Raw genomic sequence first — 115,343 nt, 5'->3', positions numbered from 1 at the left:
TTCCGGTTCAATGCGGTCAAGCCTGCGGATAAATCTGAGCCACAGCCCTGTTGTGAGGATAAGGGCGAACAGAATTGAAAAACTACCCATGTTATTCGCGCCCTTCCTGTTTTTGTTTGCGTTCTCCGAATCTGGCGCCGCCCAGTGCAGCGAGGAATGGAACTATGGCTATCAGTACCCCCTCAAAAACACCCTCTCTCATGGCAAGGACTGCAAGCACGGTGAGGCCGGCAGCCGCAAGCGCAGGCTCGATGATTGTGATTCCTGGGGAGCGTTTCGCAGCGATGTACGCCCCCCAAAAAATACCGACCGCAGTGCAGCAAAGGAAGAACAGGCCAAGGATGTTCTCATTGGCGATGTCCAAGACAATGGAGATGAAGGCCATTGCGAGTATGGAAAGCGCTGTCGTCAGCAGGATGGTGGTTCCTGAAGCAAAAAACCAGCGCCATGAGAAGTTATGACGTGAAGAGGCTGGGGCCGCCTTGTTCTTCTGCTTTTTAGGGGGGTGAGGAAAGCGGTTCGCCCCTAACAGGACATCCACGATTTTGGCGCCGCAGTGTGGGCAGTCCTCATTTTCCGGGGAGACAGGGTGGCCGCATTGTGAGCAGTAATGTGGCCCATCTTCTTGTAATATTTCTGCAAAGGCAAAAGATTGTTCCGCAAGCGCGTTGCCGCATGACGGACAAAAGGAATCCTGGTCAGCGGCTTTTGCGCCGCAGCGGTTGCAGGTCGTATTCACGGTTTTTCCAAAAGAGGGCGTAGATTATCGTTATAATAGATTGATCCTGTATGCGTCAGGTATGAAAGCCGTCATTGGACGTGCCATAATGATGAACATCACGATCAGGGTCAATGTGCTTGATGGGAGTTGACGCTGAAGAAAAAACGCAGAAGCTAGTGCACGTCTGTATGCGATTTTGGAACTGCCTGTAAATAAATAGGTATGGGGAAAATTGTCTTTTACGCGGGAGAAGAGAAGGATCTTCAGTTGAGGATAAGAGCTTAAGCACAATGCTGCAACGGGGGATGCATATTTCGAAATCACAAAAGCGGGAAACAAGGAGTCGCAGCAGGGTGCATTTGTTCACGAGTAAATACTCTTTGAGATTGCGCCCTGTATCCCAAAACCTGTACTTGTGGTTTGCTGCACAGCGATGCTAACAAGGCGATAGTAATGGCGGTGTTCAAAAGGGTATTTTTAGCATACGGGGGGCATTCTGATTGTGCAGTGGCAAGATGCCAGGTAAATATCCTTTCCTCTTTCGGGATGATTGATGACTGCGGCAATACGATGTCACAATCTCCTAAAGGCACGTTATTGAAAGCGGGGAGGAATGAGCATATTGCCACGGCGGTGGCAGGTGCTATCCAAGACGTGGCGTTCTGTCAGATTCTATTCGAATAAAAAATACAAAAATAAAGGGAGCTTGCCATTTTGTCGGGCAGTCAGCCATTTGCCGACTGCCAGAGCAAGCTTTGCCCCCTAGTGTGAAGGCGGAGACGTAATGAAAGACTATAGCCATCTGGAACATCTCGACCGGGAAGAGCTTTTGGCGTCGCTCAAGGCAGCACATGAGCGGAAGCCCGGGAGAAGTTGCTGGAAACGCGTGAAGGAACTCTTTACGCGCTCATGGACGCCATACCTGACATGATTTGTTTCAAGGACGGTGAAGGGCGCTGGATTTTTGCCAACGCGGCGGCCTTGGAAATGTTCGATATGCAGAACATTGACTACCGTGGCAAGACCGATGCCGAATTGTCGACACTGACACGGCGCAATCTCAGCAGTGTGTTCGGCTTTTGCCAACTGACGGATGAAAAAGCCTGGACCTCCAAGACCGTTTATCGTGAAGAGGAGCGTATTCCTGCTGCGGATGGAGAAGAGAGAATCTTCGATACCCTCAAAATGCCCTTGTTTTGGGATGGAGGGGAGCGCAAGATCATCCTCTTGCTGGGGCGTGACATTACAGAACGTAAAAAGGCGGAAGAAGCGCTGCTGGCAAGCGAATGCCGCCAGCGTTTCATTCTGGAAGGCGCCAATGACGGCATCTGGGATTGGGACAGAAAAACGGATGCGGTCAGTTTTTCACCCCGCTGGAAAGAAATCATAGGCTACGAAGATCACGAGATTCCCAATAATCTGGAAGAATGGAAACGCCGTATTCATCCGGACGACCGTGAACAAGTCGAAAAGGCCAACAACGTTTTTTACAACAGCCAGGACAGTCATTTTCAGGTTGAATACCGGATTCGCCACAAGGACGGCAGCTACCGCTGGATACTTGGGCGCGGCACATGCGAACGGGACGAACATGGAGAACCCACGCGCATGGCTGGTGCGCATACAGACATCACCCGTCTGAAAAGGGCCGAGGAACAACTGCGGGAAAGCATGCAGCGCCTGGATTTCCATGTGAAGAATTCGCCCCTTGGGGCCATTGAGTGGAAAGACGGCACAAACATTGCCAGTTGGTCCTCTCAGGCAGAAGCCATGTTCGGCTGGCGCGAGGACGAGGTCCTTGGCAGAAGCTGGAATGATTTCCCCTTTATCCATCCGGATGATTCGAAAATTGTGCGAGAACAGATAGCGGATTTGTTTGAGGGCAATGCCCTCTACAACACCACGAAAAACAGGAACCGCGCAAGGACGGCAGCGTGGTGCACTGTCATTGGTTCAATTCGGCCCTCCGCGATAAAGACGGGCGGATGATCCGGATTCTTTCTCTGGTGTCCGATGTGACGGAGCTGGCTGAAACAGCAGCGGCGTTGGCCAAAGCCAAAGAAGACGCCGAAGCGGCCAGTTTTGCCAAGAGTCAGTTTCTTGCGGCCATGAGCCATGAAATCCGTACGCCCATGAACGCCATCGTGGGTATGGCCGAGTTGCTTGGCGGAACGCCTCTCAATCAGGAGCAGCGCCAGTATCTGCACATTTTTCAGGCAGCGAGCGAATCCTTGCTGACTCTTTTGGGCGATATTCTTGATATTTCAAAGGTTGAGGCGGGGCAATGCCAATTGGAGCGGATTCCATTTTCACTGCCATCCATCGTGGATACGGTGTGCAAGGTGCTGGGCCCCCGTGCAGGGGAGAAAGGCCTGGAACTGTCCGTCTCGTATGCCCCTGGTGTGCCGACTGTGCTTGTCGGTGATCCAACCCGGCTGCGTCAGGTGCTCATCAACCTGGTGGGCAACGCCATCAAATTTACGCACAAAGGGGAAGTGAACATTGAGCTGCAGGCTGCATCAGGGGCGGCGACCAATGACGCATATTCCCTGCATTGCAGCGTGCGTGATACGGGCATCGGCATAAAGCCAGAGAACCTGTCCAGTATTTTCGAGCGGTTTACCCAGGCGGATTCGTCCATTACGCGGGAGTACGGCGGCTCTGGGCTTGGGCTGACTATCTGTAAGAGCCTTGTCGAATTCATGGGAGGGCGCTTGTGGGTCGAAAGCGTAGAAGGCGAAGGCAGCACGTTTCATTTTACGGCCCTTTTGGGCTACCCCTCCAGCCTGGATGAGGTGCAGGCTGCAATTGCTGCTGCCGAAGACGGCCCTTCTGCCATCCTGTCGGACCAGGGGGGTGCTGCGGATACTACAGAAGAACCGCTGCAAATCCTGCTGGTTGAGGACTCGGACTACAATGCCTATGTGGTTCTCGCCTACCTTAAGGATTTGAATTGCGACATTGATATTGCAAAAAATGGCCTTGAAGGATTCGACTTCTTCAAAAGCAAATCCTACCACCTGGTGCTTATGGACATGCGCATGCCGCTAATGGATGGATACACGGCAAGCAAGGCCATCCGTCAATGGGAGCGCGAGCAAGGCGCCGCGCCCGTGCCCATAGTCGCCATGACGGCGCAGGCTTTTATGGAAGACAGGCAGCGCAGTCTGGATGCAGGGTGCGACATGCATCTGGCAAAGCCCATCCACAAGAAGGCGTTGCTGGAAGCAATAGCCAAAATGGCGCCAACCCCCCCGGACATTTCCGAACCGCGGCAATTCCCTCAATTCGCCATGAACGAGCACGCCTCCAGCAATCTGGCATCGCCCCTGGAAACGGCATACCCTCCGTTTGGGCCTATTCTGGTAGAAGTGGATCCGGATTTCAGAGAAATCGCCCCCCGGTATCTGGAGTCTTTGTCCCATGCTGTGTCTGTGATGCGCGAGGCTGTGGACAAGGGCGATACTTTGCCATTGGAGCGCTACGGCCACCAAATGAAAGGGGAAGGCAAGGCCTTTGGCCTGGAGCCGGTGAGTGAAATGGGACTGACGCTGCAGCTGGCTGGTGAATCCGCTGATCTTGAAATGGGCGCACGGGTGCTGGACAGTCTTGAAGACTACCTGAAGCGCATCACGATCAAGTCTTCCTAGTGGTGTAACTGCCCGGAGTAATGACACATATTATTATTGGTAATAATTTCTTCATAAGGGTGCAAAAAACCGCTTGCATGCGGCACAGAAACAAGCTAGATGCCTTTTTCCGGAACGGGAAATGATCCCAGGTCGGGAAAAAAGAGATTGACAAGGTTTTTTGAAGTATATAAGGTCTCTCTTTCCTGGGGCGGATAGCTCAGCTGGGAGAGCATCGGCCTTACAAGCCGAGGGTCACAGGTTCGAGCCCTGTTCCGCCTACCAGATCAGTATAGATCTGCAGGTATACATCGCGGAGCCGTAGTTAAGTTGGTTATAACGCCGGCCTGTCACGCCGGAGGCCGTGGGTTCGAGTCCCATCGGCTCCGCCAGAAGATTCAGGGGTTACATCACACGGTGTAACCCCTTTTTCTTACGGATACATCGCTAGTAAGCCATGCACAGGGCTATACTATACCTGAAGGGCCGGGAGGCAACTCCTGGCCCTTCGCTTTTGGTGTGGGAAAATGGTGAGAGAAGCGAAGGCTGTTATTTTGTCGGCATCGGCCCCAAAGGGGGCAACTTATTTCAGACCGCGTTCAGGAGCTTATGGAGATACTGTGTGGGGGGGCGCAGCAAGGCAGAGCAGGGGGTGATTGTAAAATTCTAAACTATTACAATTTGATGCATTGTATTTGATTTCTTCCCATGGCTTTGGCCCTGTATAAAGCCTGGTCGGAGGTTTTAAGCAACGCGCTCAGTAGCTCTTTGCCGATTGTCCCTTTCAGGCCTTCGGCTGCTTCAAAGTATGTGATGCCTACACTGATGGTCACCTTGATTTCGCATCCTTCGTATACTGTTGTCAGGTTTTGAACCTCATGCAACAACCGCTCTGCCAATGTAATCGCCCCTTCAAATTCGGTATCCGGCAGGAGGATGGCAAACTCCTCGCCCCCGTATCGACCGATTATATCACTGGCGCGCAGGGTTTTTCTGAAAACCGCGGTTACGTTTTGCAACACGAGATCGCCTGCCATATGCCCGTATGTATCATTAATGTTCTTGAAATAATCGATGTCAATCAGCATGAATGGCAGGTTACCGCCGTAGCGTGAGACTCGATTGATCTCGATCATGCAGGATTCCATGAAAAAATACCTGCTGTACACCTGGGTCAAGGCATCCAGCAAGGCCATTTTATGCAGCCTCTGCAGCAGGCACTTGTTTTCAGTGATGTCATATAGCAGGACGGCATAGCCAAGATTGCTGCCATAGGACGATGCAAGTTTGGTCACGGTCATGCTGAAGTGTGTCGTTACGTCATTGTTATGAATATCGACCTCAACGGGTGCGTCATCCATTGCTTTTATCTTGTCTATCAGTTCGTTGCGATTTTGTAGTACCTCGTAAGCGCTCAGGCCGATGGAATCTTGCGTTAATTCCGGCAGCATCTTGCATGCAAAATGATTGAAATCGCCAATATTCAGATCTTTATCCAGGACCAAAACCGAGGTGCGCATGGTCTCAAACACCTTGGCCCTCGCAATGGGGGCGATGTTGAACATCAAAAGCCTGGTCATGGCGATGGAAAAGATTGGAATAGGAATGGCAAGATAGAAAGGCGCCATATCGATGCCTTGCGGGCTCAAGCCCAACTGCTCCAGCAGATTGCCACACCAAGGGATAATTGATGCGAAAAAAATCGCATTGGCCTGTTTCTTACGGTAGCCCTTTGCCCTTTGTGTCATGACATAAAATAAGACGATGCCGATCAGGCTGAGGAGCTGCATATAGGCGAATTCTACATAGTACCATGGCCCCTTCACAAAAGAAGCAACAGGAAACGGACCGCTTGTATCAATGCCAAACTCACTGTAAAAATAATGATGGTGGTTGTTGGTGTATAATAATATGGTTGTTGTGACTGGAATGATGAAAAGCAGGATGTATAAATGTTTATTTTTGATTTTGAACTTATTGTATTCAAATGCGAACAGAAACCAAAAAACAGATATGAACGGGATGCCAATATATTCTATCTTTAGTGCAAAGAAAATTTCTTCAACAGAATTTCCAGATAGTTCAAGCATGTAGCCGAGTGAATAAATAAAGACACAGGCCATGAAGAGTATAAAAGGCCTTCCACCATCCATTTTGTAAATTTTAAAAGAATAGTAGATAAGACTCAGGATTCCTGAGCAGGATATGCACAAAAAAAGTATCGTGATAAATCGCAACGTCATGGGTGAATTCTCAAGGATATATGCTTAAAGCACTGAAGGCATGTGTGTACTGACGCATTGTATTTCAGTTGTTACTCATATACATGGCTTTGTCCTGATTTTAATAGAGTTTGTATATGGAGTAAGGAAAATAATGCAGATGTTTTTATTTTATTTATAGAGCGCAGTAACTGTAGTGAATGTGTGATCAGATGAAGATATCTACATTTGTGTATGTCATTTTCGTATGTCAGGCAGGGATAGGTGCCAAATGTACAGATGACTTTATGTCTAGCGTCACGATCAAACTGTCCTCTGCGTTTAGCTTAATTGAAATGGTGGCGTTTGAAAAAAATATACAGTGTGATTGGACCTCGATTAGGAAGTATCTCAGATATACTTATTCTGCTGTCGTTTCAACACAATGAAAATAAGATACATAATCAGATAGATACACTGGCATCTACTGCGTCAAAGTAAATTTTAGCAGATCAGTATTTTTTCTGGAAGTCTGATGCGTATAGCTCCTGGAGAATTCCGCCAGGCTTGTGTCCCATGGGTTCCGTCAGGAGGCGCATACGTTGCGGTGCGTTGGCGATTCCCTGGCATGTTCTGAAGGTAGGTGATCATTTCTTTTTAGAGAAGTGTCCCAATAAAGAGTAATCCACGAGAAGTATGAAATATTAGCCGGTTGTATTTGACAGCCACAATTTCCAAGGCGTAGGAGACTTGGAGCTTTTACCCATGAAAAGGAGCCTCCATGCGCATTCTCGTCCTGTTCTTTCTCTTGTCCTTTCTTGTTCTCCCCGCTTCTTTTGCGAATGCTGAAGATTTGAGCAATTTCCCTGCGACGCTGGGATCTGATTGTGTCAGATACTACCATCATGCAAGTGGGGGGAAGATCACTGGCACCTTTATTAGTAAAAGTGAGGGCACGCGCTTTTTGGTCGGAACGAAAGATGGCAAGTCTTACCAGGCGTATAGCAGCCATACGAATGAACGTCGTGTTTTTTCCAATAGAGAAGGGGCGCTTGGGCATATCGAAGCCATGTGCCAGTGAGTGAAGACACAGGCGTAAAACTGCTTGGTAGATGATTCGCTGGGCTGGTCGACTGGTGCTTTCATCACGAATGGCGCATGCATCTTGCCATGCGCGACTGCAGCAAGCCCAAGCCATTGTACAGAAGTACTATGCTGTGTTGCAGCTAAACGTATTTTATTTCTAACCTGCTCAAGATGCTGGCGGCATTCTCCAGCATTTGTCTGCAGCGTCCCTCATTTTCTTTGGTGGCTGCTTTTTCCAGCTCATAGTAGGCGTCCTGAAGCTTCTGCATGCCGTAGTTACCTGCCGCTCCTTTGAAGCCATGGGCCAAACGGCGCAGGTCTGCAAAATCGTTTTGCTCCAGGGCCAACTCCATGTTTTTCATTTCCTGAGAGAGTTCTTCCAGAAATTCCGGCATCAAATCTTCCAGATCGGCATCGATGGCAACAGCTATGGGAGCAGTTTCTCCACCTTGTTTGGGGATTGCGTCCGACGCGGCGGCATTGCCTGTTTCCGATTCATGGGAGCGTTCAGCATTATTTGAGAATTTTAGAAGTTGAGTTTCAATCGTCTGGATCAACTTGCTTTTCGAGACCGGTTTGGACAAGAACGCATCACACCCCGCCTCCAGACATTCAATCTTGTGCTGTGAAAAGGCGTGGGCTGTCAGCGCGATGATCGGCGTGTGGGGCAGGTTGTAGTCATTTTCGTATCTGCGGATGGCAGTTGTCGCTTCCAGACCATCCATCTCCGGCATTTCTCTGTCCATCAATACAATGTCAAAATCACCATTCGCCTGCGTATATGCTTCAACCGCAGTTTTGCCATTAACTGCCTCAATTACATTGATATTTGTTCCTTGTAAAAATTTGATTATGACTTTTCGGTTCGCAGCGATGTCCTCCACCAGCAAAAGCCTTTTTGAGGATCCAAGCTCCAGCGATGTATTGGTTTTATGCCGTGGCAACGTGATGTGTTGCATTTGCCCATGTATGGACGCGAGCACATTGACCAGGTCCGCCCTCCGTATTGGCTTGGCTAAAAATCCGTCCAGGGACAACTCTTTGGCTTTGATTCTGTCTTCATAGGCATCACTTGAAGTGTTGATGATAATTTTGGGGGACGACTCCAAAGGATGCTGTTTTATAATTGCGGCCAGATTCATACCGTCCATTTCCGGCATGAGCACATCCAGGAAAACAATATCAAAAGGGGAGTTGTTAGTATCTGCATTTACGATTGCAGTAAGAGCGGTATGGCCGTTGTCGGCGAGGGAGACGATTGCGCCCCATCGGGAAAGATAGTCGTACAGGAGGAGACGGTTTGTATCATTGTCGTCGACCACCAGAATTTTTTTGCCCAAGAGATCTTTTTGGATATCCGCGAATTTGTCTGTGCGCGGGGGATGTTGGGTGGCGGTAAGATTGACGGTGAAGTTGAAGGTCGTGCCGGCGCCACATTCAGACTCAAGCCATATCCTGCCGCCCATTAGCTCCACGAGTCGCTTTGAAATGGCAAGGCCCAGACCGGTGCCGCCATAGCTCCGGGTTGTGGATGTATCGGCCTGGGAGAAGCTGTCAAAAATCGTCTGGAACTTTTCTTCAGGGATGCCTATTCCCGTGTCTGATACGGAAATTTGAACCTGTCCCTTGCTTTTGGGGGATGGAATAATGTGCAGTGCTACTTGCCCATGGTCAGTAAATTTGATGGCGTTGCTGAGCAGATTGATGAGGATCTGCTTTAAACGCGTGGGGTCTCCAATAACATACGGGTGCACTTGCGGAGAAACCCTGTAGGCGATTTCCAAGCCCTTTTCATGGGCCTTGACGCTCATTATCCGGCAAATGTCTTCCACATGCGTGATAAGATCAAATGGAATGGCTTCAATCTCTATCTGGTTTGCTTCAATTTTAGAAAAATCGAGGATGTCGTTGATAATCGACAAAAGCATTTCGCTGGAGGAGTGCAGCGTTTCCACATAATCTGTCTGGTCGTAATCAAGTTGGGTATCGGCAATGAGTTCTGTCATGCCGAGAATGGCATTCATGGGCGTCCTGATTTCATGGCTCATGCGCGCCAGGAAATCGGATTTGGCATGTGTGGCGGCTTCTGCCGCTGCCTTGGCCCTTTCCAGTTCCTGCTCGGCGGTTTTTCGTTCAGTGATATTGCGCATGCACTCAACCGCCCCGATTATTCTACCGGATTCATTTTTGAGAGGTGCAGCAACCCCCCAAAGGTACGCGCCTTCACCTCCAAAGGCGTTGGGCGTGTAAATTTCACCCAGCAGCTTGTCTCCATCGCGCCTGACAAGGGAGTACAGTTCAATGGGAACTTCATTTTTCCCCAAGGCCCAGTCAATCAGAATGGGGCGCCGTTCATTGTAGAATGGCAGTGCGTACTCAAAGTTGCCCTTGCCGATAATGTCTTACTTTTTGACCCCGGAAACATCCTCAATGGCTTTGTTCCACACGACAATGACGCCATCTTCGTTGATGACCATGGTCGGTTCCGGCAAAAATTCTATGATGTCCGTCAACTGTTTATTGGAGACTTCGGTGGTCAGCTGTTTTTTTCGCAGCAGGGTAACATCGCGAAAACGCCAGATCGCATATGCAGCATGCAGTTCGCAGTCCAGCGGGGAGCAGCATTGCTCAATGATCCGCTTGCCCTTTAGGCGCAAATCGACCACCCGGCCTGCAGCTGGGGCATCAAGGGCGGCTGAAGCCCCAAATGTTTTGGAATCGCCTGCCTCCAGATTGTCCGCCATGACAACAAGCAATTCCTCAATGGTCCCTTCTGCCGGTAAGCTCCCTGGAACATTCCAAATGGAGCGAAAACTCTTGTTGAAAAAGACGACTTTCCCGGAATTATCCACAATCAGGATTCCGTCTTCAAGCGAATTGAGGATTGCTTCTTGGAGGTTGGTCAAGGCGTGTCCCGTATGAGGCATGGATTTGTTTTCCGTGTGGTATTGATTTGACGACAACAGGGGGGTCAGCCAGAAATCTCTACGTTGTTTCGCCCCTTGTTTTTGGCTTGATACAATGCATCATCAGCAGCCCTGACGATGTCGATGGCATTTTGGTTTTTTGTTGGAAGAAGAGTCGCCGCTCCCAGACTTATAGTTACGTGGGGTGCTGCAGATGAATAGGCATGCGGGATGCCAAGGTTGGAGACCGCCGTCTTGATTTGATGGGCTATTGCCAGTGCCCCTTGTGCGTCCGTATGCGGCAGAATGGCTGCGAACTCTTCACCGCCGTATCTGGCGACAAAATCAGAGCCCCTTTTCAGGGTATCGCGCAAGGCAATTCCAATTTTACGCAAACAGGAGTCTCCTTTTTGATGACCGTAATTGTCATTGAAATTCTTGAAGCAATCTATGTCCATGAGAATAAGAGACAAAGGTGATCCTGTGCGTACGGCCCTATGCCATTCCTTGTTCAAAACATCGTCGAAACGACGTCTGTTCGGGATAGTGGTCAACCCATCAATAAACGCTTGTCGCTCCAGAATATCCCGAGCCATTTTCAGCTCGATGTGATTTTTGATCCGTGCTTTGACAATGGGCATCCGAAAGGGTTTTCTGATGTAATCAACAGCCCCACAGGCCAGCCCTTTTGCTTCGTCTTCGTCTTCGTTTAGACTGGTAATAAATATGATGGGAATAATCCGGGTCCGATCATCGTTTTTCAGCAAGCGGCAAACCTCGAAGCCATCCATGTCGGGCATGAGAATATCCAGCAGAATCAAGTCCGGTCGCTGGCTGAAAGCCGTGGTCAGGGCCTCCTCGCCGTTGGAGGCTGTGAAGCATTCGTATTCATCGGATAGCCGTTTTGCCAGCAGGCGGGCGTTGGCCTTCACATCGTCGACAATGAGGATTCGAGACAAACGAAATGGCATAGCAATAGATAACCTTCATGCAACAAGAAGTGACCGGTTGCTTGAAAATGTTAGTGCATAGAATAGTCGTACTCGTATGAACTATACACTTAATGAAATATATGCGCCAATGCTCTATGTTATTTTTTGATACTTGTTAATCGTTTTGTGGTCGCCATGCCCCATGGCATAGTTGTCTAAATAAGAAGGACTTGGACTTTCTGGGAGAGGCCACGGATTGCCTTGCAAGTGAAAGCCCTTTGCGCAGCCGTCTTTCACGCGTCTTGAGTTCTGTAGTTAAACTTGAGGTGCCCCCATTCTTAGGGCCAACCATTCCGAGAGTTATTCCCTTCTTTGGTGTACAAACTCATTTGGGGTCAGATGAGGCCGATCTTGGCGTGCAGTTCCTTGATCTGTACCTCGTGGTTCTGCTGGTCGTTCTGGGCTTTGCCCGAAAATGACGCGACCACGCCTTCCTTGGCCTGCTTCTTCCACTGGGAAATCTGGTTGGGATGCACGCCGTATTTGGCGGCCAACTCGGAAAGGGTATGCTCCCCGGACAACGCCTCAAGCGCTACCCGGGCTTTGCACTCGGCGGTGAATATCCTTCTTTTTCTGGACATGAACAGCCTCCTTGGGCCTGCCTACGTCCACCTTAGCTCGTGGTCCAGTTTTCTCGGGCCACTTCTGTGATCTTGTTGTTAATTCCTTTGACGCACACCCAAATGCGCAGGTTCACGCTGAAGTCGCCAAAATTTTAGCTGATAGAATAGAGCATTGATTTTCAACAGTCATTTATGACTGAAACGCTAACTTTAATCAGCTGACGACCACGGTATCATCAACATGAAGGCCGGGAGAGATCTCCCGGCCTTCAGCTCATTGACAAACCCCGCTTTTTGCAAAGTGGGGTTTGTTTTTATGAACCGATTTCTTTTCAGGCCGCTGCCAGCTGGGATGTTGGCTCGATCGGCCCCAATCGAACGAGACAGAGAGACTGAGGAAGAAAGTACAGGCATTTGGGCTGCAAATATTTGTATGACAGCCCCAAAGGGGCCAGCAGCAAGGCCATTTTCTTCATGTTTTGACATGTGGCGGAAAGCAGGCTTTGAACCTGGACCTTAGCCAGGCCGCAGAACCGAGCATAGCGATGCCCGTGCAGTTGTTTGGCGTCGGCAAAGCTGCGCTCTACGGTCTCTTTCCGGCGAGCATAGATTCTTTTTCCGAATTCCGTGAGCCGGTGCGCATCCACCGTATCCACGTATTCCCGCCACACATGGCGTGTCACTGTTTTCTTGCAATTCCGGTTTGTTGTGCACTCTTTCAGTAACGGACAGCGGCGGCAAACCTTTGGTAACGAGTCATAGAGACGATATCCTTCGCGGTTGGTGGTGGAGTAGTGAAGCTCCTGGCCTTCGGGGCAAAGATAGCAGTCCTTGTCCGGCAGGTATTCAAAGGCGCGTTTGGGGAGCATCCCTTTGCGACGAGTGGGACGACGATAGCCAATGACACCATAAATATGCTTTTCTTCCAGCGTCTTGCAAATGTGTGAGGTGAAATATCCTGCATCGAGGCCGACGTGCTTCACAGCAAAGCCGAAGCGGTTGATTTGTCGGTCCAGCCGATCGAGATAGGGCATGCTGTCATGCACCGAGGCCGGAGTTACGTAACTGTCGGTGATAATGTTGTGTCGGCTGTCCACAGTGCGATGATCCAAGTAAAAGAAGCCCTTAGGCTTGCCCTCGCGTACCATGTACCCGCTGTCCGGATCGGTTGTGCTCTGCTTGATCCGCTTGGACCCCGCTTCGCGGTTGTCCTGCTTCAGCGGTTTCTTTCCATGCCTGCGCCTGTCTTCCTCCACGGCGTCTTCAAGTTCGCCCAAGTATGACTTCGTGCTTTGGGCAACGAGCTTTTCCGTAAATTTATGCTTGTTGGCGTTGGCTTTCAGGTGGGTGGAATCGGTGTAAAGCGTGTGTCCGCCGACAAGCCTCTTTTTCATGGCCTGGAACACTATACCGTCAAAAATGTCCTGGGCAACGCTGGTGTCGTTAAATCTGCGCCGCCGGTTTTGGCTGATGGTGCTGGCATCGGGCACTTTGTCCTGCAATCCCAGGCCAAGGAACCAGCGATAGGCAACATTGACCTGGATTTCCTTGACAAGCTGACGCTCGCTGCGGATGCCAAACAGATAGCCGATGAATAGCATTTTGAAGAGCACCACCGGTTCAATGGCCGGACGGCCATTGCCCTCGCAATACAAATCCTTGGTGAGCTCATGAATAAAGGAGAAATCAATAACCTTGGCAATTTTGCGAAGCAGATGATTCATGGGGACAAGTTCGTTGATCGAAACAAACTCCATTTTCACCTGCTGATTTTTGGGCGGCTTTAGCATGAAGATAGTATAAGAAAACCCTCGCCGATTGGCGAGGATTTGTCAGCATTCTGAAGGCCGGGAGAGATCTCCCGGCCTTTTTTTTCGTATGGCTTATAAGGCTGGCGGGGTGAAGAAGCGGCTTGACTAGCGAAAGGAAAAATACGGAAGTGAAGAGAAAATCATGTCCCATTCCTTACATTCAAGGGGCATTTGATAGCGCAAAAGGTTGCGCTGTCAGCTGCTCAACGCCCACTTTGGCGGCCCGGCGCTCAATTGCAATTTCGGAAGGTGCCATTCCATGCGCCACGCCACATGGTGTCCTGGGTATACTTCCAGTTCTCGGAAAAGCCTTGTGCGTTCATATTCCAAACGAATTGTCCCTGGCTGTTGTTGCCTCTTTGCCACCAGTTTCCACGCACTACGCCGTTGGCGTCGCGTAAGCCGGAGACCGCCCCCTGCTGGTGAGGGTAAGTGCCGCTTATCTCGCCAGTGGCCTGGTTCCAGTCCAGGGTTATGGGGCCGAAATTGGTGTCAAAAATGCACCGCAGGGCAAAAGAGGGGGTAGCCAGCATGAATTGCAAAAGCAGGGCGCCCACAACAAAAACCAAAATTTTATTTGTTTTCATTTTTCCCCTCTCATTTTGTGTAAAAGTTCATGTTTCTGCACCTGTTATCGATAATAACACATAGCCACGCAAATCACGGTACTTTTGAGAAAAGTATGTGCGTGGAAATAATTCCAATTAAAAATAAAGGCGTTATTTGGTTGCTATCGGAGGAGAAGCTAACATATCACGCCGATGCCTAAAATATAAAGCAAAAATTCAAATACTATAAAAAGCAATTCATGTGGACGTGTACATTGAAAATGAACGGGGGCGCGGCCTCTCGCTGGTGAGAGACCGAGAGATTGTGTTCTCGCCATTGTCCTTGAAGAGTTACAAGCGTTGGGGTAGTTGAATACTAAACATCTCAATTTCGTGCCGAAATAGAAGAGGATTTTCTGTCTGTAATCAGGAGGGGGGCATCCTTTGCGCAAGGAGCAAGCAAGAGTGAATCCCGAAAGCCTTGAATCGTGTCCTGCAGTGCTGCAATCGGTTCTGGACGCAGTTACCGGAGCAGTGCTGCTGGTGGACGAAAAGGGCTGCGTCGTCTTTTTCAACGCAGCTGCCGCGGCATTGTTGGATATCGCAGAGGAAGGCCAACCCCTGGCAAAGGTGCTTCCTGACCTGCCCCACCTGGAAGAAAGCTACGCCCGTTGCATGCAAAAGGGCGGGCATCTGACGAACATGCAGTTTTCTCGAGAGGGCAGAAGCCTGGCTCTGGACATCCGCCCTGTATTTTCTGAAGAGCAGCTTTTGTGGTCAGTCTGCACGATCCGGCAGGAAACGCCCAAGGATTTCAGCCAATCAGAGCAGATAAACAAGCAGTTGGATGCTGTATTCGAATCTTCCCACGACGGGCTGTTCATCACAGACGGTGAAGGCAACATCCTCAAGTGCAACCAAAGCTCCGAAGGGCTTATTGGGCATCTCAAGGAAGACATCATTGGGCGCAATGTCAAAGACCTTGTTTCGGAAGGGTATATCGACAAGTCTGTGACCATCGAGGTGCTGAAACAAAAGACTTCGCTCACGATTCTGCAGAAAATCCGCAATGGCAAGAGCATAATAGTCACCGGCACCCCTGTTTTTGACGATCGCGGGGAAATAGCTTTTGTGGTCACCAACGAACGTGACATCACTGACCTGAACCGTATGAAGAGCCAGCTCAGCCATTATCTGGCGCTTGCCGAGATGCAGCACATGGGGTCCTACAGCACCGATACGGCGCAGTGGGACGCCGGGATTACCGCAGTGGACAGGCGCACGGTGCGCGTCTTTCAGCAGGCAGAGATTGCATCCCAATTCGACACCACCATTCTCATCCAGGGTGAGACCGGCGTGGGCAAAGGGTTGCTGGGGCGTTTCATCCACGACAAATCGCCACGGAAAAACCGCCCCTTTGTGCAGATCAACTGTGGCGCCATACCAGAGCAACTCATCGAGTCCGAACTGTTCGGTTACCGCAGGGGGGCGTTCACGGGCGCTCATGAATCCGGTAAGCAAGGGCTTTTCAGCATTGCAGACGGTGGCACCCTGTTTCTGGATGAAATTTCCGAGATTCCGCTGCGTTTTCAGGTCAAATTCCTCAAGGCCATCGAAGACCATGAAATTCTGCCTGTGGGAGACACACGCCCCCGTAAGGTGGATGTGCGGATTATTGCGGCCACGAACACCCCTCTGGAGGACCTGGTCGCTCAGGGGCGCTTTCGCAGAGACCTCTTTTTTCGTCTCAACGTTGTGCCCATCCACATTCCCCCTTTACGGGAGCGTAGCAACGACATCGTGCACCTTATCCTGCGTTTTCTGGAAAAAATGAACACCAAATTCCAGAGCAGCAAGTTCATTTCCCCTGAGGCCATGGCGCAGCTTCTGGCCTACCCCTTTCCTGGAAACATCCGTGAGTTGGAAAACATCATTGAGCGGATGGTGATCCTCTGCCCTGAAGAGGAAATACGCCCCAAGCATTTGGCTGGCTCCCTTTCCAAGCTGAGCAGGGGGCAGGTGGATTTTCCCGAATGGATTGAAGGCATGAGCCTGAAGCAGGCTGTGGAGCGTTATGAGCAGGGGCTGATACGTCGCGCACTGGAAAAGTATGGTTCCAAGGCAGGCGCCGCCCGTGCTTTGGGGGTCGATCCCTCGACGATAGTTCGCAAGACCCAAAGGACTGCAAATACCCAGGGCAATGCAGTTCTGCATGGATAAGACGTGCTCTTTTCTGAATTTTATTCATGTAGGATGAATATATCTCATAATTACAAAATGTTCTGTTTGTAAATTCAAATTATAACAAACAGTGCATTTTGTCATTCCAATCGTGCAATTCTGCAATTTGTGCAATGCGGGCAAATTAGCCCGTCAAAAATATACATAATTGTAAAACTGATCTCTTTTGATTTCGGTGTGTTGTGAAAAATCTCCATGTTCCCTTGGGGCAAGCAGCGGCATGGGAGTTGCACATAGTCTGGCGATTGAGGGCTGATATTTGGCAGGGAGCCCCATGGCGAAAGTGTGACTCCATTATGTAAGTGATTCATAAATCAGGGGTTGGCCGCATAGCGCATGCACCCGGGGCAGGGAAAAAGGGTGTCGCTTGGTTGCGGGTTTTGCTTCGCTGTTCATCCCCAACTCAGAGCCAATAACAAGCTGCTATCCCTCATTTGTTTTTGGAGAAGTGAACCATGCAGCAGGTGCGCATCACAACGGTGGTGCCGTGCTGGGTGGATTTCAAGGCGTCGGCTGCCGTAATGCAGGACCAGGAGGCTTCTTTTGTCCTGTTTATGGTGTTCAGGCCGGAGCGTAATCCCAACGATCCAAAAGGAGGATCAAATGCTCTTAACTTCCAAGCGGCTACCTGACGGTGTGAAATGCGTTGCTTTGGCTGTGGCCCTGTTGTTCACAGTGACTCTGGTTGCTGCTGCACCCGCAGGAGCCGAGAAGTACGAACTGAAGATCGGCTGTCTCGAATCCCCTGACGGCCCCAATACTCTGGGATGGAAGACTTTTGAGCAGTATGTTGAATCTGCCAGCAATGGGCAGATCAGCGTAGATATTTACCCCTCCAGCCAGTTGGGCGATTCCGAAAAACTCCTTGAAGGGCTGAAGCTCGGCATCCACAAGATGGCCCAGGGCGATGAATCCATCACCGGCGCCTACGACCCCATGAAAGTGTGGTTCACCCCCTACCTGTTCTCTGATGAACTGATCATGAAAAAATTCTTTGAAAGCGATACCTTCGAAGAAATCAATGACATGATGGCCAAGGACATGGGTGTGCGGGTGCTCGGCGCTGCGCCTTACGGTTTCTACAACTTCATCAACAAGCAACACCCTGTAAAAGCTCTGGAAGACCTGAAGGGCCTGAAGCTCCGCACCCTGCCCAACAGCCAGTTGACCATCAAGACCTGGGAAGCCCTGGGCGCTGCGGCAACACCTGTTTCCTGGGCTGAAATCTATACTTCCATCAAGACGGGCGTCATCGACGGCCTTGGCCATACCCTGACCATCATGGTTGACCAGAAGTACTACGAGGTTGCCAAGTACGTCACGCTGGACATGAGTATGGGGTGTGCCAACCTCTACCTGATCAACGAGGCATTCTACCAGTCCTTGCCCGAAGACCTCAAAAAGGTAGTCAAGGAAGGCGCCCAGATGGCCGCCGCCGCTGAATTCGGCATCGCCACCTACCGTAACCGCGTCATCTCCATCAACACCCTGAAGGAGAATGGGGTCGAGGTCATCTCCCTGAGCCCTGAACAAAAGGCCCTGTTGAAAAAGACCGCCCATGACGCCGTTATTCCCTGGATGAAGGAAAAGGCCGGTGAAGACATCGTTAATAAGGCTTTTGACACCATCAAGAAGATCGAGGAAGGCAACTAGAATTCCCGATCAGCAGAATACGTTACCTTGCAGCAATGGCGCCGTGCTCTCGGGCAGGCGCCATTGCTGCCTTTCATTCCATCGCCAAAGGCAGGAACACTGTGCAAACACTCATCGCTTTTTTCGACCGCCTCATACGCGGGATCGTCATTGCGGCCATAGGAGGCATGCTGGCAATCATCTGCCTCCAGATTTTCTGCCGCTTTGTGCTTAATGACGCCCTCTCGTGGCCAGAGGAGGCAGCGCGCTTCCTCATGGTCTGGTCGCATTTTCTGGCTGCGGTTTATGCCCTTGCGGACAAGCAGCATATTGGCCTCTTTTTCGTGGTGGACCGCCTGCCTCCTCGCGTCGCCACTGTTATTCGCATGGTCATGAATCTCGCAATACTGGGATTTCTCGCCGTGATGGTGGTAGGTGGATGGCAGGAAGCGCACACCCTTGTTTCCATGAAGACTGGGGCACTTCGTATTTCCCGCGCTATTCCCTACATGATCATACCGGTCAGCGGTGTCCTTTTCATTCTCGTCACCATCCGTCTTTTTCTGGAAGACGCCGCAAAGCTGAGGTCGAAATGACCCTCACGGTTCTTCTGGTTACATTCATATTGTTCATTGTCCTGGGCATGCCCATCGCCTTTGCCATCGGGGTATCTGCCCTGTTGGCCCTGCTGACGCAGGACGTTCCTTTGATCCTGATTTCCCATTACATGTTTTCAGGGGTGGATTCCTTTATCCTGTGCGCCATTCCCATGTTTGTCCTGGCGGGGGAGATCATGCTGTATGGCGGTATGACCCGCTCACTGACGGAACTCTCCGACCTCCTGGTCGGCAGAGTGCGCGGGGGGCTCGGCCACACCAACATCATGGCCAGCATCTTTTTTGCTGGCATCACCGGCTCTGCTACGGCGGATACCACAGCCATCGGCTCCATCCTTATCCCCGCCATGTCCGGCAAGGGGTACAGTCGCGCTTACAGCACCGCAGTGACCATTGCTTCTTCCGTGATAGGCCCCATCATTCCGCCGAGTCTGACCTTCGTCATTTACGCCCTTGCCGTGGGCAACGTGTCCATCGGGGGGCTTTTCCTCGCGGGCATTTTGCCGGGGGTGCTCACCGGTATCGGGCTCATGGCCATCAACTACGTCATCAGCCGCAAACGCAATTACGAAAAACGGACGGAACCATACTCCAAAAAGGAAATGCTGCGCATCCTGCGGCAAAGCGGTGTGGTTCTGATCATGCCCCTGCTCATCATCATTGGTGTGCTCAGTGGGGCGTATACCGCCACGGAATCAGCCGCTGCGGCATCGGCCTATGCCCTGGTTGTTTGCCTGGTTATTTTCCGCATCATGAAGTGGAAGGATCTCGGAAAGATATTCTTCAACAGCGCCAAGGTCAGCTCCATCATGTTTCTGCTGTTGGCCACGAGCAACCTGTTCAGCTACATCCTGGCCACGGAGAACGTACCCACACTGCTGGCCGGGTTTCTGCACGACATCACCACCAATCCGTATGTGTTTCTGCTTTTGCTGAACATAATGCTGTTGCTTATAGGGTGCGTGGTGGATTTGTTCCCGGCCATTTTCATCTTTGGGCCTATCTTCGCCCCTGTCGCTGCTTCCTACGGTATTTCCCCGTTGCATTTCGGGGTCATTTTTTGCGTCAACCTGCTTGTGGGGTTGAATACGCCGCCTGTGGGGTCCGGGCTTTTCATCGGCGCCGCCATAGGAAATGTGCGGCTGGAAAAGCTCATCCACGAGGTCATCCCGTTTATTGTCATGGAATTCATCGTGTTGCTCGGAATTACGTATATTCCGGCAATCACCCTGTATATCCCGGCAATCGCTGGTTTCTGACAACAGCTGATTCCGGAACAACCCTTATCTCCCACGTGCAGGAGGTGACATGTCAGTGAAAAGACTCAAAACAGCCACGCCGGTGTCCGAACAGGACAAGCGCGCGCTTACGGAAACCGTCAATGAAATTCTGGACAGAGTGAAGCGTGAGGGAGACGAAGCCCTGCGCTACTATGAGAAGAAATTCGACAATTTCGAGCCTGAGACCTTTCTTGTCTCCCGCGAGGAATCTGCCAAGGCCAGAGAACGGCTGCCTGCTCCCGTCATAGAGGAGCTGGATTTTGCCATGGCCAAGGTTCGGGATTTTGCTGAAGCCCAAAAAGTTTGCCTGGTGGATTTTGAAAAGGAAATCTACCCCGGCATGGTTATGGGGCACAGGGTCATCCCGGTTGCTTCCTGCGGGTGTTATGTGCCTGCGGGGCGCTATCCTTGTCTCAGTGCGGCCGTCATGTCTGTGATGCCGGCAAAGGTCGCAGGGGTTGAGCGGATTATAGCCTGCTGCCCTCCTGGTCCCACCGGCGGCATCAACGACGGCATCCTGTATACACTGCACGAAATGGAAGTTGACGAAATCTATTGCCTGGGCGGCGCGCAGGCCATCGGCGCAATGGCCTTTGGCACGCAGACCATGGCACCTGTCGACATGATTGTCGGCCCTGGCAACAAATTCGTGCACGAGGCCAAGCGACAGATATTCGGCACGTGCGGCATAGACTTTCTCGCAGGCCCCAGTGAAGTACAGGTCATTGCCGATGCAGATGCCAATCCGGACCTGATAGCCGCGGACCTGTTGGCCCAGTGCGAGCACGATCCCAATGCCCGCGCCTCGCTTGTGACGGTCTCGGAAGCGCTGGGCAATAGCGTGCTGGAAAAGGTGGAGGAGCAGCTCAAGGTTCTGGAGACCGAGGAAGTGGCCCGGGCCTCCTGGAATGTGAATGGCGAAGTTGTTGTTTGCGAAGACTTGAGCGCGTGCGCCGCCTACGTCAATGACTACGCTCCCGAACACCTGGAGGTGCATACGGCTGCGCCGCGTGATTTGCTGCCTGAACTAAACAGCTACGGATCCTTGTTTCTCGGCGAGCTGACTGCAGAAGTCTATGCCGACAAGGTCGCTGGCACCAACCACAGTCTGCCGACAGGCAGAGCCGCCCGCTACACGGGGGGGCTTTGGGTCGGCATGTACCTCAAGGTCATCACCCACCAGGAAACCACCCTGGATACGTCCATGATGCTTGCAAAATACACCGAGACGCAATCCACATTCGAGAAGATGGACGCGCACCGTAATGCAGCGACCATCCGACTCAAGCTTTTTGGGAAATAGTCTCTCACCGACCGGAAAAGAAATGCTGGAGGGAGGCGCCGTGCGGCGTCTCCCTTTTTTTTGCTGCATGTCCTGCAATCGCAGCAGGCTGTAGAGGCAAAAGGGGGAGCGCTGTACTCTTGGTGTGTTAGCCGTTTCTTCCTGCGCCGTTTCTTCCGGGGCCGCGTTTACCGCCGCCGCGTTTTCCGCCACCGCGCCCGGTGTGGCGCCCCCGTCCGTGGCCGCATCTATGATGCATGGCGGGGTCTTCTGCATCGCACTGTTCGACTTGCAACGAGTCAGCCAGTTTGCTTAGTATGTAGCGCAGTTGCTGTTGCTCTGCCGTGCTCAGGCAATGGAACAGGGTGTGGGCGACCGGCACTTCGTCACTGGTTTGTTCCGCCATTTTTTTGCCCCGTTCGGTGGCGCTTAAAACAAAACCTCTCCGATCCAATTCATTCCTTTCGCGTTGTATAAGGTCGTTACGCTCCAGTTTCTGCAGCACTTCGCTCAAGGATGCAGAACGCACATCCAGCATTTCAAGCAGCTCAGCCCGACTGATGGGCCCCTGGCGGTTGATGATGTTGAGAACCGCAAATTGTGCATGGGGCGCGTGGTCTTGTCGGTGGTAAGCCCGCGCCATAAGCCGGCTGGTTCTGCGGAACAGCATGGCCAGCTCTTCGCTTGCCACATTCTGGTCTGTTGTTGTCTCAGTCATGGGACCTCCTTTCGGTTGCCATTTGCATGGAAAAGTGGGCCTCGCCCTTTGGACACCCAGGGGCATCTGCAGGGCAGTGGTTTTTACACAAGGGGCAGACGTCTGCTCCGGGGAATTGCGTGGAGAGCTCTGGAGCTGCATCGTCTCTTCCCAGGAAAGGGGCAGGCAGGCCGTCCATGTGCCATGCGCGGCGCCTGCAGTCTCGGCCGCTTCCGCGTCTGCGGCCGCAGTTGCCGCCGCGTCTGGCATTGCGCCAGTCGTGTGTATGGTGTCTTGTTTGTCGCATTATACAAATCTCCTTTGTGGTTAAATTTAAAAAGGTACCTTCGTTTGTTTGAATATAAGGGCGTGTTTCTCTCAGTCAAGTTGCAAAGGTACCTTTTTAATTAAATTTTATGTAAAGCATTGTTTTGTCAAGATGTTCTTGGGGCGTGAAGAGTATGCGTCCCCACAAACTCAGTTTGATAAGGCGAAAGTGAGGCCTTTGGCGAGAGTTTTGGGGAAAGGGCTATGAAACCGCCCTTTGAGAAAGGGGAGTGAAAAATCAGGATTATTATAACCTCTAAAAAAAGCGCAAAGCTTGAAAGAAAAGCGCTGGGAGCGTAATAGGGGTAATAAGGGTTATTCCAGAATGTCGTTTCTCGATAAATCCCTGAAACAATACCGTATAGGTATACTTCTGTCAGCGTTCTCAAGCGTTTCAGGTTGGCAGAAGAAAACTCCTGATGGGTTCATTGTATCTGATGTTTCAACGCTTTGGCATGGCGACAATGTCGAAGCGTAAGGGACAATCCGGGGGGATGTATGGCGGAGCTGCAGCGGATACAAACTGGATTGAAGGCCATAGCCAAGGTCATTTCCTGCGAATTGGAGCGTGTAAAGGACAGTCTTTATTTTCTCGCATGCCATACACTGGAGCTGCACTCCATCACGCCGCATGACCCGGACGCAATCGACGCATGGTTGCAGCAGGAAGGCTTCGCAGTGGGGGAAGACGGCTTCTACCTGAGTCTGCCTGAACTGGAGGCCTACAGGAGCGGCAGGGCGTCTGAAAATGCTGTGAGTTATTCCTGGCCCCCTGAGAAAATACATGACCCTGACGCACGGTATAGATTGTATTGCCACCGCAATGTGGGGGTGGTGCTGGAAACCCTGAATAAACGCCTGCCAGGGGCAGCGTGGATCTACTACCAGGATGTCACCAACACGGCCCTGCAATACCCCTACATAGATCAGGTTACGGCCATCACGCCGGATTTTGACTGGTCCCAGTACCATACATTTCTTTCCGTTGCCCCGGTTGTGAATCCGGAACGTGGCGTTCGCTGGTCGCCCCCGCATGTTGATTACGCAGGGCAGGGGTTGATCCTTGCCGCTTCGCTGCCTGTATATGTTGCTGATGTATTTGTCGGGTTGTGGAGCATCGACATCAAGGTCGACAGCCTGGTGCGGCGTGAAATCCTTACCCCAACAAGAAAAACGCAATTGAGTTGTGTTGTGGAGCGCGATGGCTTGCTTGTGGCCAGCAGCAGCGGAGATGCGCAGGAAACCCTCTCTAAAGGAGAGCTCTCTGTCGTTCCCTTCAGGGGCGTGCATGAAGCTTTTTTGGATATTGATCTTGAGGCAATGTTCGCATCCCAAAGCGGGTACAGCCTGATAACGACCAATAGCGGCGAATTCCAGGCGCACTGGGAAAAAATCAGCTGCATGGACTGGCTGTGCCTGACCATACTTTCTCGTGATGAATTGCCGGCTGTCGCCAAAAAACATTTCCAGCTTGCGTTCAGTGATATCGGTTCAGGAGATTACGGGCGGTCGATCAACATTGAGCACCTGCCGGATGAGATGCTGGACATTGGAAGAGCCTACAACCAGATGGTGGGCAAACTGAACAAGACCCGTGAACGCTTACTTGCCCAGCAGGAGGAACTTGTACGCGAAAAAGCCAATGCAGAAGCCGCCAGCCATGCGAAATCGATATTTTTGGCGAACATGAGTCATGAGCTGCGGACCCCCTTGAATGGCATCATGGGCATGCACCAGTTGCTTATGGGAACTGAGCTGGACGAGGAGCAGCAAGAATATGTGCATCTGGCGATACGTTCCGCAACGAGATTGACCACGCTGCTGGGGGACATTCTTGATCTGACAAAAATCGAGGAAGGCAAGATGCGTCTGGCTACAGCCAAGCTGGACATCGCTGAATGTATTGGAATGATGGAGCATCTCTTTGAATCCTCCTGCAAGCAAAAAGGCATATCGCTGCAGTGCAGAATAGATGAAAATATTCCCGGAAATTTAATCGGAGACCCTATCCGCTTGCAGCAGGTGCTCAGCAACCTGGTGGGCAATGCCGTCAAGTTTACCGAAAAGGGACGGATTATCTGCGACGCCACATTACTACACACGCAGCATACGGACACCGTACGCGTGTTGTTCTCCGTCATCGACACGGGGGTGGGCATAGAAGCAGATAAGATTGCGGCTCTTTTCGAGCCCTTTACACAGGTGGACGAAGGTTTTCGGCGAACCCATCAAGGGGCGGGCCTGGGGCTTTCCATTGTGCGCCAGCTTGTTGAACTCATGGGTGGAGAAATAAGGGCGGAAAGCGCGCCAGGTTTGGGAACGGCTTTCTATTGCAGCATCCCCTTTGCCATAAAGCAGATGGCAATGGCGGAAGAACTAGAAGCCAAATCTCCGAAACACCACGCGCTTTGCCCATACCCGATTCTCCTCGTGGAAGATGATGAAGTGAACAGACTAGGTTTAAAGCAACTCATTGAAAAGAAAGGGTATGCTGTCAATTCTGTGGAGAACGGTGAACAGGCGCTGCAGGCCCTTGCAGCAACCAGACACGCCCTAGTGTTAATGGACGTGCAAATGCCCCACATGGATGGTATAGAAACGACAGGCGCCATCAGAGCAGGTCAGGCAGGCGAGGAAAACGCTGATATCCCCATAGTGGCGTTAACAGCCTATGCCATGGTGGGAGACAAGGATAAATTCCTGCAAGCTGGTGTTGATGGTTATTTGCCGAAACCGGTGGAGTTCAGCGAGTTAGCTAGCATGATCGGCGCCCTGCTGGAAAAAGAACGTGGTTTGTCAGGATGAAACTGGAATAATAAAAGGACAGACCGTCTGAGGCTTTTGCATGTCGAAAACAATTGCAGCGTTTTTAGCGGAATATGAAAATATTTTACACTCTCTTGCCTCACCTTGGGTAGATGCTGGTTCTTACAAGGGCGAGTTTGTCGATGTCTGCCTGGAGCTTTTTCCTGAAAAGGAAATCCACGCATTCGAGCCCATCCCCAAAAGGGCAGGTAAGCTTCGGAATAAGTACGCGGCAACGTCGGAAGTGAATGTACACGCCCGCGCTCTTGGAGAAAGTGACGCCCCTGCGCAGCTCAACGTCACTGTCGGGAATCCTTTTTCTTCCTTGTTGTCGCCTTTGGATTTTATGGCAAATTCCTACATGGGGCGCGCCACCGTTGCAGATACTGTAGATGTAGAGCAGGTGCGCCTCGATACGGTGCTGCAACAAAGCCCCGGGTTTATGAAACTCGATGTGCAGGGATACGAGTTGCCCGTGTTGCAGGGGTGCGGTGCCATGCTGCACGAGGTGGGCGCGGTGTTTGTGGAAATGTGCGAGACAAAACGCTACAATGGTGAGTCTGACTCCGGCGCATTGCATGATTACCTGGAGGAGTACGGGTTAAAGCCTGTGGATGTACTTGATAATCCGCCGCACTTTGGACCGAGTGTCTATAATGTGCTGTATCTGCGTCATTGTTTATCGAGTGACAACTTTGATCTTCCATGACGGGAAGGTGCTCTCTTTTTGTCGTAATGGTATTGCTGCATTTCAATTGCATTTTGAGCATCTCTACAATGCTGTTTCCTGTCATTTTTTGGAACTGTGCAAATGGGCCGTTGAATGAAAGAATCGTACGCTGTAACGATAATGCTGCCGCAAAAAAATGCGAAGAATTATTACGTGCATGTGGCTGAAAAAGTTGTTGTATATACCCGATATTCCAATGCTCCGAAAAGGAAACATACAGGATTTTGTAGTTGCTAAATTCAATCATTCTGGCCGAGTATTAGCATAGTGCGCAACGGGGTTGTTTAATGTGTATGGGAAGATTGTAAATGCGTTATAAATAACAGTGGAAAATCCATGCCCCCTATGATATTAGGGAATGACAAATATAAGTCTTTTAAAAGTGAGATCATAAATTTGACTACCGTGAACAGCACCACTTCTGAAGCCGAAATTCTTTCGTCAGCCTTGATGGAGGCTTTGGATATGTGCGCCCAGAGCGCATGGATTGCTGGAGAGGACGGTATGGTGCTTTACGCCAACCAGCGCATGTGTGAACAGGTTCGCATGGAGTCTGCTGCAATTCGAGGTAAACGGCTTGCCGATATGGAGTGGGGCGCGCGTTTGCTCGAAAGTAACAGCAATCTTTTTGATGGAGCATCCAGTGGCGCCACAATAGAAGGCGTCATTGGAGAGCGAGGCGGACACAGTGCAGGCTGGGAACGCTATACATGCAGGTCGCTGCATGATGCTGCTGGAAGGATTGTTGCTATCGTTTGTGTGCATGGAGATTTTGGCGAGGAAGTAGAAACTGCTGGTGAAGTAATCACTATGGGTGATCCCAGTTTTGGTACGCCCTGGATAATCCTTATGGACCGCCTCGAACAGGCAATTGACCGTGCACAAAAGAAAAACAAGAAGATTGCTCTTCTAAATATTGATCTGCAAGGGCTGCAGGCAGCGTGTGACGCAGGAATAGGGCATGCTGAAACAGTTATGAATACTGTAGTGCAGCGCATTAAACAGCGTTTACGGCGTGTAGATACCATTGCGCATGTGGATCAGGAAGAATTTATCGTTGTTTTGGAAGACCTTGCAGCAGCGGAAGATTTGCAGCCGGTTGCAAAGCGTCTTCTGGAAGAATTTGGTGCCCCTGTAGAAGTGATGGGGGCGCCCCATGCGGTTGCAATGCACGTAGGTGCATCCTGTTACCCCATGCATGGAAGTACTGCAGATGACCTGCTTGAGAGCAGCAAGCGGGCATTGAAAGAGGCCAAAGCCGGGGCACAAAAGTGGCATGTTTACGGTGCAACGCCAGACGAAAGGGAAAAATAATAGAAGAAGTCTAGATTTTTTCTAAAAATGTGATGTGCAGTTATTGACAATGTGAATTGCAAAAGCTAGCAATCGCAATAACAAGTGTAGAAAAATTGCCTGTACAATGCGCATTCAGCGTATGGTGTTTGGGGTGTATTCCTCTGGAAGGATCTTGATGTAGCAGGGTGTCCTTTCGAGAGGTGGGGGGGCCGCTCTGTATGCCTGCTGTTATAATACCATAATTTTATATTGTTGTGGTTTTTTTGCGTGGTCAAGCAAGCGTTTAGGGGTGCACCGGAATTGCAGATGCCGTCTGCGGCAGCCGGCGACTGGTGAGGATGTGAGTAGTTAAATCTAGGGGAAAAGGTGTGCACGGTATGCATGCGTTACGAATGATTCTGGTACTGGGAGCGCTGGCGTTGTTCCTTTTTGGGTGCGCCGCCAGTAAGCAGGCACAACAGGCACAGCGCATAGAAAACATGGGCAAGGATGTCGCGATGATTGCCCAGGCCACTGATGACGCTGATCGGAAAGTGGTGCGCGAAGAAACGCCGCAGCCGCCGAATTTGGCGGAACCGCTGACACTGGATGATTGCATCCGGTATGCGTTGAACTACAACCTCGAGGCCTTGGCCAAAGCTTCAGAGAAGCGTGTCCAGGATGAGCTCATCAATGGCGTCTGGTTCAGGATGTTGCCGCAGCTTATTCTGCTGGCTGAGCGGCGCGTCAAGTCGACCCACACGCCCTCATCCTCCACTTCATGGATTACGCGGCAACAATCTTTGGAGCCTTCGTTTTCCGAAGATCTCGATCAGACCATGGCCAGCGCAGAGCTTTCATGGGATCTTCTTGACCTGGCGCAGAACGTTTTTCGTGTGCAGCAGGAAGGCATGCGCTCCCAGATAATTGAGGAGCAGCTCCGCCGCATCAAGCAGAATGTGGCCTTGGAGATGACCAAAGCCTACATGCGTGCTGTCGTTGCCAGGGACTTGATCGACGATGCCAACCAGCTTTTGCGGATGGCCAAAGAACGTCAGGTCGAGATGGACAAAATGCTGGCAGAGCAGCTTGTGTCCAGGAACGACTGGCTGCAGAATCGCATTGATATCAAGGAAATGATGATTCTGCTTACCAGTTTCGAGGAAGAATTTGAATCCGCCAAGAACCTGTTGGGACAGCTGATGGGTGTCAGGGTGGCGGATTTCGATCTTGCCCCGTTTGATTTCGAAACTCCGCCTGTGGGTGTTGTCTACGATGTGCAGCAACTGGAGACAGTGGCGCTGCAGAACAGGCCCGAACTCTTTGAGAAAGACATAGACCAGCAGATCGCCAAGCAGGACCTCTGGGTGTCGATCACGCGGATGTTTCCTTCTCTGACGCCTTACTACCGTTACGACTACACTTCCAACAGTTTTTATGTGAAAGATCACTGGTATACATACGGGCTCAGACTCGCCTGGGATATATTGAACATCCCCGAATTCATTTCCGAAAGCCGCACTGCCCAACGTAAGCAGGATATGGAAATGAAGCGTCGGCTGCAGCTTTCTCTGGCCATCCTTACGCAGTTGCGTCTGGCTGTCATCGAGTACAAGGACGCTGAGGAGAAGATTCCTCTGGCCAAGAGCGTGGCTGAAGAGCGTGGCGAGCTGATGGCTCTGATTGATCGTATGATCCAGGACGGCAAGCTCAAGGAAAGCCTGCTGCTTGAAGAAAACAACCGTTTTCTCTCTGCCAGACAGCGCTACCTGGAGTCGTATTCCAAGCTCGTGCTTTCACAGGCGCGCATTCGGAATACCCTCGGTCTTGACTGGGAAGATACGATTCCCGCTGCTGGCGCAGCCTCTGCTGTACAATCCGTCCCGGTTGCGCAAAGCCAGCAACAGGAATACGTAGCCACTCCGGAGGTTGCCCCGGTACAAGAGACCAAGACTTCTGAGCAGGCCCCCACGCCGGCCCCTGAAAAGGCCGCGCAACCGGCTGATGCGAATCCTGCGCCCGCACCGAAAGAGGGCGATCTGACCATCAAAATCAGCGCTGTCGAGGCCCAGTAGCCGAGAGACGCACAACTTGACGCAATCACGGGGATAACAACATGAGCAAGTCAATCATATTCACGACTCTTGGCATTCTTCTCGCTGCCACTGTCATTATGGCTGGGTCTGCAGCCTTTGCTGCCGAGGCTCCCGGAACTGCGCCTCGCCGCGACAGGCCCCTTTCCGTGGTTTTCGAATCCAAGAACATGGCTACGCTGTCTGCTGAAATACCGACCAAGGTCATAGCCGTTAAAAAGCAGATGGGCGATTCATTCAGTAAGGGCGATGTGCTCGTTGAATTTGACGACACGGTTTACAAGGCCAACCTGGTGCGTGCCCAGAGTGAAGTCTCCGCCACCCATCAGGCCCTGAAGGTTGCCAAAAAAATGAGCAGTTACAAGTCGGCCACGCCGCTTGATATCGCCAACGCGCGCAAGGAAGCCGGTTCCGCCAGCGCCAGCCTGATGGTCGCCAAGAAAGAGATGGACGACGCAGTGATCAAGGCGCCCTTCAACGGTGTTGTAAAGCAGGTTCTGGTCCGCGACCACGAGTGGGTGGACCAAGGCACGCCGGTCATCGAAGTTGTGGATGATTCCGTGCTCAGGGCGAACATCCTGATGCCTTCCACTGGATACGGCAGAATCTCCCTGGGGCAGGAAGTGTCCATCTCCGTTAACGAGACTGGCGAAACCGTATCCTGCAAGATCACACATATCAGCAAAGTCCTGGATCCGGCCTCTGGCACCTTTGAGGTGTACGGTGAGGTTCCCAACCAGGGTGGTAAAATCGTCAGCGGTATGACTGGAACGCTGATCATGGGGCAGTAGCCTCAGCAGCATTGGATGCCAAACGGACAACAAAACCAGAAGCCGACGGCGGACCTGCATCAGACGGCCCTGCAAAAGGTGAGCTTGCTGCATCAGCTCACCATGGAGTCGATCCTGTCGCAGAAGAAGCAGGAGCTGATATTCAGAATCCTGAACCGTACGGTGGCCCTCTGTGCTTATGACAGGGCGGTAATCTGGGATTTTACAAAGCCCAAGCCCAAGTTGCTGGGCGTTTCCGGACAGACAGGCGTCTCCAGTCAGTCCGAACTTGCTGTAAAATGGCGCAAGCTTATCAACGGTCTCGAGCACCCTGATCGTAGCGGGGTGCTCAGGGCCGATTCTTTTGCTCCTGAAAAAGAGTACCTGTGGGATTCCTACCACGAAAGCGCACCACACCCTGAAGTCCTCTGGCTACCCATCACGCATAAGAACACGATGCTCGCCGGGTTGTGGGTGGAGCGCTGGAACCGTGTTCCCTGGCGCGAACCTGACCACAAGTTGCTCAAGTCGCTCATGGTCAGCTATGGCGCTGTGTGGGGCAAGCTTGATCCTCCTTCACGCATGGGAAATGTGCTGCGCCGGACATTGCGCGAGGGCGCATTGTTTCTCATGCTGGCCATTGCTGCATTGCTGTGGTTCGTCCATGTACCTTTGCGCGTGGTTGGTGAGTGCGAGGTGGCGCCGCGCGATCCGATTATCATCACCGCCCCTGTAGATGGCGTGGTGGAGGAAGTGATGGTGCAGCCGGGCCAGGCCGTGCAAAAGGGCGATCTGCTCTTTCGTTACGATAAGCGCGTCACCCTGGAGGATTTGAAGGTCGCCCGCAAACAGGTTGAAATCATCCAATCCAATCTGAACCGCGCATCAATGCAGGCATTCTACGATCCAAAAGCAAGAGCGGAAATCGAGATGATCCAGCTGGAGCTGGAGCAGGAAAAGGCGCGGGTGGAGTTGGCCGAGTACAAGGCGTCCAAAATGGATGTCTACGCGGAAACCACAGGACGTATTGTGAGCGAAGATCCTGACGAGTGGCGGGGCAAGCCCGTTGCTGTGGGGCAAAAGGTGCTGATGATCGTGGATCCTGCCAAAACAAAACTGCGTATCTGGTTGCCTCCGGATGATAACGTGCCGTTTGTGCTTGAGAAACCCGCTCAGGTGCATTTGAACGCCTTTCCCGAAAAAACGCTCACCGCACAACTTTCCTATGTGGCGGATTCGGTTTCCACTTCTCCGGAAGGGAATCCTGCTATCCTTGCAGAGGGCGCCTGGCTGCATCAGGTTCCTGATCTCAAGATCGGCCTGCAAGGGCACGCCACACTATTCGGCAATACCGTCCGCCTCGGCTATTGGCTGTTCCGCAAGCCCATTGCCTGGGCCCGCATGACATTTGGTTTTTGATCTTCCCTGAACCGGAAAAGGAGGGCGTCATGGCCAGGAATCCTCATGATACGGAAAAAAGCAGGCTCGACGTGCAGCGCCCTGAAGATGTAGAGTATGTGTACAGGGATTTTTTCAGTGTTTTTGCCGGGCAAAGCGATGTACTCATCGAGCTTGGCAATGTGGATCGCACACATAGCGGGAGCGTACGTATCGGCAACCGCGTGGTGCTTTCTCTGGGCACGGCCAAACGGCTTCGCGATACGTTGAACCAGGCCGTGGCCGCAGTGGAGAAGCAGAAACCAAAAAGCTGAAACGCTCAGCTTTGTGCCATAAAGAAGGACCCGGCTGCCAAGGCCCCTGCCGGGCTGGCTCTGGATATGGAGTGATGGCCGCCGGACCGTACTGATGAGCACGCAATCCTACACCATAAACGTCCAAAAGGGCGACGCAATCGACCCGGCGCACATTCCGCTGCCTGTGCTCAGGGGCGATCTGTCCATTTTCCCAGGGCCACCGTCCCTGGATGGCTCCCCCACGTTCACTATCTATGATCCGCTGTCTCGCACCTATGACCAGATAGATTGGGCCGGTGCGGAGATACTGTACCGTCTTCGCAAACCCAAGACCATTGCCAAGCTTTTGCAGGAGATAGAGCAGGACACGACGCTGCGCGCCACCCCTGATGAAATCATCGCCTTTTGCAAAAACGCCCAAGAGCGTGGCCTGACCATGGATCGCCTGACGCGGCCGGTGGATAGCCTGCTGGAAGAGCGATCAAAGCGAAAAATCCATCCGTTGAAATGGCTGCTGCACAATTACCTGTATTTTCGAGTGCCGCTCATTCGCCCCGATGCCTTTCTGGACAAGACGCTCTGGATTGTGAAGGGGTTGGCCAACAGGGGCGTGATGTTTTTGTACGCGTTCCTCCTGGTGTGGGGTCTGACAAAGGTGATTTCCGAGCCGGATGCTTTTTTCGGAACGTTTTCCTACTTTTTTAATTGGCAGGGAATGGCGCTTTTTGGTTTGGCTATTGTCGGCACCAAGATAATACACGAATTCAGCCATGCCTATGTGGCCAAATCCTACGGCTGTCGCGTGCCCGTCATGGGCGTGGCATTCATGGTTCTTTGGCCTGTTGCCTATAGTGACGTTACAGACGCCTGGCGATTGCAGTCGCGCAAGAGACGCCTTGCCATATCTGGGGCGGGCGTCATGGCGGAACTGGCCATGGCCGGCCTTTCCCTGTTTATGTGGGGGGTGGCGCCGGAAGGCATTTTCAAAAGCATCTGCTTTGTTATCTGTTCCTCGTCTCTTATCTCCACATTGCTTATTAACGTGAATCCGGGCATGCGCTATGACGGATACTATCTGCTCATGGATATCCTGGGCGTCGACAATCTGCAGTTTAGGGCCTTTGCCGTGACCAGATGGTTCTACCGTAGGCTTTTCCTTGGAATCAGAAAGCCGTGCCCAGAACCGGAAGCCTCGAAAAAACGCCTGGCGCTCATGATCTTTTACTCGATTTACGCCTGGCTCTACAGAATCACCCTGTATATCGCCATCGCCGTGCTCGTGTATTACAAATTCACGAAAGCCCTCGGCATAGTGCTTTTCGTGATCGAAGTCTGGTTCTTTATCAGCAGACCCTTTTACCTGGAGGCCAAAGCCATCTACAGACAACGTGGAAGCATTCACTTCAATTTGAACCTGCTGCTCACGTTGTGCGGCCTGTCGCTGTTGCTGCTATGGTTGGCGTTGCCGCTGCCCCGCAGGTTCAGCCTGCCCGCCGTTCTGGTGCCCAGGGCCAGCCAATCGGTGTATGTTCCTCATTCCGGCCAGGTGGTTGCCGTCAATACAACGCGTGGTGCGCCTGTAGAAAGGGGCAAAACTCTGCTTGTCCTCGATTCGATCGAGTTGCGGAACGAGAAACGGATAACGGAATTGGAACTGGAGAAGCTCAAGGCAAAGCAGGAACTGTACGCCGTTTCCACTGACGAAAAAGCGTTCATCGCCCAGGTTGCAGAAGAGCAAAGCGCTGTAGAAGCGCAGCTTTCCAGCCTGGAGAAACAGATCGATCAGATGCGTCTGGTTGCCGAGATCGATGGCAGTAGTTACATTTGGGATCAGACTGTAGTACAAGGGCGCTATCTGGCCAAAAACGACATGCTGGGCAAAGTGGGACAAGTGTCCCAGATGGAGCTTTTTGCTTTTGTGTCGGAGGATGACGTTGCCCAGGTCCAGGTTGGCGACAAAGGGATGTTCATGGCCAAGGCAGACCCGCACCCCATTGGGGTGACAGTGCTCAAGGTCAATCCGGTGCGTAGCGAGACCATCAACTATCTTTCGTTGACGTCTCTTGCCAAAGGGGTTTTGCCGGTTACGGAAAGCCAGGGCAAGATGTACATGCTGGAAAGTCGCTATCAGGTGGAGCTGCTTCTGGATGACGTTCCCCAGGGGTACAAGCTGGGGCAAACGGGCAAGGTCTGGCTGGAGTCTGGCCCCAGGTCCCGGGTGATGATGTTTTTACGCTATGTGTACAGCGTGATTTTGCGTGAAATCAGCTTTTAACCTGGCGGGACGCACCTGCTGGAAAGAATGAAAATACACGAGCGCCGCCAGACCCAAATGGTTGCGCTCAAGGACAGGGTGGTTGAAAACCATGCGTAAGTTCTTGCTGCTCGTGATGGTGTGTTGTGCCCTTGCTGCCTGCTCGGAGGCGGACAAGCCCGAGGGAGAAGTCATTGCAAGGATCAATGACTATGAACTGACCCTTGACGAGTTCAATAAACGGCTTGCAGAAGAGGCGCGGTATTACGATCACCTGAACATGGACAGAAGCGTACGAGCATCTTACCTGGACCAGGCGATTCGTAAGGAGTTGCTGATTCAGGAAGCCGTGAAGCGCAAACTCGACCGCAAGGAAAAGTTCATGCGCTCCATTGAACGATTCTGGGAGAACACATTGATCCGGGATGTGCTGGAACAGGAGAGCGAAGAGCTGTCAAAGGCGGTTTACGTCAGCGAGGAGGAGTTGGAAGAAGCCTATGACCGGATCAAGGAGCGTGACCCCAAGGCTCCGCCCTTCGAGGAAATGAAGGATAAGATAAAAGAGAGAATTTATGATGAAAAGGTCACCAGTGCGATAGATCATTGGATCGAAACTTTGCGCAAAGAAGCGACAATAGAGCTCAACAAGGAATTGCTGGACGCTCCTGAAGGAGGTGCTCAAAAATGAGACCCAAAAGAAAAATCCTCTACATCAAGAAAGACTTTCAGTTCAAATTCATCCTGAAATTCTGCGCCGTTGTCATTATAGGCTCCATCATCTCCACGTTGATATTGTACTATACCTCTCAGGATACCATTACCTCGACGTTCAACAACTCCAGGCTGGCTTTGCGCACCACTTCGCAGGTCATTCTGCCGGCTGTGCTCTATACCAACCTGTTCACGCTGATAATGGTCGGTGTGGCCTCCACCTTTGTCACGCTGTACATTTCGCATAAGATCGCCGGCCCCTTGTACAGGCTGGAGGAGGACCTCAAGATGGTTTCATCCGGAGATCTTACCAAGAATTTCCGCTTGCGGGATAAAGACCAGTTGAGTGATTTGGCGGGGTCTTTGAACGCATTTATCAAATCACTCGACGGCAAGGTTGGCGGTGTGCAAGGCAAAATTGACGAAATGCTTGAGAATGCTCCTGCCGATTGTGACAAGGAGCAATACGTACAAGCCCTGGAGAGTTTGCGCGGCTATATTGATGCAGAGTTCAAAACTTCGCGGGGCAAAGAATCCAGGTAACAACGGGGGCGGCTAAGGTGGCAGACACAAACGTGGAAAAAAGCTCCTGGCGGAGCACTCAGCAGGGACTATCGTCCCGAAGTGATTTGAAGCGACAACGAGGCCGTTTACTCTGTGTCGGCCTCACCACGCTTGTTGTGGCTTGCTGCATCCTGTTTGCAGGAGCAGTCCCCGGATTTGCTGCAAGCGCCCAACCCAGTGCGTGGTATAACTTCGCCTCGGTGCACAGCATTGTCAACTATCAGGACAAAGCTGACCTTGAGATACTGGATAACAAGGTAAAGCTCGACCCCGTCATGATGAAAAGCATTGAACTCATGGGCGGGGGGAGTTTGGAAGCAGGGCAGAGCCAGCTTGGTAAAAAACTCGACTTCATCTTCGAACGAGTCCAGGCGCTTTTGGACATGCGTATCAATATGGGCAAGGTCTCTATCTATGTTTACAAAGACCATGTTCAGATCGACTTCAAATACAAAAAATTGCGACCGGGCGCCAAGAACATACCGAGATCATGGTATGTATTTGAGCAGCGTTCCGTCTATATCAACCTCGAGGATATTACGGCCAATATCCTTGCCCACGAAATCGCCCACCACGTCATAGACAATTACTACCTCGTACGGCCCGACGCAGCCAGCGCCGAAATTCTTGCCGTGTTCGTAGAAAAGAACTTCTTCGAATAATTCTCCGTTGCAGCAGAATGTCGGTTGCTTTGCCGGCAGGTTCGCATTGTCTGCAAGGCCCAGATCACGCGCTATATGGGGCAACACAGTAGAAAAGCAACCTTGAGTGCTTTGTATCTTGTTGTATTCATATACACACGTAAAAACAGTGTGTTGTAATGAAAAAGTCATGAACAAAAAGCAAAAATGCTGGCGTATGGTAGTTTTTTGATTGGATTAGGTGCATGTATAGGGTTGTCGTAGGCAACTCAATTGTACGCAGAGTGGCGCACGTTTTTTGAAGCAGTAGAACCTTATTCAATACAGGGTGATGCAGGCTATGCATATGTTACGCAAGATGAGAGCTCCAGCTTATGTATTGATACTCCTGGTGTATCTATTGTCGGCGCCCCACCTTGTATTGGCAGCGGAAGATTCCTTTCAAAAAAAGTTAACGCCTCAAGAGCGGGAATGGGTCAGAGAGCACCCGCTGCTCAGTGTCGGCGTGATGGATGCCTGGCCCCCGCTGGACTTCAGAGGGCCGAATGGCGACCCCGTCGGCGTTGGTGTGGATGTGATTGAGCTGCTTGCCAAACGAGTTGGCTTTCAGGTGTATATCACGGCGGGCCCCTTTACGGAAAATATGGCGGTCGTTCGCATGGGCAAACTGGATGCGCTCATGGACATTTCCCCCAAGCCGGAGCGCGAGGCCTATTTCAATTTTACGCCCCCCTATCTGGTGATTCCCCATGTCATCGTTGGCAGAAAGGGCGGCCCTTACTATGGGAACGAAGCGGCGTTGCGCGGTACAACCCTGGCCATCGAAAAAGGGTTCATCAACGTTAAGTATTTTGAAGAGCAGGCTCTCGACATCACCGTAAAGGAATATGCGAGCACCGCAGATTGCCTGGCTGCGGTTTCCAAGGGCGAAGCTGACGCCTACGCAGGCAACCGCTCTGTTGCAACATATGTCATAGCGCAGCAATTGTTCACCAACCTTGAGGTCATGGGCACGCTCGAGAAGACAGGCTCGCAGTTGGCCATTGGCGTTCGCAAGGATTGGCCGGAGCTCGCTGCCATTCTGGATAAGGCCCTCGCAACGGTGACGCCCCCTGAAATGCAGCAAATTCTGCGTCGCTGGACAGGTGAATCCGCTGGTATTGCGCAGGGGCGGTTGAGTCAGGAAGAAATTACCTGGCTGCTGAAAAATCCGGTTGTAAAAGTTGCGGCGACCAAGAACTGGCCCCCTTTTGAATACCTTGATTCCAAAGGAAGCTATGAAGGGATCGCCGCGGATGTGTTCCGGATGGTGGCCAAACGGCTGGGTCTGCAGGTTGAATATGAAGTGGATGAATGGCCTGTATTGCAAGAGAAACTGGAGAAGGGCGAGTTGGACGTATGCCCCGGCATGAGCCCGACAAGGCAAAGAGAAGAACATTACCTTTTTACAAAAAGCTATTTGTCTTCACTGATTGGCATCTGGGTGGGGAGCGCAACAAAGGATGTAAAAAGCGCAGATGATCTGGCAGGCAAAATCGTGGCCGTGGAAAAAGGATTTTTCATGGCTGATATTCTGTCGGAAAACTACCCCCAGGTTGAGCAACTGCTGGTGGATTCCCCCTTGGATGCGTTGAAGGCCGTTAGTTCCGGAAGGGCGGCAGCCTACCTCGGCACCCATGCCGCTGCCGCCTATCTGATCGACCGTTATATGATTCAGGGTATACAACTGGCCGGCTACATGGATGAAAAGCCGATGGAGCTGGCCATGGGGGTGCGTAAAAGCGCCCCACTTTTACGTGATATTCTGCAAAAGGGCTTGGATACGCTCACCGAGCAGGAAGTGCAGCATATCCAGGAACTCTACATAGGAAGAGATGCAGATTTTAATGCAGAGGTGGTGCTGAGCGACGAGGAAAAGAACTGGCTGCAAGAGCACCATGATTTGCGCCTGGGTGTTGATCCCGCATGGCTGCCTTTCGAGGCGCTGAACGACAAAGGGGAGTATCTGGGGGTTGTCTCCGAGTACGTGAAGAAGGTGAGCCAGGAGCTGGGACTTTCCATGGAACCGCTGCAAGGGCTGGCATGGAGCGAGGTGATAGAAAAGGCAAAAGCAGGGAAAGTGGATGTGATCCCGGGCATGACGCCTTCTCCGGCGCGAGAAGAATACATGAACTTTACGCGCCCTTATATGAGTATGCCAATGATTCTGGTGACAAAGGAGGATGCTCCTTTTGTGGCGGGACTGGACCAGATGGTGGGGCGTCGGATCGCAGTTGTTGCGGGGTATATGAGCCAGGAATTTCTGGAAAATGATTACCCTGTCATTGATATTCACACCTATGAAACCCTTGCCGATTGTCTGGAAGCCGTGGTGGAAGGCCGCGTGGACGCCGCCTTCGATAATCTTGCCTCTGTTACCTACACCATCAGGACCCAGAATCTCGATGGCCTCAAAGTCGCAGCTACAACACCCTATAATTTTGAACTGGCCATGGCCGTACGCAAGGACTGGCCCGGGCTGGTGAGTCTCCTGGACCGGGTCTTGGCGACAATACCAAAACAGGTGCGGCAGTCTTACTATGACCGCTGGGTCAACGTGCGCGTGCAGTCAAAAATCGACTGGGGAGCTGTCTGGCGCATGGGCCTTCTGGTGGCGGCATTGGCGCTGATCATACTTGGTGTGATTCTGCGGTGGAATCGAAAGCTGGCGGCAGAGATCAAGGAGCGCAAACAGGTCGAAGAGGTTGTAAAAAGAATTCGAGAGGAGTTGCAGCTGATTTTTGATAATGCCCAGGTGGGCATCGCCCTTCTCTCTCACGGTCGTGTGCTGGAGCGTTGCAACGCCCGGCTGGCTGCAATTCTGGGGTATGCATCTCCCAAGGAAGTTGTGGGCATGGACCTGTCAGAACTGCATATCAGCGAGGAAAACTTCCAGTCTTTTGGTCGGGATTACTATCCTCGAATAGAGCTTGGCGAGCATGTGCAGTTGGAAATGCGGCTGCGTCGCAGGGACGGCACAGCGGTATGGTGCTCGCTTTCAGGTAAGGCCATGGACACCGAAATGCCCCCCGATCTGACGCGGGGGGTGATCTGGGTGGTGGATGACATTTCTTCGCGTAAAAAGGCGGAGCAGGCAGTGCAGGATCAGCTCATGTTCCAGGCTGCGCTCATCGATACTATTCCTAATCCCATATTCATAAAGGATACGGACGCAACGTTTCTGGGTTGCAACAGGGCATACGAGGAAGCCTTTGGCATTGAAAGGGAATATCTGGCCGGCAAGACGGTGGAGGACCTTGAATACCTGCCGGAAGAAGACCGCAAGGCTTACCACGCAGAGGACACCAGACTGCTGACGGAAGGCGGCTTTCAGCGTCACGAATTTCCCATACTGTTTGCCGATGGCAAGATGCACCACGTGCTCTATTGGGTGGCGACATTCGATTTCAGCGACGGTCGCCGGGGAGGCATGCTGGGCGTTATCGTGGATATTTCTGAGCTGGAGGAAGCCAAGAAAAAGGCGGAGGAGGCCACCCGTGCGAAGTCGGATTTTCTGGCCAGAATGAGCCATGAGATCCGCACGCCCATGAACGCCATCATCGGTATGAGCCACCTGGTTTTGCAGACCGAGTTGACGGCGCGACAGCATGATTATGTCTCCAAGATACAATTTTCCGCAAACAATCTGCTCGGCATAATCAATGATATTCTTGACTTCTCCAAGATAGAGGCCGGTAAACTGGATCTGGAGGTCATTCGATTCCAGCTCGATGAAGTACTGGACGCACTGGCCAATGTCGTTTCCCTGAAAGCAGAGGAAAAAGGGCTGGAAGTGCTTTTCAACCTTCCTGCGGAAGTCCCGCTGCTGCTCAAGGGGGACCCGCTCAGGCTCGGACAGGTGCTTACCAATCTGGCAGGGAACGCAATCAAGTTTACCGAATCGGGCGAGATTCTGGTTGCAGTTGCGGTGGCGCAATTGGAAGAAAAGGAGGTTGCGCTCACCTTCACTGTCAAGGATACAGGCATTGGCATGAACGAGGAGCAGATGTCGCGTCTGTTCCAGTCCTTTTCCCAGGCGGATGGTTCGACGACGCGCAAATACGGTGGCACGGGCCTGGGCCTGGCGATCTCCAAGCGTCTCGTTGAGATGATGGGGGGAAGCATCCGCGTGGAAAGCCAGCCCGGCGAGGGCAGCTCCTTCATTTTTACTGCGCGTTTCGAACTGGCGGAAAAACCACAGCCGGAACGCTATGTTCCTGCGATAGACCTGCGCAACCTCAAGGCGCTGGTAGTGGATGACAGTGTCACCGCGCGTACCATCCTTGCAGAAGCACTGCGCAGCATGACATTCCGCGTTACCACTGCAAGCGCCGGCCCTGAGGCCATAGATATTCTGCTCGAAGCATCAGAAATGGGTGATCCGTTCAAGCTCGTGATACTTGATTGGAAAATGCCGGGCATGGATGGCATAGAAACGGCCAAACGCATGGCTGCCGAAGAAAAGCTGCGGCAAATGCCAAAGGTCCTCATGGTCACTGCTTTTGGGCGGGATGAGGTCATACGCCAGGCCGAGGACGCGGGTATGCAGGCCTTTTTGGTAAAACCAGTGAATCAGTCGGTGCTTTTCGACACCATCATGGAGCTTTTCGGCAAAACCGAGGACATCAAAGGGCGCAAGAAAAGCAACCTGCTCAAAGGCCCTGCGGAACTTTCCAAAATCAAGGGGGCGCGCGTCCTGTTGGCCGAAGACAACGAAATCAATCAGCAGATTGCTGTCGAACTGCTGGAGCAGGCCGGTATGGTGGTCTCGGTGGCCAATGACGGGCAGGAAGCCTTGGAGGCAGTACAGTCAGGGGATTATGATCTGGTTTTTATGGATATTCAGATGCCGCACATGGACGGCCTGACCGCCACGCAGGAAATACGTAAACTGCCCCCCGAAAAAGGAGGGCGGGTACCTGTGGTGGCGATGACCGCTCATGCCATGGCTGGTGACAAGGAAAAAAGTCTGGCGGCCGGCATGATGGGGCACGTAACCAAGCCCATTGATCCCAACGAATTGTATGATGCTCTGGTGCAATGGATTGAGCCGGGAGAGCGCGAGCTTCCAGAGGGCTATGTCTCTGCAACCGAGAAGCATTTCAAAGAGCTGGAAAAGGATACCCTGCCCTTGGAAGGTGTTCCTGGCATTTCCATTCGCAGCGGCCTGGCCAGGGCCTCGGGAAATCGCGATCTTTACAGGAAGTTGCTGCAACAGTTCGGTGATAAATACGTCGGCCTGCCTGATGCCATACGCACTGCACGCAAAGATGCGCAATCCGAAGACGCGACCAGGCTGGCCCACTCGCTAAAAGGGGTTGCCGCCAATCTGGGCATGGATGCGCTTGCAGCAAGCGCGGCTGAACTCGAGCGAGGGCTCAAAGGCGATTTGGAAGACGTGGAGCCCCTTGTGAGGGCCATGGCCACAGATTTGTCCGTGGTTCTGGACTCCCTTGCAACATTGGAACTGCAGCAGGACAAGGAACAAGGCGGATCACGTACAATGACGCAAGCCGATATCACGGCTGCGCTTTCATTATTGGAAGATATAACCGGGAAGTTGGACAGTGACCTGGGAGAGGCCATGGACGCTGTGCAAAAGCTGCACGACCTTGCGGGCGAGCACCAGACGTTCGCTTCAGACGTGCGGCGATTGCAACAGGCCATGGATGATTTTGATACGGAAGAAGCCCGCGCCGCAGCTCTGTCCCTGGAAGAGCAGTTCAAAGGAGCGCAGGATACAGGAGATGTCGCATGAAAAAAAACAAGGTTCTCATCGTCGACGATACCACAGAGAACATCCAGGTTCTCATGGAAACATTGAAGGACGTATACGCCATCGTTGCCGCCAAGAACGGTGAAAAGGCGCTGCAGCTTGCGCAGACGTCACCAACGCCCGATATTATTCTCCTGGATATCATGATGCCCGGCATGGACGGTTACGAAGTGTGCGAGAAGCTCAAGGCGGATGTGCGCACCAAGGACATCCCCGTCATATTTATCACCGCCCTGGCTGAGGAAGAGGATGAGGCAAAAGGGCTTGGGCTGGGCGCTGTGGATTATATTACCAAACCTTTCCGCCCTGGCCTTGTAAAGGCGCGGGTGCATAATCAAATCGAGTTGAAGCGCCACCGGGATCAACTTGAGGAGCTCGTGCAGGAGCGAACTCAGGAATTGGCCCTGACCAAGGAGGTGACCATCGAAAGCCTGGCCACCCTGGCGGAATGCCGTGACCCAGAGACTGGGGGGCATATCAAACGGACGCAGAATTACGTTCGTCTGTTGGGCGAACACTTGCAAAGTCATCCGCGCTTTGCACCGCAACTTGATGCAAAGATCGTTGACTTGCTGTATCTTTCCGCACCTTTACATGATGTTGGCAAAGTTGGTGTGCCGGACGCGATACTCCTTAAGCCAGGCAAGCTGACAGCGGAAGAGTTCGAGGAAATGAAGCACCATGCTGTATATGGTCGCGACAGCCTGGCCAAGGCCGAGGAAAAGCTTGGCGGCAACTCGTTCCTTCGGCTGGCCAGGGAAATCGCGTATGGCCATCACGAGAAATGGGACGGTTCAGGATATCCGCAAGGACTCAAAGGGGACGACATCCCGGTTGCGGCGCGTCTTATGGCTGTTGCGGATGTTTATGATGCGCTCATCAGCCGGCGTGTCTACAAACCGCCCTTCCCGCATTCCAAGGCAGTGGGCATCATCGCAGAAGGTAAGGGCACGCATTTCGACCCCGACCTTGTGGAGGCTTTTTTGGAGTTGCAGGAGGCGTTCAGGCAAACGGCGCTGCAATACGCGGATTATGACGAAGAGCGCGACGCCCTTTCCCAGAAAGCCTGAACAGCCGTAAGGGCTCGTTATTTCTTGTATGTGCCCATTATTTCGGCTGTATCCAGAATATGCCCCTGCATGGCGGCCTCCAGTTCTCTTTTGCCGGCGGATCTGGGGATATCGAGTACGGTATCAAGCGCATAGAGCTTGAAAAAGTACCGGTGGGTGCCCGAAGGAGGGCAAGGGCCGCCGTAGTCGTTGCGCCCCCATGAATTCTTTGCGGCCTGTATGCCTGGCGGCATATTGCTGCCGGCGCCTTCTGGCAGAGAAGAGATGCCCGGGGGAATGTTGTAAAGCAGCCAGTGATCCCACGTGCGTCCTGGTGCGTCGGGATCGTCCATAATGAGGGCAAAACTAGCAGTTGCTTGTGGCGCAGCGCCCCAATGCAAAGCTGGCGAAAGGTCCTCCCCCTTACAAGAATATTTTTTTGGAATTGGCGAGCCGGTTTTAAAAGCCGGCGAGTCAAGTGTCATTGCCATGGCTACGCCTCCTGGAAAAGGTGTGATTGCAAAGGCCTGTAGGCCACAGAAAAAGGTGGCAATAACGATTGTAGCCAAAGACCGGATTCCGGGGTGCATGGTTTGCTCCTTTGCAGTACAGCCGTTTTAGTTTTTAAGGCCGATAAAATAATAGCATGCAGTTGTATTTAGGGTAAAGGTTTAGGGTATGAAAGAAGGGAGAAAAATAGAGTAGAAATATATTTTTAAAAAATAGGTGGTAATTGAACGTCATGCAAAATATATTCAAGAAGCAACTGATTGCAGTGGTAGTGTTCGCTCTATTTGTACTGTTGCCGGTGCATGTTGCGTGGGCTGCGGCCACATGCCCTGAAAAAGTGCTTTTTGTGGATGAACCCTACCCCCCATATATCCTGGGGGAAGTTGGGAGCATGGCTGAGGAGGGGATTACAATCGATTTTTTACGAGAACTCTTCAGTCGTATGAAAATTGATGTGAACGTGCAGTTGATGCCTTGGGCGCGGGCACTCAAGACGCTTGAGTATGGAAAGGCGGACGGGGTCGCACTGCTCATTCCGTCTGAGGAACGTGGTGAATACCTTGCTTTTACGGACAAGGTTCTCGTCAATCAGGAGGTTATCTGCTACCTGCCCCAGCGCCATGCAGATTTCTCATGGCAGAACTACGAGTCCTTGGAGCCGTATACCATAGGGCTGGTGAGAGGCTATGTGTACGGCGCAGACTTTATGAAAGCCAGCGAGCTCCTTGAATACAAGATTGTATACTCATCGAGCTCTGAAAAGAGCCTGGAGCTACTCTTGGCGGGGCGTGTAGACTTGATAGTGGAAGATGAAACTACCTTTAAGGGGCTAGTGGAAAAGCATCCTGAATGGAAAGCTTTGATCGCCTGTTCTGCAAAACCGGTATCCACCTATGACTGGTGCATGGGGATATCTCGCAAATCGCCGCTTGTTGCTTGCATGGACGCAATAAACGCTACCTTGGCCGCCATGCGCGCAGACGGCACTCTCGATGCCTTGTTTGCTGACCGCTAGTATGTGAGTGGGGCAAGCTCCCCCATGTGAAGCGTGCACGATGCAAAAGCAGTTTGAGCCAGTTTCTGAGAAGAAAAAACCTATGACGCAAAGCAAACGCCGACTCAATCTCGTTTTGACCACAAATGTGGTTTTGCTCGGACTTGTCGTCAGCTTGCTGATAGGTTTCGTGCGTATCTCCCTGCACTTGGACAAGCGTTTCCACGAAATCGACCTGGGCGTACAGCATCTGGCCGGCGCTGTTGCCGATGCTGCGGGCCATGCTGCGTATATTTTGGACCAGAGGCTGGCCAATGACGCCGTGGACGGGCTGATGCAATCGCCCTATGTGCAATCAGCAAGTATAGTGGATGATTTTGGTACCGAGCTTGCCAAACGGGAACGCAGCGTGCGGAGTGGCGAAACCTTTTTAACGTCGTTTTTTATTCCAGACTGGGATGCCAAGAAGGTGTTGCCCCTTTATGAAGAAAGTGTGCAGGTAGGCTACCTGACCATTGAGATGAACAATGCCTATGTGGCGAGTGAGCTACATGATCTGATTGTTTATGAAATTCTTGGCACGCTTGCTTTTTACGCCTTATTGTCAGGTGTGCTTTCCCTTGTTTTTTATCTGTACCTGACCCGCCCTTTGATTCGAATCGAAAAAAATCTCGCAGAACGCGATGCTGAGGTCTTCAATGCCGAGCCATTGCCCTGTCCCAGAATGCATGAAAAAGACGAGCTTGGCTCCCTTGTCGAGACCATCAATGCGCTGCTTATGCGCATCAAAAGAGGCATGCAGACGCTGAATGAGGCCAAGGAAAAGCTGGAGTTACGCGAAGCGTATTTCAGGAGTCTGTTCGAAAATACCGGCTCGGCCACCATTGTTTTGGGAGATGATGGAATCATTTCGGCCTGCAACCCCATGTTCGCCGAGCTTTCGGGATACAGTTGCGAAGAAATCGAAGGTCGCATGAAATGGTCGGACTTTGTTGCCGAAAAGGACATACCGCGGATGCGGGACTACCATTCCAAGCGCACCGCGAAAAACGTTGAAGACTATGACATTCCAGATACCTACGACTTTGGCTTCATCACGCGGGACAACCAGTACCGGGATTGCCTGGTGCAGGTGGAAATCATGCCGGATGGCATCAACCGTGTCGCCTCACTGTTGGACATAACAGAAAGAAAACGCGCGCAGGAGGAGTCGGAGCTGGCCAAAGAGCTTGCGGAAACAGCCAACAGGGCCAAGTCAGAGTTCTTGGCCAACATGAGTCACGAAATCCGCACCCCTCTCAATGGCGTCCTTGGCATGCTGCAGTTGCTTTCCACCACTGAGCTGAACGCTGACCAGCAGCAATACGTGCATACCGCGGTCAAGTCCTCCGGACGTTTGACCCGGCTTTTGAGCGATATCCTGGACCTTTCCCGCATCGAAGCTGGAAAAATGGTCATTCAGGAGGAGACGTTCTTTTTGGAGGATCTTGGTGAATCCATCAGGGATGTCTTTGGGCTGGCGGCGCGTGAAAAGGGTATTGAGCTCAGTGTGGAGTTTTCCAAAGAGCTTCCAGAGAGCCTTGTCGGCGATGAAACCAGGCTCAGGCAGGTGCTGTACAACCTTGTAGGCAATGCAGTGAAATTCACCAGTAAAGGGGGGGTCAGCGTTGTGGTTTCCCCTGATGGAAAAGACGCTCAAGGCCGCCTGCAGGTCGTTTTCACGGTTACCGATACGGGCATTGGCTTGCCCAAAGGGCGCATTGATGAGCTGTTTCAGCCGTTTGCACAAATCGAACAGTCGTATGTTCGCTCCTACCAAGGGGCGGGCCTGGGGTTGGCCATCGTAAACCGCCTGCTTGAATTGATGGGGGGGGGAAATTCGCGTAGAAAGTGAAAAAGGGCATGGAACAACCATGCGCGTCACACTTCCCTTTAAGGAAGGCGATACGCCTGAGCAGCCAATTGCCGTTGGCGAAGCTGCACCAAAAGAGGCGGCAATGGCGGTTGGCTCTGGGAATCGTGTTTTGGTGACGGAAGATGATACCGTGAGTGCGTTGACGGTATCACGGATGTTAGAACACTTTGGGTGGGAGTATGAAGTCGTCAGCACAGCAGAGGAAGCGCTCGAACGCTTGCAAACAGGCGATTACACTTTGGTATTGATGGATGTGCAAATGCCGGGAATGGATGGCGTGCAGGCCACCCAGGCCATCAGAAGCGGCGAGGCCGGCAATCACAATGCCAAAATCCCCATTGTGGCGTTGACAGCCTACGCCATGCAAAGCGACCGAGAGCGATTCATGGCGGCCGGCATGGATGATTGCCTCATCAAACCTCTGGAGCTCGATGCACTCGGCAACGTTTTGGACAGGTATTCCTGATCTGCGTCAGCCAGGCGAGGAGCAAAAGGCCGCAACCTCCTTGTTCGGTCGAAAGTGTTAGCCCAACCGTTCCAGCCAGTCTCGCTCGCCAATGAGGTCGCGCAACGTGACCACGCCGACAAGATCGTTGTTTTCCACAACCAGCAATCGCTGCAATCCGTTTGTCTGCATGATCTGCAAGGCATCGGCGGCGCTGGCTCCGGGCGCTACCGCGTTGTTCCTGCTGCAGGCGCTTATCATGTCGCCCACCAGTGTGGTGTCGCGTTCCTCCGGTGGTATCTGCCGTATTCTGCGTGTGGCTATGCACCCTGCCAGCGCCCCGTCCTTGAGAACGGGATAAAACTTGTAATCATGCTCCTTGAGTTCATTGTCCAGGGCATGACTCACTGTTGTGGTGGCGTCCAGACTCACGGGATCGGAGCTCATAAGGTCTCCCACTTTGCGCTGCTGGAACGTGTACTGGGACTCCTGCTTGCGGGATTGCGCCCTGGCCGCGCCGGAAAGGAATACGCCGATAAGCGTGTACCAGACGCCGCCAAGGACATTGCCACCAAAGATGTTCAGCAGGCCCAGGGCGATAAGCCCCCAGCCAAACCCAACACCTATGGACGTGGCTATGCGCGTTGCCCAGTGCTGATCTTTTTTCAGCATCCACAGTGTGGAGCGCAAAATGCGTCCGCCATCCATGGGAAAGGCCGGCAACAGATTGAATGCCGCCAGAATCCAGTTGATGACAGCCAGGTACAGCAGGATTTCCGGGATGGCGTCTGCGGCGCCCTTGGCAATCTGGCTGCCCTGATCCAAGGTCTGCAGGGTGAGGTCCGGCGCCATGAGTTCTGAGAGTCCGTAAAAGACGAAACCAAGTACGATGTTGGCCAAGGGGCCGGCCGCGGCCATGAGCAATTCCGTCTTGGCGTTCTTGGGCTCTTCTTCCATCTGCGCCATGCCGCCAAAAAGGAAAAGCGTGATGCCTTTCATCGGCAGGCCATACTTTTGGGCCACAAAAGAATGCCAGAATTCGTGAAAAACAATGGACGCGAACAGACCCAGCGCACCTGCCGCGCCCATGAGCCAATACGCAAAGGCGCCGGCGTTGGGGTATGCGCGAGGGAAATATCCCTCAGCCAGGGACCAGGTCACGAGCACGGCAATGACAATCCAGCTCGGATCGAGGGAAACCTCGAAACCATATAATTTGAAAAGTTTCCAGCGAGTCTCGAACATGGTGTCTCCTGATGATAAAAAAGAAAGCCCGCCCGCCCCAAAGAAAAGGGGCGGACGCGTTATGTGGTCATAACTTACTGGTATCGATTACTTGGAGGGGCGGTTTGACATATGGACGCTGGTGGCCTGTAGTCCTTTATCGCCCATGACGGCAGTGAAGGTGACACCGTCGCCCTCCCTGAGCGCATCGAAGTCCTGCTCCACCACGCTGTTGCGGTGAAAGTAGACATCCTGGCCATCCACGCTTTTGAGGAAGCCGTAGTCGTCTTCAGGAAAGAGACGCAGCACCAGGGCGTTTGTCTCCTGTTCAGGGTGCGTCTTCACTTTTCCCTGTTGCTTTTCTTTGATCTTGCGCAGCTTCCGCCACGCAGCGTCAAAGGCTTCGCGCAGCAGCATGGCCGGGTCCTTGTGCAGGTGGCCTTCGGAGCTTTCACGACGGATGGCGAACTCATGCCCCGGAGGGACATTGATATCCAAACGGACACGGCAGGGATTTCCCAGCTTCTGCGCTTTCTGATCCTGCTCCACACTCACGCGCAGAGAAGTTATCTTGTCGCTTACCTGCTCGAGTTTGGCTGCCTTTCTATTGATGAGGGCCTCGAGATCCGGGGTTTTTTCGACGTCACGGAAGGAGATTTCCAGCGGTACGTTCATACGCTTCACTCCTTTTTCTGTAGTTGCCCCCGCTCCATGGGAGGGATTCCGGGACCAGCTCGGTATGCATCTGGGCTGGCCCGTGCATTACCTTAAAAATAAACGTTTTTTGGGTTTTGTCCAGCGCCTGTTTTGAAACATGGGTACATGACGCTAAAAAAAGCAGTCCAGCATTTTATCCCTTTGCTACCTCCTTGCGCTTTTCTTCAAGGGTCTGCCGGACAAGATCAATCCCTTGGGCCAATTCAGTTACCAGTTTAATCACAGCATCGCCGTCTTTGTTGTACGCGCTTTCCTCGATATCCATAGCCAGCTTGCAACATTGTTCGGCGCCAATGGTGCCGCAGTTTCCCCGCACGGATTGGACCAGCAGCGACAATGCCTGAAAATCCCCGGAAGCAGCGAATTCCTGGAGTCGTTGCAGTTGGTCGCCTACGCCCGCTATAAATTCGGTACTGATTTCGTAATAAAGTACCGCGTCGCCCCCAAAGCGCTGCAGTGCGCTTTCCGTGTTCAACACCTTTCCTCGCATTGGGGAAAGTGTCATACGTTCTGTTTCCTGTTTTTCAAAGGGTTCTGCTGCTTCTTTCACACCGTGTTGCATGGGCAAGTCGATGATGAAACGGCTGCCTACGCCTCCGACGCTCTTGCAGCGTAAATTGCCCCCCATCAGCGTCAATACGCGCCTTGCCATGGCCAAGCCGATGCCTGAACCACCATAATGATTGTTCACGCTTTCTTCTCCCTGGAGAAAAGGCGTGAACAGGTTTTCCAATTGTTTTTCGGTCATTCCGGGCCCTGTATCCCCTACTTCGATGCGCAACGTCACGGTTTGCTGTTCTTGTGGCGCATGCTCCCCCCTGGTTGCCGTGTCTTCAGTATCAAGCTCTACAGGGCAGATTCCGGCCATGCAGGAGACCGTGATGCGGATGCCACCCCGTTGTGTATACTTCACGGCGTTGTCCACCAAGCTGGCAAGTATATGGTAAAGCCATTGCGGGTCCCCCTGAAAATGCCGGGACAGGGCAGGGGCGAACGCAAGTTCCAAAAAAAGACCTTTAGACGCTGCATGGGGATGGAACGCCTTTACTATGGAGCGCAGCACCTCGAGTAGATTGAATGTTACCTTGCGGAATTCTATGTTGCCCTCTTCAAAGCTGGCATACTCGAGAACGTTGTTCACCGCCTGCAACAGTCTTTTGCCTGAGGCTGCAACAGCTTGAATATACTCGATTTGCTCCTGGTCAAGCTTTGTATCCAGGGCCAGTTCGCTCATGTTGATTATGGCATTGAGAGGGGTGCGGAACTCATGGCTCATTTTGGAAAGAAAAGCGCTTTTGGCTTGGCTGGCGGCTTCAGCCTGGCGTTTTGCTTCCTGCATGGCGACTTCCTGGGCTTTGCGCTGTGAAATATCGCGTACGATGGACCACATACCCACTGGCACCCCCTCTTCATCGAGCGTCACGTGAGTTCTGAGCTCAACAGGGACAATGCTGTCATCCTTTCTGCGGTATTCCTTCTCATACAGATCTGAGTACCCACGCACGAGCACCTGGCGGTTGATAATGCCGCGCTCCTGCTCAATCCATTGCCACGGGGTGATCTCTTCGCACTTTAGATTTTCAAGGTCTTTGTCGTCATAGCCCACCAGATCGCGGAAGGCCGTGTTGTAGGAAATGATTCTCCCATCCAGGGTGAGCGCGGCAAAGCCGTCGCGCATATTCTGGTTCAAAGCCCTGTATTTGCGCTCTGACGCAGCGAGTCTGGCAGATGCTCTTGCGCGTTCGGCAATTTCTTGGCGCAGAAGGTTGTTGGCTTCCTCCAGTTGCGCCGTACGCTTTTCAACACGGTGCTCCAGTTCAAGTAAAAGATCATCCAGCGCGCTTTCCATTTGCTTGCGCTCTGTGCAGTCGCGGCCAACGGAGATAATCTCCACGAGCTGGTCGTGCGCGTCAAAAACACCATGCGCCGCCCAGTCGTACCACCGCCAGCCTTTGGCGGTGAACAGCCGTTGCTCGTGGTAGGTGGTGGGCGCTTCAGGCGTTATGGACGCCAGGGATTCCTGGACCCGCTCAGTGTCACCGGGGTAGGCTTTGGGGGCAAAGGTGGTGCCGAGGATATTTTCTGCCGCAACAGCAAAAGTCTTACAATAGGAAGGGCTTACAAACGTCAGGGTGCCATCCGGGGTAAAAGCCAGCAACAGGTCGCCCTGATGTTCAAGGAGCATCTGGTAGCGGGAGTTGTCCAGCGATTTAGGCGCATCGGCCTGGGGCAACGGGGGCGGATCCTGCTCCTGGCATCCAGTAAATATGATACGGCTGGAATCGCCCCCGGTTGTGCGGCTGAAGTGGCGAATCTGGACAGAGGTGCCATCCTTGCGCACCAGTGTAAGGAGCAGTTCGGGAATTTCGTCCAGCTTTGCAGCAGAGGTGAAATGGGCCCAGAAGAGTGCCCGGGACTCGGGAGCAAGAAATGCGGCAAAGTCTTTGCCGTTGACGGTCTCATGCTCCACCCCCATCATCCGCTGCCAAAGGGTATTGGCCGCTACGATGCGGCCTTTTGCGTCCAGCGCAATGTTGGGCAATGGGCTGTGTTGCAACAGCTGGTGCAGGTCAGCGTTTCCACGCACGACGGCAACAGGGACATCTTTTTCGTGGAATTGTTCGTCGGATTGATGAGAGCCCATTGCGAAAGCATGCCTTTTTGGAAAGCTGGATTATTGGCGGGTTTTCCAATTGCGAACAGAATACCACAGCAGGTGACATTGTAAAGAAGAAGCCTGGAGTTCAGGCTTTGTCAGGGCGCAGAGGCCTGCACGGAGTCTGCAGAATACTCTGTGCCCTAGACGGGGGCGATTTCATGCGCCGACTTCATAAAACAAGGTTGAGACGTCATCAGGGAATGACTTGGACAATTATCTGAAACCATGTAGCCGTTTTCTCCACATGCTCCCAAGGGCGGTAATACGCCAGGTCCAATACCGTGCTGCCTGGTTTCTGGGCAACAAAGACCATATGTCTGGTCCCGGGCTGGCCTATCACAGCATCTGCAGCGCTTTCATATTCATTGCTTTGCAGTGCAAGAATGGCAGGATCGTGTTTTTCAATGTTCCACCTAAAGCCTGTGGAAGGGTTTTCAGAAAGCGAAATGCGAATGGTCTGCCCCACATGCGCCTCGATCTGTTGACCGCTCGCGGACTCATTCAGTTGCAGACCCGTATCAGGATCAAATTCGCCGGCATCCTTTGCGCAAGAGAAAAGACTTAGAATCAAGACAGATATAAAGAGAAATCTAAAAAATGCCATTGGGGTTACCTCCTCTGTACCAATATATACAATCATGCAGCGTACACCGCAATCCATTGCAGCGGATGTCACTGCATGGAATAAACACAGCAGGCAAATCAGGGAGAATGCGATTTATCCTTGCTTAGCTGGCGTGTGCCTCGCTACAAGTTAATGAGCACCTCGTCGCGGCGATTGAATCTTCCGTATGCTGGCTGCGAGGTGGAAAGGAGAATAGATAATGCCGATATGCGTAGTGGGGCTCGGCCTCGACATAAATGATCTTCCCCCTAAAGTTGCGGAACGCATCGCAAAGGCTCAGGTGCTGGTCGGGGGCAAGCGCCATCTGCAGCACTATGCTGATCATCCCGGTGAAAAACTTGCCGTGACGGCGCCCCTTTCCAAGGTGATTGAAGCAGTGGATGGGTACGACAAGGATGACAAGGACGTGGTTGTGTTGGCCACGGGGGACCCCCTGTTTTTTGGGATAGGTACGACGCTTCTTGAAGCGTTTGGCCCCGGCAGGGTGGAGTTGATGCCCAATGTAAGCACCCTGCAAGTGGCCGCAGCCAGGACCAAGATACCTTGGAGTGATGTGGCGACCATTTCTTTGCATGGGCGTGAAGACATGCGCATGTTGTATGAAGCCCTGACGCGTAATACCCGTGTGGCGGTGCTTACCGACGCAAGAAGCATCCCTGCCGCCATTGCCCAGGCGCTTTTGGACAAAGGGTCGGAGAACTACCGCATGTGGGTTTTTGAGGACCTTGAAAGCGAGCGCGAGCGGGTAGATTTGTATGACCTGGCGACCGCCAGCCAAAAGACTTTCTCGAGGCTCAACCTGGTCTTGCTCGAACGTTTGGGCCCCCCAGCCAATCCCTTGTGTCTTGGCATCCCGGATGAGCGTTTCGCCGTGCAGGATCGTTTGCTGACCAAGTGGCCGGTACGGGCCGCAGGCATAGCAGCCTTGCAGCTTGTTTCTGGCAATGTGCTCTGGGACCTTGGGTCAGGGTGTGGCGCACTGGCCATAGAGGCTGCAGCAGTCATGGGCAGCGGCACTGTCTGGGCTGTGGAAAAACGCAGCGACAGGGTCCAACTGATCCGGGAGAATATCAGACGCTGTCAGGCGCTGCAGGTGGAGGCCGTGCATGGCACCATGCCACGTTGCCTGGATGAACTGCCCGATCCGGATCGGATTTTTATCGGGGGAGGGCTTTCGCGCGACCCGGAGATACTGGACGTAGTTTGCGACCGGCTGGCCCCAGGGGGCAGATTGGTCGTGCATTGCATCCTGTTGGATACCATCGCCCTCGTGCGTAATTACCTGCAAGAGGCGGGGTGGCGTTGTGAGATCACCATGCTACAGGCATCGCACAGCGCTCCTTTGGGGAAGGATGTATACCTCAAGGCCGAAAATGCAGTGAGCATTATCAGTGCTAGCAAGCATGAAGGGTGAGTGTGTTTCGATAGGTTTCGATATTTATAATATACTGTAATTAAAAGTATTGTGGATTTCGATGTTGCTTCAGAGGGGGGCGGAAAAGCGCGTTTGAGAGTGGGCCTCCGCCCCATACGGTAGGGCGTTAGCAAGGGCTTCGCCCCTTGCTTGGGGTGGGATTTTTGAAGCGGATTTTGTCTTTCCTTCTGAGGATGACCCCCGACTGGTGTGTTGGTAAATATCGATAGGTGTCGATAATATAATATTGCGATATGAATATGAAAATAAGTGTCTATTTTGTCGGCGCAGGCCCTGGTGATCCTGAGCTTATCACCTGCAAAGGGCGCAGGCTGATTCAAGAAGCAGATCTTGTGATCTACGCCGGGTCCCTGGTGCCCAGGGAAATTGTTGGATATGCCAAAGAGGGGGCCACTGTCGTTGATTCCGCCCCCTTAGGGTTGGAAGAAATAGTGGCAATGATGGTGGAAGCAGCCAGGGAGGGCGGTGTCGTCGCCCGGGTGCATACGGGGGACCCTGGTCTTTTCGGCGCCATTCGAGAGCAAATGGCTGGCCTGGACCAGGCCGGCATCGGCTATGAGGTTGTGCCTGGAGTCAGCGCCGCTTTTGCCGCCGCCGCTGCTGCCAAAACTTCTTTGACCATTCCGGAGGATGCGCAGAGTCTGGTCATTGCCAGAGCCGCGGGGCGCACCCCTGTGCCAGAAGGGCAGCGTTTGGCTGACTGGGCGCCCCATGGCGCCCCTTTGGCTGTGTATTTGTCTGGCCAGGAGCCTGAAGGGCCGGCCAGGGAACTTATGAACGAGGGCGTGGCCGGTATGACCCCGGTCATTGTAGCGCATCGTGTGGGCTGGCCAGAGCAGCAAATTATCCGGACGACCCTTGAAGAGATGGCAGGGGTGGTGCGTGAGCGCGGCATCGAACGGCAGACATTGTTTCTGGTGCTGCCGGCAGAGGCTGGGCAGGCGCGTTATTCCAAACTATACGACCCCGCAGTGGGGCACATGTTTCGCGTTACTGACGACAAGGGCGAATAAAAAAGCAAGGAGGCCGCCATGGAAAGTCTGCAAATAAAGACCGGCCAACGCGAAGAACTTGTGGATATCACCTCGCGCGTCAGACAATTGGTGCGCGACAAGGGCTGGCGTAACGGTGTTTTGCTGCTGTTCTGCCCCCATACTACGGGCGCAGTGACCATCAACGAGGCTGCCGACCCTTCCGTCGCACGCGATATTGTGGTGAATATGGGCAAGTTGGTGCCGCATCACGGGGATTATCGCCACATGGAAGGGAACAGTGACGCTCATATCAAGTCCTCCTTGTTTGGTCCCGAGCAACTTGTTATTATACAAGACGGCGATTTGCAACTTGGCACCTGGCAGGGCATCTACTTTTGCGAATTTGACGGCCCCCGCAACAGGAAACTCTGGGCCACATTCATGAACGAATGATGTAAATGAATTGGAAAAATCCAGGGGGAAGACAGTAAGGCATGGTTTCTTCTCTTTTGCTCTAAAGTTTCGCCGCTGCGAACCGATAGAAAGGAAGAACGCGGTGTTACTGCGGGAAAATCATCCGCAAAGGGGAGCGCCATGCTGGATTATTACCTTTTCAAACAAGTGCATGACCTCTACGAGCAGGGGCGCACAGACAACGCCCGGCTCATTTTAAGGGAGCTGCAGGAAAAATATATCGAGACATGCGACGAAAACGCAGTGCTCAAGACGCAGCTTCAGGAATATGAAGACATCCTGTATCTTGCCAAAAATCTTGAATACGATGGCTTCAGCTATTGGCTGAAAACAGGTACTATCAAGCAAGGCCCTTTTTGCCGACATTGTTTTGATAAGGATGGTCTCCTTATTCGCCTGCATGAGCATGGTGATAAATGGCAATGCCTGACATGCAACACTGAATACAAACGGGTTGTCCCTGATGAACAAGCGCCGCCCGTAGAGCAGGCGCCAAAAAGCAGCTCAGGAAAAGTTATTCATCTGTATAAGTAAGTTAAAGTAGAATTTCTAAGAGAGTAAAGCCGCCTTTTCACGGAAAGGGCGGCTTTTTTGTTGATAATAATGTGTTTTTTACTCTGTATTAAATTTGTATAAAAGAGTGTTTTCGTATGAATAAAGATCTAAAGTAATCGCTGGTTCAGACGATTAACCCATTGCGCCCGGAGCTGTGGGCGACACCACAAAGGGGTAATCACGATGCAGCAGAACGCGTCTGTCGGACAGGACCTCGGGATCATCATACTCAGCAGCAATGAAGCCAACGCCCGTACAGATCGAAAATGTCTGCGCAACGTCCTGCGCCAGGAGCCCGAGATGTTCACATCGGGCGTGGAGGCTGCATACAGGCTGACAAGCCAGCCGCAAACCCTGGTGATTTGCGATGAGCATCTTTCTGACATGACCGGGCTTGATTTTGTCAGGCTTGTTCGTTTGCACCCGGACCTGCAAAACGTTCCCCTCCTTTTTGTCAGTGTGGACAATCAACACGAATCCGTTCTTGGCGCCATGGCAGCAGGGTGTACGCGCTATCTGCTGCGCCCGTATTCTTTGGTAGCGTTCAGCAAAAGCGTCATGGCCGCGTTACAGATGGCGAACAACGGATTGCAACAGTGCGAAGATATGCCTGAGCCCTCGTTGCAGGCTTTTGAGGCCGCCCTGGAAGGCTGGGGCAAGCAGCAGGAAGAGGAGGCGCCCGACCCCCTTCAGGAGGCAATGTCAAAGGCCATGGCGTTGCTTGCTTCTCGACAATACAAACCCGCCAGGGATTATTTTCGCACCGCGTTGCTGCTGGCGCCGGAGAATCCGGCAGCCCACCATGGTTTGGCGCGTTGCTGGCTTGCGTTAGGGCATCCTGCGCAGGCAAGGGAAAGCTTGCGTGTGGCGGCGGAAGCGTACTTGCAAACAGGTGATTACCGGCATGCACGCAAGGTGTATGAAGAACTGCAAAAGCGCGATCCTGACGCCAAGGACCCCATAAGCAGCAGTCTGGAGACCCTCTTGCGCCGCGGGGACGTAGAGGGAGCTGCCGAGGTCCTTAAACAGGCCCATGAACGTGGTGATGTGCCCATAAATGTGGTGCAGCATATTGCGCGGGCCTGTCATTTTACTGCAGATCCACAAGCCGTTGCCTGCAACCTGTGCGATACGCTGGAGGACAAGGGCGCATCTGCTCCTGCCATGGCCCTCAGGGGTAAACTGCTTGGCGGGGTATCGCTTGAGCGTAAAAATCCCGTGATGCTGGTGGAGGAGGAAGAAGAAGCCCCCCTGTCCGGTTGGGGAAACCTGCGTACTGTGTTTGAAGTGGCAAAGTTTACTATCCAGTCATATCGCAGAAATTCACAGCCAGAGCAGGCCTGATGTTGCATTTCTGGGTAGCTGTTACTTTCTAATCCAATTTATAAAGTCAGTTATGCGGTACATGCCGTGGCCTGGCGCATTGGGGGCAGCCATGCCTGCAATAGCGCAGCAGGGGGCATTGCGTATGTTTAGAAATAGAGATAAAAATAATAAAGGAAGCAGATAGAATATTTGACGATGCGTTATTATCTGGGGAGTGGGGAGTTAATGCCAGAAAAAACAAATGGTTCCACACATACTGGCAGTAAACGCAACACTGCCGCCCCATCTAACGTTGTTTTTCGGTCTCTGTTTGATCAAGCCGCCATTGGCATGGCTACGCTCAGTCTGGATGGCGTTATTCAAGAGGTCAATCCTGCCTTTGCCGCAATGCTCGGCTATGAGCCCGCAGCACTCACGTTTCGCCCTTTCATTGAATTTACGGCTGCAGAAGACAGGGAGGCGCTTAACCGCGTTTTCGATCAACTGCTGCACAATCCTGCTGAAAAAATCACACTCGAGAAACGCTGTTTGCATCGCAGTGGCGAACAGCTGTGGGCGCGCGCGCATTGCTGTGCCATCAGTAATGGCGGCGACCGCCCTGTGATGTTTTGCATCCAGGTGGAGGATGTGACCGAGTGGATTGAAGTGCGGCAGGCTCTGGAGCAGGCAAAAGAGGAATCCGAAGCAGCGAATAAAGCCAAAAGCAAGTTTTTGGGCAACATGAGCCATGAGTTGCGCACCCCCTTGAATGGTATCATTGGTATGACCCAAATAGTCCTGGGTGGAGGCATGCTTTCCGATGAGCAACGCGACCACCTGGAAATAGTCCTGCGCGCATCGCGCAATCTGTTGGGCGCCGTCAACAGGTTGCTGCAACTGTCTTCGTTGGAAGGCAACGCCCTGCCTGTGGAGAACAAGGTCTTTTCCGTCCGCAAACGCCTGGCTGGCCTGCTGGATTCTCTCTCAAGAGAGGCCAAGGCCAAGGGGCTGGGTTTCAGTTATTCCTTTGGCGCGGGGGTGCCCGAACTGCTGGTCGGCGATGTGGAAAAGATCGGGCACGTTCTTCTCAACCTCACGGACAATGCCATCAAATTCACCGAAGAGGGGGGCGTCAGCATTGGCGTGTCCTGTGACAGAGAAAACGGAAACGAAGCCTGTGTCAGAGATAAGGCTGGTTACCTTGTCCTGCGTTTCAGTGTGAAGGACACAGGGCAGGGCATAGACCACGGCTCCCAGGAAAAGATCTTCGAACCATTTTCCCTGGCTGAAGATCTGCTGACAAAACGCTACGGGGGCATTGGGCTGGGGCTTGCCGTGGCCAAACAGCTTGTGGAACGCATGGGGGGGCGCATCTGGGTGCGCAGCAAACCCAGGCAAGGCAGCGCCTTCTTTTTCACCTGCCCCTGCAAAGTGGCGGGAGAAATACCGCATGTTGCCATTGAGAAAGAGAAAGTAACGCTGGATACCTCCCGGAAAAGGCACATCCTGCTGGTGGAAGACGAACCCATCAACCAGCAGGTCACAAGCGCCCTACTCCAAAAAGGGGGGTACCTGGTTAGTCTGGCCGAGGATGGCATCCAAGCGCTGCAAGCGCTGGAGGAACAAGACTACGATCTGGTGCTTATGGATATTCAGATGCCTAACATGAACGGCTTGGACACGGCGCAAAACATTCGCCAGGGCGCCGTTGGTTCTGAAAAGCGCAACACGCCCATTGTCGGTCTTTCCGCCTTTGCCGGCGACGCGCACCGCCAGAAGGCCCTGGAATGCGGCATGGATGACTTTTTGGCCAAGCCCTTTGACTATGAAAAGCTGACACAGATCATCGAAGAAACGCTTGTCGCCCACGGCAAGTAGCGCTTTCCACGCAATCCGCTATGGCGTTTTTACACCGCTTTGTTCAGGCGTCACGGTTTCTTCCAGAGACTTGAGATCAAGTGCAAAGCGCTGCAATGACGGCGCAAGCGGGAAACACTCGTCTGTGTCCAAAATGCGTTGCTCTCGGTCAAGACGTTCCAGCTTGCGCACCGCTGCCAGGTTTTCAGTACCCACAGGATCAAAACCCAACGCCAGGCAAACAGAGGGCTGCAGCACCGCTTCCTGCGCCAGAATCAGACTCAGATCCAACATTTTTTGCAAATATTGCTGATTGCGTAGAACAAGGGCCTCGGCCTGCTCATTGCTGCCGTTGTAAAAAAGCGGCGTCCCCGTGGATTTGCGCATGGGCGGCACCACGGGCAAAAATTGCCCCAGGCTGTCCAGAGAGCGCTTGAGCTCCTTGCTGCCCACTACGCGCACACTGCTTTTGAAGAGTTGCTTTTTGAGCAGGAAAGGCCAGCGCTTCAGATTCAAGGCTTCGAGCAGAGTCTTGTCCTGTTCCTTGTGGGGGAGTCGCAAAGCGCCCCTAGCCTGCCGGCGGCACCACTGGATGTGGCGGTCGGCCTGCATCTCCACCAAAACATGGGAAAGCTTGCCGCTTCCAGGTGAAAGCCGAAGCATGTTTGGCACATAGTAGTTGTGGGCGATGACGTCCGCAGCCAGATGGCTGGCATACCCAAGGGCATAAGCTCTGAGAGCGTCGGCTTCGGAGGTTTCCAAAAGCGCCAGAGCCGTTTCCCAGTTGTGGCTGTGGCCAGGGCGCGCACGGCACCCTTTGCCGACGAATATATCTGCTGAAAGGGCGCCGTAGATGAACGGCTGCGGGTGTGTGGCCAGAAGCGGCCCCAGAGCAGGGCCAAGCATGCCCGGGGCCATGAGCAGTTGATTGCTGATGGCCATGTGGACACCCGGCCCCCAGGCCAGGGCATTGTCAGGCGCCAGGAGGATGCATACCAGCGCGAGCAGGACACTTGCCAAGAATATCAAAGCGCCCTCCTCAATTACAAATAGGGGGAGAACAGCCAGCAGAATGAGTCGCGTGTTCGGACCAACACGGAGCGGCTGTCCACCTCTTCCAGGCTTGTCAGTCTGGATTTTTGACGAATTTCCTCGAAATGATCCAGCAATGACCTGGTGAAACCCGGGTCATACACCTCAACCACAAATTCAAAGTTCAAACGCAGGCTGCGAGGGTCCATGTTCGTTGAGCCGATGAGTGAATACTTGTCGTCAATGAGCATCAATTTGCTATGCGAAAAAGGGGGCGGTTGAAAATACACATGCACCCCGTGCATGAGCAGCTCCCACAGCATGTTTCTGGTCGCGTAGTCCACGACCTGGTGGTCGGAGACTTCAGGCAGCACGATTTCGACCTGTACTCCACGTTGTGAGGCATTCTGGATGGAGCCGATAAGCTCCCGCGGTGGCAGAAAATACGGAGTCATGATGCTGATACGATTTTTAGCAGAAGAACAGGCAGCAGCAATGATGGCAGGGAGTCTGTCATGGCTTTCGTTGGGGCCGTCGCTCACGGCGCGACACAGAACATTGCCCGTGGGCTTGGGCAGGACACCGGGAGGCGTTGTTTCCTTGCCCGTTGCAAAGCCCCAGTCCCATAGAAAGACTTCCTCCAACTGTGATACTACTGGCCCTGTGATCCTGAAATGTATGTCCTGAACCCCGGACGGGGAGGCCTTTTCTGCCAGGTAGCGGTCGCCGATATTCATGCCGCCTGTGAAGCCGATGGCGTCTGCAACTAGTATTTTGTGGTGGCAGCGCAAATTGATGGAAAGCGAGGGGGGAAACAATTTGGGCGGTAGAAAAAGCGCCAGGGGCACGCCTTCCTTTTCCAATACCTTGCTCCCCTTGGGTATACTGGAAAGATTGCCGATTCCGTCCAGCAGCACACGTACGTCCACACCGCGCTTTTTTGCGCGCCCCAGGGCGGCTGCGAATTTCTTCCCTGTTTCGTTGCCTTCAAAGATATAGGTGGCGAGATAGATTTTATCGTTCGCGTTTTCAATGGCTTCAAGCATCAAGGGGTAATTCTCTTCACCATTATGTAGCACCTGTATGTCATTGCCCCCCAATAGCGGGCGTCCGGAAATGGCAAAGGAGGTTCTGGCGAGCAGTCTGAAGGACTCGGGCGCATTCGCCAGGATTTCAGTATCTGCAGGGTGTGGCAGGTGGTGCAGCTCAAAAGGTGCCTTTTGGCCGAGCTTGCTGCCCCGGGTTCTGACGCGGTTCACACCAAAGAGAATATACAGCAAAGGGCCGAACAGGGGGAAGATCAGACAAATGGCGATCCACCCCCATGCGGCTCTGGGGTCGCGTTTGTAGAGCAGTGCGTGCCAGGCTGCAACTGTTGACGCAGCCACGGATACGACGAGCACGACCCAGTGGACAAGATGCATACGTCAGGCCCTAGAACTTGGAGAAGGCTTTGTTCACGCTGTCTTTGAACACGTCAAAGGCTTTTTCAAAGCCATCGCGCATTTCTCCCCATGCGTCCTCGCTGCTCATGCGCAGCAGTTCCAGTTTGTACTTTGCTTCCTCATACTTGTCAGACAGCTTGTCGAGGTCGGGCCGCAAGCGCTGCATGAAATCTTCGCCACGCTCTGCTGCGGTGTTTTTGGCCTCGTCGGCCTTTTGTTTCCATTCATCGAGCTGTGCCTGCATGTTCACGCCAAATTGTTCTTTTTCTTTCATGGTAGGCTCCGTTGTCGTTTGTAATGTGTGAACAAGGCTCTATCCTCAAAGATAACGCAGGAGACCTAAGCTGTCGAGGCGAAGAGGAAAAATGCCCGGTCTTAACGAAACACGGCAAGCAGATTGGAGTAGCGGTCTGTCCACGGCGCCACTTTTTTCAAAGGCATGGCGGCGGTGCTTTGCCATCCGAGTCTGTTTTCGAGCAGCGCAGCAACCTTGGGGTCTCGGGTAAGAGCGCCCCATATACTGGCTTCGGCATCAGGGTGTGGTGGTGTCAGCTTGCGTTTGACCATGGCGTAGAGGGGGGAGCCTTCCTTTTCTGCAATGGCGTGGGCATTTGCGGCAAGGACGGGGGCGAGGTCCAGATATTTGTTTGAAATGTGAAAAAGGACCGCCCCGTTTTTTGGAATGTGTTGCAGATACAGCTCCATGGCTTCCACTGTGTACAGGTGGACCGGGATGGCGTCCGAGCTGAAGGCGTCCACCATCAGAATGGAGTAAAGGGCCTTGGGGGCTTTTTTCAGAGAGAGCCGGGCGTCACCTATGATTACGGATAGATTGCCCTTGCAGTTTTTCAGATAGGTAAAATACTTCCGGGCCACGAACTCATTGTACGGGTCCAATTCGTAGAAGACAAAATCCTGCCCAGACTGAGCGTAGCTTGCCAGGGCGCCGGCGCCCAGGCCGATGACGGCCAAGTTGTCCGGATGCAGCAGTTGGGAGCGCAACAATTCACCCGCAGGGTTCAAGGGGTGGTAGTAGGTCAGGGGGATGCCTTGCTTGTCCTTGGCCAGATACTGTGCGCCGTGCAGCGTGGTGCCGTGTTTCAGGAAGCGTTTTGGCCCGTGGTCATATACCGTGTAGACGCCGTAGAAATTGCGATGCTTGTCCAGGAGTATCTGCCCGGGGCGCAGGTGCTCCATTCCCTGGGCGAGCACAAGGGCCAGGGCCAACGCCAAGGCCTGGCTCCAGGGGTTATTACGCATGGCCCAGAACAACAAGGCGATGCAGAACGCGGCGCCCCCTGCATATAAGGAGGAAATATCAAATCCGCTGACGTCGGTCTGGCTGCGGCCCAACAAGGTGGACCAGCCCAGCAGCACCCCGCCGAGGACAAGGGCAGCCAGCCAAGAACGTCGTGGGAATGCGGTGCGGTCCTGCAAGGCCAGGCCAAGGGCCAACAGCAGGAACCCGGCCAGGTATTCAATGACCGAATTGCTGATCAGGGGGATAATCCAGGCTACGAGTACCCCGCCGAGAAAACCGCCAAGGGACATGTAGATGTAAAAGGCGGCAAGCTCCCCCACCTGGTCCGGTTTGGCCCGGTTCAACTCTCCGTTGCAAATAATGCAGGTGAGCAGCAACACCACCAGGTGCACAGGAATCAGAATGATGACAGGCAAAGAGTACGACATCTGTTGCTGGGCAAAGAGCATCACGCCAATGGCCGCAAGCAGGGGAAAACGCTCCCGGAGCAGGGGAGGGTACCAGGAACGCTCCTTGAATGTGGGGATAAAGCTGAACAGGAACAACGCCAAGGGCGCCACCCAGATCAGGGGCACGGAGGCGATGTCAAAGGTGATGACATTGGTCACGGAAAGAAAAAGGGCCGAGCCGGCGCAGGAAAGTAAAAGCCAGATCGCCCGTTTTCTGCGGCCTTCCGCTGTGTGGGCAGCAAATGCGGCGCCTGCGGTCTGGGGCATGCGTCCTGACCAGGCGTGCACCGCTACAAACAGTAGGGCCGTGAGCGCGTAGAGCCATTCCCACAACGCGAGCTGTGTATGCAGCGCGAGCATGGGCTCCACAAGAAAAGGGTAGCTGAGCAGGCCGCTGAAAGAGCCCAGGTTCGAGGTGGCGTAGAGTACGAACGGGTTTGAGCTTTGCCGAAAGCGCGAGCTGGCAAGATAGCGTTGCGCCAGTACGGAAAGCGATGAAAGCACGAAAAATCCGGGGCCGATGGTGGCGAGCAAAGCCCAGGCAATATCCAGGACAAAGGGCAGTTCAAGGTGTCGCTCTGTGAGCCCGGACAAGGAAATGGGAAAAAAGGCCAAAGGCAGGAGTGCAATAACGTACATCAGCCGCCTGAACCACACCTTTGGGGCCAGTCGCCCTGCAATATGTGCGTAGGTGTACCCCAGCAGCAACAACCCTTGAAAGAGCATGACACTGACGCTCCAGACCAGGTAACTGCCTCCGAATCCGGGCAGCATGGCCTTGGATGCGATCAGCTCCACCTGGAAAAGCAGGAAAGCGGCCAGAAAAACAAGGGCGTGCAAGACAGCGAGCATGCGATCTCCTGAAGATGAATACGCTGTTAAAGGCGTCTCTGACGCGGGCAGAGTGCCACGGATGCCGGTAAAGCACCAGTGTAAGGAGGAAATTCAGGTGCTTGGTCTCGAAAAAAGCCAGCATGATAGATGGAAGCAAAGGCGCCGCGGTTACAAGCGGCTGAAAAAAGGAATTTTTAGGAAAGATTCTCGTACCAGTCGGCCAGGCTGCCGGCTACGGTTTTTTCGCTCCACACCTTGCACATGAATTCCCGCGCAGCGCGCCCTTTTTCCTGACGCATGCCGGTATCCAACACCAAGGGGCGTATGGCTGCGGCCAATTGGGATGTATCGTGCGCCAACACCCAGGGCAGCGTATCGCACCCGAAAAACTCCTTTATACAATGCTGGTTCCAGTCATCCAAACCGGCGATTGTGGCAATGCCCTGGGAGAGGGCCTCAAGTGAGGCCATGCCGAAATACCCTTGCATGTGGTCGAAAAAGAGGTCGCAGACCTGTTTCCTTGCCAGACATTCGGTATGTCGGGTGTTCTCGATTATGTCCAGTTCCAGTTGCGGCAGGTCGGCAGCCAGAGCGGCGCAGACATGCAGCAGATCTTCCGTATTTTTTAGCTCTTTGCGCGTGGGCGAATGTCCAAGCCTGACGGCGCCATTTGTATGGCGTTGTTGCGGGCTGTACAGAGGTTGCCATTCTGGAACGAAATTGGGCTGCCAGCGGGTGCCAGGTAATTTATGCAGCAGGTCTGGCGTGCTTACCAAAAGGTTGCGCCGCCCCAATTCTGTGTATTTCTGTTGAAAGCGTTCCGGGTGTGCGCGGAATTCCGGATGTCCGTGGTGGTGGTGCACGATGCGCTTGCCGGCCATGAAGTCCTTGGCTTGATATGGGCCCAGAGGGGTGTGTTCGTCCGCCGTCATGTGGAAATGGAAAAGGTCCGCCCATTCCAAGACTTCCGGAACCTGCTCCAGAGCCGCACCCTTGAGCCACGGGACGTGCAGATCTTTTGGAAACATGAAATTGTAGCGGAGTTCAGTGGTGATCAGGCGGCATTGATGGCGGCCGTCGCGTTCCAGGGCGGCTCGCATCAGGCTGGCTGTGCCCGCCGGGTCGTTAATCGTTATCATCACTACGCGCATAGGAACGATCATTGCTGATTATGAAGCGAAATAGAAGTGTTTTAGCAGCTTGAAATGAAGAAAAGTAAGCGCTGCCCCCGGCAATAGAGAAAAAACAAAGGGACCGGATTGATACCTTTTTGTTCCATAAAGCGAAAAGGTGATAGGACCAACTGCTGTATGCAGTCTCCAGAAAAATGATGCCGAAATAAAAAGAAGCATTTTTTGTGTAAAGAGATTGTGAAAAAGCTCAAAATCAAAATTGAAGTGGACGCATTATATTGAGTTAAAAATTATATTTGTCATTCAAGAAGTTTTTCGTAAGCAGAGTTGATATGTATCTTGCAATATTACAATTGTTTATTAACGGCAGGCCAAGTGTAAATAGTGTTCAATCCTGTTTTTCTGCATGTTGTCGTAAATGTAGCTGGGTCTGTTTTGTTGTCCTGTGAAAGCATGTATTCTGCGTAGTCAATTTGTTGCATCCTTGTGACATCGGTTTTTTGATAGCCTTCTTTCTTCGGCATGGGAATAATGTTTTCCACGCGCTGTGTGATTTTCCGGACATGTATGATTTTTCGGAATTGTTTCAAAAGTGTTACGAAAGCTGGACCAAACGAAATATTGCATATAAGATATGCTCAAAAAATATGGAAAGGGGCGGATCCGGCAATTGTGAGTTCCAGGTGTAATGCAGTCTGGAATGATTGCTGCGTCATGCAATGGCGAGGCGCGCCATTTGCCGGATGCTGGAAGAATGCTTTGGGAGGGAACACAAGACCGCGTCAGAGCGTTGTGCAAGGGAGCTGGAAATGTTCGGGAATCATTCGAAAACGTTCAATGCCTTCAGTGAGCTCGCTGAGAAAGGAAGTTATTCTGCAGCCATAGGGGTTCTGGATAGCAAGGGGGGGAACCTGGCGCCACTGTCCAAAGGTGTGCGGTCCATGTTCGATGAACTCGAGTTCTGCCGGTCAATCATCGGCAGCATACTGACGCCTTTTGTGGTGGTGGATACCGATGAGGTGTTGCGCATCACAAACCAGGGGCTTTTGGGGATTCTCGGTCAGCGCGGTAAACCCGAAGACTATTACGGGTGGAATGTCGCCGAGTTCTTTTATGGAGACAAGACCCGCAAGACAGTGCTTTCCACAGCCATGGAGCAACGCTCCCCCATCCGTAAAGAAGTCGATTTCGCCTCGCGAGACGGGCGCTCCCTTAAAATTCAGATAGACGCCATGCCGCTGATCCGTGAATCGGACGGGGCTTTGCTGGGCGCCATCTGCATCTACATGGATGTTTCCGAGCTGCGCCTCAAGGAACAGGAAATTTGCGAACAGAACGAGATCATCACCAATGCCGCAGACAGCGCCACCGCTGTGGCGGATGGTCTTGCTTCGGCCGCCGAGGAGCTTTCCGCACAGGTTGAGCAGACCAGAGCCGCCACGGATGAGCAACGCAACAGAACAAGCGAGGCGGCAGGCGCAACGCAGCAGTTGAGCGCCTCCATTCAGGAAGCGGCGATCAATGCGCAATCCGTCACCGAATTGGCTGAAAGCTCTAAGACAAAGGCCGACGAGGGCGCGCAGGAAGTTGAGCAGACCCGGGAAATTATCCTGGCCGTGCGCAAGGAAGCCGAAGAGTTACGGGGTGATATGGCCAAGCTTGGCGAGCACGCCGAGCGGATAGGCAACGTGATAAACGTCATTAACGACATTGCCGACCAGACAAACCTTTTGGCCCTGAACGCTGCCATTGAGGCGGCGCGGGCAGGCGAAGCCGGCAGGGGCTTTGCCGTGGTTGCCGATGAAGTCCGTAAACTGGCGGAAAAGACCATGCAGGCGACCAAGGAAGTGGGCGACGTTGTGCGCTCCATACAAGCCAGCGCGCAGCAGAGTCAGACTTCCACCGAGTCTGCAGTTGCCTCTGTAATGCGGGGGGTGGATTCCGCCAACGCCGCTGGCGAAAAGATTCGTGAAGTACTAGAAATAATAGAGCAGACAGCAGGAAGCGTGCACAGCATGGCGGATGCCTTCCAGCAACAGTCCAGCGCCAGTGACCAGGTCTCCAATGCCACAGGGTATATTCTGATGTCGGCAGAGGAGAGCGCAAGGGCAATGGATGAATCCGCCAACGCCGTGAATGAATTGGCAAAGATGGCAGGGGAACTCAAACATATCATAGAAAAGATGCGGGATGACTCCAAGAAGGAGTGCGTTAACTGAAAAATCATCATCATTTGAGCTGACGAAGGCTGATTTGGGAATAGCGGCGCTTATCAGGACTTTATTGTCAAGCAGAAGAGGCGTAGGCTTTACCTGGTGCAAGGGGGATGATGTGCCCTGACCCTCTTTTGGCGGACTGGTTGAACTATTAAGCGCTTTGAAGGCTTGTTGAGATGGCGCCGCAGGTACAAAGCAAGAACATTCCTCTCAGCCTGAAACAGAAGGTCTATCTGAGCCTTGGGCTCTACATGACCATTATTCTGGTTATCGGGTCGCTTTCTTTTTATGATCTTGCCCGCATCGGAAACCGCATTGATCTGCTATCGGACTACGGGCAACTCACGAATGTTATCCTTGAAGCGCGGCGCTTTGAAAAGAACTATCTCCTGTATCTGAACAAGGAGGATTTCGAAGAGGCGCGCAACTTCATAAGTCAGGCAAGGGACCTTCTCGAACAGATTTCCTCCCTTATGCACTGGAACGCAGACCTCACCCAGTTGCGCCTGGCTGTGGACGAATACAGCAAGACAATGGAGCGTATCGCCCTCTCTCCGCCGGAAGAGAACGGCAACGCAGGGCCGATGACAGAGGACTTGCGCAAACGCGGCAAGATGATGGTCGACCTTGCCGAAGAACTGAGCCAGAAAGAAAAGCGCACCATAGGCAACATTCTGGCCATGCTCCGGCTGCAGCTCATACTCTCTGTTCTGGGCGCTGTCGTTGTAGGCTACATTGGGACGAAAATTCTCTTCGGAAAGGTGTTCAACGCTCTGGATGTTGTTGTCGCAGCCACCAAAAGCATTGGCAGTGGCAAATTCGAGACCCTGCCCGACGTGCGGGGGCAAAAGGAGCTGAACCGGATCATCGAAGCCTTCAACCAGATGGTCCGTGAGCTTGAACGCCGGCAGGAACAGCTCGTCCAGGCGCAAAAGCTTTCTTCCCTGGGGACGCTCACCGCGGGCGTGGCGCATCAGCTCAACAATCCCCTCAACAATATTTCTACATCAGCCCAGATAGCCCTCGAGGAGATTGAGGACAATGATCTGGAGCTGCAGCGCCGCATGCTTGGCAACATAGACCAGGAGTCTTCCAGAGCCAGGGAAATCGTGCAGGGGTTGCTCGAATTTTCCCGCGAGCAGGGATTTTCTCCCAGGTCTGTCAGTTTGAATGGTCTGTTGAAAAAGACGCTTCGGCTGCTTTCCAGCCAGATTCCTTCCGGTATTGAGATAAAGGTGGAAGCACCGGAAGATCTGGTGCTCTGCATGGATGAGCAGCGTATGCAGGAAGCCTTGCTTAACCTCGTCATAAATGCCTTCCAGGCCATGCCCACGGAATACGGTGTCATCACCCTCCGCGCGGGGCTGGATCCGGAAACGCCCGAGAAACAAGCCTTTATAGAGGTGCAGGACGAAGGGGTCGGCATCCCCAACGATGTCTTAAAGCACGTATTCGACCCGTTTTTCACTACCAAGCCGGAGCGTGTAGGCACGGGGCTGGGATTGTCCATTGTCTACGGCATAGTGGAGCGCCACAAAGGCACCATCCGTGTGCGTAGCACGGAAGGGAAGGGCACCACCATCACGATTCTGCTCCCTTTGCCTCAGGAACCAGGGGCAGGTCGGGAGAATGGGCAAGACGAGGGCGCTGCCTGCGACATGCGCTTGGACAAGGTTAGCCAGGACAAGGACTGATTCATGGGGCCAGCGAACATTCTCATCGTTGAAGACGAAGACATCAGCAGGGATAACCTTTTTCATGTGCTGCGCAAGGAAGGCTACACGTGCGAGGCCGTTTCCGATGGCGCTCAAGCCATTCCCCTGCTGGAAGCGAAGGAGTTCGACCTTGTACTCACCGACCTGCGTATGGGCAAGGTCGGGGGCATGGATGTGCTGGAAGCCGCCAAGACCCTGAGCCCCGATGCAGAAGTCATCATCCTTACCGGATACGCCACCGTAGAAACCGCTGTGGAGGCAATGAACAAAGGCGCTTACAGCTATTTATGCAAGCCCTACAAGTTCAAGGAGCTTCGGGTTCTCATCCGCAAGGCTCTGGAAAAGCACAATATGCGCCTGCAGCTTTCTGAGCTGCAACAGCGTATGGAAAACAAGAGCGCCCCCTTGATTATAGGGCAGAGCGCACAGATAGCCGCCTTGCGGGAATCCATCGCACAGGTGGCGTTGGTGGAAAGCAACGTTTTGATATTGGGGGAGACTGGCACAGGTAAGGAGCTGGTGGCCAAAGCGGTGCACGCCTTGAGCAACCGCAAAAACGGGCGGTTTGTAGCGGTAAACTGCGCCGCTTTTACAGAAGAATTGCTTTCCAACGAGCTTTTTGGCCATGAGCGAGACGCCTTCACAGGCGCGCGGTCGCAGAAAAAAGGGCTTATGGAACTTGCGGACGGGGGTACGTTTTTCCTGGATGAAATAGGTGACATGCCGCTTTCCATGCAGGCAAAGCTGCTGCGCGTTTTGGAAGAGCGCAGCATCATGCGCCTGGGCGGGGAGCAGGAAATTCCTGTGGATGTCCGCGTCCTGGCCGCCACGAACAAAGACCTGAAGCAGGCGGTTGCCGAGGGAGATTTTCGTCGGGATCTGTTCTACCGGCTCAATGTCATAGCCCTGAGCCTGCCCAGCCTGTCTGAAAGGGCTGAGGATATACCCCTTCTGGCCAATCATTTTGTCGCCAAGTATGCGGCCACCATGCAGAAGTCCGTATCAGGCCTCGCTCCAGATGCGCTTCGCGTCCTGCAGGAATATGCCTTCCCCGGCAACGTGCGGGAGCTGGAAAACATCATCGAAAGCGCAGTGGTGATGTGTAGCGGAGATACCATTCAGGTGGGTAATTTACCGGAGGAACTGCTTGAGCTCAGGGTGCAGCAGCTCAAGGAACTGTGTCCCAGGTTTGGCGCCTTGCAACCGCTCAAAGAGCTTGAACAGGAATACATCGAATGGGTCCTGCAGCAGACAGGCAACAACAAGACCCGCACGGCTGAAATCCTGGGCATTGATCGCGCTTCCCTCTGGCGCAAGCTCCAGCGTCTGGCGAACGGCGGCAAGGAAGAAAAAGAGAACTCATGATTTTTGAAGAGTTCTTGTGATGCTTTCATGATGCGTGTTTTGAATAGGATAAGTCTATTTTTGAGCTGTATATAAGAAGTCGTCCCTCTCATTTTGCAAGTCACAAGCCCTGCTGCATTGCTTTGCACATGCGTTGATACCACACGTTGACGTATCGCAAGATTCAATACACGCACGGCATATTGAAGTAGCATTCCCAAATGCAGATATTCCTTCCTCTAAAGCTGTATACTGTATGAGAAAAATCGCTTCTGCTGTTCGCAGATTTTTCATGTTGGAAATTTTTTGCGGTAGTATAGTTCCTTTTTTATTAGTGGCCATTGTGCCAATATTGCAGAAAATGGTAATGGCAAAAAGTATTGTAATTGATAGTATGGATACTGATAATGTTTTCATGATATTTTTCTCCATGTTGCAGGGAGGTCGTGGACCAGTGCTTGACAATCGAAGCGCCCCATGCGCATTGAAAGTCAGTTGTCTGCTGTTTCGAGAGAAGAATAATCGCAGTGTTGCTTTTTAATCTATTCGCAATGTCGGAGCACAGCCTTCAGAATTATTGAAGCCTCGTGACATTTACCGGGGATGGCATGGAACTGTACCATTTACGCACATTCGTCACTGTAGCTGCGGAAGGACGTCTTGCCGGTGCGGCAGAACGCTTGCACACCAGCGTTCCGGCCGTGAGCGCGCACATCAAGGCGTTGGAGGATGAGCTTGGGGTGTCGCTTTTTACGCGTACGCCAAAGGGGATGGTGCTTACAGAAGCGGGTAGCGCCTTGCAACCTGGCGCACATGCCGCCCTGGATAGCGCAGCCTCGTTTATGCAGGGAGCCCGGGATTTGCGGGAGGAACTCTGCGGCGAGGCCAGGCTGGGAATAAATACCGATAGTGCATTCCTGCGAGTGTTGGATATTTGCGGGGAACTGCGTCGTTGCCACCCCAACCTGGATATCCAGGTGCTTAAATCCCTTTCCGTGAATACGCCCTGCATGTTGCGGGACCGCGAGCTAGATGGCGGTTTTGTTTACGGTGGGTGCGAAGCTGGTGATATGATATGTGAACAGATTGCGGTTGCGGCTTTGCGGGTGGCTGCCCCAAAAGATTGGGGCGAGCGTCTTCAGAATGCGGATTGGGCCGAGGTGGCATCCCTGCCATGGATTTGGGTAACGGAGAAATGCCCCTTTCATGAGTCGGCCCAGGCGCAATTTGAGAAGCATGGATATATACCGCAAGTGCAACTGCGTACGGATGATGAAGACACCCTGTTGGACCTGGTACGCGCAGGGCATGGTGTGGCCGTGGTGCGGGAAGATGAAGCCCTGGCCGCAGCGGAAAGGGGCGAAGCCGTTCTCTGGAAGCGGGTTCTTGAGGGGATTCCAGTATCTTTTCTGTATTGGCGCCACCGGCAGCAGGATCGTGTGGTGCAGGCCCTGCGGCGCGCCGTATTGAATTCCTGGAGTCCATGATTGCAAAGTACCCGGAACCTAACCTTTCCCGTCAAACAACCCTGCATTATCTTTTAGAGTAGTAAATCGTCGTTTAATTGGAGCTCCTCAAGCATGCAGGAGACGCAGATAAGCTGTAAGGAGTGCGGTATGGAACGCGATCCGGTTGTTGCGGGGCAGTTCTATCCTGGCGCGGCCCAGGCGCTGCAAAGTGAAGTCAACAAATATCTGGCGAAAGCGCAGACCCCGAATGGCAGGGCGCTTTTGGCCATGGCGCCCCATGCTGGATATGTGTTTTCCGGCCCTGTGGCCGGACTTACGTTGGGGCAGGCGGGGTTGAGCAATACCATGCTGCTGCTGGGCCCCAATCATACGGGGCGCGGTGCGCGGTTTTCACTCTGGAACAAAGGGGCCTGGCGTATTCCAGGGGGCTCTGTACCGGTGGAAGAATATCTGGCCGAACGACTGCTGCAGCAAGACGCCCACCTTGAGCCGGATATGAATGGCCATTTGCATGAGCACTCCCTGGAAGTCATGCTGCCATTTCTGGTGGGCATTCGCCCTGAAGCGCGTATCGTTCCCATTGCTATTCTGGAAAGCGAACTGTCCACGCTCATACAAGTAGGGCGCTCCATCGCCAAGGTCCTGGCTGAATGGCCAGACCCTGTGAGCATCGTTGTCAGTTCTGACATGAGCCACTATGTGCCCCATGAAGAGGCCAAGAAACGGGATAAGATGGCCCTTGATCGTATTGAGGCCATGGACCCGGAAGGGCTTTACGAGACAGTAAGGCGACATGGCATCACCATGTGCGGCGTATTGCCCATGACAGTGGGGCTGGCTGCCTGCCGCGAACTCGGGGCTACCAAGGCCGAAATAACGGCCTATGACACCTCCGGCCGCGCCAGTGGTGATTACGGCCAGGTCGTTGGCTACGCAGGGGCGCTTGTCCGCGCCTGATAAATCGTTGCCTCTAACCTACAAAAGGGGTGCATTTCTGGAATTCTCAATCCACGAATGCATCCCTTTTTTTGCGTTTGCAGATTGAAGATGCAATGAACGTGTGACAGATGGGAATGCTCACTGAAAAAACGCTGCGCGCCGTACAGGATTGAAAGCGCTGCAAATGTGGCGTAAATGGTAAGAAAAACATTGCATAATGCAGTTTGCGTAGATCGAAATGCAGAAAAACAAACCTTTCATATTCCTTCATGCCCCCCGCACTGCGGGCACGACATTGAACAGGATTCTTGCGGCTAATTTTGCGCCGGATGCGTTGCTCTCCATTTACACGGAAGAAGAATATGAAAGATTGCGGCATCTGAACGCACACGATTTGGCCGGCGTGCGTCTGATTCAGGGGCACGTGTTTCTGGATCAATATACCCCCCCGTTATTTCGTGGGTGCGAGGTGCGCCCTTTCACGTTTTTGCGTGACCCGGTGACCAGGCTGGTTTCCGAATACGTTTTTTTGAAAACCTGGCCCCGGAATCATCTGTATTCACTACTTAATGAAAAGAAGATCAGTTTTCGCGAGTATCTTACAAGTAATGACAAGCGCTTGAAATACAGGGGCAAAAATTTTCTGGTGCGTTTTATTACTGGTGAAGACGTTCCCCACGAAGGCGACTGCAGCGAAGTTTTGGCCAAAGCGAAGGATAATCTGGAAAATGTTTTTGAATTTGTCGGGATTGTGGAACGGTTTGATGCAAGTTTGCTGCTTTTAGGAGAATGGCTGGGCGTGAAGGAGTTGTTGTATGAAAAGCGAAATGCCCTGCGTAATAAAGGTGACACCGCCATCAGCGAGAGCGACCTTGCCTTGGCCAGGGAATTGAACGCGGCAGACGTTGCGCTGTACGCATTTGCCTGCAGCCTTTTTGAGAGGCGCGTTCAGGAAAAGGGCGAGGCTTTTTCCGCCTCTGTGCGGCGCTTCAGAATGATAAACGAGCGGTACCAGAAGGTCTGCTCGCTCATAGACACCAGGGTCCCCGAGCTTGAAAAGGGTGACATCCTGCTATCCAAAGATATTTGAAACCACGGGAGATGCGTGTGGGCAACGGTAGCTGGGAACGTGCGCAGGCGCTGCCAACGATGTTGCAGACGGCAGAAGACATGATGGCGAGAGGTGAGCTTCCTGAAAAGAAGTTGGTGGAAGCGCTGCTCCAGCATACGGATACTGGCAGCGATCCCGCACTGCAGCGTCGTGCAGCAGCCGTGGGCATGGGTTATTTTTGCGCGCAGGCGACAGCCCTGGTCAGTAAGTATGAGCGGCAGACACGCCCTGCTTTTGTGTGGGGCGTCATCTTGCTGGTGTCTCTTTTGGCTGGCGGTTTTTTAATCACCTATGATCCGGAATCCGGTGCTGTGTGGACGACCATCATGTGCTTCGCCATGGTGTTTGTTGGTCTGGTGCTGGTGCCAAAATGGCGACGGCAGATACCGGTTTTGCACCAGGCGCAGGAAGAAGCACTCCTTGCGGGCGCGGCATTGCAGGATGAACAGGGTGGCGGAGCCGCCGCGGCTACCGCCTTGGATGCTGTCGCAACGTTGCGCATGGTGCTGGCAAAGGCCAATTACACTCTGTCTGCACCCGAAGGCCTGCAACCCCTGCTGGAAGCGTTGGCGTCAGAAAACGGTGAAGCATAGCAGAACCAGCGCCCCTAAAAGGAGACATGTCAGGCCTCGAACACATTCCTGACATGTTTCCAGTCCTCTCTCGCCTGGTAAAACGTGGAAGCATCGTGGATAAAAAAAGCCCGGAATTCTTTCCGGGCTTCAATGCAGGCGTGGCAGAACAGCATGCAGCAGGACTATGGGGTGTTCTTTTTAGAAAGGAAGAATCCCGGATCCTCCTGGACAATACGCTTCGCGATCTTGCCAGTATTGATTTCATATTCGCCGTTCGCGATAAGAGCTTTGATTTCCTCAACCTTCTCACGCCGAATGGGCTCTTCAACCGTTGACGAATCTGCTGCGGCGCGGCGCTTGGCTTCATCAGATACACTGACGCGATCACGCTTAGACGCAGAGTTGTTGCTGTTTCGCTTGTTTCCGGCAACGGTCTCCCCAGCCTTGGCGCGGTCAGACACGTATCCCGATATCAGGCTGGTGATTTCCATGATTATTACCTCCCCATTTACTCCCTTGCATATCTTATCGGCAATGGAGCCACGGAACCTTAGGGGAGGCAGTAATCTTTAGTAAAATCGTGAGAAAGGTTTTAATATACAAAGAGAAATCAGAAAAACGCGACCTGCTCTACTGAGTGAGTCTCCCCAAAGCAGGTCGCGTGATGAAAATCTACATTATAATCTTGTTATCTTATCGGTAAATGCCTGTGAAACTTGAGGCCAGTGTATGCAGGCCCGCTCTTCCAGGGGCAATTGCCTTTTCATGTAAAGTGAGGTAACGATTTTCGTGGTAGAGAAGACCTTTTGTCTGACTGCTTTTAAGGAACAAAGGGGGGCAATATCTCTATTCAAGATAAAAGAAATTAGGAAAAAAAGTGACTAATTCGAATTCTGTGAGCACTACCCAGCAGCCTCTTGTTTCAGGTCAAAGTGTTCTGATTCTGTCAGGCGTGCTGCTGCTTCTTGTCGCTGTGGGCCTGTGTGCATGGGGCGCCATGGGCGATTTGTCATTTGCAGGGCTTGTATCTTTTGGTGCCATGATTCTGGCCGCTGCGGGCGTCTTTCTTTTGGGGGGCGTTCCCCGCAGAAAACTGCAGGCTGCGCTGGAAGCACTCCAGGCCAACAACAAGGAGTTGCAAGCGTCAATCTCCACACGGGATAGCTTGTTTCAAAAGCTGCCGGGCGCTGTCTTGCTGAGTGACGCCAGTGGCAGTATCCGCAGTGCCAGCAAGGAGGCGGAGCGGATTGCCCCTGGCAATACGCTGCAACAAGTTCTCGGGGCAGAAGCCGCCGGCAGTGTTCTTGCCAAAAGATCCGCAAACGGCGATGCGGTTACATTGCCATCCGGGAAGAAGGTGCGTCTCTTTGCAGCAAATATAAAGCCTTCCGGGAATGAAGAACAGCAACTTGTGTTGTTGCTGGAACGAGAGCCCGAAGCCAAGGCTGAATCCTCGGATGAAGAAAAACGGAAAGCAGGATTTATTCAGGCCGCGGCAAAGGTAAACGATCTGGCGCAGCAGCTCGCCTCGGCTTCAGAGCTGATGAGTTCTTCGGCTGATGAACAAGCCAAGGGCGCAAACCGTCAGAAGGAGCAAACTTCTTCCGCCGCCTCCAGCATTGAACGCATGAGCTCCGCCGTTCTTGAAGTCGCTTCCAATGCCTCTTCGACTTCCGAGGCCGCCCGGGAAGCGCGTACCTCAGCGGAAGAAGGCGCAGGGCTCGTACGCGACATGGTGGATGATATCAATGCCGTTGCCGAATCTGCCTCAGACCTGGCTGAAGTGCTTTCCAATCTGGACACCCAGGCCGGTGAGATTGGCCGTATCATAGGCGTTATCAGCGATATCGCGGATCAGACCAACCTTCTGGCTCTCAACGCCGCCATCGAAGCGGCGCGGGCAGGGGAGGCCGGAAAAGGCTTTGCCGTGGTCGCGGACGAGGTGCGCAAGCTGGCGGAAAAGACCATGGGCGCCACCAAGGAAGTTGAAAACTCCATCCGCACTATTCAAAATTTCTCCAAGAAAGCAGTCACCTCCATGGAGTTGACCGAAGAGCGCGTAGGCCACACCACGGAAAAGGCTGACAAGGCCGGACAAGCCCTGGGCGCGATCATGGGGCACATCGCGGGCATGGTTTCCAGCGTGGAGCACATTGCAGCCTCTGCAGAACAACAGTCTTCCGCAGCAGAAGAAGTATCGCACCTCATTGAGGAGATTGCCGAAATCGCCAAGGACGCTGATGAAGGCGCAAGTCAGCAGGCCTTTGCCACCAGGGATCTGGCCAGGCTTTCGCGGGATCTGCTCCAACTCTCCCAGAACATCAGTGGGAAACGCAATGGCGCCAACCTGGAAGATTCAGAGCACTCCATGAAAGGCATTTTGCCCAAGCTCATGCAGGAGTATGTGAAAAAGACATTTGGCGAAAAAGTTTACAGGGCTACGCAAAAGCGTCTTGGCGACCCTGTGTTCCTTGCTTCGGATTCCTACCCCGACTCTGTCATCGAAAAGATGGCGGAAGCCGTCAGCACCGAATCCGGGAAAAGCAAGCGGCACGTGCTTTACAACCTTGGATTTTACACGCCGGGCGCATTTCACCGCACCTATCCGGCATATTTCAAGAACGTCACGAATCTCAAGCAGTTCATGCTGTCCATGAACGATGTGCATCACCGCGTCACCAAGGACATGCCCGGCGCCGCACCCCCGCGTTTTTCCTTTGAGGACAAGGGAGATACCTTGTTCATGAACTACCACTCCGCACGTGGGCTTTTCGATTATCTGGAAGGCGTCATAAACGGTTCGGCCGAGTTTCTGGGCGAGAAGGTAGCGGTCAAGGTCAAGCCTCTGGATAAGGAGACGGCCAGGGTCGAGATTCATTTTAACGGGAAGGCTTCCAGGTAGGGCGATGCAGTTGCTCCTGTTGCATGGCCTGGCCGGGAGCGCCGAGGATTGGTGCCGTACGCTTGTCCATTTGCCAGGCGCCAGGGCAGTGACGCCGCGTATCGATTATATAGGCGCGGCGCGCAGCGGAGCAGGGCTTGAAGAGCTGGCCCATGGGCTTCACAAGGCTCTTCCACCCTGGTTTGAACCTGAAAAAGCCCTTGTGGCCGGGAATTCTCTTGGGGGGGCGCTGGCCTTGCTGCTTTCCCCCCTATTTGGCCGCTCCATACTCGTTGCCGCACACCTTCATATTGCCAGTGGACGTCTGGATCGTGGACTGAGCACTGTGCACCGTGAACTGGGACGCGTCTTCCACCGCCCGGAGCGTTTGCACTCGCTGCAGATTCGCGAGTACGAGCGCCTGTGGCAACGCCTCACCGCTACCCGCTATCGGTTGCGACAGCTCAAAAGCCTGAAACGATTGGTTTCTTCGTTTGATCTCGAAGAATCGCTTTTGCAGCATGGCTCCAAGACCACGCTTATCTGTGGAGATGCAGATGCTTTGAGCCCCTTACCGCGTTTCAGGCAGATAGCCCGGCGACATCCGCAATTGCGTTTGGCAGTGGTTGAACGTTGCGGCCATGCAGTTCCCCTGGAACGCCCTGCCGTGATGGCCAGGCACCTGCGGGAGGAATTTGCGAGCATTGGTTGTTAACGCATTGTGAATGCTGAAGCATAAAAAAAGGGCGCTCAGGGCGCCCTTTTTCTTGTGATTCGGTGTGTATGGCTATTTGTAGTAAATTTTGATCTGGTTGGTGCGCGTATCCTTGGGGCAGGGGCCTTCGTTGCATTCCCTAAGCTGGCCGGGGGTTGGCTGGCCAGAGGTTATGACGGTGCTGTCCCCCTGGCTGAACACATTGGAATTTTGAACAAAATTCTCAGCACGTTCAAGATGGCTCACTATGCTGGGATCCACCAGAGAAGGTTCTACCCCGTAAAAGAAGTTCAAAGCCTTTACCACGCGAGGATCAGGGGTCAGGGCGTAAATCATTTGTCCCGGCCGGCGGCTGGAAACGAGGCGGGCCGTAGCGCCGCTGGTGGAGTGGCATACCAGCCCGGCGCTGCCCAGGTTGTCTGCAATCAAGGAAGCAGCATAGGCCAAGTATTTAGCCGGGTTGTGCTCTTTCTTGGGTTGAAAGGGCCCCTGTACGCGTTCCAGGTAATAGGCTTCGGCGCTTTCGGCGATGCCGTGGATGAACTTCACAGTCTCCACAGGGTATTCGCCGATGGCGGTTTCCTCGGAAAGCATTACGCAGTCGGCGCCATCCAATATGGCGTTGGCCACGTCCGTGGTCTCGGCGCGTGTCGGCATGGGGTTGTGCACCATGGAAAGCAGCATCTGAGTGGCCACGATACTTGCCTTCTGGGCATGGCGGCATGCGCGGATGATGCGTTTTTGGATGACAGGCAGCTCAGACAGAGGGGCCTCGAGTCCGAGATCGCCCCGCGCTACCATCACCACGTCGGACAATGCCACGATGTCTTCGAGGTTGTCGTAGGCGTTGGTGCGTTCCAGCTTGGCCACGATGGGAATCCAGGAGCCGTGACTCTTGATGGCTTCCTGCAGGTCAAGGATGTCTTCCTTGGTCTGCACAAAAGATATGGCCACGGCGTCGATGCCGATTTCCATGCCCTCGGCAAGGTCTTTGCGGTCCTTTTCCGTCAGAGCTTTGATGGGGTGCGATTTGCCGGGAAAGGCGATGCCCTTGTGTGACGTCAGAATGCCTGAGTTCCGGGAAGTGATGGCAAAGAGCCTGTCATTCTTGATCACGCGCTCCACATTGAAGCGCAGCATGCCGTCGGAAAGCGACACAGGCATGCCCACATCAAGACCCTCCAGCAATTGGGGAAAATCCAGGCTGATGAATGTGCCATCAATTTCGTTGTGGCCTTCTTCATCCGGCAAACCCAGGTAGCAGGTGGTGCCAGCCTCGATTTGCAGGGGGGAGCCCACCACTTCACCGATACGAGTTTTGGGGCCGCACAAGTCTCCCAGAGCTGTAAGCGGTATATTCAGCTCGTTTTCGAGGTCGCGGATCATTTTTACCACGGGCTCGAAGGTGGCGGCATTGGAGTGTGAGAAGTTGAGGCGGAAAATGCGCACGCCATAGCGTACCATTTCTTTCATGACCTCGTACTTCATGGACGACGGACCTAGCGTAGCGACGATCTTGCAGCGCATGTACCCCTCGCTTAATGCTGATGTTGTGTCCTGGTTGCCCCGCGTCCGAAAGGCCGAATACTATAGACCCAGTCTGAAGCCGGCCGCGAACGCCCGCAGACGATTGGTGCAATTCATAACACAAGCGCTCAGGAATTCCAGAGGCAAAGACCGTGTGTCACGAAATTGCCGTCTCAGTGGCATACGCTAGGCGATAAACCCTTTCAGGACGCGCTTTCCGAGCTTAATGCTCCTCTTTCAGGGCGCGGGTCATCAGTTCGCGCAAGGCATCCTTCACGTCCTGTTCTTCATACAGAACCTTGTAAACCTGCTCTGTAATGGGCAGCTCGACATTGAGCTTTTTGCCGATTTCATAGACAGCTTCGGTGGTTTTCACACCCTCGGCAACCATTTTCATGTCGTGCATGATGTCGATGAGTTTTTGCCCTTTGCCCAACCGTAGCCCCACCTGCCGATTGCGAGAAAGATCGCCTGTGCAGGTCAGCACCAGGTCACCCAGGCCGGCCAGCCCCATGAAGGTTTGCGGGTTGCCGCCCATGGCTTTGCCCAGACGGCTCATCTCGGCAAGGCCGCGGGTGATGAGGGCGGCGCGGCTGTTGGTGCCGAATTGCATCCCGTCTGCAACGCCGGCAGCAATGGCGATGATATTCTTGACGGCGCCCCCCAATTCTACACCGCGTACGTCGTTACTGCTGTAGACGCGAAAATACTCGTTGGCGAACAGTTCCTGGAGTTCCTTGCAGACTTTTTTGTCCACACAGGCCAGGGCAACGGCGGTGGGTATTTCCTGCGCCACTTCCTTGGCAAAGGAAGGTCCGGAAAGCATGGAAAACGAGGGTTTGATCGAAGCCAGTTCCTGCGTCACTATCTCCGACATGGTGGAAAGCGTGCCTACCTCTATGCCCTTGTTGGCGCAAATGATTTTGGCCCGCTTGGGGATGGCGTGGCGCAGGGTGCTGAGCACCGAACGAAAAAATTGGCTGGGTACGGCGAAAACAAAAGTGTCGCTTTCGCCCACTGCCTGGTTGATGTCATTGTAAATGTTCAGGTTATCATCCAGGGTTATGCCAGGAAGATACCAGCGGTTTTCTCTGTTGGCGCGCATTTCCGCCATCAGTTCCTGCTCCCGCACCCACAGCGCCACCTCGTGCCCGTTCTTGGCAAGAAGGTTAGCAAGCGTCGTACCCCAGCTGCCGCCTCCGACAACCACAATCCGCATCAGCGACTCCTTAGAAAAGTATGAAAAGTTATGTTTCAACCGGAAAGGTATTTATTTTCAAAGTGCCAGTATAGATTGCAGTGGACTGGAAGACAAGTCTCAGTACCCTGCAACAAGCAACGCGCCTGCAGAAAGTGGTGCTCTTGCAACGTATGCGGTGAGAGGGTAAGCATGCGTTTTTGACGCACATGGCCTGTCGAATAGTGGGCGGCCACATCAGATTCTTTCAGATATACTCAGGAGGTCGAAACGGCGTGAGTGCCCCAGGTAAACGCTTGGAACGCGAATTGAGCGACGCTGAGAAAGCAGTGCTGCGGCTCGCCCAGGGAACGCTGCCAGACAGCGCTACTCCTTATGCGGATATGGCTGCCATTGTCAGTCAGGAAACAGGGGAGGACGTGAGTGAAGAGCAGGTCATTGCCTTGCTGCAAGAGCTCAAAGATATCGGCGCAATCAGGCGCTTTGGCGCAACCCTTAGACACCAGAAAGCAGGGTGGGCGGCCAATGTCATGGTTGCCTGGAGATGTTCGGAGGAAAAAATGCCCGAAGTGGGGCCGGCCATGGCCGGACACCAGCGCGTCTCCCACTGCTACCACCGTGACCCCAAGGCCGACTGGCCCTACTCCCTGTTCACCATGGTACACGGGCGTAGTAATGAAGAATGTCTGCAGACAGTGGAAGAACTCAAGCAGCTTTCGGGGCTGGATGATTACGCCCTGCTCCATAGCATCAAAGAGCTGAAAAAGACCTCCATGGTCTATTTTTAATATTTTCATTATGTTGCAAGGTGCGGCGGGGATGGCATTTGCAAATGCTGTTTTCCTCCCGTTTTTGTTTCCAGGATTTTGTTACCACGCATTTTTTGTGCAGACGTTTGCTGAAAAAGAATCTTTGGAACGGGGTCCGGGAAAGCGCCATTCGTGAAGGGCTTTTCCCGGTAAGCTTCTAAAATATATTTCACATTTCGGAGGTGTGATGATGCAACGCTCGCAAGAGCTTTTTCGGCGTGCGCAGGAGTTGATTCCGGGCGGCGTGAACAGCCCTGTCCGGGCCTGCAAGAGCGTGTGCTCGGAGCCCGTATTCATCAAAAAGGGCGCAGGCGCCCGTATTTGGGATACAGACGGCGCCGAGTATGTGGACATGGTCATGTCTTGGGGGCCCATGCTTTTGGGACACGCGCATCCAGAGGTCAACGAAGCCGCCATTGCTGCAACCAGAGACGGCGCCAGCTTCGGCGCTCCCTGCGAGACCGAGGTGCTTTTGGCCGAAGAAGTGATCAAGGCCATGCCCGCCGTGGAAATGGTGCGCATGGTCAATTCCGGCACGGAAGCCACCATGAGCGCACTGCGCCTGGCCAGAGCCGTGACGGGGCGCAACAAGCTGGTGAAATTCGAGGGCTGTTACCACGGCCACGCCGACCCCTTCATGGCGGCCGCAGGTTCCGGCGTTGCCACATTGAGCATCCCCGGGACGCCTGGCGTGCCGGCCGATACGGTCAAGGACACGCTGCTGGCCCCCTTTAATGATCTGGACGCGGTGCGTCGGCTTTTCAACGAGAGCGGTGCTGACATTGCGGCCGTAATCGTGGAGCCAATGGCCGGCAACATGGGACTGGTGACGCCCCAGGCTGGTTTTCTGGAGGGGCTGCGCACCCTTTGCGACGAATCCGGCGCACTGCTTATTTTCGACGAGGTCATAACGGGATTTCGCGTTGCCTTTGGCGGCGCCCAGTCTCGCTTTGGCATCACCCCGGACCTGACCGCCATGGGCAAGATCATCGGCGGCGGTTACCCTGTTGGCGCTTATGGCGGGAAAAAAGAGATCATGCAGCGTGTAGCGCCCAGTGGTGAAGTGTACCAGGCGGGCACGCTTGCCGGTAATCCGGTGGCCATGGCTGCAGGATTGAAGACGCTGCAGCTCCTCAGCAAGGCCGATTACGCCGACCTGGAAGCACGCACCGGCGCCCTGGCCGAAGAGTTGGCGGAAATCATCCGCGGCAAGGGGCAGCCTGTGACGGTGAACAAAATGGCCTCCATGTTCACATTGTTTTTTACGGACAAGCCCGTCACCGATTTCGAATCCGCCAAGACCACGAACTGCGACCGTTACGCATCTTTCTACTGTCAGATGCGAGAGCAGGGCGTGTATCTGGCGCCATCAGGCTTTGAGTGCACCATGCTCAGCTTTGCGCACTCCAAGGCGGATTTCGACAAGGTGCTGGACGCGGCAAAGGCTGTCACTTTCTAAGCCTGCCCCCCTTGTGGGATACGATGTATGACAAGATGCGGGTGCGTGCTGCGCCCGCCTTTTTTTCATAGCACAAGCAGTGATGTTTTCTGTACAGGCAACACATGGACCGCTCTACCTCCCAAAAGCAGATTGCCATCTATGCGCTCACCGAACGAGGCGGTGTTCTTGCCGGGGATATTGCACGCAAAATGGGGGGGGAACTGCATATGCCGCAGCGGCTGACAGCTGCATTTCCTGGCGCTGCAGTCTTCGAATCATTGTCTGAACACGTTGCGGCAACGTTCCATAATTTTTCTGCTCATATATTTATTGCCGCCACAGGTGTCGTGGTGCGGGTCATCGCCCCTTGGCTGCAAGGCAAGGATAAGGATCCGGCAGTGCTCGTGCTGGACCAGGAAGGCCGCTTCTGCATCAGTCTGCTTTCCGGGCACATAGGGGGTGCCAACGATCTTGCGCGACAGGTGGCCCTGATTACGGGCGGGCAGAGCGTCATCACCACGGCCACGGATACGGCCGGCGCGCCTGCCATCGACTGCATGGCCATGGATGCAGGACTGGCCATCGGGGACACGGGGCGCATCAAATACGTCAATGCCGCCCTCGCTGCTGCAAAGTCTGTGGCTGTGTACGATCCAGGGAACTGGTTGGGCATTGCCACGCATGACAAGTGGTTCAACCCTGTTACAAGTGCGGCGGATGCTGCTGTCATGGTCGGGTGGCAATTGCCGACCCCGGACAGCAAGACACTTGCGCTGCACCCCAAATGCCTGTGTCTCGGAGTAGGGTGCCGCAGGGGCGCTCCTGCTTCTGATATCCTGGAGGCAATCGCAATTGTTTTGCAGGACATGGGCGCAGCGCGTCAAAGCCTGGCGGGCATGGCCAGTGTAGAGGCTAAACGCGATGAGCAGGGGCTTTTGGAAGCAGCGCGAGAAATGGAACTGCCCCTGGTTTTTTACCCTGCTGCAACGCTGGACGGTGTGGATGTTCCTACCCCCTCGGAACGGGTGGCCCGTGCAGTGGGCACGCATAGTGTATGCGAGGCGGCGGCCCTTCTCTTGGCGGAAGGGGGAGGACTGCTGGTAGCTAAGCGCGCCTTTGGCAACGTTACCCTGGCCGTGGCGCAAAGGACAAAGTGATGCACAAAGGATTGGTACAGGTTGTCGGCATCGGCCCGGGCAATGGAGCGCTGCTCACGGCGCAGGCGCTGGAAGCGCTTGACGCAGCGCACACCGTGGTGGGGTACAAGATGTACCTGGAATTGCTCCCTGATGGTATGTTGGAGGGCAAAACCCTGATCTCCACGGGAATGACCAAGGAGATGGAGCGCTGCGAGCAGGCAATCGAAGCCGCGCTTGCAGGTAGCAGAACCGTCGTGGTCAGCAGTGGAGACGCCGGCGTCTATGGCATGGCCGGCCTGGTGCTGGAACTGGTGCATGAAAAAGGTGTGGCCGACAAGGTAGATGTCGAGGTCCTTCCGGGGATACCGGCGCTCATCGCCGCGGCAGCCATTCTTGGGGCGCCCTTGATGCATGATTTCGCGGCTGTCAGCCTTTCCGATCTCCTGACCCCGTGGGAGCGCATTGAACAGCGCATAAGCCTGGCTGCGCGCGCTGATTTCGTGCTGGGCATCTATAACCCCCGCTCCAGGAGGCGAACCCGGCAACTGCCCAGGGCCAAGGACTTGCTGCTTGCGGAAAAGCCCGGGGATACTCCCGTGGGTATTGTGCGTCAGGCATACCGTGAAGAGCAGTCCGCCACCATCACCACCCTGGACGCCCTGGATCCCGAAAGTGTGGACATGCTTTGCATCCTCGTGGTGGGCAACAGCGCCACCCGTGTTTTTGAAATGGACGGGCAGGCGCGCATGGTCACGCCCCGTGGGTATTTCGAAAAATACGGCCACGTGGAGTAGCATTTTTATAAGCGCGGGAGCGCACTCTTTCTTGTCCGCACTTGCTTTAAACCCATAGTCCGGGCTAGGTGCACGAGAAGGTGCGTGCCCGTGTGCGGGCAGATTAACAAAAGGCGCCTATATACAGGGGGGAGGGATGGATATGGCGCAGGTAAAGAAAAGTGGTGCAAAAGATTCTGGCGTTGGAACGCTCGGAATTGTTTTCGTATTGTTGCTGTTGCCTGTGTTGGCGTATCATGCGGCCCTCCAAAACGGCTTCGTGATCTATGACGACCCCTACTACGTCTACGAAAATAGCCATGTGCTGCAAGGGCTTACATTAGAAAATGTGGGCAAGGCATTTGGCGCCCTTGATCAGGGAAACTGGCACCCCCTGACATGGCTCTCCCATATGGCTGTGGTGGAAGTAGCGGGGCTCAACCCCCTCTGGCATCACCTGGTCAATCTCGTTTTGCATTGCTGCAATGTGCTGCTTCTGTTTCTGTTGCTCCAGTCCATGACAGGCGCTCGCTGGCGCAGCGCCGCCGTGGCTGCTCTTTTTGCCGTGCATCCGTTACATGTGGAATCCGTTGTCTGGATTTCTGAGCGCAAAGACGTCTTGAGCATGCTGTTCGCATTGCTTTCGGTGCATGCCTATGGACGTTACGCCAAAGAGGGCGGTGTCCGATGGTATATCACCTCATTGTGCTGCATGTTTTTGGGAATGATGTCCAAACCAATGCTGGTGACATTACCGGTGTTGTTGTTGCTTGTGGATTACTGGCCCCTCGGGCGTTTAGCGCCTTTCGGAAGTGAGGGCTTTTTGCAGCGCAACAAGATGGTGGTGCTGGACAAGGTTCCCTACGTACTGGCGGCCATTATCTTCAGTATTGTGGCCGTGCTGGCTCAAGAAGGCACCGGCGCACTGGCGCCCCTTTCTGAGTGGAGTGTCTGGCAGCGCCTTGGAACTGTGCTGGGGGGCTATCTTGCCTATCTTGGAAAATTCCTGCTGCCGGTGCATCTCGCGGTCTTTTACCCCCTGGAAAAGAATATCCCCATTTGGGAAACAGCCGTGGCAGGGGCAGTCCTTTTTGCCATCACTGCCGCCTGCATAAAATGGGGAAAACGCCTTCCATGGCTGTTTACAGGGTGGTTTTGGTATCTTATCGCCATGCTGCCGGTCATCGGCATTGTGCAGATCGGAATGCAATCCATGGCGGACAGGTACACCTATCTGCCTATGCTCGGCCTGTATATTCTGCTTGTCTGGGGAGGGGCGTCGCTTCTGGAGCGATCCCGCCTGAAAAAAACAGGGAGTATCGCTGCCGTGCTGCTGGTTGTGATCCTGGGAGCTGCTGTCTGGCAGACAAACAGGCAGGTCAGGGTCTGGCGCAACTCCATTACGCTTTTTGAGCACGCAGCTGCTGTTACTGACAAAAATTTCGTCGCCTATGACAATTTGGGCAAAGCGTATCTGCAGCAGGGTGATCTGCAAAATGCGCTTTATTGGTATGATAAGCGCTTGATGACCCGCCCCCAGGATGGGAACAGCTATTGGAACGTTGCGGATATACAGCAGCGTTCGGGAAAGCTTGAGGCTGCATTGCAGACGATTTCCAAAGGACTGGAACAAAAAAGCGGGAAAGCTTCCCTTTTAAAGTTGCGTGGGCTGGTGGAATACCGCATGGGTGATTTGGACGCAGCAAGGCAAAGCTTTATCCAGGCTGTGGAGCTTGCCCCTGATGACCAGGAAGCAAGGAAGAATCTGGCTATCATCGAAAGAGAGTCAGGCACCGCAGGCAACGCACCCGAAAGTAAAGAGGGCGTTGAATGACTCCGAAAAAGGGGTATGAACGCGCCCCCTTGTTACTGTGCTGCCTGTTTGTGCTGCTTATGGTTCCTTTTCTGGATAAAGCCGCGCATATTGACGATCCCCTGTTTCTCTGGAGTGCGGAACAGATTCTCAGGACACCTCTCAATTTCTATGGATTTGACGTCAACTGGTACGGAACGGCCATGCCCATGGCCGAAGTGATGCAGAACCCGCCTCTTACGTCCTATTATCTTGCACTGCCCATGGCCCTCTCTGGGGGGGCAGAGGGCACCTCCGATGTGCTTCTTCATCTGGCCATGCTGTTGCCAGGGATTTTTTTTGTATTGGGCATGTATCGCCTCTCTCGACTGTTTTGTCGCAAGGGCTGGCTGGCAACCATGATGGCCATGCTGTCTCCGGCTGTTCTTCTCGCAGCAGGGGGATTCATGTCTGAAACGCTTTTGCTGCCTTTATGGGTGTGGGCGGTGTATTTTCATATTCAGGGTGAAAGGCAAGGCCGTATCGTTCTGACACTCGTTGCCGCATGTCTTGTCAGTTTTGCCGTGTTGGTCAAATTCAACGCACTTGCGCTCATCCTTTTGCTTTTCGCCTATTCGATACTGCATCATTTCAGGCTGCGTCCAGGCCTGTTGGCGCTTTTGCTGCCTTTTGTCGCGTTGCTCGGGTATCAATGGTGGACGTCTGCCCTGTATGGCCAGGGGTTGTTGACGAGCGCCATGCACTATTCGGTGACGACCAAATCGAGCATTGGGTCTTTTGGCCTGAACAACCTTTTGGAAGGGCTCGCCTTTTTGGGCGGGTGTATACCTGCCTGCCTGGTGCTGCTTCCAGTCCTTTGGCGCAGTCGTGGGCGCTTCATTGCCCTGGCGGCCTTTATCGCCCTGTTCGCAATTTTGCAGCTAAGTGGGGAGTTTTGCGGCGTTTCGTTTGATTCATTGGAATATGGCGGCGCCACATATGCCCTACAAGCTTCGTTGTTGATGCTGCTTGGTGCGGCGATTCTGGCAACAATCCTTCACGCGTCGATCCCCCGGACATTGCGCAGGGAGCAGCTGGACCTGAATAAAGACAATGTGTTTTTGACCCTCTGGGTGTTGGGGCAGTTTGTTTTTGTCGTGTTCCTCAACTGGACTATCAGCGCCCGGAATATGCTGCCCCTGGTGCCACCTGTCTGTATTTTTGTTGCGGCGGCACTGGAGCGAAGACCAAAAAAGGCCGTAGAGGGGAACGTTGCCCCGCAAAAAGGAGTTTGTTTTGCTTCTCTGGTATTGAGCGGGTGCCTGGCGTTTAGTCTGGCCTGGTGCGATTATCGCTGGGCAAATGCCTGCCGAACCGCTGCCTTCGCTCTTATCCAGAACCAGGACAGGCTGCCGCAAAATGTTTGGTTTGCCGGCCATTGGGGGTTCCAGTACTATATGGAGCAGGGCAGATTCAGACCGCTGGATCATGCATCGTCCGTCGTCTCCATGGGGGATGTGCTCATTTTACCGCGTAAAATGCTGCAGCGCCCTCTCCCGGTGGAGTATTTTACAAAGGTGCAGGAGTTGACGTTGCCTGGCTGTGGCATCCTTTCCCTGCAGCATGAAAAAGGGCTTGCAGGTTTTTACTCAACGGTTTTTGGACCACTGCCCTACGTTTTTGCAGTGAGCGAGCCGCACCGGTTCGAATTTCGTGTTGCCATGCGTACGATCAGGTTCAAGCAGGGGAAGAAAGACTCATAAATGCATTTTGCAGCGTGAAAGGGGAGAAAAACCTATTTTTATGCAGAAAAAACGTGCCAAGGCCATGCTATGGCTTGACATGCACGGCCTGCTCTCCTAATGCGAAAGATAAAATCTTTAACAATAGTTTCAAATTTTTCTAAAAGCATGAGCGCCCACAATGTCGCTGCGTCGTAACACTGAAGGCGGCGGCGAACAGCAGACAGCCGCGACTGCGTCCGATTCACCTAACTTGCTTCTTATGGTACGCTTATCGCGGCAGAACCAGAACAGGCGCTGTTTTTCGGGTTGCCCAGGAACCACGCGCACTTACAAAAGATGAAGGGCGCAGCAACAGCAGCAAAGCAAAGGTGAGCCATGGCGCGATCCGCCTCCAATTCTGCCGGCGACGAAGAAATCTTCGAATTGACCGACGTCATCGAGAAAGGTTCCAAGAAACCGAAACAGCAAGTTGCGGCCTCGGATGTTTCCGTGGGTGATGACGACGTGGACCTGAGCTTTGAGGACGAACTCGAAGACCTTTTTCAGGATGCGGATGATCTTATGCCGCAAAAGAAAGCGCCCTCCAAAACTGATACTGACGATTTTGACGATATGTTGGAGGCTGGGGGCGATGCTGGGCCTGGGCAAGCCACAGGTGGCGCAGATGATGACGATCCCCTTGCTGACCTGGATTTTTCAGAACTTGGCGACGACTTTGGCGATCTGGATACAGATGTGGCCGATGCGCAGCAGGCGCAGAAGGCGGCTCCCTCTGCTGCAGTGGATCAGGATGACCTGGATGCCGACTTGACCATGGAAACTGGTGCTGGTGATGATCTTTCCGACCTGGGCGATCTTGGGGATCTGGGAGATTTGGGTGAATTTGAGGACCTTTTTGAAGGGCTTGATGACGATGCTCCGGCGGAAAAGCCTGCAAGCAAGCCCGCCGCGGAAAAACCTGCCCAAAAAAAGCCCGCTGTCGAGAAGCCCGCTGCAAAACCTGCGGCAAAAGAAGCCGCTCCCGCCGCAACGCCTGGACAGGAAGAGATAGACGCCCTGCTTGGCAATATGGATTTAGATGCAACCGTTGATGAGGCGCCGGCCCCCGTTGCGGCTGAAAAGAAGGGCAAGGCCGCTCCCGCTGCGTCCACCAGCCAGGATGACATAGATGATTTGCTTGGCGACATGGGACTGGATGTCGACGAGGGTGCGCCCGCGCAAAAGCAGTCTGCATCCGGCGCTACCCCGTCTGGTCTGGATGATGACGAGGCCCTGGACACAGCAGATCTGGGCGACTTCGACGCCGAGGATGACACCTTTGATCTGGGGCTGGACGACATAGATAATTTGAATATCGACCTCGACGAACAGGATGTTGCGATGGAGCAGGCCCCCGGTGAAGCCGAAAAGCCGGACAAGGAGCCCTCGCAACAGATGTCGGGGCAGGACGAAATCGATGACCTTCTCGGCGACCTCGAAGCCGGCGATCTGGCTGGTCTGGGAGCCGACGCGGACCAGGCTTTCGGCGAGGATCTCTTCAATGAGATCGATGGCGAGGATGAGGAGGCTCCTGAGGCGGTTGCCTCTGCCGAAGAGGAGGGTAGCGATATCGACTTCGAAGTATTGCAAAACAATGGCAAGTCGGAAAAGGACAAGCCCAAGAAGAAAGAAGAGGGCGGCTCGCTCGATGATTTCGACCTTGACGCCCTTGGCCAGGATCTGGACCAAGACCTGGGCGAGGATCTTGGGGTGGACTTTGATCTCGACCAGAATGAGACGCAAGAAGCCGCAGCGGAGAGTGCAGCGCCAGAGAGCGGAGAAGGAATTGATCTCGGTGACATAGACCTCAGCGATTTTGATTTGGACGAACCAACAGAAGCTGCGCCGGCAGCCGCTGAGGAGAAGGAGGACTCCTTCGATTTCGACGCTTCCGTTGACCTTGCGCCGCAGGAACCTGACGTGGAAAATGATGCTACGCAGGAATTTTCGCTTACCGACGAGGATACCACCGAAAGTGGCCAGGACGATGAAGACATCGATCTCAATGGCCTGGATGACCTCATTGACGGGTTGGATTTCCCCGATGATGACGTTTCAGGAGCTGCGCTTCTGGAAGAAGATGCTGCAGCCGACATGGACGCCACCGTGCAGGAAGAATCCTATGAAACCGAAGACGCTGCAGAAACGTCGGAACAAGAAGAGGAAGACGAGTCCTTAGAGTTGGAAGAAAGCGACTTGGATGACCTCAACGCGCTTTTAGAAGGCGATGCCGAACGGGGAGCCCCCGATGATGACGCTGAGCTGGAAATCGGGGAGCAGGATCTGGACGCCATCGAATCGGCATTCAATGAAGAGAGTTTGGAAGACGAAGCGGATGAAGAAGGCGCAGACCTGGACGACGGCCTGGCGCTGGAATTTGACGAGACTGAAGAAGTCTCCAGTCCGGAGCCTGCCGTTGATGCGAGCGAAGTCTCGCTTTCCGACTTCGAACTTGCAGAAGAAGATGTGCCTGATGATGTTCTGGATGAAGACGTTGAAAACATGGGCGGTGAACAGTTCGAGGAAGCCATCGAACGCGCGGAAAAGGGCGAGAAGCCCCTTGCGCCGCAGCCTGCAGCGAACAATGAGGAAATTGCGGCCCTGCAGCAGCGCATTGAGCAACTGGAAGCTGAGCTCCGTGATGTGCGCAGCGGACAGGACTTTGAGGACAGGCTCACAGCTGCACGTGAAGAGATGGTGAAAAGCCTTGAGCAGCGCCTTGACCGCTCCTTGCAGGAAGCTCTTGAGGAGCATACCAAATCCTTTGAGGAGTCCCTGCAGCAAAAAATGCAGGAGCATCTGGACAACGCCCTGCCTGCGGAAAGCACTGCCATTGCAGATGATGTTTTCAGCAGGCTGGAGGAAAGCTTCGAGCGCAAGCGGCAGGAGGATGCCACGCAAATGGTTGCCGAGCTGGAAACGCAGCTTGCTGGCCGTCTGGACAAGGATTCGCCGCTGGTTGAGAAGTTGCGCGAATTGCTGGCCCCTGAAATTGAAGCCATTGTCCACGAAGGGCTCTTGCCTGTGCGCAGTGAGATGGTGAACGAAGCGCGCCTGGATGAACGGCTTGACGGACGCATAGAAGAGCTTCGCAGCGCCCTTGAAGAACGCATAGAAAAGGGCATCCCCGAAGCTGCGGCGCGGATAATACGCGAAGAAATCGCTGCGCTGGTGGAAGAACTTTCTTGAGGTAGCGCTTGTTTGTTACCCGGGATTATCCCTCTTTGCGGGCTCGACTCCCGGCACGGGAAGTGATAGAGGCCTGCAAAAAAGGAGAGGGCCTCCCGGGTTTTTTTCTTTTCCCGTCCGGAGCCTTCCGCCAAGTGGTCGAGGCCATTTCCCCCCGGACGGGTTTTTCCCTTGCAACGCACTCCCGCACTATGCGGGTATGGAAACGGGTGGTTCCCGGTCGTGGTTCATCTACGTCGGGGTAGAATCCCCCATGCAGAGGCGCATTTATGGACAAGCATAACAAGCAGGCCTTGCAGGTGGCCAAGGAAATAGTGGTGAAGTTCATCGAAGTGGGGCGGGTATCGCCGCAGAACTTTGGTGAGATTTTTGCGGGAATCCATAAGGATGTTCTCGACGCCATTAAACAGGGCGAATCCCACGTGGTGACGACAAAGACTGCCGTTTCAGATGCCGGCGCTTCCGGAGAAGGCTCGGGCAAGGCCTGAGGCGCCACTACTGGATAATTTTTCGAAGATAACTCCAACGCATGTCTGAAGCCACTTCATTGCATCCTGCTCCTGCGGGCCCGGACGACCACGGCCGTAGGGTTTCCGGCATGTTCGGCCGCATTGCGCGCTGGTATGACCTGCTCAACCACGTGCTCAGCCTGGGACTGGACATTTACTGGCGGCATCAACTGGTCAGGCTGGTGCGCAAGGCGCCCGGCCAGCATGACTGGCTGGTGCTGGACCTGGCCGCCGGAACCATGGACGTAAGTCTGGAGATTTTGCGGCAGCATCCGAAAGCTTCGGTGCTGGCCATGGACTTTGCCTACCCCATGCTGCTGCGGGGGGTGCACAAAGCCAAACGTACGAAGTCCTCGTCGGAGTCTTCCGTTGCAGCCGCCCTGGCCGACGGACGGACACTTCCTTTGCCGGCGGCAAGTGTGGACTGTATTACCATCGCCTTTGGCATCAGGAACATCCTGCCCCGTTCCAAAGCGTTTGCGGAAGCCATGCGGGTGCTGCGCCCCGGCGGGCGTATGTGCATCCTGGAATTCGGCACGGGCAAAAGCAGAATCTGGAAAGGGGTGTACAATTTTTATTTGCGCAGGATTCTTCCCCTGGTCGGGCGCATAGTTTCCGGGGATTCCGCCGCGTATACATACCTTGCGGATACCATTCTGGCCTTTCCGCCCGCTCCGGAACTGGCCAAGGAGTTACTTGAGGCCGGCTTTGACAAGGTTTATTACAGGCCGATGCTTTCAGGCATCGTGTACCTGCATGTTAGCGAAAAACAAGGGCCGGAATCCGGCAAAGGGAAATAGCGAATACCCCCCTGCACGACTTGTTGCCGGCAGGGTATTGCGTTATGGGCAGTTGCTTTGCTGATAGGTGAGGTTCGTTTACATTGCGCGGACCAGGGAGATGACGACAAGGCCGAGGAGTATCGAACCAAGGCCCATGAATCGCAAGAATGCTGGTGGTTTTTCCGCCAGGTTGCGTAGCAGTGACGGAAATTTTTCGGCCATGAGGAAATAGGGCAGTCCCTCGATGACGAACGCCAGGCCAATGGCCATGAAAAGGAGTTTCCAATTAATTTCCATGGACATTCTCTAACATACTCAATGGCGGCTTGCCATTCATGAGATGTTGGTTGTGAATATTCCAGAATGTTGAACAGGTTAGTAAAAAGCTGAATATCCCTTCAGCATATATTCGGCGCTTCTGGAAGGAGAACGCACGTGATAGATTTTACATCTTTGCAGAATAAAGAATTGCCCATAGCCCTTGTGGGGCTTGGGTATGTAGGGTTGCCACTTGCAGTGGCCATGAGCAGGCATTTTGACGTCATTGGCTTTGATGTCTCGCCCAGTCGTGTGCGCGAGCTCAAGGAAGGGCACGACCGTACCGGTGAAGTGGAAGACGCCAAGCTCCAAAACGCGACCATCGAATATACGGACGATCCTGCTGCGCTTAAGCGTGCCGGTGTTGTCATCGTCGCTGTTCCAACGCCCATCGACAAACATCGGCGTCCGGACCTCGACTATGTCTCCGGGGCATCCACCCTGGTAGGTAAAAACCTGCGTGAAGGTGCTGTTGTCGTATTTGAATCCACGGTTTACCCCGGGCTTACCGAGGAAGTCTGCATTCCGCTTTTGGAAGAGCACTCCGGCTTGCGCTGTGGCGAAGGATTCAAAGTGGGGTACTCTCCGGAGCGCATCAACCCCGGTGACAAGGAGCACACCCTGGAGACCATTGTAAAAGTGGTTGCCGGACAGGACGAAGAAACCAGCGAATTGCTGGCGAAACTCTATGGCACCGTGGTCAAGGCCGGGGTGCACAGGGCTTCCAGCATCAAGGTGGCCGAGGCTGCCAAGGTCATTGAAAACACGCAGCGCGACCTGAACATTGCGCTCATGAACGAGCTTTCGCTGATTTTCGAGCGTATGAACATCGATACCAAGGAAGTGCTGGAAGCTGCCGGCACCAAATGGAATTTCCTGCGCTTTTTCCCCGGGCTCGTCGGGGGGCACTGCATCGGCGTTGACCCCTATTACCTGACCTTCAAGGCAGAGTCCCTTGGCCTGCATCCTCAGGTGATACTCGCTGGTCGGCGCATCAACGATTACATGGGCAAATACGTGGCCGAGTCCGCCATCAAGCGCATGAACAAGAGCGGCTGCCGCATCTGTGGAGCACGGGTTGCCGTCCTGGGATTGACCTTTAAGGAAAACGTGCCTGATCTGCGCAACACGCGCGTGATCGACGTCATAGAGGAATTGCACGAGTTCGATGTGGAAGTGCTGGTGCACGACCCCGATGCCGATCCGGCAGAAGCCAAACATGAGTACGGTCTGGACTTGTGCAGCATGGAAGATCTGCATGACCTCGATGCTGTGATTCTGGCCGTGCCCCATGACGAATACAAGGAAATCGACCTGCAGACCATGCGCTCCTGGTTTGCCGACAAGGACAAGTGCCTGCTGCTGGATGTGAAGGCCGTGCTGGACCCGGCCGAGGTCGCTGCAGCAGGTATCGCCTACTGGCGGTTGTAGGCCGGGGGGCTTCTTATGGCAGAGCGAATTGTCTGCTGGACAGATTGCTGACGTGGATATACCGAGGCGAGTTTTCGTCTCAGGGATATGGAAGCCGGAGGACGTCTGGCGTTGGAAATCGGGCCGGAGCAGGAAAAAAAGATGCGGGCCATCCTGCGCTTGCGCAAAGGCAGGATATTACGCGAGGATCATCTGGACGCCGGGCGAAAGCTGTTGCTTGTTGAAAAACAGTGACGCGACCGTGCAGGGCCACGGGCGCAATGCTCTTGCCCTTCCGGCAAAAATACGGGTACTAGTGACTTCATGCACGAGCTTTTCGGCTTTTTCGAGGCGGAGCAGCCCCGGGTCAACAAGTTTCTCAGCGCAGAAATAGAGAAATTACACCCACTTGTCAGATCCGTAGCCCGGGATGTGTTTGCTGGCGGTGGCAAACGACTCCGGCCATTGCTGCTGCTGCTTGTCGCCCGTAGTCTGGGGTGCACACGGCAGGATGAAGCGCTTTACTCCATGGCGTCTTCCCTGGAGTTTTTGCATTCAGCCACGCTGCTGCACGATGACATCCTGGACGGTGCGGAAATGCGACGGGGGGCGCCTGCCGCGCATACAATTCATGGCGTTTCCACCACCATCCTTGCGGGTGACGCCCTTTTGGCCCTTTCCAACAAGCTGATGGCCGATACGGGCAACCCAAAACTCACCACCTGCATTGCAGAAGCCATCATCAATACCGCTGTGGGGGAGATCGCTGAGATCGCCCACATTCGTGACGCCTCCCTTACGGAAGACGGCTACATAGAAATCATTACCGGAAAAACCGCCTACCTCATTCAGGCCGCCTGCCGTTGCGGCGCCATTGCTTGTGATGCCTCGCCGGATGTGGAGCAGGCAGCCGCAGACTATGGCCTTTTTCTGGGCATTGCCTTTCAGTTGGTGGATGACGCCCTCGATTATGCGTCCAGCCAGGAAAAGCTTGGCAAGCCTGTGGGGCGCGATCTGCGTGAGGGCAAGGTGACCTTGCCCCTGCTGTACTACCTGCAACAGGCTGGCGACGCCGACAGGGCCTGGGCTCTGGAGCGCTTGAGCAATGTCTCCACCAGTGAAGAGGATTATAACGCACTCGTTGCTGCCATCAGAGACATTGGAGGAGACAGCAAAACCAGAGAGCTTGCTGCCGATTATCTGGAGCGTGCCGGCAAGGCCTTGTCCATGTTTCCTGACAGCCGCGAAAAGGACCTATTGCAGATGGTCCTCAATTACGTTTTGACACGCGAGAAGTAGTCACGCTGCAATGTTTATTATCGATTCCCCTGCGAATTCCTGCGGCGAGGCTGCGAGCGCATTTTCATCTTGAAATTTGAATTTTGCCTGAAACAATCACCGATTTCAGGGAAGTGCAGTGAGCATAACGACCTTTCCAAGGTCGACATGCCCTAAAGGAGAGTCGCGATGATTCGGCGAATCGAAGTCGGCCTTCGTGCTGGCGTTACTGACGTCATGGGCCGCAAAGTGGCCAAGAAGGTCAAGGAATTTCTGGGCTATGAACTCGAAGAGGTGCGTTGCCTCAAAGTTTTCACCATCGAAGGCCTGGAAGACGGACAGATTCAATCTCTCATCGATAACTGCGCCCTGCATGATCCCGTGCTGCAGCAGGCCTCGCTCGAACCGCTTGCTTCCGGCGCCTTCGACTGGGTCATCGAGGTGGGCTTCCGCCCTGGTGTCACTGACAACGAAGGCCGCACCGCCACAGATACCGCCGCATTGGTTTTGGGGCTGGACAAAGGGGCCCGCAAAGGCCTGGCCGTCTACACCGCCACCCAGTATCTTATTAAAGGTTCCCTGGAAAAAGAAGACGCAGGGCGCATCGCCACCGGCTTGCTGGCCAACGACCTCATCCAGCGCCACGACATCAAGAGCGCGACGGAATGGACGCGGGAACCCGGGTTCCCGGCCGTTGCCGCCAAGGTTTCAGGCGAGGCTCTGGACACTGTGGAAACCGTTGCCTTGACGGAAATGAGCGATGAACAGCTCATGGCCTTCAGTCGTGAAAACGTTCTGGCCCTTTCTCTGGAAGAGATGCGCTGCATCCGCGATCATTTCGCTTCTTCAGAAGTCCAGACCTTGCGCAAGGAAGCCGGCTTCCCGGAACACCCCACTGATGCGGAAATCGAATGCCTTGCTCAGACATGGAGCGAGCATTGCAAACACAAGATATTCAATGCGCGTATCGACTATGATGACAGGGAAACCGGTCTCAAGCGCACTATAGACAGCCTGTTCAAGACCTGCATTTTTGAGCCCACCAGCCGCATTCGCGCCGAAAAGGGAGCAGACGACTTCTGCCTTAACGTGTTCAAAGACAACGCAGGCGTGATCCGTTTCACCGATGACTACAATGTCTGCATCAAGGTTGAAACCCACAACAGCCCTTCGGCGCTTGATCCATACGGTGGGGCGCTTACCGGCATTGTGGGCGTGAACCGCGACCCCATGGGCACCGGTATGGGCGCTCAGATGGTCTGCAACACCGATGTGTTCTGCTTTGCCGCGCCCACCTGGGAAGGGGAACTGCCCCCGCGTTTGTTGCACCCTAGGCGCGTGTTGGAAGGTGTTCGCGAAGGTGTGGAGCATGGGGGCAACAAGTCCGGCATCCCCACGGTGAATGGAAGCCTTGTTTTTGACGAGCGCTACCTGGGCAAACCCCTGGTTTTTTGCGGCACGGTGGGCATGATGCCAAAGGAAGTCGCCGGCCGCCCCAGCCATGAAAAAGAGGCTGAAGTTGGCGACGCAGTCGTCATGGTAGGAGGGCGTATAGGCAAAGACGGCATCCACGGCGCCACATTCTCCTCCGAGGAATTGCACGAAGGCTCTCCGGCCACTGCCGTACAGATAGGGGACCCCATCACCCAGCGTAAAATGTATGACTTTTTGATGCGCGCCCGCGATACTGGACTGTATAACGCCATCACCGACAACGGCGCAGGCGGCCTTTCCTCCTCTGTTGGTGAAATGGCGGAGCAGACTGGCGGCGTAGAATTGGACCTTTCACTGGCGCCCCTGAAATATGATGGGTTGCGTCCGTGGGAGATTCTGCTTTCCGAGGCCCAGGAGCGCATGACCCTTGCCGTGCCACAGGACAAGCTGGAAGCTTTTTTGACCCTGGCTGAAGAAATGGACGTGGAGGCCACGGCAATGGGGCGTTTCACGGACAACGGCATACTCCGCATCAGCTACGGTGAGAAGCCGGTGGCCTTGTTGCACATGGATTTTCTGCATGAAGGCGTTCCCCAGATGCAGCTGGAAGCGGTTTGGGAAAAGCCGGCTGCGGCTGCGGGCAAGAACTCCCTTGTTTCCGGAAGCGAACCCGAGACAGCAGGGGTGGAAAATGTCTCCCTGTTGCAACGCATGTTGGGGCGTTTCAATATTTGCAGTAAGGAATACATCATCCGCCAGTATGATCATGAGGTGAAGGCCGGCAGCGTGATAAAGCCTCTGGTGGGGGCCTTGAGCGATGGGCCGGGAGATGCAGGCGTGATGCGCCCCTTGCTGGATAAGCAGGAAGGACTGGTCATTTCCCATGGCATCTGCCCCAAGTTCAGTGATCTGGATACCTATTGGATGATGGCCAATGCCGTGGACGAAGCAGTGCGCAACGCTGTCGCCGTCGGTGCGGATTTGCGGCATATGGCAGGTGTGGACAATTTTTGCTGGTGCGATCCTGTTCAGTCGGAAAAAACCCCGGACGGCCGCTACAAACTGGCCCAGCTCGTCCGCGCAAACCTGGCGCTGAAGCATTTTTGCCAGGCGTATGGCGTGCCGTGCATCTCCGGCAAAGACTCCATGAAAAACGACTACACAGGCGGGGGGCGCAAGATCTCCATTCCCCCAACCGTGCTTTTCTCCGTCATGGGTGTGGTTCCCGATGCCTCCAAGTCTGTGAGCAGCGATTTCAAGAAGCCGGGGGATGCTGTTTACCTGCTGGGGCTGACACGGGCTGAGCTGGGCGGCAGTGAACTGGCGGACGAACTCGGGTTTTACAGCGATTCCGTGCCCCATGTTGATTGTCTGGACGCCCGCGAGCGTTATCTGTCCTTTTTCAAGGCTGTGGACGCCGGACTGGTCACGGCGTGCCATGACCTTTCGGACGGAGGCCTGGCTGTGGCGCTTGCTGAAATGTGCATCGGCGGCCGGCTGGGCGCCAGCATAGAGCTGGACAAGGTCCCTGCAGTCGGATCTGATGGTCGCCCCGGGCCACTCAATATTTTGTATAGTGAAAGCGCAAGCCGTTTGCTGGTGACGGTGCAGGAAAAGGATATTCAGGGCTTTGAATCCTGCTTCAAGGGGCAGATTATGGCCCGGATTGGCACGGTACAGGAAGCACAACAGCTTCATGTACTTTCAAACGGGGCTCCCTACATGGATGCTTCTGTGGCTGACCTTGCTGCTGCATGGAAGGGAAGCATGAACTGGTAAAAACTGTTATGGCCATAAAACTTTTTAGAAATAGGAACAGTCGATAGGAGATTGTTCCTTTTTTCTTTAATCCTTGACGCTTTTGTAGCAACGAGATACTTCCTAAAAAAGGTGTATGGAAGAAACACAACCATAATTCAATTGTGCTGTTGTTTTCTTGCAGGGCAGTATGTCTGGGGGGGATGTCTGTATCCAACGTATCAAGATGGATGACAGGGCAAAAGGGAGGAGAGAACCATGAAACGGAACCCCTGGAGTCGGTTATTGCTGGCCGGCTTATTTGCAGTGGGCTGCCTTTTCTGGGCAAGTATGGGGATAAGCCAGGAAAGAACGTATGTCGGATCGGATGCGTGTGCAGATTGTCACCCTGATGAATACGAAAATTTCACAAAGTACGCCAAAAAAGCAAAGTCTTCTCAAAGTGTCCAGATCATGGCCTCGGACCTGACGAAAAAGGAACTCGAGGAGTGTTATTACTGTCATACCACAGGTTATGGACAGCCTGGGGGCTTTATCAGCTACGAAAAAACCCCGGAATTGGGAAACGCCGGCTGCGAGGTATGCCACGGGCCAGGCGCTGAACATGTCGAATCCGGGGGTGACCCCACATCCATCAAAGGGAAATTATCTCTTGCTGATTGCGAAACCTGCCATAATGAAGAGCGGGTGAGTGCATTCAACTTTAAGCCACTGCTGCACGGCGGCGCTCACTAACCAAAGGGGGAGGGAAAATGCAATGGCTTCGCAGTTCCCTGGGCGCTAAGATAGGTCTTTTTATTTCGCTTCTCCTATTGATAATTTTCGCCGCGCTCTTTTTTGCAAACTCCTTTTGGCAGCGTGAAAGCACGTTTGAGCTCATTCACGAAAGCGCTGAAGAAACATCGGATATTTTGTTTTCTTCTATCAGCCAGCCAATGAGCATAGGCGACAACGAGGGGACAACGGAACAGTTCAATCTCGTTGCTGAGAAGTTCAGAAATATCAAGGTCTATCTTACTAATTACAAAGGAAACGTTACCTATTCTACGTCCTCGGGCGATTTGCGCAAGGACATCGTCACTCTTTTTGAAAACCCCAAGTTCGATGCGCTTTTCCAGAAAAGCCTTGAAAGTAAAATCAAGGAAGGCGAACTGCAGGAACTTGGCGGCACGCCGTACTTCGTAGAAATTACATCCGTGGCCAATGAAGAATCCTGCCACCATTGCCATGGCTCGGCACAGCCCATTCTGGGCAGCATGGTGATGCTCCAGGACATCAGCAAGCAGATGGGAGTTCTTGCAAGCATCCAGGGCAAAGGACTCATGATTTCTCTTGGCGGCCTGATCATACTGCTGTTCTTGTTGCTGACTTTCGTAAAGTTCGGCGTGGTGAACAGAATCCGCGCAATCGCCAATTCCAGCCAGATCATAGAATCGGGTGATTACTCGGTATGCTTTGATTGCGACGGATGCGACGAAATCGCACAGCTTTCCCGTGCGCTTTCAAACATGGTCAGCACCATCCGCGACCAGCTCGAGTACAACCGGAGCGTGCTGGAGGGCATCATCGTTCCTCTCTTTGTTGCCGATGGGAAAGGGGTTATCGACTTCATCAACCCGCCCATGCGCAACATTCTGGGTAAAAGCGAAGAAAAGGCCAAAGGCGTCACTGTGGCCAGCCTGTTCCCCGATGGACAGGGCAGTGGCAGCATCACCGATTCCGTTTTGGCGCAGGGACGCAGCAAAAGCGGTGTGCTGCGCTATAAGCGCGACGACGGGGTGGAGTTTCCGCTGCATTACGAGGTCTCACCGCTGCGGGATGCGACGGATAGTGTCACAGGCGCAATCGGCGTCATGATCGACCTCACCCAGGAAGAAAAGGACAAGGCCCGCATTCAGGCCCATGGCGAGAATTTGCAGCGTGTGGGCGATGAAGTCACCAAGGTGGCTTTGAAGATGGCCGACGCCGCCGAACAGGTGGCCGGCGAAATGCATCAGATAACGCAAAGCATGGAGCAAACCGCCGGGCAGACACATTCCCTGGCAACTGCCATGGAAGAAATGAACGCCACGGTCCTGGAAGTCGCCAACAATGCCGGCCAGGTTGCTCAGGCTTCGGACGAAGCGAACCAGGTGGCCCGGCAAGGTGGCGAAGCCATAAGCAGCACTGTGAACGAAACGCGCGATGTCTCGGACAGGGCGACCAAGCTCTCTGAAAGCCTTAACGACCTGGCAGTGAAAGCTGAAAATATTGGTCAGATCATGCATGTCATCAACGACATTGCAGACCAGACCAACCTGCTGGCCCTGAACGCCGCCATCGAGGCTGCCCGTGCCGGCGAGGCAGGCCGGGGCTTTGCCGTAGTTGCCGACGAAGTACGCAAGCTGGCGGAAAAGACCATGAGCGCTACCAAGGAAGTGGAAGGCGCCATTGGCGATATCCAGCACAGCACCGAGGTTGCCGTCAGCGAAATGGCCCAGACTAGGTCGCTTGTTGACAGCAGTACGGATCGCGCCCAAGGCGCCGGGCAGACATTCGAATCCATTGTGGGGCAGTTTGGACGCATAGGCGAAATGGTGCAGGGGATTGCTGCTGCTTCTGAGGAGCAATCCGCCACCAGTGATGAAATCAACCGCAGTGTGTCCAACATCAATGATTTGGCTCAGAACGCCACCGATCGCGTGCAAAGCGCCAATGAGGCCATCCAGGAGGTTTCGGCCATGGCCATGCGGCTGAGCGAACTGGTGGAAAGCTTCCGCAAAAAATAGCGGCTTACACGAAAAACACAGGCCCCCTTGGTTTTTGGACGAAGGGGGCCTTTTTTTTTGAAGCGCTGCTACGAAAACGTCGTATTTTTACCCTATCATTGTCTGGACGAAAGAAATTTAATATGTATTATGGTACGCTGATTTTGTGGCAGCTTTGTTGATGTTAAGATAAACAAAATAAAAAGTGATTGAGAAACAAGAGGATTTCAATGGCATCTTTGAAAGGAACGCAAACAGAAAAAAATCTGCTGACTGCCTTTGCAGGCGAGTCACAAGCACGTAACTGTTATACATATTTCTCTTCAGTGGCCAAAAAAGAAGGTTTTGTACAGATATCGGCCATTTTCGATGAGACTGCCGGACACGAAAAAGAACACGCCAAACGGCTTTTCAAGTTTCTTGAAGGCGGTGATCTTGAAATCACTGCCGCTTTTCCCGCAGGCATTATCAAGGGTACCAGCGAGAACCTGCGGCATGCCGCCGCGGGCGAGAATTATGAGCATTCCGAGATGTACCCGAATTTTGCAAAGATTGCTGCAGAGGAAGGGTTCAATGACATTGCGACGGTTTTTTCCTCCATCGCCCGCGCCGAGGAATACCATGAGCGTCGTTATCTGGCGCTTGCCCGGACCATTGATGAAGGTATCGTTTTCAAACGTCCTGAAAAGGTAACGTGGCGCTGCCGCAACTGCGGCTACCTGCACGAAGGACTGGAGGCTCCGGCCCTGTGCCCCGCCTGCGCCCACCCCCAGGCTCATTACGAGGTTTATGTCCACGACTGGCAGCCTTAACCGGCACTTTCCATGGACTAAAAGCGTACTACCACCTGCTTACAAGGAGAATTTGACATGGCTGAAAAACTGGAAGTTTACAAATGCGCGGCCTGTGGCAACATTATTGAAGTTCTGCACGGCGGCGCCGGTGAATTGGTCTGCTGCGGCGAACCCATGAAGCTTTTCACCGAGAACACCGTTGATGCCGCAAAAGAAAAGCACGTACCCGTGATCGAAAAGACCGCTGATGGTTACAAGGTCACTGTCGGTTCTGTGGCTCACCCCATGGAAGAAAAACACTGGATCGAATGGATCGAACTCGTTGCTGACGGCAAGGCCTATCGCCAGTTCCTGAATCCTGGCGACGCGCCCGAAGCGACGTTCTGCATCAAAGCTGACAAGGTTACTGCCCGCGAATACTGCAATCTTCACGGGCTGTGGAAGGCAGAAGCCTAATTACAAACGATTACACGGAGGAATACTGATATGGACAAGTACATCTGCAATGTCTGCGGCTACGAATACGATCCTGAACAGGGCGATCCCGATAACGACGTGGCTCCTGGCACCCCCTGGGAAAAGGTTCCCGATTCCTGGGTCTGCCCCATCTGTGGCGCACCCAAGTCTGAATTCTCCAAGGCCTAATGCCTTGTGAGCAAGTAACACGAGAGATAGCTTATGAAGCCTTTGGAAATTAAGAAAGACATCTACTGGGTGGGCTCGGTGGACTGGATGAGCCGTGACTTCCACGGGTATTCCCGCTCCCCTGAGGGTACCACCTACAACGCGTACCTGGTCATCGACGAGAAGGTAACTCTCTTCGATACCGTTAAGGCCGAACACAAGGGCGATCTGCTGTGCCGCATCGCCAACGTGATCGATCCGGGCAAGATCGACTATATCGTCGTCAACCACCTGGAGCCGGATCATGCCGGTAGCCTGCCGGCTCTTATCGAGCGCTGCAATCCGGAAAAGATATTCTGTTCGCCCATGGGCGAAAGGGCCATGAAAGCTCACTTTCACTACGAGGACTGGCCTGTCCAGGTGGTGAAAGGGGGCGATTCCATCAGCCTGGGCAAGCGGGATGTACACTTTGTGGAAACCCGCATGTTGCACTGGCCTGACAGCATGTTTTCCTACATTCCTCAGGACAAGGTGCTGATAAGCAACGACGCCTTTGGTCAGAATATCGCCAGCACGGAGCGGTATGCGGACGAGATCCCGCGCCCCATGCTGGATGACGTCATGCGCCACTACTACGCAAACATCGTGTTGCCGTTCTCGCCCATCGTGCTCAAAACGTTGGACCAGGTGACCGAGATGAAGCTGGAAGTGGACGTTATCTGTCCCGACCATGGCTTGATGTTCCGCGGTGACGATGTGGGCTATGCCCTGGAGAGCTACCGCAAGTTTGCCGAGCAAAAGCCCGACAACAAGGCCGTCATTTTCTATGACACCATGTGGCACAGCACCGAAACCATGGCCAAGGCCGTGGCCCAGGGGCTGGAAGAAGAAGCCGTTAGTGTGAAGATCATGGGGCTGAAGGCAAACCATCACAGCCGTGTTATGACGGAGATTCATAATGCTGCTGCTGTGTTGGTCGGTTCCCCCACGCACAATAACGGCATCATGCCCAATGTGGCGAAGATGCTCACCTACATGAAGGGGCTCAAGCCTCAGAACAAGGTGGGCGCTGCTTTCGGCTCTTTTGGCTGGAGCGGTGAATCCGTTAAGATCATCAGCGAATGGCTCCAGGCCATGCATGTGGAGCTTGTGGGCGACCCCGTGAAGGTCAAGCATGTGCCCACACATGACGACCTGGCTACCTGCCATGCCCTTGGCAAGCAGGTGGGGCAGGCCGTAAAGGCAAAGCTGGGCTAAGCCCAGTCCCTATAGCTGCAAAAGAACAAGGCCGGCCGTCTGTGAGACGGTCGGCCTTTTTTTTGCTCTGGCGAGTTCTGTAGATCAGGCGTTTGCTTCGGACTTCAAATCCTCCAGCAACTGGCGCATGGCCAGTGCCTGACGCGAAAGATCTTCCACAGCCGCGGCGGACTCGGACATGCTGCGGGCGGTATCTGCTGCAATGTTGTTGATGGCGTCAACACTGCGGTTTATTTCCTCGGCCGTGCTGGACTGCTCTTCCGCAGCTGTCGCGATACTCGAGATCATGGACGATGCGTCTTCCGCCATGTTCACGATTTCTCCCAGCAGCCCACCGGCGGCTTGGGCAAGTTCGATTGTCGTGTCCAAGGCGGTTTCGGCCTTTTCGCGCTTTTCCGACGTGGTATGCACGGAATCCTGAATGCCCCTGATGGCTGTGCCAACTTCTTTTGTTGCGCTCATGGTTTTTTCCGCCAGCTTGCGCACTTCATCGGCCACCACGGCAAAACCACGGCCCGCCTCGCCTGCGCGAGCAGCTTCTATGGCGGCGTTCAAGGCCAGCAGGTTGGTCTGGTCTGCAATGTCGTTGATGACGCTAATGACCTGCCCGATGTTGTTTGCCTTATCCGCAAGATCGTTCATGACCATGGACAATTCGGCGGTATTGCCTTGCACTTCCATGATGGACTCAATGGTCTTCGCCACAACGTCCTTGCCCTCCAGGGCCTTGTGTCTGTTTTGTTCTGCGTTTTCGGCTGCACTGCCTGAATTGCGGGCTATTTCAATGACCGTGGCGCTCATTTCTTCCATGGCTGTAGCTGTTTCGCCTGCGCGGTCACTTTGCTCATTAGTGCCATTGCTTATCTGTTCCGCCTGGGCGGAAAGTTCCTGGGTGGCAGTGGTGGTCTGCTCTATCATGGATTCCAGCCTGTTGGCTGCTTGCAGCATCCCTTCACTTTTGGCGTTTTCTGCCTGGCGTTTGGCCTCTTCCGCCTCTTGCTTGGCGCGTAGCGCCTGCTGCGTTTGGTGCTCGGCCTGTTCGCTGCTTTTTTGGGCCTCAAGCATTTTTTCTTTAAGACTGGCAACCATTTTTTGCAGCGAATCATTCATGGAGGCCAGCTCTCCACTGAACGAGCCTTTGACGGAGGCATCGAGGTCGCCTTGCCCCACTGTCAGGGTGTAGTCGCGTATTCTTTTGACCGGACCAACGATGGAGCGCGTGATGACCAGCGCCAGGACCACAGCCAAGACAATGCCTATGCCGCTGAAAAGCATTGTAGTTCTCAAGGATTCCCGAGTATTTGTCTGCAGTGTTTTGAAAAGGTCGCTCACAAAATCATCGGCGCCTTGAAAACCATCGCCGCCTTCCTCGACAATCTCCATGGCCTTGTCCAATTGCTCTGCAGTCTGATGAAAGCTTTCTCGAGAAGCAAAGGTAGTGACAGATGACTCGATGAGGGTAGTCGCGCTGTCCACCACGCTTTTCTTCATGGCAGCGAGTTCAGAAGGAAACTCGACCAGTGCAAGTTCTTGCCCCAAAGCAAGCGCTTCCTTCAGGACAGGCTCTTCGCCGTAGGCGGCAAAATCGTTGGCTGCCATGGCGTAAGACCAAACAAGATGCACAACGGTTGCGGGGAGGTCGGCCTTGATGCAGGCTTCTGCAAATGTCGCCACATTGCCGTCTAGGGTTTCCATTTGAGCCATGGAAATCGCATGCGATTTAAAGAGCGTTTCACCCTGATTGACCAGTTGTTCAAATAGATCTTTTATATTTTGCAACTTGTCGCCAGGAACGAGTTGCGAATGTTCCAGGGAAACGATGGTTTCTGCAAAGCCATCTTGGGCACTTTCAAACCTGGCGTGGGCAACAGCGAGCTTTTCCTCTTCCATTGCTGCAGCGCCCGTCAATACACTCCAAATGATGTGTAGGTAGTTGATGCGTGATTCCATGGCGCCATCAGATGCGTCAATTGCGCGGGACATCTGGTTTTCAGTAAAATTATTCATTTTGCTGTTGCCGAGATATGACTGAAAGGTGAGGATGAGCAGTATTATTGTCAGCGCACTGAAACCAAAAAATAATTTACCGCTGATACTCATAAAGTCCTCCTGAAATAGCGGGTAAATGCCCGTTTGTTTTGAAAATTTTTTAACATGGTGAAAGAATAACCGGTGGAAGTCGAGTGTTTTCCTGGTGAGGTACCCCATGAGGCACTTTCTGAGTGGCGTTTTCGTTAACGTACCTGTTATAATTTCATGAATATTCGGGTATGGTGACTATTGCTTTTTGCAGTGTTTTTGAATGATTCTTGCGATTAGAACTGGGATACAAGGAAATTGTGAGACTGACGGCATGAACATAGTCCGTGTGGAAAAGGCGCAGAAGCGGTTCGGCAGCGTGGAAGCCGTGCGCTCCCTTAGCTTCACCGTTGGCGAGGGAGAATACTTTGCCTTGCTCGGGCCCAATGGTGCTGGCAAAACATCCATGATTCGAATGTTATACGGATTTTCACCCATTACATCGGGGAGTATTTCCGTTTTCGGGCTGGATGTGGCGACATCGTGGCGGGACATTCGCTCCAGGATTGGGGTGTGCCAGCAGGACAATACCCTTGATCCAGACCTCACCGTTGAGCAGAATCTCATGCTGTTTGCGAGTTATTTCTCCATATCCAAAGCCATTGCCAGAAAACGCTGCGAGGAGTTGCTGGATTTCTTCGCCCTTGTCCATAAACGGGGGGCAAAAGTCATGGAGCTTTCAGGGGGGATGGCTCGCCGGCTGATGCTGGCGCGGGCGCTCATCTCGCAGCCGGAGCTCCTGATTCTGGACGAGCCCACAACCGGTCTGGACCCGCAATCACGCCACCAGATGTGGGAGCGCTTGCGTCATCTGAAGGGGAAAGGCCTTACACTGCTGCTGACCACACATTACATGGAGGAAGCCGAGTCACTCTGCGACAGGCTGATAATCATGGATCACGGGGAAATTCTTGTGGAAGGCGCCCCCCGTAAACTCATTGAGGAGCATGTTGGTGGGGCGGTCATAGAAATAGAAGCGCCGGACAAAGAGGTTCTGGAGTTTCTGCAGCAGCACACGCTAAAGCATGAAACACTGGAGCAACGGGTGGTTGTTTACGCCGTGGACGCCGCACTGCAGCAAACCGTGCGGGAGCGGTTCTGCAACAAGGCCTGCACATTCAGACCGGCAACCCTGGAGGACGTCTTCCTTCGGTTGACCGGCAGGGAGCTGCGCGAATGAAATCTGTACGCGCCAATGCGCTTTCCTGGAGATTCTTGTACGTTTGGCGTCGCAACCTGGTTACCTATCGCCGCATTTGGAAGGTCAACTTCCTGGTGCCGCTTCTGGAGCCCGGCTTCTATATTCTGGCTTTTGGTCTGGGTTTTTCCGGTTTGGTGGGGGGCGTTGCCTACGCAGGGGAAAAACTCAGCTACGTGGATTTTATGGCGCCCGCCCTGGTGGCCACGGCCGTAATGTGGAACAGTTTTTTCGAGACCACATACGCTTCGTTCGTGCGCATGTATTATCAAAAGACCTTTGACGCCATTCTGGCAACGCCCGTTTCTCTGGAAGAGATAGTGATTGCAGAAATATGCTGGGCTGCCACCAAGGCTGCCGGTGCTGTCGCCGTGATGCTGCTGGTGCTCATGCCCTTGGGATTCGTAGCCTTTCCCACGGGGCTCTGGTGCGTGCCATTGGCTTTTGTCGCGGGCCTAGGCTTTGGCGCCGTGGGAATGTTCTTTACCGGCATCATTCCCTCCATAGACATGTTCAATCTTCCAATCTTTTTATTCATAACGCCTATGTTCTTGTTTTCAGGAACTTTTTTCCCGGTATCAGGCATAGGGGACTGGGCCGGCCTGATCTCGCTGCTGTTTCCGCTTTACCATCTGGTGGAGTTGACTCGCTGGGCCTCTCTGGGATTCATGGAATCGAGTGCCTGGCTCAATGTGGGGTATCTCATCATTTTTACGTTGGTTTTTGGCTGGCTGGCTCTGTGGGCCATGCGGCGACGCCTTGTGGTGTAGCCGTCTTCTGTTTCGCCCCCGCAATAAAAAGCAAAACCGGGAAGGATGGCTCCTTCCCGGATATGATTATCGGCGGTTGTGCACCGTCGTTAGTGACTGTTTTGCGTGAAGCTGTTGCTGACGCGTCTTAGCGCTGGCTGTTTAGTAGGTATAGTGTCTTGGTTGCCAGCCGGAGGTGTTTCCCTGTTGGCCGTAGCCACCCTGACCACCGTGGTAGCCGCCATGGCCACCGTAACCGCCGTGACCTCCGTGGCCGGAGGAATGCCACATTCCACTGAAAGGGGCGTATCCGCCAAAGCCACGGCCACAGGCCCCCAGCAAAAACATGACGAGCAGCAACAGGAGGACGATGTTGATGATGCGTGAAGTCATGTGTGCCTCCTCGTTGTTTGTGTTGCGTTGCAGCAGCACGTTGTAAAATTCAAAAATGGGTAAGTATGCTTGGCAAGTGAGAAAGGGGAGGTATGCGCCTCCCCTTTCTTTCTGGTTTAATCAGGGATTACCAGCGTCCGCAACGGCTGCCGCGAGAACCACGGGGACCATTGTCATCTGTATTGTAGGCGGGGCAATTGCCGGGGCCGTAGCCCTTTTGGCCGTAGCCACCATGGCCAGGACCGAAACCGCGTCCACCACGGCCGCCCAGGCAGGAGCCAGGACCGGCGAATTCGTTCACGCCCAGTTCTTCAGCCTTGGCAATAATCTGATTGCGAGTCTCGTTCATGCTCTCGGCCAGAGCACGGGCCGCCTTGGCGTCAGGATTGTCGGAGCGCATGATGGCGCGCAATTCTACACGGTCTGCAAAGAGCTTTTCACGCAGGGGCTTGGTGGCGTCAAAAAACTTGTCAAATTCTGCTTTTTGGTCAGCTGTCCATTCCTGCTGCACAGCGCCGGGACCATTGCCAGGACCGCCGCCAGGGCAGCCACCGCGGTAAGCAAATGCTTGGGAGGACACGAGTGCAACGACCAGGGCCAGCATGGCGATTCCGATATACTTTTTCATGGCTTCTCTCCTTGTTGCAAGGGTGTTTTTTTACCAATGTGGAAGTCTGGTGTTTTCCTTGCATTTGCCAAGGTAAAGGCAAGGGCCGTGCCAGAATGAAAATAATCGCATAAAAGTATTTTATTTCAAGCTGTTGAGCTTGAAGCGCAAGGAAAGAAGTCGGAAATTATCATGCGGGTTCCTTGTCCGATATGTAAAGAAATTATACACTGAACAACGCGAGCGTATAAAAAGTTAACACGCTCCCATGTAACTATCTGGGGACAAGAATATGGTGTTTCGAAAATCTCCCTCCAATAATCGCCTGGACGTGTATGCCTCCCCCTTTGTGGTTGTAGGCGTGGCAGCCATTTTGGCCGTTATCGTCCTGGCCATGTCCTTTTATAACGTGAACAGGGAACGGGCGTTTGTCTCTACAGTACTTACGGAAAAGGGCGCGATGCTTATCAGGTCTTTTGAGGCGGGCGCCAGGGTCGGCATGATGGCGCGCACAGATCCAGAGACGCGTATACAGGTACTTACGGAACAATTCGCCATGTTGCCGGGCATTGAAAGCATAACCCTGACCAATATGGACGGCGTGGTGCGGGCCAGCAGCGATACTGGCTCAATAGGTCAGGATTTCATGGCAGAGGGCGCTTTTTCCGGGTTGCAGGCAGACGAAAATCTTAAATGGAAGGTGACCACGGCTGCAGACGGCACGCGCACATTTTGGGTGTACAAATTGTTTACACCCCTTGTTCCGCCTAGGGGGCGTTCGGATTTGCGCTCTCGCTTTGAACATAATGGAGAACGTATAGAAGAACATGGCGAAGGGCACGGCATGGGGCGACATGGTCGCGGCATACCAGGCGACCGGTCTGATCGGATGCGGCGTAACTGGCAGCGTTTCTGTACGATGATGGGCGAGCCGCAGCAGTCGGACGAGGTGCCGCACCCGGCGGTCTTGCTGGTGGGCATGGATGTTAAGCCATTTGAGGAAGCCCGCGCCCAGGACGTGCGCACAACCGTCATATTGGCGGCAACGCTTCTGGCCTTGGGGTTGGGGGGCGTCATCGCCCTGTATTGGTCACAACGGTTGCGGGCCTCTCGCAAGCAACTGCTGGACGCTCGTGCATTCTCGGGTGAAGTGGTTACGCACATGCCCATAGGCCTTGTGGCCATGGACCCCGAAGGGCGCGTGACCATGGTCAACCACGTGGCAGAGAGCGTGTTGGGCGCTGAGTGTGGTGTTGCGCCGGGAGAACGCTTTGAAACCTGCCTGCCGCCTGAGCTGGTGGCAGCGCTGGAACGTGTGCGCACTGGGGAAGAAATCGTGGACGCCAAGCTCAGGATAAAACAGGGGGCAAACGGGACCCTGCCCTTGAGCATCAGCGGCACCATGATCAGTACGGAAGACGGTGACGACGCCGGCGCCATTCTGCTGCTGCGCGACTTGCGCGAGATCGAGCGGTTGGAGGATGCCGTGCGCAGGGCGGAGAAACTTGCCGCCATCGGTAGTCTGGCAGGGGGCGTTGCCCATGAAATCAGAAATCCCCTGAGTTCCATCAAGGCCTCGGCAACCTATTTCGGTTCGCATTTCGAGGAGGGCAGTGACGGTAAGCGCATGGCTGAAATAATGGTGCAGGAAGTGGAGCGGCTGAACCGGGCCGTAACGCAATTGCTTGAATACGCGCGCCCCTCTGAATTGAACAGGGTCAAAACGTCGCTGCCGGCCCTGGCAGAGCGCTCCCTGGAGCTTGTCCGGCGGGATGCTGCGGCAAAAGGCGTGGACGTGATGCTGGACGCCACTGATGCGCCCCCTGTTGTATGGCTGGACCAGGATCGCATTACCCAGGCGCTTTTGAACCTGTACATCAACGCGATTCAGGCCATGGAAGAGGGGGGCAAGCTTGAGGTGAGCATAGATACGACATCAAAGGGGGATGCGCGCATACAGGTGGCAGACAATGGACCCGGGCTGCCCACCGATGTGCTTAAGCGCGTTTTCGACCCCTATTACACCACCAAATCGCGTGGCGCCGGTCTGGGGTTGGCCATTGTCCAGAAAATAGTGGAAGCCCATGGCGGCGGTGTGGAGGCAAGCAGCGCTCCAGGCAAAGGGGCGGTGTTCCTTCTTACATTGCCCCTTGGTGATGGCCAGCAGAAGCAGACCGATGGGGAAGGCGAGGCAATATGAAAAAACCAAGCATTCTTATTGTAGATGACGATAAAGGGCATCTCGATACGCTTTCCATTCTGGTCAAAGGATGGGGGTACGAGGTCTCTGGTGCAGCGGACGGCGCCCAGGCCGTGGAGATGGTCACGGAGCGCGCCTGGGATGCCGTTCTCATGGACGTACGCATGGCGGTCATGGACGGCATCGAAGCGCTGGGGCGCATCAAGGCCTATAATCCTGCCGTGCCCGTATTGATAATGACGGCGTACTCCTCAGTGGATACCGCTGTGGAGGCGCTCAAGGCAGGGGCGTATGACTACCTCACCAAACCCCTGGACTTTGACGAATTGAAGCTGACTTTGGGGCGCGCCCTGGACCATACCCGGCTCGAAGCTGAGAACAGGGAATTGCGCAAACGTCTGCCCAAGGATTTCTCCCCTACGGAAATCATTGGCAAAAGCGAACCCATGCACAAGCTGGTGGAGATGATCGGTATGGTGGCGCCTACCGAAGCCACGGTGCTCATCACGGGCGATTCGGGCTCTGGTAAGGAGCTGGTGGCCAAGGCGGTGCATTATAACAGCCCGCGCAAGAACGTTCCCCTGGTGACGGTGAACTGCGCCGCCCTTACTGAGACATTGCTGGAAAGCGAGCTGTTTGGTCATGAAAAGGGCGCTTTTACAGGTGCGGACAGACGCAGGGAAGGGCGTTTCGTTCAAGCGGACAAGGGCGCCATTTTTCTGGATGAGGTCGGCGAATTGCCGCTTTCCATGCAGGCCAAGCTGCTGCGGGTTTTGCAGGAGCGTGAAGTGCAGCGCGTTGGCAGTGATACGCCGATAAAGGTGGATGTGCGTATTATTGCCGCCACCAATCGCGACCTTAAGGAAGAGGTGCAACAAGGGACGTTCAGAGAGGACTTGTTCTATCGGCTGAATGTGGTTTCTTTGCGCGTGCCCCCTTTGCGGGAGCGCAGGGAAGATGTGCCGCTTTTGGCGCAGCATTTTCTCTCGCGATTTGCAGAAAAGAACAAAAAGCCCCTGAAAGGATTTACGCCACAGGCCATGGACATGATGCTCAAGCACGAGTGGCCCGGCAATGTCAGAGAGCTGGAAAATGCTGTGGAGCGAGCTGTTATCCTCTCACTGGGGGATTACATAAGCGAGAACGAATTGCCGCTGGTGGTTGCGGAAAGCGAGGGCGTATCTCGTATGGAACCGGCAGGGGGGCGCAGCCTGGAAGAGATAGAGCGCGAAGCTATCCTGGCCACTCTGGAGCAAACAGGCGGCAACAAGAGTGAAGCCGCAAAATTACTCAATATCTCCAGAGTAACGTTGCATAACAAATTGAAAAAATACGGTGTGGAATAGGGCGGGGCCTAAACTGTCTGTAGGGCAAGGCTTGAGGAATGACCTGATGTTGGCTATTTTGAATAATCCCTTGGTGCAAGCAAACGGAAGAACGTATTTTGATGGATTGGCTAACGAGGCTTGAAAAGCCTCACCCTCTTGCCGGATTGGTAAGCCGGCGCCTTCATTGGCTCTGCTGCATCGCTGCAGGGTGCGCTCTCACTCTTTGGCCTGCAGCGGCGCGGGCTGCTCAGTCACCGGGCGAACAATCGTTTTCGGCTTTGATCATCCTTCTGATTGGCATTGGCGTAGTGGCCCTTTCCTTGCTGGGGTGGCTGCTCTACAGGGCCGGGCGCAAGCAGACCGACCTTGTGGGCTCGCTGGCTCAGGAAACAGCAGGAAAGGAGCACCTGGCCGCTGAGCTGGAGCTTTTCAGGCTGGCCGTGGAGCAGAGCCCAGCTTCCATTGTCATTACCAACACCGACGGGACCATAGAATACGTCAACCCGCGCTTTTGCGAGACCTCAGGCTATACCGCCGAAGAAGTGCTTGGTGGCAATCCGCGCATTTTGAAGTCGGGCGGTCTGTCCAAGGAATATTACGAGACAATGTGGCAGACCCTGGCAAAGGGACATACCTGGCGCGGTGAATTCGTCAACAAGCGTAAATCCGGAGAGGAATACTGGGAGTCGGCTTCCATCTCCCCTGCCTGCGACAGTGCAGGGAACACCAGCCACTATGTCGCCGTGAAGGAAGACATCACCCTCAGAAAGCAGATGCAGGACGAACTCTTGCGCAAGACCACACTGTTGCAGGCCACTTTGGACAACATGCAGCATGGTATTTTAATGGTCGATGCTGGAGGAAAAGTTCTGGCTTCCAACAGGCAATTGCAGGAAATGCTGCAGTTCAGGCCCGGGCTTCTTGCTTCTGGCCCCGATTTCAGCGTGCTGGTGGAGGAGTGGGCCAGCATGTACGGCCAGGATGAGCGCATTAAGAAAAAAGTCATCGAATCTGCGCAAAAAAGTGAATCCAGCTCTTTTGAACTGGAATTGAAGGCAGGGCTCTTTATCGAGGTGCGGCACAATCCACTGGAGGGGGGCGGTTTCATCCGCACGTTTACCGACATTACATCCCGCAAGCAGGCGGAATCCTTACGCGAGGACATGGATCGTATCGCACGTCACGACCTGAAAACACCGCTCACAGGCATAATAGGCGTGCCCCAGTTGTTGCAAAGCGACGACAACCTCACCGACCTGCAGCGCGACCTGCTGAAGGATGTGCGCGAAAGCGGTTTGCGCATGCTGCGCATGGTGAATCTTTCCCTGGACCTGTATAAGATTGAGAGCGGTCTGTATGAGGTTTGCCCACAACCTGTGAATCTGGGCGCCTTGCTGCAGGACATTTTGCGTGAATCCAGGTCGCTTTTGGAATCCACCGAAGTCAGCGTGGAGATTTCCCATGACGGTGGACCATATGATGAAACAACTCCCTGTTTGGCATGGGGGGAGGAGCTGCTCTGCTATAGCATGCTGGCAAACATTGTGCGTAACGCCATAGAAGCCTCTGCCCAAGGAGGGGTGGTGCGTATTGCCTATAGCGGAGGTAACGGGGATAATGTTGTCAGCATCGCTGTCCATAACGAAGGCGTGGTGCCGGAAGGCATCCGCGACAATTTTTTTGATAAATACGTGACTTCAGGCAAATTGCACGGCACTGGCCTTGGTACGTATTCAGCCAGAATCATGGCAGAAGTGCAGGGCGGCAAAATTGCTATGCGAAGTTCTCAGACCGAAGGCACCACCATCACCATAACGCTTCCCGGGGTGCCGGAAAACATGGGAGCGTTATGATGCCGCGTTCGCACGTTAAAAATATCATAAGGCAGTTTATCCCCCGTTTTCTGGTTATTGCGATCGTACTCATCATTACGGCGGGGGCCCTCATTTGGGTAGAGACTTCAAATCATCTCCGCTCGTTAGAAATAAGCTGGAGCTGGTAACATCCAGAACACGGGTATTGCAGACGCAGGCTGGCCTCTATATTGGAAATGTCGCCTTTCTGGCGGACCAGGCCAGCAGGATATTGAACGCGGAAACTGCGGGCTTTGCGCAGATTATTCTGGAAGACCTGTTTTTCAGCTTCATGCATCGGCATAAAGGGTTTGATCAGGTCCGTTTTTTGGACAAAAAAGGTATGGAAGTTTCCCGCTTCGACGATACCGATGAAGGGCCACGCCTGACTTTTGCCGATGCCTTGCAAAACAAAAGCGATCGACCGTATTTTCAAAAAGCCATTCAGCTTGGCATTGGCGGCGTTTATATCAGTTCCATGAATTTGAACCAAGACAATGGCGGTATTGAAAGGCCCTTCAATCCCATCCTTCGCCTTGCCGCGCCGACGTTTGATACGGACTACAGCCGCACCGGGGTGGTTGTATTGAACCTCAAGGCTGGGCCCATGCTGGATGCCCTCACCAGGGAG

Annotated in this window: 94 protein-coding genes, 2 tRNA genes and 1 pseudogene (2 of these 97 only partly in view); 70 read left to right on the top strand and 27 right to left on the bottom strand. The window is 53.7% G+C overall.

The window, feature by feature from the left end; translation table 11 throughout:
* Together ACZ5EH_RS05520 and ACZ5EH_RS05515 are read right to left on the bottom strand one after the other, a co-directional pair.
* A protein-coding gene (locus tag ACZ5EH_RS05520) for a PrsW family glutamic-type intramembrane protease (RefSeq protein ID WP_464277131.1) crosses the window boundary here: on the bottom strand, window positions 1-90 show its beginning. 783 nt of this gene lie to the left of the window's left edge; 90 of the gene's 873 nt are visible here — the first part of the coding sequence; the start codon lies at window positions 88-90; its stop codon lies beyond the left edge, outside the window.
* Window position 91: 1 nt separating this feature from the next.
* A complete protein-coding gene (locus ACZ5EH_RS05515; protein WP_464277130.1) occupies window positions 92-739 on the bottom strand; it encodes a zinc-ribbon domain-containing protein in 648 nt (215 codons plus the stop codon).
* A gap of 766 nt (window positions 740-1,505) precedes the next feature.
* On the opposite strand from ACZ5EH_RS05515, the gene ACZ5EH_RS05510 reads away from it, so the two are divergent.
* The 5 genes from ACZ5EH_RS05510 (at window position 1,506) to ACZ5EH_RS05490 (ending at window position 4,742) form a co-directional block, all read left to right on the top strand.
* A complete protein-coding gene (locus ACZ5EH_RS05510; RefSeq protein WP_464277129.1) occupies window positions 1,506-1,652 on the top strand; it encodes a hypothetical protein in 147 nt (48 codons plus the stop codon).
* Complete coding sequence (locus ACZ5EH_RS05505) at window positions 1,631-2,710, top strand: PAS domain-containing protein (protein ID WP_464277128.1); 1,080 nt, start codon at window positions 1,631-1,633, stop codon at window positions 2,708-2,710. The genes ACZ5EH_RS05510 and ACZ5EH_RS05505 overlap by 22 nt, the downstream gene beginning before the upstream one ends.
* Window positions 2,656-4,371, top strand: a complete 1,716-nt coding sequence (locus ACZ5EH_RS05500) for an ATP-binding protein (protein WP_464277127.1) — start codon at window positions 2,656-2,658, stop codon at window positions 4,369-4,371. Before ACZ5EH_RS05505 ends, ACZ5EH_RS05500 begins: the two co-directional genes overlap by 55 nt.
* A 188-nt stretch (window positions 4,372-4,559) precedes the next feature.
* Window positions 4,560-4,635: transfer RNA gene (locus ACZ5EH_RS05495), tRNA-Val, on the top strand.
* 30 nt (window positions 4,636-4,665) lie between these two features.
* Window positions 4,666-4,742: transfer RNA gene (locus ACZ5EH_RS05490), tRNA-Asp, on the top strand.
* 282 nt (window positions 4,743-5,024) lie between these two features.
* On the opposite strand, the gene ACZ5EH_RS05485 is transcribed toward ACZ5EH_RS05490, so the two are convergent.
* On the bottom strand, window positions 5,025-6,593 hold the full coding sequence (locus ACZ5EH_RS05485) for a histidine kinase N-terminal 7TM domain-containing diguanylate cyclase (protein WP_464277126.1): 1,569 nt from the start codon (window positions 6,591-6,593) through the stop codon (window positions 5,025-5,027).
* 739 nt (window positions 6,594-7,332) lie between these two features.
* Here ACZ5EH_RS05485 and ACZ5EH_RS05480 point away from each other — a divergent pair.
* Window positions 7,333-7,632: a hypothetical protein gene (locus tag ACZ5EH_RS05480; protein ID WP_464277125.1), complete on the top strand. Its 300-nt coding sequence runs from the start codon at window positions 7,333-7,335 to the stop codon at window positions 7,630-7,632.
* A gap of 145 nt (window positions 7,633-7,777) precedes the next feature.
* On the opposite strand, the gene ACZ5EH_RS05475 is transcribed toward ACZ5EH_RS05480, so the two are convergent.
* The 6 genes from ACZ5EH_RS05475 to ACZ5EH_RS05450 form a co-directional block, all read right to left on the bottom strand.
* Window positions 7,778-9,961: a response regulator gene (locus ACZ5EH_RS05475; protein WP_464277124.1), complete on the bottom strand. Its 2,184-nt coding sequence runs from the start codon at window positions 9,959-9,961 to the stop codon at window positions 7,778-7,780.
* A 78-nt stretch (window positions 9,962-10,039) separates the two neighbouring features.
* Window positions 10,040-10,564, bottom strand: a complete 525-nt coding sequence (locus ACZ5EH_RS05470; RefSeq protein ID WP_464277123.1) for a PAS domain-containing protein — start codon at window positions 10,562-10,564, stop codon at window positions 10,040-10,042.
* A 44-nt stretch (window positions 10,565-10,608) separates the two neighbouring features.
* Window positions 10,609-11,514 carry a diguanylate cyclase gene (locus ACZ5EH_RS05465; protein WP_464277122.1) on the bottom strand — a complete coding sequence of 302 codons (906 nt, stop codon included), beginning with the start codon at window positions 11,512-11,514 and terminating at the stop codon, window positions 10,609-10,611.
* A 356-nt stretch (window positions 11,515-11,870) separates the two neighbouring features.
* Complete coding sequence (locus ACZ5EH_RS05460; RefSeq protein ID WP_464277121.1) at window positions 11,871-12,116, bottom strand: transposase; 246 nt, start codon at window positions 12,114-12,116, stop codon at window positions 11,871-11,873.
* 314 nt (window positions 12,117-12,430) lie between these two features.
* Entirely contained in the window at window positions 12,431-13,888 is a 1,458-nt protein-coding gene (locus ACZ5EH_RS05455; RefSeq protein ID WP_464274022.1) for an IS1182 family transposase, read from the bottom strand.
* Between the two features lie 251 nt (window positions 13,889-14,139).
* Window positions 14,140-14,496 (bottom strand): hypothetical protein, encoded by a 357-nt coding sequence (locus ACZ5EH_RS05450; RefSeq protein WP_464277120.1) that lies wholly within the window; start codon window positions 14,494-14,496, stop codon window positions 14,140-14,142.
* Window positions 14,497-14,922: 426 nt separating this feature from the next.
* On the opposite strand from ACZ5EH_RS05450, the gene ACZ5EH_RS05445 reads away from it, so the two are divergent.
* The 6 genes from ACZ5EH_RS05445 (at window position 14,923) to hisD (ending at window position 21,530) form a co-directional block, all read left to right on the top strand.
* A complete protein-coding gene (locus ACZ5EH_RS05445) occupies window positions 14,923-16,677 on the top strand; it encodes a sigma-54 interaction domain-containing protein (protein WP_464277119.1) in 1,755 nt (584 codons plus the stop codon).
* A 476-nt stretch (window positions 16,678-17,153) separates the two neighbouring features.
* Complete coding sequence (locus tag ACZ5EH_RS05440) at window positions 17,154-17,330, top strand: hypothetical protein (protein WP_464277118.1); 177 nt, start codon at window positions 17,154-17,156, stop codon at window positions 17,328-17,330.
* Complete coding sequence (locus tag ACZ5EH_RS05435; RefSeq protein ID WP_464277117.1) at window positions 17,302-18,351, top strand: TRAP transporter substrate-binding protein; 1,050 nt, start codon at window positions 17,302-17,304, stop codon at window positions 18,349-18,351. The genes ACZ5EH_RS05440 and ACZ5EH_RS05435 overlap by 29 nt, the downstream gene beginning before the upstream one ends.
* Window positions 18,352-18,452: 101 nt before the next feature.
* Window positions 18,453-18,926, top strand: a complete 474-nt coding sequence (locus tag ACZ5EH_RS05430) for a TRAP transporter small permease (RefSeq protein WP_464277116.1) — start codon at window positions 18,453-18,455, stop codon at window positions 18,924-18,926.
* Window positions 18,923-20,206, top strand: a complete 1,284-nt coding sequence (locus ACZ5EH_RS05425; RefSeq protein ID WP_464277115.1) for a TRAP transporter large permease — start codon at window positions 18,923-18,925, stop codon at window positions 20,204-20,206. The genes ACZ5EH_RS05430 and ACZ5EH_RS05425 overlap by 4 nt, the downstream gene beginning before the upstream one ends.
* A gap of 49 nt (window positions 20,207-20,255) precedes the next feature.
* On the top strand, window positions 20,256-21,530 hold the full coding sequence (hisD, locus tag ACZ5EH_RS05420) for a histidinol dehydrogenase (protein WP_464277114.1): 1,275 nt from the start codon (window positions 20,256-20,258) through the stop codon (window positions 21,528-21,530).
* A gap of 127 nt (window positions 21,531-21,657) precedes the next feature.
* Here hisD and ACZ5EH_RS05415 read toward each other — a convergent pair whose 3' ends face one another.
* Complete coding sequence (locus ACZ5EH_RS05415) at window positions 21,658-22,227, bottom strand: MarR family winged helix-turn-helix transcriptional regulator (protein ID WP_464277113.1); 570 nt, start codon at window positions 22,225-22,227, stop codon at window positions 21,658-21,660.
* Window positions 22,228-23,031: 804 nt separating this feature from the next.
* Between ACZ5EH_RS05415 and ACZ5EH_RS05410 the strand changes: the two genes are divergently transcribed.
* The 13 genes from ACZ5EH_RS05410 to ACZ5EH_RS05350 all read left to right on the top strand — a co-directional run bounded on the left by ACZ5EH_RS05410 (window position 23,032) and on the right by ACZ5EH_RS05350 (window position 42,955).
* A complete protein-coding gene (locus ACZ5EH_RS05410) occupies window positions 23,032-25,338 on the top strand; it encodes an ATP-binding protein (protein WP_464277112.1) in 2,307 nt (768 codons plus the stop codon).
* A 40-nt stretch (window positions 25,339-25,378) separates the two neighbouring features.
* Window positions 25,379-26,047: an FkbM family methyltransferase gene (locus ACZ5EH_RS05405; protein ID WP_464277111.1), complete on the top strand. Its 669-nt coding sequence runs from the start codon at window positions 25,379-25,381 to the stop codon at window positions 26,045-26,047.
* Between the two features lie 426 nt (window positions 26,048-26,473).
* Window positions 26,474-27,382: a diguanylate cyclase domain-containing protein gene (locus ACZ5EH_RS05400; RefSeq protein ID WP_464278263.1), complete on the top strand. Its 909-nt coding sequence runs from the start codon at window positions 26,474-26,476 to the stop codon at window positions 27,380-27,382.
* A gap of 359 nt (window positions 27,383-27,741) precedes the next feature.
* A complete protein-coding gene (locus tag ACZ5EH_RS05395; protein ID WP_464278262.1) occupies window positions 27,742-29,418 on the top strand; it encodes a TolC family protein in 1,677 nt (558 codons plus the stop codon).
* Window positions 29,419-29,459: 41 nt separating this feature from the next.
* Complete coding sequence (locus ACZ5EH_RS05390; RefSeq protein ID WP_464277110.1) at window positions 29,460-30,227, top strand: efflux RND transporter periplasmic adaptor subunit; 768 nt, start codon at window positions 29,460-29,462, stop codon at window positions 30,225-30,227.
* Window positions 30,228-30,242: 15 nt separating this feature from the next.
* Window positions 30,243-31,625 (top strand): efflux RND transporter periplasmic adaptor subunit, encoded by a 1,383-nt coding sequence (locus ACZ5EH_RS05385; protein WP_464277109.1) that lies wholly within the window; start codon window positions 30,243-30,245, stop codon window positions 31,623-31,625.
* A gap of 29 nt (window positions 31,626-31,654) precedes the next feature.
* Window positions 31,655-31,918 carry a DUF3467 domain-containing protein gene (locus tag ACZ5EH_RS05380; protein ID WP_464277108.1) on the top strand — a complete coding sequence of 88 codons (264 nt, stop codon included), beginning with the start codon at window positions 31,655-31,657 and terminating at the stop codon, window positions 31,916-31,918.
* A 94-nt stretch (window positions 31,919-32,012) separates the two neighbouring features.
* Window positions 32,013-34,175: a site-2 protease family protein gene (locus tag ACZ5EH_RS05375; RefSeq protein WP_464277107.1), complete on the top strand. Its 2,163-nt coding sequence runs from the start codon at window positions 32,013-32,015 to the stop codon at window positions 34,173-34,175.
* Window positions 34,176-34,266: 91 nt separating this feature from the next.
* Window positions 34,267-34,842, top strand: coding sequence for a SurA N-terminal domain-containing protein (locus tag ACZ5EH_RS05370; RefSeq protein WP_464277106.1), 576 nt, complete (start codon window positions 34,267-34,269; stop codon window positions 34,840-34,842).
* On the top strand, window positions 34,839-35,408 hold the full coding sequence (locus ACZ5EH_RS05365; RefSeq protein ID WP_464277105.1) for a hypothetical protein: 570 nt from the start codon (window positions 34,839-34,841) through the stop codon (window positions 35,406-35,408). Before ACZ5EH_RS05370 ends, ACZ5EH_RS05365 begins: the two co-directional genes overlap by 4 nt.
* An 86-nt stretch (window positions 35,409-35,494) precedes the next feature.
* Window positions 35,495-36,091, top strand: a complete 597-nt coding sequence (locus tag ACZ5EH_RS05360; RefSeq protein WP_464277104.1) for a hypothetical protein — start codon at window positions 35,495-35,497, stop codon at window positions 36,089-36,091.
* Between the two features lie 370 nt (window positions 36,092-36,461).
* Complete coding sequence (locus ACZ5EH_RS05355; RefSeq protein WP_464277103.1) at window positions 36,462-41,867, top strand: transporter substrate-binding domain-containing protein; 5,406 nt, start codon at window positions 36,462-36,464, stop codon at window positions 41,865-41,867.
* The gene (locus ACZ5EH_RS05350) at window positions 41,864-42,955 is read left to right on the top strand and encodes an HD-GYP domain-containing protein (protein ID WP_464277102.1); all 1,092 of its coding nucleotides are present in this window, start codon (window positions 41,864-41,866) and stop codon (window positions 42,953-42,955) included. Before ACZ5EH_RS05355 ends, ACZ5EH_RS05350 begins: the two co-directional genes overlap by 4 nt.
* A gap of 17 nt (window positions 42,956-42,972) precedes the next feature.
* On the opposite strand, the gene ACZ5EH_RS05345 is transcribed toward ACZ5EH_RS05350, so the two are convergent.
* Window positions 42,973-43,425, bottom strand: a complete 453-nt coding sequence (locus ACZ5EH_RS05345) for a YbhB/YbcL family Raf kinase inhibitor-like protein (RefSeq protein WP_464277101.1) — start codon at window positions 43,423-43,425, stop codon at window positions 42,973-42,975.
* A gap of 251 nt (window positions 43,426-43,676) precedes the next feature.
* Here ACZ5EH_RS05345 and ACZ5EH_RS05340 point away from each other — a divergent pair, with 251 nt between their 5' ends.
* The 3 genes from ACZ5EH_RS05340 to ACZ5EH_RS05330 all read left to right on the top strand — a co-directional run bounded on the left by ACZ5EH_RS05340 (window position 43,677) and on the right by ACZ5EH_RS05330 (window position 46,819).
* A complete protein-coding gene (locus ACZ5EH_RS05340) occupies window positions 43,677-44,459 on the top strand; it encodes a substrate-binding periplasmic protein (protein ID WP_464277100.1) in 783 nt (260 codons plus the stop codon).
* Between the two features lie 82 nt (window positions 44,460-44,541).
* Window positions 44,542-46,332 carry a PAS domain-containing sensor histidine kinase gene (locus tag ACZ5EH_RS05335; RefSeq protein ID WP_464277099.1) on the top strand — a complete coding sequence of 597 codons (1,791 nt, stop codon included), beginning with the start codon at window positions 44,542-44,544 and terminating at the stop codon, window positions 46,330-46,332.
* Between the two features lie 19 nt (window positions 46,333-46,351).
* On the top strand, window positions 46,352-46,819 hold the full coding sequence (locus tag ACZ5EH_RS05330; protein ID WP_464277098.1) for a response regulator: 468 nt from the start codon (window positions 46,352-46,354) through the stop codon (window positions 46,817-46,819).
* Between the two features lie 57 nt (window positions 46,820-46,876).
* On the opposite strand, the gene ACZ5EH_RS05325 is transcribed toward ACZ5EH_RS05330, so the two are convergent.
* The 4 genes from ACZ5EH_RS05325 to ACZ5EH_RS05310 form a co-directional block, all read right to left on the bottom strand.
* The gene (locus ACZ5EH_RS05325) at window positions 46,877-48,043 is read right to left on the bottom strand and encodes a site-2 protease family protein (protein ID WP_464277097.1); all 1,167 of its coding nucleotides are present in this window, start codon (window positions 48,041-48,043) and stop codon (window positions 46,877-46,879) included.
* An 87-nt stretch (window positions 48,044-48,130) separates the two neighbouring features.
* The gene (locus ACZ5EH_RS05320) at window positions 48,131-48,697 is read right to left on the bottom strand and encodes an HPF/RaiA family ribosome-associated protein (RefSeq protein WP_464277096.1); all 567 of its coding nucleotides are present in this window, start codon (window positions 48,695-48,697) and stop codon (window positions 48,131-48,133) included.
* 175 nt (window positions 48,698-48,872) lie between these two features.
* The gene (locus tag ACZ5EH_RS05315) at window positions 48,873-51,383 is read right to left on the bottom strand and encodes a PAS domain S-box protein (RefSeq protein WP_464277095.1); all 2,511 of its coding nucleotides are present in this window, start codon (window positions 51,381-51,383) and stop codon (window positions 48,873-48,875) included.
* 208 nt (window positions 51,384-51,591) lie between these two features.
* Complete coding sequence (locus tag ACZ5EH_RS05310; RefSeq protein ID WP_464277094.1) at window positions 51,592-52,002, bottom strand: protease inhibitor I42 family protein; 411 nt, start codon at window positions 52,000-52,002, stop codon at window positions 51,592-51,594.
* A 220-nt stretch (window positions 52,003-52,222) separates the two neighbouring features.
* On the opposite strand from ACZ5EH_RS05310, the gene cbiE reads away from it, so the two are divergent.
* The 6 genes from cbiE (at window position 52,223) to ACZ5EH_RS05280 (ending at window position 58,644) form a co-directional block, all read left to right on the top strand.
* Window positions 52,223-53,437, top strand: a complete 1,215-nt coding sequence (cbiE, locus tag ACZ5EH_RS05305; RefSeq protein WP_464277093.1) for a precorrin-6y C5,15-methyltransferase (decarboxylating) subunit CbiE — start codon at window positions 52,223-52,225, stop codon at window positions 53,435-53,437.
* Window positions 53,438-53,697: 260 nt separating this feature from the next.
* Window positions 53,698-54,471, top strand: coding sequence for a precorrin-4 C(11)-methyltransferase (cobM, locus tag ACZ5EH_RS05300; protein ID WP_464277092.1), 774 nt, complete (start codon window positions 53,698-53,700; stop codon window positions 54,469-54,471).
* A gap of 18 nt (window positions 54,472-54,489) precedes the next feature.
* Complete coding sequence (locus ACZ5EH_RS05295; protein ID WP_464277091.1) at window positions 54,490-54,885, top strand: secondary thiamine-phosphate synthase enzyme YjbQ; 396 nt, start codon at window positions 54,490-54,492, stop codon at window positions 54,883-54,885.
* A gap of 141 nt (window positions 54,886-55,026) precedes the next feature.
* Window positions 55,027-55,440 carry an RING finger protein gene (locus ACZ5EH_RS05290; protein ID WP_464277090.1) on the top strand — a complete coding sequence of 138 codons (414 nt, stop codon included), beginning with the start codon at window positions 55,027-55,029 and terminating at the stop codon, window positions 55,438-55,440.
* A 204-nt stretch (window positions 55,441-55,644) separates the two neighbouring features.
* Window positions 55,645-56,805: a tetratricopeptide repeat protein gene (locus tag ACZ5EH_RS05285; RefSeq protein WP_464277089.1), complete on the top strand. Its 1,161-nt coding sequence runs from the start codon at window positions 55,645-55,647 to the stop codon at window positions 56,803-56,805.
* Window positions 56,806-57,012: 207 nt separating this feature from the next.
* A complete protein-coding gene (locus tag ACZ5EH_RS05280) occupies window positions 57,013-58,644 on the top strand; it encodes a response regulator (RefSeq protein ID WP_464277088.1) in 1,632 nt (543 codons plus the stop codon).
* A gap of 18 nt (window positions 58,645-58,662) precedes the next feature.
* Here ACZ5EH_RS05280 and ACZ5EH_RS05275 read toward each other — a convergent pair whose 3' ends face one another.
* The 5 genes from ACZ5EH_RS05275 to ACZ5EH_RS05255 all read right to left on the bottom strand — a co-directional run bounded on the left by ACZ5EH_RS05275 (window position 58,663) and on the right by ACZ5EH_RS05255 (window position 64,783).
* Window positions 58,663-59,652 (bottom strand): zinc dependent phospholipase C family protein, encoded by a 990-nt coding sequence (locus ACZ5EH_RS05275; RefSeq protein ID WP_464277087.1) that lies wholly within the window; start codon window positions 59,650-59,652, stop codon window positions 58,663-58,665.
* A gap of 14 nt (window positions 59,653-59,666) precedes the next feature.
* The gene (gene cls / locus ACZ5EH_RS05270) at window positions 59,667-61,079 is read right to left on the bottom strand and encodes a cardiolipin synthase (RefSeq protein ID WP_464277086.1); all 1,413 of its coding nucleotides are present in this window, start codon (window positions 61,077-61,079) and stop codon (window positions 59,667-59,669) included.
* A gap of 10 nt (window positions 61,080-61,089) precedes the next feature.
* Window positions 61,090-61,374 (bottom strand): sll1863 family stress response protein, encoded by a 285-nt coding sequence (locus ACZ5EH_RS05265; protein ID WP_464277085.1) that lies wholly within the window; start codon window positions 61,372-61,374, stop codon window positions 61,090-61,092.
* A 101-nt stretch (window positions 61,375-61,475) separates the two neighbouring features.
* A complete protein-coding gene (locus ACZ5EH_RS05260; protein ID WP_464277084.1) occupies window positions 61,476-63,662 on the bottom strand; it encodes a hypothetical protein in 2,187 nt (728 codons plus the stop codon).
* 176 nt (window positions 63,663-63,838) lie between these two features.
* The gene (locus ACZ5EH_RS05255; protein WP_464277083.1) at window positions 63,839-64,783 is read right to left on the bottom strand and encodes a glycosyltransferase family protein; all 945 of its coding nucleotides are present in this window, start codon (window positions 64,781-64,783) and stop codon (window positions 63,839-63,841) included.
* Between the two features lie 713 nt (window positions 64,784-65,496).
* On the opposite strand from ACZ5EH_RS05255, the pseudogene ACZ5EH_RS05250 reads away from it, so the two are divergent.
* From ACZ5EH_RS05250 to ACZ5EH_RS05235, 4 genes and pseudogenes are all read left to right on the top strand, one after another.
* Window positions 65,497-66,066, top strand: a pseudogene (locus tag ACZ5EH_RS05250) (hypothetical protein); the annotation flags it as partial.
* Window positions 66,064-66,996, top strand: a complete 933-nt coding sequence (locus ACZ5EH_RS05245) for a methyl-accepting chemotaxis protein (protein WP_464278261.1) — start codon at window positions 66,064-66,066, stop codon at window positions 66,994-66,996. The pseudogene ACZ5EH_RS05250 and the gene ACZ5EH_RS05245, both read left to right, overlap by 3 nt.
* A 173-nt stretch (window positions 66,997-67,169) precedes the next feature.
* Window positions 67,170-68,687, top strand: a complete 1,518-nt coding sequence (locus ACZ5EH_RS05240) for a sensor histidine kinase (protein WP_464277082.1) — start codon at window positions 67,170-67,172, stop codon at window positions 68,685-68,687.
* A gap of 3 nt (window positions 68,688-68,690) precedes the next feature.
* The gene (locus tag ACZ5EH_RS05235) at window positions 68,691-70,073 is read left to right on the top strand and encodes a sigma-54-dependent transcriptional regulator (RefSeq protein WP_464277081.1); all 1,383 of its coding nucleotides are present in this window, start codon (window positions 68,691-68,693) and stop codon (window positions 70,071-70,073) included.
* A 54-nt stretch (window positions 70,074-70,127) separates the two neighbouring features.
* Here the strand turns inward: ACZ5EH_RS05235 and ACZ5EH_RS05230 are convergent, their stop codons facing one another.
* The gene (locus ACZ5EH_RS05230; protein WP_464277080.1) at window positions 70,128-70,469 is read right to left on the bottom strand and encodes a hypothetical protein; all 342 of its coding nucleotides are present in this window, start codon (window positions 70,467-70,469) and stop codon (window positions 70,128-70,130) included.
* Window positions 70,470-70,660: 191 nt separating this feature from the next.
* Here ACZ5EH_RS05230 and ACZ5EH_RS05225 point away from each other — a divergent pair, with 191 nt between their 5' ends.
* The 4 genes from ACZ5EH_RS05225 (at window position 70,661) to ACZ5EH_RS05210 (ending at window position 74,164) form a co-directional block, all read left to right on the top strand.
* A complete protein-coding gene (locus ACZ5EH_RS05225; protein WP_464277079.1) occupies window positions 70,661-71,539 on the top strand; it encodes a LysR family transcriptional regulator in 879 nt (292 codons plus the stop codon).
* Window positions 71,540-71,668: 129 nt separating this feature from the next.
* Entirely contained in the window at window positions 71,669-72,478 is an 810-nt protein-coding gene (gene amrB / locus ACZ5EH_RS05220) for an AmmeMemoRadiSam system protein B (protein WP_464277078.1), read from the top strand.
* A gap of 220 nt (window positions 72,479-72,698) precedes the next feature.
* Window positions 72,699-73,550 carry a sulfotransferase family 2 domain-containing protein gene (locus tag ACZ5EH_RS05215; RefSeq protein WP_464277077.1) on the top strand — a complete coding sequence of 284 codons (852 nt, stop codon included), beginning with the start codon at window positions 72,699-72,701 and terminating at the stop codon, window positions 73,548-73,550.
* Between the two features lie 17 nt (window positions 73,551-73,567).
* Window positions 73,568-74,164 (top strand): hypothetical protein, encoded by a 597-nt coding sequence (locus ACZ5EH_RS05210; protein WP_464277076.1) that lies wholly within the window; start codon window positions 73,568-73,570, stop codon window positions 74,162-74,164.
* A 164-nt stretch (window positions 74,165-74,328) separates the two neighbouring features.
* On the opposite strand, the gene flgM is transcribed toward ACZ5EH_RS05210, so the two are convergent.
* Complete coding sequence (gene flgM, locus ACZ5EH_RS05205) at window positions 74,329-74,637, bottom strand: flagellar biosynthesis anti-sigma factor FlgM (RefSeq protein ID WP_464277075.1); 309 nt, start codon at window positions 74,635-74,637, stop codon at window positions 74,329-74,331.
* A gap of 386 nt (window positions 74,638-75,023) precedes the next feature.
* On the opposite strand from flgM, the gene ACZ5EH_RS05200 reads away from it, so the two are divergent.
* A complete protein-coding gene (locus tag ACZ5EH_RS05200; protein WP_464277074.1) occupies window positions 75,024-77,048 on the top strand; it encodes a methyl-accepting chemotaxis protein in 2,025 nt (674 codons plus the stop codon).
* Between the two features lie 4 nt (window positions 77,049-77,052).
* Window positions 77,053-77,742 (top strand): alpha/beta fold hydrolase, encoded by a 690-nt coding sequence (locus ACZ5EH_RS05195; RefSeq protein WP_464277073.1) that lies wholly within the window; start codon window positions 77,053-77,055, stop codon window positions 77,740-77,742.
* Window positions 77,743-77,814: 72 nt separating this feature from the next.
* Here ACZ5EH_RS05195 and pyk read toward each other — a convergent pair whose 3' ends face one another.
* Together pyk and ACZ5EH_RS05185 are read right to left on the bottom strand one after the other, a co-directional pair.
* The gene (gene pyk / locus ACZ5EH_RS05190; protein WP_464277072.1) at window positions 77,815-79,269 is read right to left on the bottom strand and encodes a pyruvate kinase; all 1,455 of its coding nucleotides are present in this window, start codon (window positions 79,267-79,269) and stop codon (window positions 77,815-77,817) included.
* A gap of 223 nt (window positions 79,270-79,492) precedes the next feature.
* Window positions 79,493-80,488: an NAD(P)H-dependent glycerol-3-phosphate dehydrogenase gene (locus tag ACZ5EH_RS05185; protein ID WP_464277071.1), complete on the bottom strand. Its 996-nt coding sequence runs from the start codon at window positions 80,486-80,488 to the stop codon at window positions 79,493-79,495.
* 254 nt (window positions 80,489-80,742) lie between these two features.
* Here ACZ5EH_RS05185 and ahbB point away from each other — a divergent pair, with 254 nt between their 5' ends.
* From ahbB to ACZ5EH_RS05140, 9 genes are all read left to right on the top strand, one after another.
* Complete coding sequence (gene ahbB, locus ACZ5EH_RS05180) at window positions 80,743-81,255, top strand: siroheme decarboxylase subunit beta (protein WP_464277070.1); 513 nt, start codon at window positions 80,743-80,745, stop codon at window positions 81,253-81,255.
* 208 nt (window positions 81,256-81,463) lie between these two features.
* Window positions 81,464-82,735 carry a glutamate-1-semialdehyde 2,1-aminomutase gene (hemL, locus tag ACZ5EH_RS05175; RefSeq protein ID WP_464277069.1) on the top strand — a complete coding sequence of 424 codons (1,272 nt, stop codon included), beginning with the start codon at window positions 81,464-81,466 and terminating at the stop codon, window positions 82,733-82,735.
* A gap of 104 nt (window positions 82,736-82,839) precedes the next feature.
* Window positions 82,840-83,874 (top strand): cobalt-precorrin 5A hydrolase, encoded by a 1,035-nt coding sequence (locus ACZ5EH_RS05170; protein WP_464277068.1) that lies wholly within the window; start codon window positions 82,840-82,842, stop codon window positions 83,872-83,874.
* Entirely contained in the window at window positions 83,874-84,650 is a 777-nt protein-coding gene (cobJ, locus tag ACZ5EH_RS05165) for a precorrin-3B C(17)-methyltransferase (RefSeq protein WP_464277067.1), read from the top strand. Before ACZ5EH_RS05170 ends, cobJ begins: the two co-directional genes overlap by 1 nt.
* A 142-nt stretch (window positions 84,651-84,792) precedes the next feature.
* The gene (locus ACZ5EH_RS05160; protein WP_464277066.1) at window positions 84,793-86,463 is read left to right on the top strand and encodes a tetratricopeptide repeat protein; all 1,671 of its coding nucleotides are present in this window, start codon (window positions 84,793-84,795) and stop codon (window positions 86,461-86,463) included.
* Window positions 86,460-88,184, top strand: coding sequence for a glycosyltransferase family 39 protein (locus ACZ5EH_RS05155; RefSeq protein WP_464277065.1), 1,725 nt, complete (start codon window positions 86,460-86,462; stop codon window positions 88,182-88,184). Before ACZ5EH_RS05160 ends, ACZ5EH_RS05155 begins: the two co-directional genes overlap by 4 nt.
* Window positions 88,185-88,541: 357 nt before the next feature.
* Window positions 88,542-91,394: a hypothetical protein gene (locus ACZ5EH_RS05150; RefSeq protein WP_464277064.1), complete on the top strand. Its 2,853-nt coding sequence runs from the start codon at window positions 88,542-88,544 to the stop codon at window positions 91,392-91,394.
* A gap of 269 nt (window positions 91,395-91,663) precedes the next feature.
* The gene (locus ACZ5EH_RS05145) at window positions 91,664-91,882 is read left to right on the top strand and encodes a hypothetical protein (RefSeq protein ID WP_464277063.1); all 219 of its coding nucleotides are present in this window, start codon (window positions 91,664-91,666) and stop codon (window positions 91,880-91,882) included.
* A 41-nt stretch (window positions 91,883-91,923) separates the two neighbouring features.
* Window positions 91,924-92,703, top strand: coding sequence for a ubiquinone/menaquinone biosynthesis methyltransferase (locus ACZ5EH_RS05140; RefSeq protein WP_464277062.1), 780 nt, complete (start codon window positions 91,924-91,926; stop codon window positions 92,701-92,703).
* A 78-nt stretch (window positions 92,704-92,781) separates the two neighbouring features.
* Here ACZ5EH_RS05140 and ACZ5EH_RS05135 read toward each other — a convergent pair whose 3' ends face one another.
* The gene (locus ACZ5EH_RS05135) at window positions 92,782-92,982 is read right to left on the bottom strand and encodes a DUF2065 domain-containing protein (protein ID WP_464277061.1); all 201 of its coding nucleotides are present in this window, start codon (window positions 92,980-92,982) and stop codon (window positions 92,782-92,784) included.
* Window positions 92,983-93,120: 138 nt separating this feature from the next.
* Here ACZ5EH_RS05135 and ACZ5EH_RS05130 point away from each other — a divergent pair, with 138 nt between their 5' ends.
* From ACZ5EH_RS05130 to ACZ5EH_RS05085, 10 genes are all read left to right on the top strand, one after another.
* The gene (locus ACZ5EH_RS05130; protein ID WP_464277060.1) at window positions 93,121-94,434 is read left to right on the top strand and encodes a nucleotide sugar dehydrogenase; all 1,314 of its coding nucleotides are present in this window, start codon (window positions 93,121-93,123) and stop codon (window positions 94,432-94,434) included.
* An 87-nt stretch (window positions 94,435-94,521) separates the two neighbouring features.
* Window positions 94,522-94,668, top strand: a complete 147-nt coding sequence (locus ACZ5EH_RS05125) for a hypothetical protein (RefSeq protein WP_464277059.1) — start codon at window positions 94,522-94,524, stop codon at window positions 94,666-94,668.
* 69 nt (window positions 94,669-94,737) lie between these two features.
* The gene (locus ACZ5EH_RS05120) at window positions 94,738-95,712 is read left to right on the top strand and encodes a polyprenyl synthetase family protein (RefSeq protein ID WP_464277058.1); all 975 of its coding nucleotides are present in this window, start codon (window positions 94,738-94,740) and stop codon (window positions 95,710-95,712) included.
* A 168-nt stretch (window positions 95,713-95,880) separates the two neighbouring features.
* Window positions 95,881-98,904 carry an AIR synthase-related protein gene (locus tag ACZ5EH_RS05115; protein ID WP_464277057.1) on the top strand — a complete coding sequence of 1,008 codons (3,024 nt, stop codon included), beginning with the start codon at window positions 95,881-95,883 and terminating at the stop codon, window positions 98,902-98,904.
* Window positions 98,905-99,141: 237 nt separating this feature from the next.
* Complete coding sequence (locus tag ACZ5EH_RS05110) at window positions 99,142-99,618, top strand: multiheme c-type cytochrome (RefSeq protein ID WP_464277056.1); 477 nt, start codon at window positions 99,142-99,144, stop codon at window positions 99,616-99,618.
* Between the two features lie 17 nt (window positions 99,619-99,635).
* The gene (locus ACZ5EH_RS05105) at window positions 99,636-101,651 is read left to right on the top strand and encodes a methyl-accepting chemotaxis protein (RefSeq protein ID WP_464277055.1); all 2,016 of its coding nucleotides are present in this window, start codon (window positions 99,636-99,638) and stop codon (window positions 101,649-101,651) included.
* A gap of 209 nt (window positions 101,652-101,860) precedes the next feature.
* Window positions 101,861-102,442: a rubrerythrin gene (rbr, locus tag ACZ5EH_RS05100; RefSeq protein WP_464277054.1), complete on the top strand. Its 582-nt coding sequence runs from the start codon at window positions 101,861-101,863 to the stop codon at window positions 102,440-102,442.
* A 57-nt stretch (window positions 102,443-102,499) separates the two neighbouring features.
* Window positions 102,500-102,880: a desulfoferrodoxin gene (locus ACZ5EH_RS05095; RefSeq protein WP_464277053.1), complete on the top strand. Its 381-nt coding sequence runs from the start codon at window positions 102,500-102,502 to the stop codon at window positions 102,878-102,880.
* A 30-nt stretch (window positions 102,881-102,910) separates the two neighbouring features.
* The gene (rd, locus tag ACZ5EH_RS05090; RefSeq protein WP_464277052.1) at window positions 102,911-103,069 is read left to right on the top strand and encodes a rubredoxin; all 159 of its coding nucleotides are present in this window, start codon (window positions 102,911-102,913) and stop codon (window positions 103,067-103,069) included.
* A gap of 33 nt (window positions 103,070-103,102) precedes the next feature.
* A complete protein-coding gene (locus tag ACZ5EH_RS05085; protein ID WP_464277051.1) occupies window positions 103,103-104,305 on the top strand; it encodes an FprA family A-type flavoprotein in 1,203 nt (400 codons plus the stop codon).
* Window positions 104,306-104,389: 84 nt separating this feature from the next.
* On the opposite strand, the gene ACZ5EH_RS05080 is transcribed toward ACZ5EH_RS05085, so the two are convergent.
* Window positions 104,390-106,405, bottom strand: a complete 2,016-nt coding sequence (locus ACZ5EH_RS05080) for a methyl-accepting chemotaxis protein (RefSeq protein WP_464277050.1) — start codon at window positions 106,403-106,405, stop codon at window positions 104,390-104,392.
* 253 nt (window positions 106,406-106,658) lie between these two features.
* Here ACZ5EH_RS05080 and ACZ5EH_RS05075 point away from each other — a divergent pair, with 253 nt between their 5' ends.
* The 3 genes from ACZ5EH_RS05075 to ACZ5EH_RS05065 all read left to right on the top strand — a co-directional run bounded on the left by ACZ5EH_RS05075 (window position 106,659) and on the right by ACZ5EH_RS05065 (window position 108,718).
* Window positions 106,659-107,564, top strand: coding sequence for an ABC transporter ATP-binding protein (locus ACZ5EH_RS05075; RefSeq protein WP_464277049.1), 906 nt, complete (start codon window positions 106,659-106,661; stop codon window positions 107,562-107,564).
* The gene (locus tag ACZ5EH_RS05070; RefSeq protein ID WP_464277048.1) at window positions 107,561-108,352 is read left to right on the top strand and encodes an ABC transporter permease; all 792 of its coding nucleotides are present in this window, start codon (window positions 107,561-107,563) and stop codon (window positions 108,350-108,352) included. Before ACZ5EH_RS05075 ends, ACZ5EH_RS05070 begins: the two co-directional genes overlap by 4 nt.
* Before the next feature lie 153 nt (window positions 108,353-108,505).
* Window positions 108,506-108,718, top strand: a complete 213-nt coding sequence (locus ACZ5EH_RS05065) for a hypothetical protein (RefSeq protein WP_464277047.1) — start codon at window positions 108,506-108,508, stop codon at window positions 108,716-108,718.
* 133 nt (window positions 108,719-108,851) lie between these two features.
* On the opposite strand, the gene ACZ5EH_RS05060 is transcribed toward ACZ5EH_RS05065, so the two are convergent.
* A complete protein-coding gene (locus tag ACZ5EH_RS05060) occupies window positions 108,852-109,352 on the bottom strand; it encodes a Spy/CpxP family protein refolding chaperone (RefSeq protein ID WP_464277046.1) in 501 nt (166 codons plus the stop codon).
* A 271-nt stretch (window positions 109,353-109,623) separates the two neighbouring features.
* On the opposite strand from ACZ5EH_RS05060, the gene ACZ5EH_RS05055 reads away from it, so the two are divergent.
* From ACZ5EH_RS05055 to ACZ5EH_RS05040, 4 genes are all read left to right on the top strand, one after another.
* Window positions 109,624-111,531 (top strand): ATP-binding protein, encoded by a 1,908-nt coding sequence (locus tag ACZ5EH_RS05055; RefSeq protein WP_464277045.1) that lies wholly within the window; start codon window positions 109,624-109,626, stop codon window positions 111,529-111,531.
* The gene (locus ACZ5EH_RS05050) at window positions 111,528-112,877 is read left to right on the top strand and encodes a sigma-54-dependent transcriptional regulator (protein ID WP_464277044.1); all 1,350 of its coding nucleotides are present in this window, start codon (window positions 111,528-111,530) and stop codon (window positions 112,875-112,877) included. The genes ACZ5EH_RS05055 and ACZ5EH_RS05050 overlap by 4 nt, the downstream gene beginning before the upstream one ends.
* Before the next feature lie 101 nt (window positions 112,878-112,978).
* Window positions 112,979-114,712 carry a PAS domain-containing sensor histidine kinase gene (locus tag ACZ5EH_RS05045; RefSeq protein WP_464277043.1) on the top strand — a complete coding sequence of 578 codons (1,734 nt, stop codon included), beginning with the start codon at window positions 112,979-112,981 and terminating at the stop codon, window positions 114,710-114,712.
* A gap of 232 nt (window positions 114,713-114,944) precedes the next feature.
* Window positions 114,945-115,343, top strand: partial view of a sensor domain-containing diguanylate cyclase gene (locus ACZ5EH_RS05040; RefSeq protein WP_464277042.1) — the start only. Its footprint extends 1,302 nt past the window's final position; only the first 399 of its 1,701 coding nucleotides appear in the window; the start codon lies at window positions 114,945-114,947; its stop codon lies beyond the right edge, outside the window.

The organism is Desulfovibrio biadhensis, assembly GCF_055388615.1.
This window is presented reverse-complemented; position numbering and strand designations above follow the sequence as displayed.

Bases quoted from the DNA above. Each gene is read 5' to 3' on its own strand.
- ACZ5EH_RS05510 (WP_464277129.1), top strand. From the start codon at position 1,506: ATGAAAGACTATAGCCATCTGGAACATCTCGACCGGGAAGAGCTTTTG.
- ACZ5EH_RS05505 (WP_464277128.1), top strand. From the start codon at position 1,631: ATGGACGCCATACCTGACATGATTTGTTTCAAGGACGGTGAAGGGCGC.
- ACZ5EH_RS05485 (WP_464277126.1), bottom strand. From the start codon at position 6,593: ATGACGTTGCGATTTATCACGATACTTTTTTTGTGCATATCCTGCTCA.
- ACZ5EH_RS05480 (WP_464277125.1), top strand. From the start codon at position 7,333: ATGCGCATTCTCGTCCTGTTCTTTCTCTTGTCCTTTCTTGTTCTCCCC.
- ACZ5EH_RS05470 (WP_464277123.1), bottom strand. From the start codon at position 10,564: ATGCCTCATACGGGACACGCCTTGACCAACCTCCAAGAAGCAATCCTC.
- ACZ5EH_RS05465 (WP_464277122.1), bottom strand. From the start codon at position 11,514: ATGCCATTTCGTTTGTCTCGAATCCTCATTGTCGACGATGTGAAGGCC.
- ACZ5EH_RS05460 (WP_464277121.1), bottom strand. From the start codon at position 12,116: ATGTCCAGAAAAAGAAGGATATTCACCGCCGAGTGCAAAGCCCGGGTA.
- ACZ5EH_RS05455 (WP_464274022.1), bottom strand. From the start codon at position 13,888: ATGCTAAAGCCGCCCAAAAATCAGCAGGTGAAAATGGAGTTTGTTTCG.
- ACZ5EH_RS05450 (WP_464277120.1), bottom strand. From the start codon at position 14,496: ATGAAAACAAATAAAATTTTGGTTTTTGTTGTGGGCGCCCTGCTTTTG.
- ACZ5EH_RS05440 (WP_464277118.1), top strand. From the start codon at position 17,154: ATGCAGCAGGTGCGCATCACAACGGTGGTGCCGTGCTGGGTGGATTTC.
- ACZ5EH_RS05435 (WP_464277117.1), top strand. From the start codon at position 17,302: ATGCTCTTAACTTCCAAGCGGCTACCTGACGGTGTGAAATGCGTTGCT.
- ACZ5EH_RS05425 (WP_464277115.1), top strand. From the start codon at position 18,923: ATGACCCTCACGGTTCTTCTGGTTACATTCATATTGTTCATTGTCCTG.
- hisD (WP_464277114.1), top strand. From the start codon at position 20,256: ATGTCAGTGAAAAGACTCAAAACAGCCACGCCGGTGTCCGAACAGGAC.
- ACZ5EH_RS05415 (WP_464277113.1), bottom strand. From the start codon at position 22,227: ATGACTGAGACAACAACAGACCAGAATGTGGCAAGCGAAGAGCTGGCC.
- ACZ5EH_RS05410 (WP_464277112.1), top strand. From the start codon at position 23,032: ATGGCGGAGCTGCAGCGGATACAAACTGGATTGAAGGCCATAGCCAAG.
- ACZ5EH_RS05405 (WP_464277111.1), top strand. From the start codon at position 25,379: ATGTCGAAAACAATTGCAGCGTTTTTAGCGGAATATGAAAATATTTTA.
- ACZ5EH_RS05395 (WP_464278262.1), top strand. From the start codon at position 27,742: ATGCATGCGTTACGAATGATTCTGGTACTGGGAGCGCTGGCGTTGTTC.
- ACZ5EH_RS05390 (WP_464277110.1), top strand. From the start codon at position 29,460: ATGAGCAAGTCAATCATATTCACGACTCTTGGCATTCTTCTCGCTGCC.
- ACZ5EH_RS05385 (WP_464277109.1), top strand. From the start codon at position 30,243: ATGCCAAACGGACAACAAAACCAGAAGCCGACGGCGGACCTGCATCAG.
- ACZ5EH_RS05380 (WP_464277108.1), top strand. From the start codon at position 31,655: ATGGCCAGGAATCCTCATGATACGGAAAAAAGCAGGCTCGACGTGCAG.
- ACZ5EH_RS05375 (WP_464277107.1), top strand. From the start codon at position 32,013: ATGAGCACGCAATCCTACACCATAAACGTCCAAAAGGGCGACGCAATC.
- ACZ5EH_RS05370 (WP_464277106.1), top strand. From the start codon at position 34,267: ATGCGTAAGTTCTTGCTGCTCGTGATGGTGTGTTGTGCCCTTGCTGCC.
- ACZ5EH_RS05365 (WP_464277105.1), top strand. From the start codon at position 34,839: ATGAGACCCAAAAGAAAAATCCTCTACATCAAGAAAGACTTTCAGTTC.
- ACZ5EH_RS05350 (WP_464277102.1), top strand. From the start codon at position 41,864: ATGAAAAAAAACAAGGTTCTCATCGTCGACGATACCACAGAGAACATC.
- ACZ5EH_RS05345 (WP_464277101.1), bottom strand. From the start codon at position 43,425: ATGGCAATGACACTTGACTCGCCGGCTTTTAAAACCGGCTCGCCAATT.
- ACZ5EH_RS05340 (WP_464277100.1), top strand. From the start codon at position 43,677: ATGCAAAATATATTCAAGAAGCAACTGATTGCAGTGGTAGTGTTCGCT.
- ACZ5EH_RS05335 (WP_464277099.1), top strand. From the start codon at position 44,542: ATGACGCAAAGCAAACGCCGACTCAATCTCGTTTTGACCACAAATGTG.
- ACZ5EH_RS05330 (WP_464277098.1), top strand. From the start codon at position 46,352: ATGCGCGTCACACTTCCCTTTAAGGAAGGCGATACGCCTGAGCAGCCA.
- ACZ5EH_RS05325 (WP_464277097.1), bottom strand. From the start codon at position 48,043: ATGTTCGAGACTCGCTGGAAACTTTTCAAATTATATGGTTTCGAGGTT.
- ACZ5EH_RS05320 (WP_464277096.1), bottom strand. From the start codon at position 48,697: ATGAACGTACCGCTGGAAATCTCCTTCCGTGACGTCGAAAAAACCCCG.
- ACZ5EH_RS05315 (WP_464277095.1), bottom strand. From the start codon at position 51,383: ATGGGCTCTCATCAATCCGACGAACAATTCCACGAAAAAGATGTCCCT.
- ACZ5EH_RS05310 (WP_464277094.1), bottom strand. From the start codon at position 52,002: ATGGCATTTTTTAGATTTCTCTTTATATCTGTCTTGATTCTAAGTCTT.
- cbiE (WP_464277093.1), top strand. From the start codon at position 52,223: ATGCCGATATGCGTAGTGGGGCTCGGCCTCGACATAAATGATCTTCCC.
- cobM (WP_464277092.1), top strand. From the start codon at position 53,698: ATGAAAATAAGTGTCTATTTTGTCGGCGCAGGCCCTGGTGATCCTGAG.
- ACZ5EH_RS05295 (WP_464277091.1), top strand. From the start codon at position 54,490: ATGGAAAGTCTGCAAATAAAGACCGGCCAACGCGAAGAACTTGTGGAT.
- ACZ5EH_RS05290 (WP_464277090.1), top strand. From the start codon at position 55,027: ATGCTGGATTATTACCTTTTCAAACAAGTGCATGACCTCTACGAGCAG.
- ACZ5EH_RS05285 (WP_464277089.1), top strand. From the start codon at position 55,645: ATGCAGCAGAACGCGTCTGTCGGACAGGACCTCGGGATCATCATACTC.
- ACZ5EH_RS05280 (WP_464277088.1), top strand. From the start codon at position 57,013: ATGCCAGAAAAAACAAATGGTTCCACACATACTGGCAGTAAACGCAAC.
- cls (WP_464277086.1), bottom strand. From the start codon at position 61,079: ATGCATCTTGTCCACTGGGTCGTGCTCGTCGTATCCGTGGCTGCGTCA.
- ACZ5EH_RS05265 (WP_464277085.1), bottom strand. From the start codon at position 61,374: ATGAAAGAAAAAGAACAATTTGGCGTGAACATGCAGGCACAGCTCGAT.
- ACZ5EH_RS05260 (WP_464277084.1), bottom strand. From the start codon at position 63,662: ATGCTCGCTGTCTTGCACGCCCTTGTTTTTCTGGCCGCTTTCCTGCTT.
- ACZ5EH_RS05255 (WP_464277083.1), bottom strand. From the start codon at position 64,783: ATGATAACGATTAACGACCCGGCGGGCACAGCCAGCCTGATGCGAGCC.
- ACZ5EH_RS05245 (WP_464278261.1), top strand. From the start codon at position 66,064: ATGGATGTTTCCGAGCTGCGCCTCAAGGAACAGGAAATTTGCGAACAG.
- ACZ5EH_RS05240 (WP_464277082.1), top strand. From the start codon at position 67,170: ATGGCGCCGCAGGTACAAAGCAAGAACATTCCTCTCAGCCTGAAACAG.
- ACZ5EH_RS05235 (WP_464277081.1), top strand. From the start codon at position 68,691: ATGGGGCCAGCGAACATTCTCATCGTTGAAGACGAAGACATCAGCAGG.
- ACZ5EH_RS05230 (WP_464277080.1), bottom strand. From the start codon at position 70,469: ATGAAAACATTATCAGTATCCATACTATCAATTACAATACTTTTTGCC.
- ACZ5EH_RS05225 (WP_464277079.1), top strand. From the start codon at position 70,661: ATGGAACTGTACCATTTACGCACATTCGTCACTGTAGCTGCGGAAGGA.
- amrB (WP_464277078.1), top strand. From the start codon at position 71,669: ATGGAACGCGATCCGGTTGTTGCGGGGCAGTTCTATCCTGGCGCGGCC.
- ACZ5EH_RS05215 (WP_464277077.1), top strand. From the start codon at position 72,699: ATGCAGAAAAACAAACCTTTCATATTCCTTCATGCCCCCCGCACTGCG.
- flgM (WP_464277075.1), bottom strand. From the start codon at position 74,637: ATGGAAATCACCAGCCTGATATCGGGATACGTGTCTGACCGCGCCAAG.
- ACZ5EH_RS05195 (WP_464277073.1), top strand. From the start codon at position 77,053: ATGCAGTTGCTCCTGTTGCATGGCCTGGCCGGGAGCGCCGAGGATTGG.
- pyk (WP_464277072.1), bottom strand. From the start codon at position 79,269: ATGCGCTGCAAGATCGTCGCTACGCTAGGTCCGTCGTCCATGAAGTAC.
- ACZ5EH_RS05185 (WP_464277071.1), bottom strand. From the start codon at position 80,488: ATGCGGATTGTGGTTGTCGGAGGCGGCAGCTGGGGTACGACGCTTGCT.
- hemL (WP_464277069.1), top strand. From the start codon at position 81,464: ATGATGCAACGCTCGCAAGAGCTTTTTCGGCGTGCGCAGGAGTTGATT.
- ACZ5EH_RS05170 (WP_464277068.1), top strand. From the start codon at position 82,840: ATGGACCGCTCTACCTCCCAAAAGCAGATTGCCATCTATGCGCTCACC.
- cobJ (WP_464277067.1), top strand. From the start codon at position 83,874: ATGCACAAAGGATTGGTACAGGTTGTCGGCATCGGCCCGGGCAATGGA.
- ACZ5EH_RS05160 (WP_464277066.1), top strand. From the start codon at position 84,793: ATGGCGCAGGTAAAGAAAAGTGGTGCAAAAGATTCTGGCGTTGGAACG.
- ACZ5EH_RS05155 (WP_464277065.1), top strand. From the start codon at position 86,460: ATGACTCCGAAAAAGGGGTATGAACGCGCCCCCTTGTTACTGTGCTGC.
- ACZ5EH_RS05150 (WP_464277064.1), top strand. From the start codon at position 88,542: ATGGCGCGATCCGCCTCCAATTCTGCCGGCGACGAAGAAATCTTCGAA.
- ACZ5EH_RS05145 (WP_464277063.1), top strand. From the start codon at position 91,664: ATGGACAAGCATAACAAGCAGGCCTTGCAGGTGGCCAAGGAAATAGTG.
- ACZ5EH_RS05140 (WP_464277062.1), top strand. From the start codon at position 91,924: ATGTCTGAAGCCACTTCATTGCATCCTGCTCCTGCGGGCCCGGACGAC.
- ACZ5EH_RS05135 (WP_464277061.1), bottom strand. From the start codon at position 92,982: ATGGAAATTAATTGGAAACTCCTTTTCATGGCCATTGGCCTGGCGTTC.
- ACZ5EH_RS05125 (WP_464277059.1), top strand. From the start codon at position 94,522: ATGGAAGCCGGAGGACGTCTGGCGTTGGAAATCGGGCCGGAGCAGGAA.
- ACZ5EH_RS05120 (WP_464277058.1), top strand. From the start codon at position 94,738: ATGCACGAGCTTTTCGGCTTTTTCGAGGCGGAGCAGCCCCGGGTCAAC.
- ACZ5EH_RS05115 (WP_464277057.1), top strand. From the start codon at position 95,881: ATGATTCGGCGAATCGAAGTCGGCCTTCGTGCTGGCGTTACTGACGTC.
- ACZ5EH_RS05110 (WP_464277056.1), top strand. From the start codon at position 99,142: ATGAAACGGAACCCCTGGAGTCGGTTATTGCTGGCCGGCTTATTTGCA.
- ACZ5EH_RS05105 (WP_464277055.1), top strand. From the start codon at position 99,636: ATGCAATGGCTTCGCAGTTCCCTGGGCGCTAAGATAGGTCTTTTTATT.
- rbr (WP_464277054.1), top strand. From the start codon at position 101,861: ATGGCATCTTTGAAAGGAACGCAAACAGAAAAAAATCTGCTGACTGCC.
- ACZ5EH_RS05095 (WP_464277053.1), top strand. From the start codon at position 102,500: ATGGCTGAAAAACTGGAAGTTTACAAATGCGCGGCCTGTGGCAACATT.
- rd (WP_464277052.1), top strand. From the start codon at position 102,911: ATGGACAAGTACATCTGCAATGTCTGCGGCTACGAATACGATCCTGAA.
- ACZ5EH_RS05085 (WP_464277051.1), top strand. From the start codon at position 103,103: ATGAAGCCTTTGGAAATTAAGAAAGACATCTACTGGGTGGGCTCGGTG.
- ACZ5EH_RS05080 (WP_464277050.1), bottom strand. From the start codon at position 106,405: ATGAGTATCAGCGGTAAATTATTTTTTGGTTTCAGTGCGCTGACAATA.
- ACZ5EH_RS05075 (WP_464277049.1), top strand. From the start codon at position 106,659: ATGAACATAGTCCGTGTGGAAAAGGCGCAGAAGCGGTTCGGCAGCGTG.
- ACZ5EH_RS05070 (WP_464277048.1), top strand. From the start codon at position 107,561: ATGAAATCTGTACGCGCCAATGCGCTTTCCTGGAGATTCTTGTACGTT.
- ACZ5EH_RS05060 (WP_464277046.1), bottom strand. From the start codon at position 109,352: ATGAAAAAGTATATCGGAATCGCCATGCTGGCCCTGGTCGTTGCACTC.
- ACZ5EH_RS05055 (WP_464277045.1), top strand. From the start codon at position 109,624: ATGGTGTTTCGAAAATCTCCCTCCAATAATCGCCTGGACGTGTATGCC.
- ACZ5EH_RS05050 (WP_464277044.1), top strand. From the start codon at position 111,528: ATGAAAAAACCAAGCATTCTTATTGTAGATGACGATAAAGGGCATCTC.
- ACZ5EH_RS05045 (WP_464277043.1), top strand. From the start codon at position 112,979: ATGGATTGGCTAACGAGGCTTGAAAAGCCTCACCCTCTTGCCGGATTG.